General features: G+C 52.5%; 104 protein-coding genes, 1 tRNA gene, 3 rRNA genes, 1 other RNA gene, 3 pseudogenes and 1 other annotated feature (1 of these 113 cut by a window edge). Of the genes and pseudogenes, 74 read left to right on the top strand and 38 right to left on the bottom strand.

What is annotated here, in order from left to right; all coding sequences use genetic code 11:
- A protein-coding gene (locus SK34_RS06155) for an ATP-binding protein (RefSeq protein WP_048232642.1) crosses the window boundary here: on the top strand, positions 1 to 2,867 show its 3' portion. The gene continues 376 nt to the left of window position 1, outside the view; 2,867 of the gene's 3,243 nt are visible here — the last part of the coding sequence; the start codon falls outside the window, past its left edge; it ends in the stop codon at positions 2,865 to 2,867.
- 74 nt (positions 2,868 to 2,941) lie between these two features.
- Here the strand turns inward: SK34_RS06155 and SK34_RS06150 are convergent, their stop codons facing one another.
- Positions 2,942 to 3,574 (bottom strand): YfdX family protein, encoded by a 633-nt coding sequence (locus SK34_RS06150; protein ID WP_044713267.1) that lies wholly within the window; start codon positions 3,572 to 3,574, stop codon positions 2,942 to 2,944.
- 281 nt (positions 3,575 to 3,855) lie between these two features.
- Between SK34_RS06150 and SK34_RS06145 the strand changes: the two genes are divergently transcribed.
- Positions 3,856 to 4,452, top strand: a complete 597-nt coding sequence (locus SK34_RS06145; protein ID WP_032949861.1) for a DUF308 domain-containing protein — start codon at positions 3,856 to 3,858, stop codon at positions 4,450 to 4,452.
- On the top strand, positions 4,452 to 4,799 hold the full coding sequence (locus SK34_RS06140; RefSeq protein ID WP_008321512.1) for an HdeA/HdeB family chaperone: 348 nt from the start codon (positions 4,452 to 4,454) through the stop codon (positions 4,797 to 4,799). Before SK34_RS06145 ends, SK34_RS06140 begins: the two co-directional genes overlap by 1 nt.
- 207 nt (positions 4,800 to 5,006) lie before the next feature.
- On the opposite strand, the gene SK34_RS06135 is transcribed toward SK34_RS06140, so the two are convergent.
- From SK34_RS06135 to SK34_RS06120, 4 genes are all read right to left on the bottom strand, one after another.
- Positions 5,007 to 8,123: an efflux RND transporter permease subunit gene (locus SK34_RS06135; RefSeq protein WP_003839771.1), complete on the bottom strand. Its 3,117-nt coding sequence runs from the start codon at positions 8,121 to 8,123 to the stop codon at positions 5,007 to 5,009.
- 28 nt (positions 8,124 to 8,151) lie between these two features.
- Positions 8,152 to 9,306, bottom strand: a complete 1,155-nt coding sequence (locus SK34_RS06130; RefSeq protein WP_003839773.1) for an efflux RND transporter periplasmic adaptor subunit — start codon at positions 9,304 to 9,306, stop codon at positions 8,152 to 8,154.
- Between the two features lie 280 nt (positions 9,307 to 9,586).
- Positions 9,587 to 10,153: a Slp family lipoprotein gene (locus SK34_RS06125; protein WP_003839775.1), complete on the bottom strand. Its 567-nt coding sequence runs from the start codon at positions 10,151 to 10,153 to the stop codon at positions 9,587 to 9,589.
- Positions 10,154 to 10,397: 244 nt separating this feature from the next.
- Positions 10,398 to 11,252 (bottom strand): MurR/RpiR family transcriptional regulator, encoded by an 855-nt coding sequence (locus SK34_RS06120; RefSeq protein ID WP_003839777.1) that lies wholly within the window; start codon positions 11,250 to 11,252, stop codon positions 10,398 to 10,400.
- Between the two features lie 293 nt (positions 11,253 to 11,545).
- Here SK34_RS06120 and SK34_RS06115 point away from each other — a divergent pair, with 293 nt between their 5' ends.
- The 10 genes from SK34_RS06115 to iolB all read left to right on the top strand — a co-directional run bounded on the left by SK34_RS06115 (position 11,546) and on the right by iolB (position 24,718).
- Positions 11,546 to 13,051, top strand: coding sequence for a CoA-acylating methylmalonate-semialdehyde dehydrogenase (locus tag SK34_RS06115; RefSeq protein WP_044713261.1), 1,506 nt, complete (start codon positions 11,546 to 11,548; stop codon positions 13,049 to 13,051).
- Between the two features lie 11 nt (positions 13,052 to 13,062).
- On the top strand, positions 13,063 to 14,988 hold the full coding sequence (gene iolD / locus SK34_RS06110) for a 3D-(3,5/4)-trihydroxycyclohexane-1,2-dione acylhydrolase (decyclizing) (protein ID WP_048232640.1): 1,926 nt from the start codon (positions 13,063 to 13,065) through the stop codon (positions 14,986 to 14,988).
- A 344-nt stretch (positions 14,989 to 15,332) separates the two neighbouring features.
- Positions 15,333 to 16,319, top strand: a complete 987-nt coding sequence (gene iolG, locus SK34_RS06105) for an inositol 2-dehydrogenase (protein ID WP_003845960.1) — start codon at positions 15,333 to 15,335, stop codon at positions 16,317 to 16,319.
- Positions 16,320 to 16,357: 38 nt separating this feature from the next.
- Positions 16,358 to 17,287 carry a sugar ABC transporter substrate-binding protein gene (locus SK34_RS06100; protein ID WP_032949851.1) on the top strand — a complete coding sequence of 310 codons (930 nt, stop codon included), beginning with the start codon at positions 16,358 to 16,360 and terminating at the stop codon, positions 17,285 to 17,287.
- Positions 17,288 to 17,338: 51 nt separating this feature from the next.
- Positions 17,339 to 18,886 carry a sugar ABC transporter ATP-binding protein gene (locus SK34_RS06095; RefSeq protein ID WP_003839789.1) on the top strand — a complete coding sequence of 516 codons (1,548 nt, stop codon included), beginning with the start codon at positions 17,339 to 17,341 and terminating at the stop codon, positions 18,884 to 18,886.
- 11 nt (positions 18,887 to 18,897) lie between these two features.
- Entirely contained in the window at positions 18,898 to 19,926 is a 1,029-nt protein-coding gene (locus SK34_RS06090) for an ABC transporter permease (RefSeq protein ID WP_003839791.1), read from the top strand.
- 8 nt (positions 19,927 to 19,934) lie between these two features.
- A complete protein-coding gene (locus SK34_RS06085) occupies positions 19,935 to 21,068 on the top strand; it encodes a Gfo/Idh/MocA family protein (RefSeq protein ID WP_048232637.1) in 1,134 nt (377 codons plus the stop codon).
- A gap of 12 nt (positions 21,069 to 21,080) precedes the next feature.
- Positions 21,081 to 22,985 (top strand): bifunctional 5-dehydro-2-deoxygluconokinase/5-dehydro-2-deoxyphosphogluconate aldolase, encoded by a 1,905-nt coding sequence (locus SK34_RS06080; RefSeq protein ID WP_048232635.1) that lies wholly within the window; start codon positions 21,081 to 21,083, stop codon positions 22,983 to 22,985.
- 14 nt (positions 22,986 to 22,999) lie between these two features.
- Positions 23,000 to 23,890: a myo-inosose-2 dehydratase gene (iolE, locus tag SK34_RS06075; protein WP_048232633.1), complete on the top strand. Its 891-nt coding sequence runs from the start codon at positions 23,000 to 23,002 to the stop codon at positions 23,888 to 23,890.
- Positions 23,891 to 23,899: 9 nt separating this feature from the next.
- A complete protein-coding gene (iolB, locus tag SK34_RS06070) occupies positions 23,900 to 24,718 on the top strand; it encodes a 5-deoxy-glucuronate isomerase (RefSeq protein ID WP_048232631.1) in 819 nt (272 codons plus the stop codon).
- Between the two features lie 214 nt (positions 24,719 to 24,932).
- Here iolB and SK34_RS06065 read toward each other — a convergent pair.
- The 5 genes and pseudogenes from SK34_RS06065 to SK34_RS06045 all read right to left on the bottom strand — a co-directional run.
- Positions 24,933 to 25,298 (bottom strand): annotated as a pseudogene (locus tag SK34_RS06065) (autotransporter outer membrane beta-barrel domain-containing protein); the annotation flags it as partial.
- Positions 25,294 to 25,467, bottom strand: a pseudogene (locus SK34_RS06060) (integrase arm-type DNA-binding domain-containing protein); the annotation flags it as partial. The pseudogenes SK34_RS06060 and SK34_RS06065, both read right to left, overlap by 5 nt.
- A gap of 362 nt (positions 25,468 to 25,829) precedes the next feature.
- Positions 25,830 to 27,041 (bottom strand): hypothetical protein, encoded by a 1,212-nt coding sequence (locus SK34_RS06055; RefSeq protein WP_048232629.1) that lies wholly within the window; start codon positions 27,039 to 27,041, stop codon positions 25,830 to 25,832.
- Positions 27,042 to 27,045: 4 nt separating this feature from the next.
- Positions 27,046 to 28,065 (bottom strand): site-specific integrase, encoded by a 1,020-nt coding sequence (locus tag SK34_RS06050; protein WP_048232627.1) that lies wholly within the window; start codon positions 28,063 to 28,065, stop codon positions 27,046 to 27,048.
- Between the two features lies 1 nt (position 28,066).
- Positions 28,067 to 28,699, bottom strand: coding sequence for a phage repressor protein CI (locus tag SK34_RS06045; protein WP_048232626.1), 633 nt, complete (start codon positions 28,697 to 28,699; stop codon positions 28,067 to 28,069).
- A gap of 119 nt (positions 28,700 to 28,818) precedes the next feature.
- Here SK34_RS06045 and SK34_RS06040 point away from each other — a divergent pair, with 119 nt between their 5' ends.
- The 15 genes from SK34_RS06040 to SK34_RS05980 all read left to right on the top strand — a co-directional run bounded on the left by SK34_RS06040 (position 28,819) and on the right by SK34_RS05980 (position 37,947).
- A complete protein-coding gene (locus SK34_RS06040) occupies positions 28,819 to 29,061 on the top strand; it encodes a hypothetical protein (RefSeq protein ID WP_001397669.1) in 243 nt (80 codons plus the stop codon).
- A gap of 32 nt (positions 29,062 to 29,093) precedes the next feature.
- Complete coding sequence (locus tag SK34_RS06035; protein WP_048232623.1) at positions 29,094 to 29,603, top strand: phage regulatory CII family protein; 510 nt, start codon at positions 29,094 to 29,096, stop codon at positions 29,601 to 29,603.
- Positions 29,604 to 29,610: 7 nt separating this feature from the next.
- Positions 29,611 to 29,811, top strand: coding sequence for a phage filamentation protein Fil family protein (locus SK34_RS23505; RefSeq protein WP_075262635.1), 201 nt, complete (start codon positions 29,611 to 29,613; stop codon positions 29,809 to 29,811).
- Entirely contained in the window at positions 29,775 to 30,116 is a 342-nt protein-coding gene (locus tag SK34_RS06030; protein ID WP_000963480.1) for a DUF5347 family protein, read from the top strand. Before SK34_RS23505 ends, SK34_RS06030 begins: the two co-directional genes overlap by 37 nt.
- Before the next feature lie 67 nt (positions 30,117 to 30,183).
- Complete coding sequence (locus tag SK34_RS06025) at positions 30,184 to 30,417, top strand: DUF2732 family protein (RefSeq protein ID WP_048232621.1); 234 nt, start codon at positions 30,184 to 30,186, stop codon at positions 30,415 to 30,417.
- Complete coding sequence (locus SK34_RS06020; protein ID WP_010835218.1) at positions 30,417 to 30,644, top strand: TraR/DksA family transcriptional regulator; 228 nt, start codon at positions 30,417 to 30,419, stop codon at positions 30,642 to 30,644. Before SK34_RS06025 ends, SK34_RS06020 begins: the two co-directional genes overlap by 1 nt.
- Positions 30,641 to 31,498, top strand: a complete 858-nt coding sequence (locus SK34_RS06015) for a DNA adenine methylase (RefSeq protein WP_048232620.1) — start codon at positions 30,641 to 30,643, stop codon at positions 31,496 to 31,498. Before SK34_RS06020 ends, SK34_RS06015 begins: the two co-directional genes overlap by 4 nt.
- Positions 31,489 to 33,897: a replication endonuclease gene (locus tag SK34_RS06010; RefSeq protein ID WP_048232618.1), complete on the top strand. Its 2,409-nt coding sequence runs from the start codon at positions 31,489 to 31,491 to the stop codon at positions 33,895 to 33,897. The genes SK34_RS06015 and SK34_RS06010 overlap by 10 nt, the downstream gene beginning before the upstream one ends.
- Positions 33,898 to 34,055: 158 nt before the next feature.
- Positions 34,056 to 34,244 carry a hypothetical protein gene (locus tag SK34_RS06005; protein ID WP_001154444.1) on the top strand — a complete coding sequence of 63 codons (189 nt, stop codon included), beginning with the start codon at positions 34,056 to 34,058 and terminating at the stop codon, positions 34,242 to 34,244.
- 11 nt (positions 34,245 to 34,255) lie between these two features.
- Positions 34,256 to 34,489, top strand: coding sequence for a DinI-like family protein (locus SK34_RS06000; RefSeq protein WP_048232616.1), 234 nt, complete (start codon positions 34,256 to 34,258; stop codon positions 34,487 to 34,489).
- Positions 34,490 to 34,775: 286 nt separating this feature from the next.
- Positions 34,776 to 34,994 carry a hypothetical protein gene (locus SK34_RS05995; protein WP_048232614.1) on the top strand — a complete coding sequence of 73 codons (219 nt, stop codon included), beginning with the start codon at positions 34,776 to 34,778 and terminating at the stop codon, positions 34,992 to 34,994.
- A complete protein-coding gene (locus SK34_RS05990) occupies positions 34,994 to 35,836 on the top strand; it encodes a DUF2207 domain-containing protein (protein WP_048232612.1) in 843 nt (280 codons plus the stop codon). Before SK34_RS05995 ends, SK34_RS05990 begins: the two co-directional genes overlap by 1 nt.
- 9 nt (positions 35,837 to 35,845) lie before the next feature.
- On the top strand, positions 35,846 to 36,007 hold the full coding sequence (locus SK34_RS24815; RefSeq protein ID WP_197081264.1) for a hypothetical protein: 162 nt from the start codon (positions 35,846 to 35,848) through the stop codon (positions 36,005 to 36,007).
- Positions 36,008 to 36,047: 40 nt separating this feature from the next.
- On the top strand, positions 36,048 to 37,280 hold the full coding sequence (locus SK34_RS05985; protein WP_048232611.1) for an AAA family ATPase: 1,233 nt from the start codon (positions 36,048 to 36,050) through the stop codon (positions 37,278 to 37,280).
- On the top strand, positions 37,273 to 37,947 hold the full coding sequence (locus SK34_RS05980) for an HNH endonuclease family protein (protein ID WP_048232609.1): 675 nt from the start codon (positions 37,273 to 37,275) through the stop codon (positions 37,945 to 37,947). Before SK34_RS05985 ends, SK34_RS05980 begins: the two co-directional genes overlap by 8 nt.
- Positions 37,948 to 37,976: 29 nt before the next feature.
- Here SK34_RS05980 and SK34_RS05975 read toward each other — a convergent pair whose 3' ends face one another.
- Positions 37,977 to 39,008, bottom strand: a complete 1,032-nt coding sequence (locus tag SK34_RS05975) for a phage portal protein (RefSeq protein WP_048232607.1) — start codon at positions 39,006 to 39,008, stop codon at positions 37,977 to 37,979.
- Entirely contained in the window at positions 39,008 to 40,774 is a 1,767-nt protein-coding gene (locus SK34_RS05970) for a terminase ATPase subunit family protein (RefSeq protein ID WP_048232606.1), read from the bottom strand. Before SK34_RS05970 ends, SK34_RS05975 begins: the two co-directional genes overlap by 1 nt.
- A 142-nt stretch (positions 40,775 to 40,916) precedes the next feature.
- On the opposite strand from SK34_RS05970, the gene SK34_RS05965 reads away from it, so the two are divergent.
- From SK34_RS05965 to SK34_RS23495, 27 genes and pseudogenes are all read left to right on the top strand, one after another.
- Entirely contained in the window at positions 40,917 to 41,750 is an 834-nt protein-coding gene (locus SK34_RS05965; protein WP_048232604.1) for a GPO family capsid scaffolding protein, read from the top strand.
- A gap of 16 nt (positions 41,751 to 41,766) precedes the next feature.
- Entirely contained in the window at positions 41,767 to 42,831 is a 1,065-nt protein-coding gene (locus tag SK34_RS05960) for a phage major capsid protein, P2 family (protein ID WP_048232602.1), read from the top strand.
- Between the two features lie 3 nt (positions 42,832 to 42,834).
- The gene (gpM, locus tag SK34_RS05955; RefSeq protein ID WP_000059173.1) at positions 42,835 to 43,485 is read left to right on the top strand and encodes a phage terminase small subunit; all 651 of its coding nucleotides are present in this window, start codon (positions 42,835 to 42,837) and stop codon (positions 43,483 to 43,485) included.
- Between the two features lie 93 nt (positions 43,486 to 43,578).
- A complete protein-coding gene (locus SK34_RS05950) occupies positions 43,579 to 44,043 on the top strand; it encodes a head completion/stabilization protein (protein WP_048232601.1) in 465 nt (154 codons plus the stop codon).
- Complete coding sequence (locus tag SK34_RS05945; RefSeq protein WP_000868184.1) at positions 44,043 to 44,246, top strand: tail protein X; 204 nt, start codon at positions 44,043 to 44,045, stop codon at positions 44,244 to 44,246. The genes SK34_RS05950 and SK34_RS05945 overlap by 1 nt, the downstream gene beginning before the upstream one ends.
- A 3-nt stretch (positions 44,247 to 44,249) precedes the next feature.
- Complete coding sequence (locus tag SK34_RS05940; RefSeq protein ID WP_000171565.1) at positions 44,250 to 44,465, top strand: HP1 family phage holin; 216 nt, start codon at positions 44,250 to 44,252, stop codon at positions 44,463 to 44,465.
- Positions 44,446 to 44,955: a lysozyme gene (locus tag SK34_RS05935; RefSeq protein ID WP_048232599.1), complete on the top strand. Its 510-nt coding sequence runs from the start codon at positions 44,446 to 44,448 to the stop codon at positions 44,953 to 44,955. Before SK34_RS05940 ends, SK34_RS05935 begins: the two co-directional genes overlap by 20 nt.
- Positions 44,956 to 44,959: 4 nt before the next feature.
- Entirely contained in the window at positions 44,960 to 45,337 is a 378-nt protein-coding gene (locus SK34_RS05930) for a DNZ54_00345 family protein (protein WP_010835207.1), read from the top strand.
- A complete protein-coding gene (lysB, locus tag SK34_RS05925; protein WP_193145585.1) occupies positions 45,334 to 45,762 on the top strand; it encodes an Rz-like lysis system protein LysB in 429 nt (142 codons plus the stop codon). The genes SK34_RS05930 and lysB overlap by 4 nt, the downstream gene beginning before the upstream one ends.
- A complete protein-coding gene (gene lysC / locus SK34_RS24930; protein ID WP_223151184.1) occupies positions 45,647 to 45,895 on the top strand; it encodes an Rz1-like lysis system protein LysC in 249 nt (82 codons plus the stop codon). The genes lysB and lysC overlap by 116 nt, the downstream gene beginning before the upstream one ends.
- Positions 45,858 to 46,289: a phage tail protein gene (locus SK34_RS05920; protein WP_001039964.1), complete on the top strand. Its 432-nt coding sequence runs from the start codon at positions 45,858 to 45,860 to the stop codon at positions 46,287 to 46,289. Before lysC ends, SK34_RS05920 begins: the two co-directional genes overlap by 38 nt.
- On the top strand, positions 46,282 to 46,728 hold the full coding sequence (locus SK34_RS05915) for a phage virion morphogenesis protein (protein ID WP_016150805.1): 447 nt from the start codon (positions 46,282 to 46,284) through the stop codon (positions 46,726 to 46,728). Before SK34_RS05920 ends, SK34_RS05915 begins: the two co-directional genes overlap by 8 nt.
- A gap of 68 nt (positions 46,729 to 46,796) precedes the next feature.
- Positions 46,797 to 47,375 carry a phage baseplate assembly protein V gene (locus SK34_RS05910; protein ID WP_048232596.1) on the top strand — a complete coding sequence of 193 codons (579 nt, stop codon included), beginning with the start codon at positions 46,797 to 46,799 and terminating at the stop codon, positions 47,373 to 47,375.
- Positions 47,372 to 47,731: a GPW/gp25 family protein gene (locus tag SK34_RS05905; RefSeq protein WP_048232594.1), complete on the top strand. Its 360-nt coding sequence runs from the start codon at positions 47,372 to 47,374 to the stop codon at positions 47,729 to 47,731. Before SK34_RS05910 ends, SK34_RS05905 begins: the two co-directional genes overlap by 4 nt.
- Positions 47,718 to 48,626, top strand: a complete 909-nt coding sequence (locus SK34_RS05900) for a baseplate assembly protein (RefSeq protein ID WP_048232593.1) — start codon at positions 47,718 to 47,720, stop codon at positions 48,624 to 48,626. Before SK34_RS05905 ends, SK34_RS05900 begins: the two co-directional genes overlap by 14 nt.
- Positions 48,619 to 49,224, top strand: a complete 606-nt coding sequence (locus SK34_RS05895; RefSeq protein WP_001397640.1) for a phage tail protein I — start codon at positions 48,619 to 48,621, stop codon at positions 49,222 to 49,224. Before SK34_RS05900 ends, SK34_RS05895 begins: the two co-directional genes overlap by 8 nt.
- Complete coding sequence (locus SK34_RS24925; protein ID WP_231588745.1) at positions 49,221 to 50,918, top strand: phage tail protein; 1,698 nt, start codon at positions 49,221 to 49,223, stop codon at positions 50,916 to 50,918. The genes SK34_RS05895 and SK34_RS24925 overlap by 4 nt, the downstream gene beginning before the upstream one ends.
- A complete protein-coding gene (locus tag SK34_RS05885; protein ID WP_048232592.1) occupies positions 50,918 to 51,199 on the top strand; it encodes a hypothetical protein in 282 nt (93 codons plus the stop codon). The genes SK34_RS24925 and SK34_RS05885 overlap by 1 nt, the downstream gene beginning before the upstream one ends.
- 22 nt (positions 51,200 to 51,221) lie before the next feature.
- Positions 51,222 to 51,443 (top strand): annotated as a pseudogene (locus tag SK34_RS05880) (tail fiber assembly protein); the annotation flags it as partial.
- A 239-nt stretch (positions 51,444 to 51,682) separates the two neighbouring features.
- Complete coding sequence (locus SK34_RS05875) at positions 51,683 to 52,855, top strand: phage tail sheath protein (RefSeq protein WP_048232591.1); 1,173 nt, start codon at positions 51,683 to 51,685, stop codon at positions 52,853 to 52,855.
- 9 nt (positions 52,856 to 52,864) lie between these two features.
- Positions 52,865 to 53,380 carry a phage major tail tube protein gene (locus SK34_RS05870; RefSeq protein WP_048232590.1) on the top strand — a complete coding sequence of 172 codons (516 nt, stop codon included), beginning with the start codon at positions 52,865 to 52,867 and terminating at the stop codon, positions 53,378 to 53,380.
- A 54-nt stretch (positions 53,381 to 53,434) separates the two neighbouring features.
- Entirely contained in the window at positions 53,435 to 53,737 is a 303-nt protein-coding gene (locus SK34_RS05865; RefSeq protein WP_048232589.1) for a phage tail assembly protein, read from the top strand.
- Between the two features lie 14 nt (positions 53,738 to 53,751).
- Complete coding sequence (locus tag SK34_RS05860) at positions 53,752 to 53,871, top strand: GpE family phage tail protein (RefSeq protein WP_001397628.1); 120 nt, start codon at positions 53,752 to 53,754, stop codon at positions 53,869 to 53,871.
- Positions 53,864 to 56,929, top strand: a complete 3,066-nt coding sequence (locus tag SK34_RS05855; protein ID WP_048232587.1) for a phage tail tape measure protein — start codon at positions 53,864 to 53,866, stop codon at positions 56,927 to 56,929. The genes SK34_RS05860 and SK34_RS05855 overlap by 8 nt, the downstream gene beginning before the upstream one ends.
- Entirely contained in the window at positions 56,926 to 57,411 is a 486-nt protein-coding gene (locus SK34_RS05850) for a phage tail protein (protein ID WP_048232585.1), read from the top strand. Before SK34_RS05855 ends, SK34_RS05850 begins: the two co-directional genes overlap by 4 nt.
- Positions 57,408 to 58,508, top strand: a complete 1,101-nt coding sequence (locus tag SK34_RS05845; protein ID WP_048232583.1) for a phage late control D family protein — start codon at positions 57,408 to 57,410, stop codon at positions 58,506 to 58,508. The genes SK34_RS05850 and SK34_RS05845 overlap by 4 nt, the downstream gene beginning before the upstream one ends.
- A 67-nt stretch (positions 58,509 to 58,575) precedes the next feature.
- Positions 58,576 to 58,794 (top strand): ogr/Delta-like zinc finger family protein, encoded by a 219-nt coding sequence (locus SK34_RS23495; protein WP_023184674.1) that lies wholly within the window; start codon positions 58,576 to 58,578, stop codon positions 58,792 to 58,794.
- 26 nt (positions 58,795 to 58,820) lie between these two features.
- On the opposite strand, the gene SK34_RS05840 is transcribed toward SK34_RS23495, so the two are convergent.
- From SK34_RS05840 to smpB, 7 genes are all read right to left on the bottom strand, one after another.
- On the bottom strand, positions 58,821 to 59,303 hold the full coding sequence (locus SK34_RS05840) for a BRCT domain-containing protein (protein WP_048233771.1): 483 nt from the start codon (positions 59,301 to 59,303) through the stop codon (positions 58,821 to 58,823).
- Between the two features lie 124 nt (positions 59,304 to 59,427).
- Positions 59,428 to 59,791: a transfer-messenger RNA gene (gene ssrA, locus SK34_RS23490) on the bottom strand.
- A 72-nt stretch (positions 59,792 to 59,863) separates the two neighbouring features.
- A complete protein-coding gene (locus SK34_RS05835; RefSeq protein ID WP_085951585.1) occupies positions 59,864 to 61,027 on the bottom strand; it encodes a beta-barrel domain-containing protein in 1,164 nt (387 codons plus the stop codon).
- Between the two features lie 7 nt (positions 61,028 to 61,034).
- Positions 61,035 to 63,221, bottom strand: a complete 2,187-nt coding sequence (locus SK34_RS05830) for a type I secretion system permease/ATPase (protein ID WP_048232581.1) — start codon at positions 63,219 to 63,221, stop codon at positions 61,035 to 61,037.
- Positions 63,218 to 64,627: a TolC family outer membrane protein gene (locus SK34_RS05825; protein WP_003845860.1), complete on the bottom strand. Its 1,410-nt coding sequence runs from the start codon at positions 64,625 to 64,627 to the stop codon at positions 63,218 to 63,220. The genes SK34_RS05830 and SK34_RS05825 overlap by 4 nt, the downstream gene beginning before the upstream one ends.
- A 100-nt stretch (positions 64,628 to 64,727) precedes the next feature.
- Positions 64,728 to 75,953: a BapA/Bap/LapF family large adhesin gene (locus SK34_RS05820; RefSeq protein WP_048232579.1), complete on the bottom strand. Its 11,226-nt coding sequence runs from the start codon at positions 75,951 to 75,953 to the stop codon at positions 64,728 to 64,730.
- 582 nt (positions 75,954 to 76,535) lie between these two features.
- Entirely contained in the window at positions 76,536 to 77,018 is a 483-nt protein-coding gene (gene smpB / locus SK34_RS05815; RefSeq protein ID WP_003031211.1) for an SsrA-binding protein SmpB, read from the bottom strand.
- Positions 77,019 to 77,172: 154 nt separating this feature from the next.
- Between smpB and ratA the strand changes: the two genes are divergently transcribed.
- Together ratA and SK34_RS05805 are read left to right on the top strand one after the other, a co-directional pair.
- Positions 77,173 to 77,616 carry a type II toxin-antitoxin system toxin RatA gene (ratA, locus tag SK34_RS05810; protein WP_003031213.1) on the top strand — a complete coding sequence of 148 codons (444 nt, stop codon included), beginning with the start codon at positions 77,173 to 77,175 and terminating at the stop codon, positions 77,614 to 77,616.
- On the top strand, positions 77,600 to 77,896 hold the full coding sequence (locus SK34_RS05805; RefSeq protein WP_003031215.1) for an RnfH family protein: 297 nt from the start codon (positions 77,600 to 77,602) through the stop codon (positions 77,894 to 77,896). Before ratA ends, SK34_RS05805 begins: the two co-directional genes overlap by 17 nt.
- A 50-nt stretch (positions 77,897 to 77,946) precedes the next feature.
- On the opposite strand, the gene bamE is transcribed toward SK34_RS05805, so the two are convergent.
- From bamE to nadK, 3 genes are all read right to left on the bottom strand, one after another.
- Positions 77,947 to 78,291, bottom strand: a complete 345-nt coding sequence (bamE, locus tag SK34_RS05800) for an outer membrane protein assembly factor BamE (RefSeq protein ID WP_003031218.1) — start codon at positions 78,289 to 78,291, stop codon at positions 77,947 to 77,949.
- A gap of 149 nt (positions 78,292 to 78,440) precedes the next feature.
- Positions 78,441 to 80,102, bottom strand: a complete 1,662-nt coding sequence (recN, locus tag SK34_RS05795) for a DNA repair protein RecN (RefSeq protein WP_003845854.1) — start codon at positions 80,100 to 80,102, stop codon at positions 78,441 to 78,443.
- 85 nt (positions 80,103 to 80,187) lie between these two features.
- Positions 80,188 to 81,066 carry an NAD(+) kinase gene (gene nadK / locus SK34_RS05790; protein WP_003031220.1) on the bottom strand — a complete coding sequence of 293 codons (879 nt, stop codon included), beginning with the start codon at positions 81,064 to 81,066 and terminating at the stop codon, positions 80,188 to 80,190.
- 122 nt (positions 81,067 to 81,188) lie between these two features.
- On the opposite strand from nadK, the gene grpE reads away from it, so the two are divergent.
- Positions 81,189 to 81,782: a nucleotide exchange factor GrpE gene (grpE, locus tag SK34_RS05785; RefSeq protein ID WP_003031221.1), complete on the top strand. Its 594-nt coding sequence runs from the start codon at positions 81,189 to 81,191 to the stop codon at positions 81,780 to 81,782.
- 49 nt (positions 81,783 to 81,831) lie between these two features.
- Here the strand turns inward: grpE and SK34_RS05780 are convergent, their stop codons facing one another.
- Together SK34_RS05780 and SK34_RS05775 are read right to left on the bottom strand one after the other, a co-directional pair.
- Positions 81,832 to 83,121 (bottom strand): HlyC/CorC family transporter, encoded by a 1,290-nt coding sequence (locus tag SK34_RS05780; protein WP_008324538.1) that lies wholly within the window; start codon positions 83,119 to 83,121, stop codon positions 81,832 to 81,834.
- 18 nt (positions 83,122 to 83,139) lie between these two features.
- Positions 83,140 to 83,931 carry a cytochrome C assembly family protein gene (locus SK34_RS05775; protein WP_003031224.1) on the bottom strand — a complete coding sequence of 264 codons (792 nt, stop codon included), beginning with the start codon at positions 83,929 to 83,931 and terminating at the stop codon, positions 83,140 to 83,142.
- A gap of 165 nt (positions 83,932 to 84,096) precedes the next feature.
- Here SK34_RS05775 and ffh point away from each other — a divergent pair, with 165 nt between their 5' ends.
- The 5 genes from ffh (at position 84,097) to rplS (ending at position 87,726) form a co-directional block, all read left to right on the top strand.
- Positions 84,097 to 85,458, top strand: coding sequence for a signal recognition particle protein (ffh, locus tag SK34_RS05770; RefSeq protein ID WP_003031226.1), 1,362 nt, complete (start codon positions 84,097 to 84,099; stop codon positions 85,456 to 85,458).
- A 253-nt stretch (positions 85,459 to 85,711) separates the two neighbouring features.
- Entirely contained in the window at positions 85,712 to 85,960 is a 249-nt protein-coding gene (gene rpsP, locus SK34_RS05765; RefSeq protein ID WP_003031228.1) for a 30S ribosomal protein S16, read from the top strand.
- An 18-nt stretch (positions 85,961 to 85,978) separates the two neighbouring features.
- Positions 85,979 to 86,527 carry a ribosome maturation factor RimM gene (rimM, locus tag SK34_RS05760; RefSeq protein ID WP_003031230.1) on the top strand — a complete coding sequence of 183 codons (549 nt, stop codon included), beginning with the start codon at positions 85,979 to 85,981 and terminating at the stop codon, positions 86,525 to 86,527.
- 44 nt (positions 86,528 to 86,571) lie between these two features.
- Positions 86,572 to 87,339 (top strand): tRNA (guanosine(37)-N1)-methyltransferase TrmD, encoded by a 768-nt coding sequence (trmD, locus tag SK34_RS05755; protein ID WP_003031232.1) that lies wholly within the window; start codon positions 86,572 to 86,574, stop codon positions 87,337 to 87,339.
- A 39-nt stretch (positions 87,340 to 87,378) separates the two neighbouring features.
- On the top strand, positions 87,379 to 87,726 hold the full coding sequence (gene rplS, locus SK34_RS05750) for a 50S ribosomal protein L19 (protein ID WP_002914145.1): 348 nt from the start codon (positions 87,379 to 87,381) through the stop codon (positions 87,724 to 87,726).
- A gap of 131 nt (positions 87,727 to 87,857) precedes the next feature.
- Here the strand turns inward: rplS and SK34_RS05745 are convergent, their stop codons facing one another.
- The 4 genes from SK34_RS05745 to SK34_RS05730 all read right to left on the bottom strand — a co-directional run bounded on the left by SK34_RS05745 (position 87,858) and on the right by SK34_RS05730 (position 90,623).
- Positions 87,858 to 88,340 (bottom strand): OmpA family protein, encoded by a 483-nt coding sequence (locus tag SK34_RS05745; RefSeq protein ID WP_032937964.1) that lies wholly within the window; start codon positions 88,338 to 88,340, stop codon positions 87,858 to 87,860.
- A 12-nt stretch (positions 88,341 to 88,352) separates the two neighbouring features.
- Positions 88,353 to 89,579 (bottom strand): diguanylate cyclase DgcN/YfiN, encoded by a 1,227-nt coding sequence (dgcN, locus tag SK34_RS05740; RefSeq protein WP_048232577.1) that lies wholly within the window; start codon positions 89,577 to 89,579, stop codon positions 88,353 to 88,355.
- Positions 89,572 to 90,090: a regulatory sequestration protein YfiR gene (locus SK34_RS05735; protein ID WP_003839843.1), complete on the bottom strand. Its 519-nt coding sequence runs from the start codon at positions 90,088 to 90,090 to the stop codon at positions 89,572 to 89,574. The genes dgcN and SK34_RS05735 overlap by 8 nt, the downstream gene beginning before the upstream one ends.
- Positions 90,091 to 90,248: 158 nt before the next feature.
- Entirely contained in the window at positions 90,249 to 90,623 is a 375-nt protein-coding gene (locus SK34_RS05730) for a DUF2799 domain-containing protein (RefSeq protein ID WP_003845849.1), read from the bottom strand.
- A 214-nt stretch (positions 90,624 to 90,837) separates the two neighbouring features.
- Here SK34_RS05730 and aroF point away from each other — a divergent pair, with 214 nt between their 5' ends.
- Together aroF and tyrA are read left to right on the top strand one after the other, a co-directional pair.
- Positions 90,838 to 91,908, top strand: a complete 1,071-nt coding sequence (gene aroF, locus SK34_RS05725; RefSeq protein ID WP_003031241.1) for a 3-deoxy-7-phosphoheptulonate synthase AroF — start codon at positions 90,838 to 90,840, stop codon at positions 91,906 to 91,908.
- 10 nt (positions 91,909 to 91,918) lie between these two features.
- Positions 91,919 to 93,040, top strand: coding sequence for a bifunctional chorismate mutase/prephenate dehydrogenase (gene tyrA / locus SK34_RS05720; RefSeq protein WP_048217253.1), 1,122 nt, complete (start codon positions 91,919 to 91,921; stop codon positions 93,038 to 93,040).
- Positions 93,041 to 93,136: 96 nt separating this feature from the next.
- Here tyrA and pheA read toward each other — a convergent pair whose 3' ends face one another.
- The 4 genes from pheA to bamD form a co-directional block, all read right to left on the bottom strand.
- Positions 93,137 to 94,297 (bottom strand): bifunctional chorismate mutase/prephenate dehydratase, encoded by a 1,161-nt coding sequence (gene pheA, locus SK34_RS05715; RefSeq protein WP_003839850.1) that lies wholly within the window; start codon positions 94,295 to 94,297, stop codon positions 93,137 to 93,139.
- A gap of 22 nt (positions 94,298 to 94,319) precedes the next feature.
- Positions 94,320 to 94,445 (bottom strand) — a sequence feature (Phe leader region).
- Complete coding sequence (gene pheL / locus SK34_RS24640; RefSeq protein WP_100250063.1) at positions 94,397 to 94,444, bottom strand: pheA operon leader peptide PheL; 48 nt, start codon at positions 94,442 to 94,444, stop codon at positions 94,397 to 94,399. Its footprint overlaps the feature before it by 48 nt.
- A gap of 102 nt (positions 94,446 to 94,547) precedes the next feature.
- Positions 94,548 to 94,886, bottom strand: coding sequence for a ribosome-associated translation inhibitor RaiA (gene raiA, locus SK34_RS05710; RefSeq protein ID WP_003031244.1), 339 nt, complete (start codon positions 94,884 to 94,886; stop codon positions 94,548 to 94,550).
- A 269-nt stretch (positions 94,887 to 95,155) separates the two neighbouring features.
- On the bottom strand, positions 95,156 to 95,893 hold the full coding sequence (gene bamD, locus SK34_RS05705; protein WP_003031245.1) for an outer membrane protein assembly factor BamD: 738 nt from the start codon (positions 95,891 to 95,893) through the stop codon (positions 95,156 to 95,158).
- Between the two features lie 131 nt (positions 95,894 to 96,024).
- Here bamD and rluD point away from each other — a divergent pair, with 131 nt between their 5' ends.
- The 8 genes from rluD (at position 96,025) to SK34_RS05665 (ending at position 107,563) form a co-directional block, all read left to right on the top strand.
- Positions 96,025 to 97,005 (top strand): 23S rRNA pseudouridine(1911/1915/1917) synthase RluD, encoded by a 981-nt coding sequence (gene rluD / locus SK34_RS05700; protein WP_003031246.1) that lies wholly within the window; start codon positions 96,025 to 96,027, stop codon positions 97,003 to 97,005.
- Positions 97,002 to 97,733: a purine nucleoside phosphorylase YfiH gene (gene yfiH / locus SK34_RS05695; RefSeq protein ID WP_044699543.1), complete on the top strand. Its 732-nt coding sequence runs from the start codon at positions 97,002 to 97,004 to the stop codon at positions 97,731 to 97,733. The genes rluD and yfiH overlap by 4 nt, the downstream gene beginning before the upstream one ends.
- Before the next feature lie 129 nt (positions 97,734 to 97,862).
- On the top strand, positions 97,863 to 100,436 hold the full coding sequence (clpB, locus tag SK34_RS05690; protein ID WP_003845841.1) for an ATP-dependent chaperone ClpB: 2,574 nt from the start codon (positions 97,863 to 97,865) through the stop codon (positions 100,434 to 100,436).
- Positions 100,437 to 100,874: 438 nt separating this feature from the next.
- Positions 100,875 to 102,416, top strand: a 16S ribosomal RNA gene (locus SK34_RS05685).
- 85 nt (positions 102,417 to 102,501) lie between these two features.
- Positions 102,502 to 102,577: transfer RNA gene (locus SK34_RS05680), tRNA-Glu, on the top strand.
- A gap of 212 nt (positions 102,578 to 102,789) precedes the next feature.
- A 23S ribosomal RNA gene (locus SK34_RS05675) occupies positions 102,790 to 105,696 on the top strand.
- Positions 105,697 to 105,791: 95 nt separating this feature from the next.
- Positions 105,792 to 105,907, top strand: a 5S ribosomal RNA gene (gene rrf / locus SK34_RS05670).
- Together the 16S, 23S and 5S rRNA genes with 1 tRNA gene alongside form the textbook arrangement of a ribosomal RNA operon.
- Positions 105,908 to 106,264: 357 nt before the next feature.
- Positions 106,265 to 107,563, top strand: coding sequence for an MFS transporter (locus tag SK34_RS05665; RefSeq protein ID WP_016150786.1), 1,299 nt, complete (start codon positions 106,265 to 106,267; stop codon positions 107,561 to 107,563).
- Here the strand turns inward: SK34_RS05665 and SK34_RS05660 are convergent.
- The 5 genes from SK34_RS05660 to trxC all read right to left on the bottom strand — a co-directional run bounded on the left by SK34_RS05660 (position 107,560) and on the right by trxC (position 113,282).
- A complete protein-coding gene (locus SK34_RS05660; protein ID WP_153687927.1) occupies positions 107,560 to 107,895 on the bottom strand; it encodes a YfiM family lipoprotein in 336 nt (111 codons plus the stop codon). The two genes, SK34_RS05665 and SK34_RS05660, sit on opposite strands and share 4 nt — an antisense overlap.
- A gap of 32 nt (positions 107,896 to 107,927) precedes the next feature.
- The gene (pssA, locus tag SK34_RS05655) at positions 107,928 to 109,283 is read right to left on the bottom strand and encodes a CDP-diacylglycerol--serine O-phosphatidyltransferase (protein WP_008319601.1); all 1,356 of its coding nucleotides are present in this window, start codon (positions 109,281 to 109,283) and stop codon (positions 107,928 to 107,930) included.
- Between the two features lie 114 nt (positions 109,284 to 109,397).
- Positions 109,398 to 112,058, bottom strand: coding sequence for a bifunctional acetate--CoA ligase family protein/GNAT family N-acetyltransferase (locus SK34_RS05650; protein ID WP_048232575.1), 2,661 nt, complete (start codon positions 112,056 to 112,058; stop codon positions 109,398 to 109,400).
- Positions 112,059 to 112,094: 36 nt separating this feature from the next.
- Entirely contained in the window at positions 112,095 to 112,793 is a 699-nt protein-coding gene (gene tapT / locus SK34_RS05645; RefSeq protein ID WP_048232573.1) for a tRNA-uridine aminocarboxypropyltransferase, read from the bottom strand.
- Positions 112,794 to 112,862: 69 nt separating this feature from the next.
- On the bottom strand, positions 112,863 to 113,282 hold the full coding sequence (gene trxC / locus SK34_RS05640; protein ID WP_032937941.1) for a thioredoxin TrxC: 420 nt from the start codon (positions 113,280 to 113,282) through the stop codon (positions 112,863 to 112,865).
- A 207-nt stretch (positions 113,283 to 113,489) separates the two neighbouring features.
- Here trxC and SK34_RS05635 point away from each other — a divergent pair, with 207 nt between their 5' ends.
- Positions 113,490 to 114,569, top strand: a complete 1,080-nt coding sequence (locus tag SK34_RS05635) for a tRNA/rRNA methyltransferase (protein WP_003838362.1) — start codon at positions 113,490 to 113,492, stop codon at positions 114,567 to 114,569.
- Between the two features lie 33 nt (positions 114,570 to 114,602).
- Here the strand turns inward: SK34_RS05635 and ung are convergent, their stop codons facing one another.
- Positions 114,603 to 115,292: a uracil-DNA glycosylase gene (gene ung / locus SK34_RS05630; protein WP_048232571.1), complete on the bottom strand. Its 690-nt coding sequence runs from the start codon at positions 115,290 to 115,292 to the stop codon at positions 114,603 to 114,605.
- Between the last annotated feature and the right edge of the window lie 51 nt (positions 115,293 to 115,343).

Here is a 115,343-nt window from a genome sequence, read left to right as displayed (position 1 = left end):
GCCAGGATGTTGGCGGAAATTTGTTGCGTACTTCGGTATTGCTGACGACGTGGCCGACGCTTGTAACATCGCTAAAAAACACTATGCTGCCGCTGACCACGAACCATCAGGTTAGCGTCGCGTGCGTGCGGGATTGCCCTTTTCTCGATGTTATCCAGGGGGCCTTTCCTGAGGCTAAAGTCTCATTTTATGACGACGAGTATCAGGCCATGGCCTCGGTAGTGAATGGTGATAACCAATATTATATTGGTAACAATATCACCAGCAGCCATTGCATCTCTCGATACTTCTCACAATCACTGGTTATTACGCACTACTTTGATAAGCAAGAACAATATAATTATTTTGTCGTTAACGAAGATCAGCCTGTATTAAGAAATATTCTTGATGGTTTCATTACGTCAATCAGTAATGAAATTCATATGCAAGTCATGCAGAACTGGCTGAACCGCGGCAACCTTGCCTATCTGAATGCACCTATACCTTTCACCACTCAGGAAAAAGCGTGGTTGAAGAAAAAGCATGTCATCCGCATTTTAATCAACCCAGATTACCCGCCCTATACGCTGGTCGATCGCAGCGGTGAATTACGCGGTATTCTTGGCGATTTACTGAATATTATTCATCTGCAAACGGGGCTCGATTTTGAACCCATTTTAGCTAACTCTAAAAGTGAGCAGACAAAGCAAATAAGCGGCGAACAGTGGGATATGTATCCCACTATCACGCTCACTCATCAAAACCCGCACAATTCGACCTTTAGCGATCCTCTGATGAATGTGGCATTTGTGATGATCACTTCCCATGAGGAAACCGCCGACTCGCTACTGGAGAGGCCGATACGTATTGCGCTACCAGCCGGGCATGTACTGGAAAGCGAGCTGAAGCAACGCTATCCGCAGGCCACCTGGGTTAATGCTGATACTAGCAGTGTTGCGATGGTCATGGTCAAGGAGGGCAGCGCTGATGCGGCAATTGCTACCGAATTGTCAGCAAGGTTTATGGTCGATCATTACTATCAGAAAAATATGCACTTTTTTAGGCTTCCAGATATGCCTGGTGCCTCTGTAAGTTTTGCGATTTCTTCTCACGAGCCTATGTTGAAGTCTGTTATGGATAAAGCGCTACAGGCCATACCGCCACGTGAGATTTTGCAGATGACGGAGAAGTGGTCGAAAATTTCCAATACGCAAGTTGATTTATGGAGTCGATATAGCAAACAGTTCTATCAACTGGGGATATTCGCGCTGCTGCTGATAGCGATTAGCCTGATCTGGGGGATCTCACTCTTCCGTGAGGTAAAGAAAAGGAAACTATCTCAGCGGCTACTGGAAGAGCAGCTTCATCTCAAAGAGGCATTATCTCAAGAACTGGAAAACGAAAAGAATAAAGCGATTGAAGCAACCAAGGCCAAAAGTCGCTTTCTGGCGAGTATGAGCCATGAATTACGTACCCCAGTAAGTTCGATTGTTGGCTTTGTGGAATTACTGTCGAGTTCAGAACTCAGCCCGGCACAGCGAAAAGAGGCGATTGCCCTTACCGGGGCGACAGCCCAGTCATTGCTTGGGCTGATCGGTAAGATTCTGGATCTGGATAAGATTGAGTCTGGTAAATACCAGGTTGTTCCTCAATGGACGGATCTCTCGCAGCTCATTGAATTGCAGTGCCACTCTTTCGATGCTTTAGCCAGACAGAAAGGAATTACGCTGGCTTGCGTTAGCCAGTTGCCAGCAAACGAACGGGTATTTGTCGATCAGCAGGCTTTGCGGCAAATTCTCACCAACCTGGTAGGTAATGCGTTGAAGTTTACCGAGCAGGGCAGTATTCATGTGACGGCCCGTTTGACGCCTGACGGGGAGAATCACGGTACCCTGACCATTGCCATTAGCGACACCGGTTGCGGGATTAGTGAAGAGGAGCAGGCGGGGCTGTTTCATCGTTACGCTCAGGGGCGTTGCGGGCGTCAACAAACCGGTTCCGGTCTGGGATTATTTATCTGTAAAGAACTGGTGACGCTGATGGGTGGGACGCTGGAGTTGATGAGCGTCCCGTTGCAAGGAACCACGTTTACCATAACGCTGCCGGTTGAAACGGCTCGACAGTCGATTGTACCGGATGGCGATGCGCCTGGTACTCTGTTACCACTTCCGTGTCTGTCTATTTTGATTGCAGACGACAACCCAACCAATCGCCTGCTGCTTAAGCGACAGTTGAATGCCATTGGCTACAACGTGGATGAAGCGTGTGATGGGGAGGAAGCAGAAGCAAAACTGGCAAAAAAATCGTACGATCTGCTGATAACCGATGTAAATATGCCGAAAAAAGACGGGTTTGATCTCGCGGCTTCGCTACGTCGTCAACAGCCGAATTTACAAATATGGGGACTGACGGCCAGCGCACTTCCACAGTCACGCGATCGATGCCTGCAAAATGGTATGAATTTGTGCCTGTTCAAGCCTGTGTCGATTCAGACACTGACACATGAGTTGAGTAAAATCGAAACCGGTTATTCGTCTCCTTGTTCAATCCGGCATTTGAAATTCAATGTGTTGACGGAGAATACCGGCGGCGATCGCGCACTAATGAACGAGATTCTCGAGACATTTCGCGAGGCAACGCTGAATGATATACAAGCGGCTGAGAAAGCTGTTCTGCAAGATGAACCTCAGCTGTTTTTGCGCGCTCTTCACCGGTTGCATGGCTCGGCGCAAATTCTGGGCATCACTGCGCTACAAAACCTGTGCGAACCTTTCGAATCCAGACGACCTGACGATCTTCCTCTGGCAGTACGCCAGGAGGCATTGCAGAAGATTATTGCTGTTATGCGGGAAATTGAGATTGAGATAGACAGTCTGATTAGCCATTAATCCCCCTGATCGGGTGGCCGTAGCTGCCCGATCAGGAGAGAAAGTCCTGGTTCAACACTCCGTAGTGCTGAGTATTACTGGCCTGCGCCGATCATCTCACTATCGATCACAATACCTTCTTCAGCACCTTTTAACGCAAGGTTTGCTTCATAATACTTACCGGAAGACAGCAGTTTTTGCGCGCTGGCAACGGCTTTACGAGTCTGATTCAGGGGCATCAGGTATTGGGTCTGAAGCACGCTGATACCAGCCAGTTGCAGGGTATCCACTGCACCTTTCCAGTCGCCTTTGGCCATTTTGCCATTCGCTGTTTTGATAGCGGATTCTTTGGCTGGAGTGGCAATATAGTCTTCTGACAGCGCGATCGTAGCGTTAATAACCACGTACTGATCGTCAATCATCTTGGCTTTAGGCGCAGTTTTTACAAATTTCGCCCAATCTTTGCTGTCGCCTGCCAGCAGGGAAGCGGCGTCATCGGTTAATTTTTTAGCGCTGTCAGGCTGTCCATGAAACAGGGCCAAACGAGCAAGCTGAATATCACGCATCGCATTTGCGCCTTGCACTGCGACCTGCATAATATCGGCAGCTTCTTTTTGAACATTTGCGGTAGTAGCTTGCGCCGGAGTGGTTGTGGTAGCAGTAGCAGCCATCACTGGTGCTGAACCCATCATGGTTGCAAGCACACCCGCAAGAATAATCTTTTTCATTACTTTCTCCTGAATAAATTTGGTATATGTCACCAAACGCAATAAGCATATTAAATAATGTTAAAGAGCGAAATCAGAACCACGATAGAATAATGACCGTTTAATCTTACAAGTGTCAGATGTCTGACATGTGTAGGAATATACGCATAGCGACATTCTCTTGTTCTTATATACGCTTCCTTAGCGGAAGTCTTATCATTCCATTGTAAGTAACATATGTTGAGTGAGTAATAATTCTTGTGTCAACAGGTTACATTGCGTTTATGTATAACGGAGGATGTATGTTTGTTTTTAATCAGCGTAGCCTGAGAGCGTTTAATGAAAAAACACTCGTTCATTATAAAAAGCATGCGACGATTATGGCGGTGTTGATGTTGATTTGTGGCATCTGCTGCTTGATTTATCCGATTGCTGCAGGTGTTTATTTAAGCTATGCAACTGGCTTTATGTTTCTGGTATGTGGTTTCTATTCTATTTATAGCCTGTTTAGCTCAAGTAAAAAGCAATTGAAAGCCAAATTTACCTATGCCTTTTTTGCTATCGCGTGGTTACTGCTGGGTTACTGTTTCCTGGTGAATCCTGTGATAGGTATGAATTCATTGGCAATGGTATTTTGCTGCCTGTTTATTCTGGGGGGTATTTTTCGTATCGCATCTGGGGTCAAACTGTTCCACAGTCCGGGTTATGGATGGAACATTTTTATTGGTATTTTTGACCTGCTTATTGCCGGCGTCTGGCTGAATATGGATCCCGACAGATCGTATGTATTTACCTCAATTTTTATTGGTGTCGAGATGATCTTTAGTTCTTTAGCTTTTATCAGTCTGCGTAGGAATGCGACGCTGGTAAAAACTGATAAGCTCGCCGATAAAAAATAATGCTACCTCTGGAGCGCATAGTGAATATTAAAATGATGGTTTCTGCAGCTATTCTTGTGACCTCTGTTATGGCGCCAATGACCCGTGCTTTTGCTACTCAGGCAACGGAAGCTGCGCCACAAGATATGACCTGTAAAGAATTCGTTGATATGAGTCAGCAATACAAGACGGCAATTGCCTTTGTGATTGTTAATAAAAATTCGGACTTTAAAGGCGATGATTATGTTCCCCTGCATGAGGTGGAAACGGAAGCTGTACCGAAAATGGTTAAAATGTGTCATCAGCATCCGAATACAAAACTGGGTGAACTGGCTGTAAATCTGAAAGGTTCCGGTCTGCACTATTGATTAACCGTTTTGATAGCCTGGCTTTAGTTAGAATTGACAACCTCTGTACCTGCCCCAGTTGTTCCCCTACAAGAAAATCTGCGTAATGTTTACCCCGCTATCCACGAGAAACTCGCTGGATAGCCGTGCCCGCTAATAACTGTAGACCTGGCAAATGAAGTCCCATCCCTGGATTTGATAATCTAAACCCAGGGATAGGGCAGGGGATCAACGTCGAGCTTTAAATCGCGCTAACGTATTTTCAACGAGAACAAAGAACACTGGAACAAAATAGATCGCCAGTACCGTCGCGGCCAGCATCCCACCGATAACCCCCGTACCGACGGCATTTTGCGCGCCAGAGCCCGCGCCGTTGCTTATTGCTAGTGGAATTACCCCCAGGATGAAGGCCAGTGAGGTCATCAGAATAGGACGTAAGCGCATTTGCGCGGCTTCCACCGCGGCTTCAAGCGGCGTTTTCCCTTCTTTCTGCATAATCTCGACGGCAAACTCGACGATCAAAATAGCATTTTTAGCCGATAGCCCCATCGTGGTGAGTAGGCCGACCTGGAAATAAACATCATTGCTCAGGCCGCGCAGATCGGTGGCCAGCAACGCGCCGACCACCCCGATTGGCACAACCAGCATCACCGAGAACGGGATCGACCAGCTTTCATACAGCGCCGCCAGCGCCAGAAATACGACGATCAGCGAAATGCCGTACAGCATTGGTGCCTGGTTTGTGGATAGCGCCTCCTGATAAGAAAGACCGGTCCAGGCATAACCGACGCCTGCGGGCAGTTTATTAATCAGTGATGCCATAAATTTCATCGCATCACCGCTGCTTTTCCCTTCTACCGGCTGGCCCAGAATCTCCATTGCTGGCTGACCATTATAGCGTTCAAGGCGTGGAGAGCCGTAGGTCCACTCGGTTGATGAGTAGGCGGAAAGCGGGGTCATCGCACCAGAGGCATTACGTACATACCAGTGATTGATATTGTCCGGCAACATACGGAACGGCGTATCGGCCTGGACATACACTTTTTTTACGCGCCCCTGGTTCAAGAAATCATTGACATAGCGACTACCGAACGCGGTGGAGATGGTCTGATTAATATCCGATAACGCAACGCCCATAGCTTCAGCCTTTTTGGCGTCGACGTGAATGCGGAACATCGGCGTATCTTCCAGGCCGTTTGGGCGCACCCCGTCGACCTCACCTGAGGACTGGTTGGCCAGAGCCAAAAGCTCGTTTCGGGCCTGCATCATTTTTTCATGCCCAAGATTACCGTTATCCAGCAACTCCATATCAAACCCTGATGCGGTGCCCAATTCCGCGACCGCCGGTAAATTGAACGGATAAACGACAGCATTATTGATGGTACTTAAGGCCATCATTGCCCGTCGAATAATGGCGGTAACCGAGTTTTCTTCGCCAACGCGTTCTGACCACGGCTTCAGGCTGATAAATGCCAGGCCATTGTTTTGTCCCTGACCGCTGAAACCAAATCCGCCGACGGTGAAAACAGAAGCAACGTTTTTCTGTTCTTTCGTCAGGTAGTAGTCCGTTATTTCCCCGAGCACTTTGCTGGTGTTCACCATCGTTGAACCTGAGGGCAATTGCGCCGTGGTCATGAATACCCCCTGGTCTTCTTCAGGCAAAAAGGAGGTCGGCGTACGTAAAAACAGCACCATCATGCCCGCGCCAATGACTAAGTAAACGACCATGTAACGGCCCGTGCAACGTAACAGTTTTCGGGTGCTGTCCGTGTAGTGCTGAGTGCATTTCTCCATGAAATGATTGAATCGGGTAAACAGAAAATGCGTATTTGCCTGCTCGTCATCGTGTGCTTTTAACAGCATGGCGCAGAGTGCTGGCGTCAGGCTCATCGCCACAAACACCGACAGCAGCATAGAGGAGATCAGGGTGATGGAAAACTGACGGAAAATTTCTCCTGTTGCGCCGCTCATAAATGCCATCGGCATAAATACGGCGGATAACACGACGGCAATACCAACCAGCGCCCTCTGGAGCTGGCCCATTGCTTTATGCGTTGCCGCTTTTGGAGACAAGTGCTCTTCAGCAATAATACGTTCTACGTTCTCAACCACCACGATAGCATCATCGACTAACAACCCTATCGCCAGCACCATGCCAAACATCGTGAGCGTATTAATCGAAAAACCGGCGACGTCGAGAATGGCAAAGGTGCCGAGGATAACCACCGGAACGGCGATAGTGGGGATAAGCGTCGCACGAAAACTTTGCAAAAACAGGTACATGACGAGGAATACCAGAATGATTGCCTCGATCAAAGTATGAAAAACACCCTGAATCGAAATTTCGATAAACGGCGTGGTGTCATAGGGATAAACGGTTTTCATGCTGGCCGGAAACCAGGCTGATAATCTGTTCAGCTCTTGTTTAACAGCCTGGGACGTTTCAAGGGCATTGGCGCCTGCGGCAAGTTTAATCGCAATCCCGGCGGCGGGTTTGCCGTTGTAACGTGCAACCGTGGCATAATTTTCCGCACCCAGCTCAATGCGTGCGACATCACGCAGCAGAACCTGAGAACCATCTTGCTGAACTTTAAGGAAGATCTTGCCAAATTCATCGGTTGTTTGCAGACGCGTCTGGACGATTATCGACGCATTTAACTGCTGATCGGCTGACTGAGGCATGCCCCCCAGTTGCCCGCCAGATATCTGATTATTCTGTACTTTGAGCTGGGTAATGACGTCCTCGGGAGTGAGGTTATACTTGTCGAGCTTTTGCGGATCCAACCAGATGCGCATGGCGTATTGCGAACCGAATAACTGCACGCTCCCCACCCCGGCAGTGCGGCTTAGCGGATCTTTAATGTTCGAGGCTACATAGTCGGCAATATCATATTGGCTCAGGCTGTTATTATCAGAGATAAAACCGGCGACCATTAAGATATTGCTGCTGGATTTATCAACGCTGATCCCTTGCTGTTGTACTTCCTGTGGCAAGGAAGGCATCGCCAGCTGCAGTTTATTCTGTACCTGAACCTGCGCAATATCGGGTGACGTACCCGTTTTGAAGGTCAGGATAATCGAGGCATTACCTGCCGCATCGCTGGTGGATGACATATACATCAGGCCATCAAGACCGTTCATATTCTGTTCAATCACCTGGGTGACGGAGTCTTCAACGGTCTTTGCATCTGCCCCGGGGTAGGCAGCGCTGATGGTAATGGTTGGGGGCGCAATTTGTGGATATTGGGCGACTGGCAGGTTCATTATCGCGATACCGCCCGTAAACATCATGATAATAGCGAGCACCCAGGCGAAAACCGGGCGCTCAATAAAAAAGTTGGCCATGAAGAAAGTGTCCTTAATACCTGAAATATTACTGTTCAGCTACCGTGTCAGGTGTGTTCAGTTTTGAAGGGAGGACCCGGGCTTTGCTTCCCGGACGAATTCTTTGTAATCCGGACACAATGACCCGATCGCCGGGGCGTAATCCCGCGGTCACTAACCATTGATTACCAACGGCCTTCACTGCGTTTATTTCACGCAGTTGCACTACGTTTTCCTGGTCAAGGATCAGCGCGGTGGCTTTTCCTTGCTCGTTATGCGTAATTCCTTGCTGGGGGACCATCAACACGTTTTGCTGACTGCCTTCGTCCAGCAACGCCGTGACATACATGCCGGGTAAAATTTCACCTTCAGGATTGGGAAATACGGCGCGCAGGGTTACCGAACCGGTGGTCTCATCAACAGCGGGATCGGAAAACTCAAGCGTACCGGTATGGCGATAGGGTTTGCCGTTTTCCAGCATCAGCTCAACCGGAATTTTGCCTTGTTGCTGGGCAATTTTGCCGTTGGCTTTCTCTTCTTTAAGGCGTAAGAAGTCCTGTACTGACTGCGTTAAATCAACATAGATCGGATCTAATCTCTGAACGGTGACCAGCGAGTTTTCCTGATTGGCAGTAACCAGGGCACCCACGGTCACGGAAGATTTGCCGCTAATGCCATCAATGGGCGAGGTAACATTGGCGTATCGAAGATTGATGGTGGCTTGTTCAAGATCCGCTTTAGCGACGGCAACATTGGCTTGCGCTTCATTAAGCTGTGAAAGCGTGGTGTCATAGTCCTGGCGGCTGACGTAATTAGATTTTATTAATGCTGACTGCCGATTTAGTGTCAGACGAACATTATTGGCGGTAGCCTGTGCCTTTGCCAACGCGCCTTTGGCTGAGTCCAGTCGTGCCTGCAGTGGGGCTGGATCAATTTGATACAGTGATTCTCCTTTGCTGACTTTATCACCTTCAACAAAGTTGCGTTTTATGATGATCCCACCAACCTGAGGGCGGATTTCGGCGATCTCGAACGCAAGCGCGCGACCCGGAAGTTCACTTTTAATATTTACTGAGGAGGGGGCTAAGGTAACAACGCCGACCTCGGGCTCCATGGTGGTTTTTACTGCAGGTTTATTATCGCAGGCGGTGATGATGACGCTACTAAAGAATAATGGTATCAACAGTAAGCATTTTCTGTTCATAGTAATCCCTGAATAATGTGTAAACACAAATGTTCTTTTATTGCATGCAGGGTGGGGGAGTTGTCGGTAAATAACAAAAGATGGTCAGGCATGAGAAGGGTAAAGCCCATTTCTTCGCTAAAGAATTAGCGGTTAAAAATTATATGTAACAGGAAGAATGCATGTTAAGCGAAGGATCTCCTGAAGCAGGATGGCGCAATAAGATAAACGCGGGGTAATGAGAAGGGTTGTTTGCCAACACCTGACTCCGGAATATAGTCGCGCCATCTTACCTCTGGGATTATTTCACTAGCTCCGGAGTTACCTGAGTTACTGTATTAGCGTAGTAAGGCGCTCCCCACATCGGCTCTGGCCAGAACGCACCGTAACCATAATCCCACATATTATAAGTGGTGTTGACAGACTCAGTTAAATGCCAAACCTGGATACCTTGTAAATCAACTTTAACAAAGTTGTACGGGACTTTGTTGATGAATCCTGACTCATCGCCTTGAATTGTTCCCAAAATAGTCACGAAATGGTTTCTGTAGTTTACTGGATCGAGGAAACCTTTCTGCTGGGCAAGAATACGTCCCTGATAGCTCGCGTCAATTTGTGGCTTAGCAGAGTCGTTCAGTGGCAAAACGGCGATTTCCAGCAACGTATCTTTTTTGGTGTTAATCACATTGATGACTTTACCGCCAAAGCGGGCCTGCTGACCGGTATATAAACCAGGCTGGTTATGCACGGAGATAAAGTTTTTTTGGATATCGGGTTGATTATTACCTTTGATATTCTCAGGAATGGCGGCACATGATGCCAGGGTGAAAGCAAGGGCAATAATCATCAACCCTTTTGTATTTTTCATTTTACTTTCCTGCTTAAAAAAGACAGGGCTATAGTAAACCTTTGCGTATTATTGTCAGCAGACGCATTGTTGATTATCTAAAATTAATATAATTGTAGCTCATGGTAATAACGGATTGTATTTTATCCGGTCGCTGAATGATGGCGATATTTTCAACGACCATAAAAGTAACTGCAGACATCACGATTTCACGTCACGCTGGCGGGAATGTAATAAAGCGGATCATCAATTTTCGCGGCGCTCATCAACCGACAGAATGACCGCGTTCATTACTCCCGTCACCTAGCCGGTAAGCCAGCGCCACGACCAGTGACTGTACCAGGCACAGCGTCGCTGACTGGGAGCGAAACGCGTCGACCTGCGCCTCTTTCACCACAAAGCAGAGATCGCTGAATGTTGCCAGCGGGCTTATCTGGCTGTCGGTAATCACGATCTGGCGCGCGCCGGCATTGGCTGCAGTTTCGCTGACCATCACCGTTTCTTCCGCATAAGGCGAGAAGCTTATCGACACCACGATATCGCGCGCTTTAATGCGGTTAATTTGCTCGCGCAGCATTCCGCCCATTCCGTCGAGCAAAATAGGGCGACACTCAAGATGGCTCAGGGCGTAGGTGAGATAGGCGGCGACGCTAAACGAACGACGTAGACCGGCGATGTAAATGGTGTCGGCTTCTGCCAGCAATTGTACGGCGCGTTCCAGCATTTCAGGTTCGGCACGGGCTGCCAGCTGCTGGAGCGCTTGGGTATTCGAACGGGCGAACTCCTGCAGGATATCGAGCGGGGTTTCCGGCACGGCTTCGCTTTCCATCTCACGGAACATGCGCGCGCGGTCGCTGTAGCTGGCGGTTTCCTCCACCAGGTTCATACGAAACAGCTGTTTCATTTCGTTGAAGCCGGTGAAGTCAAAGGCATTGGCGAAGCGGATCAGCGTTGAGGGTGGCACTCCGGCACGTTCAGCAATGACGGCAACCGTATCAAAGGCCACGCTATTGGTATTATCCAGCACATAGCGGGACACCTGCTGCAGCCGCTTACTCAGGCTATCGTAGCGATCGCGGATTTGCTGCTGCAGCTCGTTCAGGCTGGTTGCTGTTGTCATTTTACCTCCTGGTACATAGTTTTATGATTCTAAACGCAAAACCGCGTCTTTGAAATGTCACTCATTCATCTGGCTGTAAAAACGAAACAAAAGCTTCAGGTTTGCCGTTCTCTGAAACGTTCTGCCAGTGCACGCTAATCATGCGATTCCGCTTGTTAACATAAAAACCCATCCTTGATCACATTAATCATTATTTATTTTATTTCAACTTAAAATGGAATGTTTGTTTCATATATAGTACACAGATAACAGTGTTCAGGTAACAGTCACGTATCAACAGCGAGAGGTTAAGGATGGAGACAGTAGCGAATTTTATCCACGGCGAATGTGTCACCGGTTCAGGCCAGCGCGTTCAGGCAATCTTCAACCCGGCCACCGGCGAGCAGATCCGCCAGGTGGTGATGAGTACGACACAGGAAACCGAGCAGGCCATTGCGGCAGCGCACGACGCATTCCCCGGGTGGGCGCGCCATTCTCCGTTAAAACGTGCGCGAGTGATGTTCCGCTTTAAGGCGCTGTTGGAAGAAAACATGGAGAGGCTGGCTCGCATCATCAGCGAAGAGCATGGCAAGGTGTTCTCTGACGCAGTTGGTGAGCTGACCCGCGGCCTGGAAGTGGTGGAGTTTGCCTGCGGCATCCCACATCTGCAAAAGGGCGAACACTCAGCCAATGTAGGCACCGGCGTCGATAGCCATTCGCTGATGCAACCTCTCGGGGTTTGCGTCGGGATCACGCCGTTTAACTTTCCGGCAATGGTACCGATGTGGATGTTCCCCATCGCGCTGGCAACCGGGAATACCTTTGTGCTGAAACCCTCGGAAAAAGATCCTTCTCTCGCCCTGGCTCTGGCGAAACTGCTGCAAGAGGCGGGCCTGCCGGACGGCGTGTTCAACGTCGTACAGGGAGATAAAGAGTCCGTCGACGTGCTGCTGACTGACCCGCGCGTGCAAGCCGTGAGCTTTGTCGGCTCTACGCCGATTGCGGAATACATTTATCAGACAGCGTCAGCCCACGGTAAGCGTTGCCAGGCGTTAGGTGGTGCTAAAAATCACTGCATTTTAATGCCGGATGCCGACATGGATATGGCTACCAACGCCATTATGGGGGCCGCTTACGGCGCGGCGGGTGAACGCTGCATGGCGCTTTCTGTCGTGCTGGCGGTGGGTGATAAAACGGCAGATGAGCTGTGCTCGAGACTGGAAAAACAGATTGCGGCGCTGCGTGTCGGGCCGGGGCTTGATCAGACACCGGAAAACGAAATGGGACCGCTTATCTCCTCGTTACATCGGAATAAAGTGCTCGGGTATATCGACAGTGGGGAATCTCAAGGAGCCAGTCTGCGCGTGGATGGTCGACGTTTTAGCGTTAAAGGCCATGAACAGGGTTATTTTGTTGGGCCGACCCTGTTTGATAACGTCACGCCGGAGATGACCATTTATAAAGAAGAGATTTTTGGACCGGTGCTTTCTGTGGTGCGCGTAGCAGATTACAGCAGCGCGGTGGAACTGATTAACCGTCATGAATATGGTAACGGCACGGCAATTTTCACACGTGATGGCGGCTGTGCGCGTCGTTTCTGCGAAGAGGTGCAGGCGGGCATGGTGGGCGTTAACGTGCCTATTCCGGTGCCGATGGCGTTCCACAGTTTTGGCGGCTGGAAGCGGTCCATTTTTGGGGCGCTCAATGTTCACGGCAATGATGGCGTGCGCTTCTACACCCGGATGAAAACCGTCACCGCACGCTGGCCGGAGATGCTGCAGGACACAGGGGCAGCGTTCTCCATGCCAACGCTGGGCTGACAGGAGGGTTTATGCAAACCGAACGTATGACCATGGCTCAGGCGCTGGTCAAATTCCTTAATCAACAATATATCTCTGTCGATGGCGTGGAAACGCCCTTTGTCGAGGGGGTCGCCACCATCTTTGGTCACGGTAATGTGCTTGGCATTGGCCAGGCGCTTGAGCAGGATCCCGGTCATTTGCAGGTGATGCAGGGATGTAATGAGCAGGGAATTGCGCACATGGCGACCGGATTCGCCAAACAGCATCGGCGCCAGCGTATTTTTGCCGTGACGTCATCGGTTGGGCCGGGAGCGGCGAATATGGTGACTGCCGCGGCGACCGCAACGGCGAACCGTATTCCGCTGTTGCTGTTGCCCGGGGATGTATACGCCAGCCGTCAGCCGGACCCGGTATTGCAGCAAATTGAGCAATACCATGACCTTGGCATCAGCACCAACGACTGCTTCCGCCCGGTCTCGCGTTACTGGGACCGGATTAACCGCCCGGAGCAGTTAATGAGTGCGATGCTAAACGCGATGCGAACGCTTACTGACCCCGCAGATACTGGTGCCGTGACCATCTGCCTGCCACAGGATGTACAGGGAGAAGCCTGGGACTATCCACAGAGTTTCTTTGCGCGCCGCGTTCATCTGATTGAACGTCGACCGCCCGACCCACAGCGTCTGGCGATGGCGCGGGCGCTGATTGCCCGCAAACGCCGTCCGCTGGTGGTATGCGGCGGCGGGGTACGATATTCCGGCGCGCATGAGGCGTTTCGTATGTTTGTTGAAACGCTGCAACTGCCGTTTGCCGAAACTCAGGCCGGAAAAGGCGCACTGGTTAGTGACCACCCACTTAATCTCGGAGGCATTGGAGTAACTGGAGGGATGGCAGCGAATCAGCTCGCACCAAAAGCCGATCTGGTGATCGGCATCGGTACGCGCCTCACCGACTTTACCACCGGTTCGAAAGCGCTGTTTTCTCATCTGGAGGTTGAGTTCCTGCTGCTGAACGTGGCGGAGTTTGACGCGCTGAAGCTTGATGCCACTGCGCTTATCGCCGACGCCCGTACCGGGCTTACGGCGTTAACTGAAACGCTGAAAGACTACCGCAGCGATTGGGGGAAGGAGGTCACGCAGGCGCAAGAGGCCTGGCGCGATGAGTGCCAACGTTTATGGGATCGCGACTGGCGTCCCGACGACGAACCCGAAGTGGCAGGGCATCTTGACGCTCAGCTGGCGGAATATGGCGACACGCTAAACACCCGGTTGACCCAGACGAAGGTGCTGGGACTTATCAATCAGCACATTGAAGATAACGCTATCGTCGTGGGGGCCGCTGGATCGCTGCCTGGCGATTTACAGCGTATCTGGCAGGTCAAAACCCCGGACAGCTATCACCTGGAATACGGCTACTCCTGTATGGGCTATGAAATTGCGGCTGCTATTGGAGCCAGGCTGGCGAAGCCACGGCAGCCGGTTTATGCCATGGTGGGGGATGGCTCATACATGATGCTGCATTCCGAGCTACAAACCGCCGTTCAGGAGGGGATAAAAGTCACTATCCTGTTGTTTGATAACGCCAGCTTCGGGTGCATTAACAACCTGCAGATGGGGCATGGGATGGGGAGTTTCGGTACGGAAAACCGCCACCGCAACCCGCAAACCGGACGGTTAGATGGACCGTTGGTGAAGGTCGATTTTGCCAAAAACGCGGAAAGCTACGGCTGTCGGGCATGGCGCGTACATGACGAGCAAAGTCTGCTGGCGGCGCTGGAAGCCTCCCGTGTGCATTCAGGGCCTGTGCTGCTGGATATCAAAGTTCTGCCGAAAACCATGACCCACGACTATGCCTCCTGGTGGCGTACTGGCGATGCGCAGGTGGCAGACTCTCCGTCGGTGCGAAAAGCGGCTGAGCAGACGTTTGAGCAGGTGAAAAACGCACGTCAGTACTAAAAGCGATTAATGCCGGATGGTGCAGCGCTTATCCGGCCTACAGCGGATTCTATCTCCTGGCCGGATAAGGCGTTAGCGTCGTCATCCGGCAACCTGCAACAACGAAATTTTCATTTCATTTTTCCTTTCTCTTCATCCATCACCTCCTTCCTGAACGGAAGGAGGGCCAATTCCTTCATCTTTCCTGTCTTTATGTTGTGATATTGATAACAAATTTTATCTCGATCATCTCAAAAGTGTTAACTTGCACCCAAAAACATAATTTTCACTATTTATAAAAATGAAATAAATGTTTTATTTAAAGGGTCGTTAGTTCATCGCATTCACCAACACCGGGAGCCGTTATGTTTAACATTGCTTTACTGGGCGCTGGCCGAATTGGCCAGGTACATGCAGCTAACATTGCCAGTCACAGTGCTACTACCCTCTGGTCGGTCGTCGACCCGAATCAGGAATTTGCCACTCGTCTTGCCACACAGTACCAGGCTCGTTTGCAAAGCCTGGATGAGGCGATGACGGACCCTAACGTTCACGCCGTGCTGATTGCCTCCGCGACCGATACCCACGCGGATCTGATTGAAATGGCCGCACGCCACGGCAAAGCCATCTTCTGTGAAAAACCGGTCCACCTGGATCTGGCCCGTGTACGCGACTGCCTGAAAGTGGTCAAAGAGTACGACGTACCATTGTTTATCGGTTTCAACCGCCGCTTCGATCCGCAGTTTCGCCGCGTGAAAACTGATGCACTGGCCGGGCGTATCGGTAAACCGGAATCGCTGCTGATCATCTCCCGCGATCCGTCGCCGCCGCCTGCGGAATATGTGCGTGTGTCCGGCGGTATGTTCCGCGATATGACCATCCACGATTTTGATATGGCGCGCTTTATCATGGGCGAAGAGCCGGTTTCGGTGTATGCCCAGGGCAGCAATCTGGTGGATCCGGCGATTGGCGAAGCGGGCGATATCGACACCGCGTTCATCGTACTGAAATACGCCTCCGGCGCGATGGCGACCATCGTCAACAGCCGCCGTTCTTCTTACGGATACGATCAGCGCCTTGAGCTGCACGGCTCTGAAGGGCTGCTGTGCGCGGGCAATATTCTCGAAAACCAGGTGCAGCACTACGGCAAACAGGGCTGCACCAGCGCGTTACCTGAACACTTCTTCCTGCAGCGTTATAAATCGGCCTATGCCGCGGAATGGGAACACTTTGTTGCGGTACTGCGCGGCGAAGCGGTCCCTGATTGCAGCGGGGACGATGGCGAGCGTGCGCTGTATCTGGCGGATAAAGCGCTGGAGTCACTGCATAGCCAGCGTGAAGTTCTCCTCTGATTGTCACCACAACCTACCCTACACAGAGAGACATAATAATGAAAAAACTGATCTTAGCTGTCCTCATCGCCATGACATCCGGGGCAGCCATTGCTGAAAACGAGCAAATTGTTTTCAGTACGCCAAACCTGGCGATGCCATTTGAAGTTCACATGCAGCGCACGGCGGTGAAAGCCGCAAAAGAGATGGGCGTGAATTTACAGGTCCTGGACGGGCAGGGTAGCTCGCCAAAACAGGTCGCTGACCTGGAAAACGCCATAACTCGTGGCGCACAGGGCTTTATTGTTTCGCCGAACGATGTCAACGCGGTATCCAGCGCGGTAGATGAAATTCAGGATGCGAAACTGCCCGTGGTCACGCTCGACCGCTCCGTTGACAGCCAGAAAAAAGTGCCACACTTCGGCGCGAACAACTACAAAGGCGGCCAGGCGATTGGCGACTTTGTCAAAACCAAATTCCCAGACGGGGCAGACATTATTCTGCTGACCGGCCAGCCAGGCTCCTCCTCCAACATTGAACGTACTAAAGGTATTCGCGACAGCCTGAAGGCGGGTGGTGAAAAGTACAAGATCGTTGCCGATCAGACCGGTAACTGGATGCGTTCTGAAGGGATGCGCATTGTTGAAAGCGTGCTGCCTTCGCTGCCGAAGCGTCCGCAGGTGATCCTCTCCGCTAACGACGATATGGCGCTGGGCGCGATTGAAGCGTTACAGGGGCAAGGACTGAAGCCGGGTGAAGTTCTGGTCACGGGATTCGATGCCGTGCCGGAAGCACTGGCGCGTGTGCGCGACGGTTGGCTGGCAGTGACGGCGGATCAACGTCCTGGCTTTGCGGTGAAAACGGCCATGAGCCAGTTGGTGAATAACGTCCGTGAGAAGACTGCGATCACCGGGGCTGACTACCCGCCAACGCTTATCACTAAAGAAAATTTGCAGCAGGCTGAGCGTATCGGTGAGGCCGGTAACTGATATGTCCGGAGCCGCCGTTACGGTGGCTCACTCTAAAGGAGGAGCAGACCGATGTCGCAACCCTTACTGAAAGTGACCGACCTGGCGAAAAGCTTTTCCGGCGTTTGGGCGCTGAGCAGCGCACAACTGACTGTCGGAGCAGGCGAAATTCATGCGCTGTTAGGTGAGAACGGTGCCGGAAAATCGACCCTGCTGAAAGCGCTGGCGGGCGCACAGCCGCAAACACGCGGGGATATTTGGTTCAACGGCGAAACATTGCCGGTAGAAGACTCTCCGGTTGAGCGGCAGAACAAGGGCATTATCACGATTTATCAGGAATTTAATCTGCTGCCCAATATGACCGTCGCCGAGAATATGTTCCTCGGACGCGAACCGCGTAAACGCAATCTGATTGTGGACGAAAAGGCGGTAAATCAGGAGGCGCAGGTGATTCTGGATTACCTGCAACTGAACGTTGCGCCAACCACGGCCGTGGCCCGACTGAGCGTGGCGCAGCAGCAAATGGTGGAAATTGCGCGGGCGCTGACGCTGAACGCAAAGCTGATCATCATGGATGAACCTTCCGCCGCGCTGAGCGACAGCGAAGTGGAAAGTCTGCACCGGGTGGTGCGGGAACTTAAAGGGCGTGGCGTGAGCATTATCTACGTCACCCATCGCCTGCATGAAGTTTTTCAACTCTGCGACCAGTTCACCGTTTTTCAGGATGGACGATTCACCGGGAATGGCGCGGTTGCACAGACCACCGTAGAACAGCTGATCCGCCTGATGGTGGGGCGCGATGTGGCCTTTAATCGCCGCCCGGCCAGCGAAACTCACCATGAAGATAAACCTGTGCGTCTGGCGGTGAAGGGGCTTAGCCGCGAAAAACCGCCGCTGGATCCGCATGGCATCGCGCTGCACGACATTAGCTTCCACGTACATGCTGGCGAAGTATTAGGTATTGCCGGACTGGTGGGTGCCGGGCGCACCGAAGTGGCCCGCTGCCTGTTTGGCGCCGACGGTTTTACCTCCGGCAGCTTTGAACTTGATGGCGTGCCGTATCAGCCGCGCGATCCGCTGTTTGCGCTGGATCAGGGGCTGGCGCTGGTACCGGAAGATCGTAAAAAAGAGGGCGCAGTGTTGGGACTGTCGATCCGCGACAACCTGTCGCTCTCCAGCCTGTCGTCACTGCTGCACTGGCGCTGGTTTGTGAATACCCGCAAAGAAGATGCCCTGATTGAGTCTTACCGCCAGGCGCTGCAGATCAAAATGGTCAACAGTGCGCAGGAGGTGCGCAAGCTCTCCGGCGGAAACCAGCAAAAAGTGATCCTCGCGCGCTGCATGGCGCTTAACCCTCGGGTGTTGATTGTGGATGAACCGACGCGCGGCATCGATGTTGGCACCAAATCAGAAGTCCATCAGGTGCTGTTTGATATGGCGAAAAAGGGCGTGGCGGTGATTGTGATCTCCTCCGATCTGCCGGAAGTCATGGCGGTTTCCGATCGGATCATCACGTTGAGTGAAGGCCGGGTGACTGGCGAGATCCACGGCGATGACGCCAACGAAGAGCGGCTAATGACGATGATGGCCATCAACCACAACGCCCTGAATGCGGCATAACGGAGTGACTCATGACGCAGATTATTTCTAAAACCCAGGTTCCAGCCAAACGCGGTGGACGTCTTGATCCCATTGCCTTTTTTGAGCGCTTTGGGGTGCTGATTTTTATGATCCTGCTGCTGATTTTCTTTCAGTTGCAGAACAGCAATTTTCTTTCTGAACGCAACATTTTCAACATTCTGACCGAAGTCTCCATCTACGGGATCATGGCGGTGGGTATGACGTTTGTCATTCTGACTGCCGGCATCGATCTGTCGGTGGGCTCTATCCTGGCGGTCTGCGCTATGACCGCCGCGTATGTGATCAAGGGCGACAACTTCACCACCGTCGATCCGAACGCCTGGGGCGGCATGAGCTGGCTGATTGGTCTTGGTATCTGTATGGCGATGGGCACCGCGATTGGTTTTCTGCATGGCCTCGGCGTGACCCGCCTGCGTCTGCCGCCGTTTATCGTCACCCTCGGCGGGATGACCATCTGGCGCGGCCTGACGCTGGTGATCAACGATGGCGCGCCGATTGCCGGTTTCGACGCGGGATACCGCTGGTGGGGACGCGGCGAGCTGCTCGGCATTTCGATTCCAATCTGGATCTTTGCTCTGGTCGCTATTGGCGGTTACCTGGCACTGCATAAAACCCGCTGGGGGCGCTTCGTGTACGCCATCGGCGGCAACCCGGAGGCGGCGCGTCTGGCAGGGGTCAATGTGAAGCGCGTGCTGGTGAGCGTCTACGTATTGATTGGCTGTCTGGCTGGGCTGGCGGGCTTCATCCTCAGTGCGCGTTTAGGCAGTGCGGAAGCGGTCGCCGGGATCTCCTTTGAGCTGCGCGTCATCGCTTCGGTGGTCATTGGCGGCACGTCGCTGATGGGGGGCTACGGACGCATCGGCGGCACCATTATCGGCTCGATCATCATGGGCATCCTGATTAACGGTCTGGTGCTGATGAACGTCTCGGCTTACTACCAACAAATTATTACCGGCTTAATTATCGTTCTGGCGGTGGCGTTCGATACCTACGCCAAGAGCCGTCGCGGCGCACTGTGAGGATCATGATGAAAGAAGTTCGTATTGGATTGATTGGCACCGGGTATATCGGCAAGGCGCATGCTATCGCCTATGCCCAGGCCCCGACGGTGTTTAACCTGCGCGGCAAACTGGTGCGCGAGATGGTGGCGGAAGTCACGCCGGAACTGGCGGCAGAGCGGGCGCAGGCGTTTGGCTTCAATCGCTCAACCGGAGACTGGCGTGCGCTGGTGGCCGACCCGGCCATTGATGTGGTGGATATCTGCTCTCCCAACCATCTGCACAAAGAGATGGCGCTGGAAGCGATTCGCCACGGCAAGCATGTGTACTCGGAAAAACCGTTGGCGCTGAACGCCCACGACGCGCGTGAAATGGTTGAGGCCGCACAGCGGGCAGGAGTGAAAACCCTGGTGGGGTTCAACTATATGAAGAACCCAACGGCGCAGCTGGCGAAAGAGATCATTGAGCGCGGAGAAATTGGCGAGGTGATCCATTTCTACGGCACCCACAACGAAGACTACATGGCCGATCCGCTTGCGCCGATCCACTGGCACTGTTTTAAAGAAACGGCGGGTCTGGGGGCACTTGGCGATCTGGCGGCGCATATCGTCAATATGGCGCAGTACCTGGTTGGCGATATTCATCAGGTCTGCGGCGACCTGAAGATCGTGGTGCCACAGCGTCCGGCGCAGGTCGGTTCCTCGCAAATGGTGACGGTAGAGAACGAAGATCAGGCCCACGCGATGGTGCGCTTTGCAGGCGGTGCGCAAGGGGTGATTGAAACCTCCCGCGTCGCCTGTGGCCGCAAGATGGGGTTGTCGTATGTGATTACCGGGACCAAAGGAACCATCAGTTTTACCCAGGAGCGCATGGCTGAGCTGAAGCTCTATTTGCATGACGATCCGGTCAACCGCCAGGGGTTTCGCACTTTACTGGTTGGTCCTTCGCATCCGGACTACGGCGCGTTTTGCATGGGAGCCGGGCATGGTATCGGTTTTAACGACCAGAAAACTGTGGAAGTGCGCGACCTGGTGGACGGCATTGCCGCCGATGCGCCGATGTGGCCGGACTTCGAAGAGGGCTGGAAGGTGTCGCGTGTGCTTGACGCTATCGCACTCTCGCACCTGGAAGGCCGCTGGCTGAATGTGAACGATATTGTCTGAAGAGGTATCAACGTGGAAAAGCAGTTTGATGTGATATGCATGGGCCGCGTGGCGGTTGACCTCTACAGTCAGCAGATTGGCGCACGCCTGGAAGATGTGTCGAGCTTTGCCAAATATCTTGGCGGATCGTCCGGCAACGTGGCCTACGGAACGGCGCGACAGGGACTGCGTTCATCAATGCTGGCGCGGGTTGGCGACGAACATATGGGGCGTTTCCTGCGTGAAGAATTAAATCAGGTAGGCTGCGATACCAGCCATCTGATTACCGATAAAGACCGCCTGACAGCGCTGGTGCTACTCGGCATTAAAGACCGGGACACCTTCCCACTGATTTTTTACCGTGATAACTGCGCGGATATGGCGATTACCGCCAGCGATGTTGATGAACAGTACATCGCTTCTGCTCGTTGTCTTGCCATCACCGGGACGCATCTTTCTCATCCGCAAACCCGCGAGGCGGTGTTGACGGCGCTCGCTTACGCCCGCCGTCACGGCGTGCGTACGGCGCTGGATATCGACTATCGCCCGGTGCTGTGGGGGCTTACATCCTTAGGCGACGGCGAAACACGTTTTATCGCCGCCGATCAGGTCACCCGTCAGTTGCAGGAGGTGTTGCATCTTTTTGATGTGATTGTCGGCACCGAGGAGGAGTTTCATATCGCGGGCGGCAGTACCGATACACTGCAGGCGCTGTCGCAGGTTCGCGGCGTGAGTAACGCGACGCTGGTCTGCAAGCGCGGTGCGCTCGGTAGCTCGGTGTATACCGACGCGATCCCGGCCCGGCTGGACGATGGCCTGACGGTGACCGGCATACGCGTGGAGGTGCTGAACGTGTTGGGGGCGGGGGATGCGTTTATGTCCGGCCTGCTGCGCGGCTACCTGAACGATGAGGGATGGGAGCAGGCGTGCCGCTATGCTAATGCCTGTGGTGCGCTGGTGGTATCTCGTCACGGCTGTGCGCCGGCGATGCCGAGCAAAGTTGAGCTTGATGATTATCTTTCTCGTGCTGCGGAGGTTCCGCGTCCGGATCTTGACCCGCGTCTAAACCATCTGCACCGCGTCACCACCCGTCGCCGCGAATGGCCGGAACTGTGCGTGATGGCTTTCGATCACCGCAGTCAGCTTGAAGAGATGGCGCTACAGTGCGGCGCATCTTTGAAGCGTATTCCGGCATTGAAACAGCTTATTTTGCAGGCCAGCCGTGAAGCGGCCAACAGCGCCGGGCTGGAGGGCAAGGCCGGGCTGCTTTGCGACGGTACGTTTGGTCAGGATGCGCTGAATTCGATAACCGGAGAGGGCTGGTGGATAGGTCGCCCTATCGAACTGCCGGGATCTCGCCCGCTGGAGATGGAACACGGCAATATTGGCTCGCAGCTCATCAGTTGGCCGCAGGAACATGTGGTGAAGTGTCTGGTTTTTTTCCATCCGGAAGATGCCCACGCGTTGCGTCTGGAGCAAGAACAGAAAATCGCCGAGGTGTACCGCGCCTGTTGTCAGTCAGGTCATGAGCTGCTGCTGGAGGTGATTTTGCCGGCCAGTATGCCGCGCAGTGATGAACTGTATTTGCGCGCTATTTCCCGCTTCTACAACTTAGGGATTTACCCCGACTGGTGGAAACTCCCACCGCTGACTTCTGCTGGCTGGACGGCGTTGAGTGACATTATTGAACGGCGCGATCCGCACTGCCGTGGCGTGGTGATCCTTGGTCTGGACGCACCGGCAGAGCAACTGCGCGCGGATTTCAAAGCGGCTGCGGGTCATGCGGTGGTGAAAGGATTTGCCGTGGGACGCACGCTGTTTGGCGACGCTTCCCGCGCGTGGTTGAAACACGATATTGACGATGCGCAACTGGTGGCGCGCATTAAAGATAACTACCTGCAGCTTATCGCCTGGTGGCGCGAGCGCGGACAAGCATAATTCAGGAGAAGATAATGACGGTACAATTAGGTATTAATCCACTGACATGGACGAATGATGATCTTCCTTCACTGGGCGCTGAGACGTCGCTTGATACTTGTCTGAGCGAGGGTAAAGAGGCCGGATTTGCTGGTTTCGAACTGGGTAATAAATTCCCGCGCGAGGCGCGACTGCTCGGCCCCATTTTGCAGCGTCACGACCTGCAACTGGTTTCCGGCTGGTACTCCGGACGTCTGCTGGAACGCAGCGTGGAGGAGGAGATTGCCGCCGTGCAGTCACATCTGATGTTACTGCGCGAGCTGGGGGCCAAGGTGCTGGTCTTTGCCGAAGTCAGTGGCTGCATTCACGGCGAGCAGCAGACGCCGGTACATCTGCGTCCGCGCTTCCCGCAAGAGCGCTGGCAAGAATACGGTGAAAAGCTCACCGAGTTTGCGCGCTACACCCAGCAGCAGGGGGTACAGATTGCCTATCACCACCACATGGGAACGGTGATTGAATCTGCTGAAGATGTGGGTAATCTGATGACGAATACCGGTGATGAAGTTGGATTGTTGCTCGACACGGGACACTTGACCTTCGCCGGGGCCGATCCGCTGGCGGTGGCGCAGCGCTGGGCATCGCGTATCAACCATGTTCACTGTAAAGACGTGCGTGCCGACGTGCTGGCGGATGTCAAAAATCGCAAAACCAGCTTTCTCGATGCGGTACTGAGTGGGGTCTTTACAGTGCCGGGCGATGGCTGCGTTGACTATCCGCCGATCATGGCCTTGCTGAAGGCGAACCAGTATCAGGGGTGGTTAGTCGTGGAGGCGGAGCAAGATCCGGCCATCGCGCATCCGCTGACATATGCGCGTCTGGGCTATAACAACCTTAGCCGTCTGGCGCGTGACGCTGGTCTTATCTGAGGAGGTGATATGTCACGTTTATTATCACGTTGGCAGCAGCCGGACGCGCAGGGGCGTACGCAGTCAGTGACGCCGGAAAGCGCCGGTTGGGAATATGTTGGCTTTAAAGCGTACGAACTGGAAGAGGGGCAGCAGCTTACGCTGCCCGCCGTCAGCGAAGAACGTTGTCTGGTATTGGTCGCCGGACGCGCGACCATCACCACGCCGGGTGCAACCTTTACAGATATCGGCGAACGGATGAGCCCGTTCGAACGGATAAAACCGTGGGCGGTCTATGTCACTGCTGGTGAAACCATACAGGTTCAGGCAGTGACCAGACTAGAGCTGGCGGTCTGCGCTGCGCCGGGGAAAGGCACACACCCAACACGGCTGATCGCCCCTAAGGATATCGACGGGGAAGCGCGCGGCAAAGGTCACAACCAGCGTTACGTGCATAACATTTTACCGGAAGATAAACCTGCTGATAGCCTGCTGGTGGTGGAAGTGTGGACCAACGAAGGCTGTACCAGTTCCTGGCCAAGTCATAAGCATGATACCGACAATCCGCCGCAGGAGACCTATCTGGAAGAGACTTACTACCATCGCCTCAACCCGCCGCAGGGATTCTGTCTGCAGCGGGTATACACCGACGACCGGTCGCTTGACGAGTGTATGGCTGTCTATAACCGTGATGTCGTGATGGTGCCAAAAGGGTATCACCCGGTGGCAACCCTGGCAGGATATGACAGCTACTACCTCAACGTGATGGCGGGCCCGGTACGCAAATGGATGTTCACCTGGGAAGAGGAACATGCGTGGATTAATCGCGAGTATCCAGTTCATAAGTAAGGTTTTGAATGGCTTTGTTAAAAGCGAGTCGTTTTTTCCCTCCTTTTGAGCAGTAAAATGGGAGGGATGGGATGACGGTTGGTACTATTTAAGTGCTCATTATTCTCATAGCTCGCCTGGCTATGAGAATAATGCAAGCGTCGATATATTTGGGATTATGACAGTAGCCAGGGTGCTGTCGAAAACACCCCGGCTATCTTTTGTTGCGGGCTGATTAGAAATGATATTTCAGTCCTAACGTTGCCGCGCTGTTGTTGTAACCGTTGTCTCCCATCTGGACGCCCACATTACCCCACAGATTTAAATCTGGCGTAATCTGGCCTTCGACACCCAGTTTAATCTCTCCCAGATTGCGTGCACCTTCCTGGCTGACGCTAACGTCGTCCATTTTAGTGCTAAAACTGCGTGTATTATGGAGCCAGTTAGCTTCAATAAATGGCTGGAATTCGCGGCCTTTGCCCTCATCCATTTTATTAAAGCTTTTCAGATAGGCTCTGGCTCCAAGACGGGTTTGAATATTACCGTTACCATTCATCTCGATACGTGTTCCGTTAGCTTCCCGATGGTCATCTGATTTGACCACTACACTGTTTGGTTAGAGGCCGATAGTAACGGAACTGCCAAAGCTTACTACCGCTGGACTTGATTAACAGAGTAAGCCCGTCACCATCATAAAGCTGGTAATCGGCATCTTTAGGTTTGGCGGCTTTGATTTCCGTATCGGTTAACGGCTTAGTTTTTCTTGCCATGGGGAGTCTCCATGCGTTTAGGCCCAACGAAAACAATAGAGCTTTTCGTTGGGCCTATCAATGGGCCTAAAAGATTCGGATTTAATTAGTTCTCTTCGGACTTCGCAGGACAAATTGCAGACACAAAAAAGCCCGCAGGGCTTGCGCCGTGCGGGCTCTTAGGACTTCATCGGATGACTCTGGTAATCACCGATGGAGAATTTTGGTGGAGCTGGCGGGAGTTGAACCCGCGTCCGAAATTCCTACATACCATTTTTAGTATAACGAAATCAATGAGTTGCTTTTAAAAACAATATGTTAGTGTTATTTTGTATTTGTCCGTTTTATACATTTTTAATGCTCTGCCGCCATAATGCCGCCACTTAAGGTTCAAGATAATCATGCTTCATCATTTTATGAATTAACAACTGAACTTTTTTGAATGAGGTATTGTTGTAATATTCCACTAGAGATTCATCAAAATCTTCAATTGTACCTGATGCTGGAGTTGGCCCTCCCGTTATGAGTCTATCTTCATCCATGCCATTGGTCTTGACGTTTAAAGTACTAAATACTTGCCATGAAACAGGTTTGGTAAATTTAAATATATTTAGTAAGTGTGGGCAGTAATCATATCCAGAATCTAAAATATTATCCATTCTTGGTGGCATAATTATATTAATACCAATATCACTATCTTTTTGATTGAGGATTTTAGTCGTGCGATAAGCGATACCTGCTATTCCCTTATTTTCATTGCTGCTGAGCCATTGCATAAGAAGGTTGGGGATTATGTACTCAGGGTTGAAACTAGAGTTTTTATGTTGTTTTGTATAATTACAGGCTAATACAAGTGGCCAGGAAATTAAGTTCGAAATGACTCTATTCATGGTTCCTGCAGTATCATTATCTAACAGCCATGCTAAGGTGTTTATGTTCAATGCTGATCTCAAATTATAACCAAGATTAAGTATTCTATGTGATGAACCATACTCTGTGATGAATGAAGATACATATAACTTATCAAAATCTGGTTTTTCCATTTCTTGCCAACATACAAAAATTGATGTTCCTAAGTATAGACAAGGAAGGCCTGAGACTGAGTATCTTTGTGCATTCACAAGATAACGTTTAGAAAAAGGAATATGAAAGATATCACGCCTTTCTTTTATTATTTGATCACTTTTTCTTACGCGAAATAGAGGTTTGCCAGAATGACAAAACTCACTTAAAGGAACAGACATGTTATAGATGTGATCATTTATATTTGTCTTGGTGATGGCATGATCAAATGTTAGATAAGATTCTTTGATTTTACCATTTAAATATAATTTAAGTGTTTCTGAGATTTTATCTGAGAGTGTTTTTGTGCTTTTTATTCTTGCTTTTATTTCACGAATTACAAAGTTATGAGGGTTCTCAGTGTAAATCTTGTTTATGACATCTAGGTAACATTTAACTCTATCATTAAAATCTGTAATGATGTTGTTCCCTGCAAGGTAGGGAGCTTTTAATAATGGTTTGGACTCCATTTCGAATAATATTTCATTAAGCATTGCTACATATTCTGTGGTACTGACTTTATTAATTTTCATTATGTTAGATCGCTAGTGATGATAAAGGGTTTTTTGTTATAGCATCTTCAAGGTGTTCAGGTGAAAAATGAGAATAGACCATAGTCATTTTTATATCTGAATGGCCTAAAATATCTCTCAGTACAAGAATATTTCCTCCATTCATCATAAAGTAACTGGCGAATGTATGGCGCAGTACGTGGGTGCATTGGCCTTCAGGCAGGTCGATACCAGCGCGTTTCACTGCTCGTTCAAAGGCTTTTCTGCACGGGGTGAATAGCTTCCCTCTGTTCTTGGGGAGTTCGTCATACAGATCCTGAGATATTGGCACGGTACGGTTTTTCTTGCCTTTCGTCTTGGTATAAGTGATGCGGTATTTTGATAACTGATGGCCCTGAAGATTTTCAGCTTCGCTCCAGCGCGCGCCAGTGGCGAGGCATATTTTTGCTATCATCAACAGGCTGGGGCTTTGAGAATCAGCGCAGGCATCCAGCAGGCGTTTAATTTCTTCCGGGGCCAGGAACGCCAGTTCACCCTCTGCGATTTTAAATGTTGGCAGACCGGCGAGCGGGTTGGGGGCTGACCAGTGGCCTAGTTTTTTCAGAGTCCCAAAAACTGATGACAGGTTTCGTTGTTCAAGGTTTACCGTTCGGGGCTTGACTGGCGACATAAGCGCGCCATCTTCATTTCGCACTTCACCTTTTAGCCGTGCTTCGCGGTATTTCGTAAAGTCACCGGCGGTCAGCTCTGAGGCGATGGGATCGCCCAGGCCATTACAGATAATTCTAAGTTTCGCCATCAGGCGTTTGGGGTCTGCAAGCGTCTGCCCGTAAAGCGAGTGCCATTGCTCTATCACTTCTGACAGATGCCGCCGATCCTCCTTTTCCCCCAACCATGGTTTTTTGTTCACTTCATCCATGGTGAAGTTTTCGAATGCTGTGGCCTCGCCTTTCGTCGCAAATTGCTTGCGCACGCGTTTGCCGTCGCGCCCGTTCGGGTAGCACTCACACAGCCATTTTCCGTTCGGCTGCTTTCTGATAGTCATATCAAAGGCTCTTAATTATTTTTAAAGCGCGGCCTACCACCTCGATATCATCAAGGCTGCACTCAAAGGATGATTCGTCTTGGTGGACCACCAATCTGTTTCCTGGTAGCCGTGTTAACTTCACGATGCTTTTTATTCCGTCGATATCTACTAACCACATGCCGTTTACTGGTGGTGTTTGGCTACGGTCTACTAAATAAGAATCACCAGCAGTATTTACAAGCAGTAGGTTACTTGAGTCTGAGGGGAGCAGGCTGCTATCAATTATTGCTTTTCCTGCATTGTTCAATAAACCGCCGTTGAGAGTAGCCTTGTCAATTTCGGGGGAAACAAGCTCAGAAAGGGGTTTAACTTTGCCAGAGTTCACGAAATTGATATCTTTTTTATGGTCGATGTTTGAACCTGGCTCGCCCTGTCCGGTAGTGAGCCAGAGTAAAGAAACCCCTGTCTCCAAAGCACACTGAATCACCCATTCTGCCGGAAAACTATCTCTTAAGTATCTGTTTGCCATGGTGCTTTTTGATGCGCCTAGGTGATCGCACAGTTGCTGTCTGGACTTGAAATCATAGGCAGCCATTAGCCTATGGATAGCCTCTCTTCCCCCGGTATTCTCGCCAGCTTTCACCTGTATCATTTTTTAACCCTATTGACGTATCAAATATTGGATCGTAGTATCTCGATGTATCAATTATTGAATCAAGTAAAACAAGATAAAACGACGTAAACCAAACCTTAACCGAGAGATATTGCACTATGAGCACTGATATTTCAATTCGTGTACCAAAAGAGATGGCTACGCCTGCAGAGTTCGCGGAGTGGGAAGGCATTTCCCGTGGCTCTGTGTATCAAAAAATTCACCATGGCCATCTTGCTAAGTACATGGTCAAGAAAGAAAAAAATAAAGGGCGCGTAAGTCTGCGTTACCTGATGTACAAAACCGACCAGGTTCGTGAATCTCTCGGTCATTCTAACTTCCGTGTCATTGTTGGTCAGTAAGTTCAATTATGAGAACTTTTTGAGGGGGGCACATGTTTGATTATAAGATTTCCAAACATCCACACTTTGACGAAGCCTGCCGGGCATTCGCGCTACGTCACAACATGGCGAAGCTGGCAGAACGTGCGGGAATGAACGTCCAGACGTTGCGTAACAAACTGAACCCAGACCAACCACATCAACTCACTCCGCCGGAGATCTGGCTGCTGACTGATATCACAGAGGACTCAACTCTGGTTGATGGCTTTCTGGCTCAGATTCACTGCCTACCGTGCGTGCCATTGAATGAAGTAGCAAAAGAGAACCTACCGCATTACGTCATGAGCGCAACTGCGGAGATTGGGCGAGTAGCTGCAGGCGCAGTATCCGGTGATGTGAAAACCAGTGCAGGCCGCCGCGATGTTATCAATAGCATCAACTCTGTTACGCGCTTAATGGCACTGACAGCTGTTTCATTACATGCGCGTTTGCAGGCCAACCCAGCGATGGCAAACGCGGTGGATACTGTGACGGGCCTCGGCGCTTCGTTCGGTCTGATCTGAGGTGGTTATGCTGACTAAAGAACCATCCTTTGCATCTCTGCTCGTTAAGCAAAGTCCTGCAATGTACTGCGGTCATGGCTGGATTATGGGGAAGGATGGCAAGCGCTGGCACCCGTGCCGTTCTCAGGATGCGCTGCTGGCTGAATTGTCCACTAAAAAGCAGGGGAAACCATGGCTATTGAAGGGGATGCTGCGACTGTTCCGCTAAGCGCTGGCCTCCGCCTTAATGGGTTAAACCACATCGCGGAATTAAGGGCGAAAGTGTTTGGCTTAAATATTGATTCAGAACTGGAGCGCTTTATTAGCGATATGCGGGACCAACGGGATATTAACCATGAACAGAATAAACGCGCACTAGCCGCAATATTCTTTATGGCAAAGATTCCGGCGGAACGTCATAGCGTCAATGTTAGTGAGCTGACGACTGACGAAAAGCGGGAGCTGATTAAAGCAATGAACCATTTCCGTACAGTGGTGAGTTTATTTCCAAATCGGCTAGCCATGCCGAATTAACCAACAACCGAAATTAAAGGCGTAAACCCGCCGGGCTTCTTATTGCCCAAATTCAGGAGAAACAACAATGCGAAATATTGAAACCCGAATCACCAAAACAGGACCAGATGATGCTGGCCTTAACCAGATGCTGACTGATGTACGCATGGAAGAACGCCGTGCACGTGCCGCGGCAATGGCAGCCCGTCTTGATAGCCTGGCTTGCCATATCACGTCACGTCAGCTTAACCACGTTGAAGCGGCGGAGCTGCTGCGTATTGCGGCTGAAAACATTCAGAACGAAGCGCAGGAGATCCACTGATGGCTGATTCAATGGACCTTGTACAACAACGCGTTGAAGAAGAGCGTCAGCGTCACATCCACACCGCCCGCAACAGAACGCCGGGCGTTTCCCGTGTGCTCTGCGTTGATTGCGATGCACCGATCCCGCCAGCTCGCCGTCGCGCTATTCCGGGTGTGCAGTGCTGTGTCACTTGTCAGGAGATTGCGGAGCTGAAAGGTAAACATTACGTAGGCGGTGCTGTATGAGCACTATCCTGAAATGGGCGGGAAATAAAACCGCAATAATGCCGGAACTGATTAAACACCTTCCTGCGGGCCCGCGACTGGTTGAACCTTTTGCCGGTTCCTGTGCTGTGATGATGGCGACAGACTATCCTCATTATCTTGTCGCGGATATTAATCCAGACCTGATTAATCTTTATCAGGTGATTAAGAATGATGTTGAATACTTCATCGAAGAGGGACGATATCTTTTTGAAGCCCGTAATGATTCAGAGGCATATTATAAGACGAGACAGGAGTTTAACTTGCGCCATGGTGGCGCAATTGAACGCGCATTGTATTTCTTATATTTAAATCGCCATGGTTATCGCGGACTGTGTCGCTATAATTTGGACGGTTATTTTAATGTTCCTTATGGTAATTATAAAAAGCCGTACTTCCCTGAAAACGAAATACGCGCATTTGCAGAAAAAGCAAAACGCGCAACGTTTATCTGCGCCAGCTATGACGAGACACTGGCACTGCTGCAAACGGGTGATGTTGTCTATTGCGATCCGCCATATGACGGCACGTTTAACGGATATCACACAGCTGGTTTTACAGAGGATGATCAGCACCATCTGGCGTCTATTCTTGAACGCCGGTCATCAGAAGGTCATCCGGTTATCGTGTCCAACAGCGATACGTCTCTGACCCGTTCGCTTTATCGTGATTTTACTCGCCATCGTATAACCGCTAAGCGCAGCATGGGCGTGGCTGCCGGTGATAGTAAAACTGCAGTAGAAATCATCGCCACAAAATCAGCATGCTGGTTTGGTGTTGATTTGGCGTCTGGTCCTGATATCTCGGTGGAAGCTGAGGTGCGGGCGTGGCAGTGAGTAAATTCACATTACATCATGCACAAACCACCGGCGGCTCGAATGAGGCCGCCGTGGCCTTTCCATGGAATGCCCCAAAAAAAGCGGTTAATCCGTATCTGGACCCGGCGGACGTTGCGCCGGAGACTGCGCTTTCAAACCTCATCACTCTGTACACTGCGGATAACGAGCAGGAGCATCTGCGGCGTGAGGTGCTGAGTGATAAGGTTTGGGAACGTTATTTCTTCAATGAATCCCGCGATCCTGTCCAGCGTGAAATAGAGCAGGATCGGCTGATTAGCCATGCAAAAATGGCCCGCGAACAGCAGCGCGTTAATCCCGATTTGGTGATTATTGCCGATGTAAGCGCCATGCCTGCCCATATCAGCAAGCCTCTGCTGGAGCGGATTAAATACTTCCATATCCTGGGCAGGGCTAAAGCTTATTCCCGCTATCTGCGCGAAACAATCAGACCGTGTCTTGAGCGGCTGGAGCGCGTGCGTGACAGCCAGGTGTCTGCGTCTTTCCGCTTCATGGCGAGCCAGGACGGGCTGGAGGGGCTACTGGTATTGTCTGAAATGAGTCAGGATCAGGTCAAACGTCTGTCCACGCTGGTTGCGGCACATATGAGCATGTGCCTTGATGCTGCCTGCGGTGATCTGTTTGTTGCTGAAGATGTTAAACCAGAAGAAATCCGCCAGGTATGGGAAAGGGTTGCTGCAGAAGCCATGCGCCTTGAGGTCATCCCTCCTGCCTTTGAGAAGTTACGCCGCAAAAAGCGCCGCCGCAAGCCGGTGCCTTATGAACTGATCCCACCGTCGCTGGCGCGCATGCTGTGCGCGGACTGGTGGTATCGCAAATTGTGGCAGATGCGCTGTGAGTGGCGGGAGGAGCAACTGCGTGCCGTCTGCCTGGTCAACAAGAAAGCGTCCCCGTATGTCAGCTATGAAGCCGTGATCCACAAACGCGAGCAGCGGCGTAAATCGCTGGAGTTCTTCCGCTCGCATGAGCTGGTCAACGAAGACGGTGACACACTGGACATGGAAGATGTGGTGAACGCCAGCAACAGCAACCCGGCGCACCGCCGTAATGAAATGATGGCCTGTGTTAAAGGGCTGGAGCTGATCGCGGAAATGCGCGGAGACTGCGCGGTATTTTATACCATCACCTGCCCTTCACGCTTCCACGCAACCCTCAATAATGGCAGACCTAATCCGAAATGGACCAGCGCCACTGTCCGGCAGAGCAGTGATTATCTGGTTGATACATTCGCCGCTTTTCGCAAGGCCATGCACAAGGCCGGGCTGCGCTGGTACGGCGTCCGCGTTGCAGAGCCTCACCATGACGGCACCGTGCACTGGCATCTTCTGTGCTTTATGCGCAAAAAAGACCGTCGCTCCATCACCGCGCTGCTGCGTAAGTTTGCAATCCGTGAAGACCGCGAGGAGCTGGGCACCAATACCGGGCCGCGCTTCAAGTCTGAGCTAATCAACCCGCGCAAGGGCACGCCGACCAGCTACATCGCTAAATACATCAGTAAGAACATTGACGGGCGCGGACTGGCTAAAGAAATCAGTAAAGAAACCGGCAGGTCACTGCGTGACAGCGCCGAGCTTGTCAGCGCCTGGGCGTCACTACACCGTGTCCAGCAATTTCGTTTCTTTGGTATTCCGGGACGTCAGGCATACCGTGAGCTGCGCTTGCTGGCTGGTCAGGCGGCGAGAGTGCAGGGCGAACGCAAAGCGGGTGCGCCGGTACTGGATAATCCGCGTCTGGATGCGGTACTGGCAGCTGCAGATGCGGGTTGCTTTGCCACCTACATCATGAAGCAGGGCGGTGTACTGGTCCCCCGCAAACATCATCTTGTCCGCACGGCTTATGAGCTTAACGACGAACCGAGCGCCTACGGCGATCACGGTATCCGTATCTATGGCATCTGGTCCCCGATTGTAGAGGGCAAGATTTGCACGCACGCGATGAAGTGGAAAAAGGTTCGTAAGGCCGTTGACGTTCAGGAGGCGGTAGCTGACCAGGGCGCTTGCGCCCCTTGGACTCGTGGCAATAACTGTCCCCCTGTTGAAAATCTGAACAAATCAGGGAGTGAATTACCCGATATTAAAACCATGGATGAGAAGGAGCTGCAGGAATATCTCTACAACATGGGCCAGAAGGAACGGCGGGAGCTGACAGCCAGGTTAAGACTGGTAAAACCTAAGCGGAAAAAAGCATACAAACAGAGTATTTCGGAGCAGCAGCGCCTGCAGCTTGAGGCAGAACTGACTGCCAGAGGGTTTGAACGTAGTGCATCGGAGATTGATTTGCTTTTGCGTGGCGGCAGTATTCCATCTGGAGCAGGGATGCGAATTTTTTACCGGAACCAGCGGCTGCAGGAAGATGATAAATGGCGGCAGTGGTACTAAGACTGCTGTTTAACATTTCGTGCTTTATTGACTGGCGTCAGTGCATCCAATTGACTGACAAAAAACAGTTTTACATTTTTCTGTTCCTACTATACTGTTTATATAAACAGTGGGTATATATACAGTTGTTGTGTATCCGTGTAATGATAGGAGGGAAGATGCAGGACTATCTTTTGGAGTCATTGAAGCTCCAGCGTATTGATTTTTTTATCAAGCTTGTAGCGGCTAGTGAGTGCAGCGACGAAGAAAAGCGGCTGGCTATCCAGTGGGTGTCCGAACTGACAGACGAGTTGATGGCGAAAATTCGCAGCCATGAATACAGCCGGTCAATGGACGTTACCAGTTAAAGGGAATCTGTATGCGCATTGAAATAATGATCGATAAAGAGCAGAAGATTAGCCAGGTCACACTGGAAGCCCTTGAATCCGAGCTTTACCGTAATTTGCGCCCTCTGTATCCCAAAACAGCAATTCGTATCCGTAAGGACAGCGCCAATGGTGTTGAGTTGAGCGGGTTAAAACTGGATGAAGACAAAAAGCGAGTGATGGAAATAATGCAGCAGGTCTGGGAGGACGACAGCTGGTTACATTAGTGAACGTTGCGGACGATAAAACTGGTTTTTACCGTCCGCAAGGTTGAACAACGAGCCACGCGAGGCGTTAGAAATTGTCTTTGTTAGTGCCTACTTCTCATAAGAGGCACTATATATGCTAAATGCAGCGCGTTAAGGCAGAAACATCTTGCACGATTAGGCGCAATGAACTTAAGTTAAGTAACACAACCAACAGTGAAAACGGTTGTCTTAGTTATAAGGAATTTGCTGTTGTGGTTGTTGGTGACGAAGTGTACACTTCCGCGCCATGTAAAAAGGAGGAGTTATGTCAAATATCGCCGCATTGAGGCTGGGTAATCCAGTTGAACGTTTGGCACGGGTTCTAAAAGAGAACCAGGACAAGCTCAATCTGAGTAAAGATGGTTTTGTGTCCGTAGATTTGTCCAACGAAGAAGCTATGAAAGCCATCAGAGAACAGATGGATAAGCTTGAAGGCATCAAAACGAACACTGTTAAAGCAAAACATTATTACAGAACCCGATAATGGCAACATTACTTTTAGCAGTGATTTTGGTTAGCGGTTTTTTATATGTAAACCTATCACTTTCAACACGATACAGATATAAGCGTTCCAATGGCTGGGACGCTTATTTTTTTGTGGCTGCATGGGGGATCGTGTTTTTCCTTGCTGGCGGCTTCCTTACCTTTGCTCTTAACATCAGTGGTGGGTTTCGCTGGCTTTCCAATGCGTTGAACCTGACCCCCGACAGCTTTAACGGGATGCTATCCACCACAACCGATAAATCCCAGCGTATCAATGAAATTAAGCAGATTGCATGGGTTGTGATTTCAATAGTACTGGCGGCCCTGTTCGGTTGGCTTAACAAACGGCGTACTTCAAAAGGTGATCGCCGTTGGGATGCACTGGCAAAGGCCGTGGGGAACAATGCTTTTGAATCACTGCTCATGGAAGCATCAGCGCGCCAGTTTCCTATCATCGCTACACTTTCATCACGCAAAATCTATGTAGGTCTGGTGACTTGCCCTGCACTGGAAAATGGGTTGTCGGAACATCTTGAAATTCTTCCCCTGCTTAGCGGCTACCGTGATAAAGATGATCTCACGATAAGTATCACGACTAATTACCATCAGCACTATCTTGAAAGTGGCGTGATTGGTGGAATGTCGCGCCTGAATATTCAGGATTTTCGTGTGCTGATCCCAAAAGATGAAGTTGAAACTATCTCGTTCTTTGATACTGAAGCGTACAATAAATTTAAAGAAGATGAAGCGCGAGACAGAAAAGACTGCCGTAAGCTGGGTGGCAAAAAGACATCAACCCGCAGGCGAAGGACTGTTGATGATGCGGAACAGAGTAGTGCATGACTATGCCGCATGAAACTGCATGATCGTTTGAGGATCGTTTTTACTGAGGCCCGCCAGAACTGGCGGGCTTTTGCTTATGTCATGCAGGCGCATGAAAACCACGACATAAAGCGGGCAGGCGTGGCGGGGATACGAGTGCGCGCATCAACCTTTTATATTGGAATTTTTTAAAATTTTGATATAAGGTAGAAAAAATACTGGAGAGATCGTCATGGGTAATTTCATCAATAAAATAATGCAAAACATCCCTGCCATACAAAGAGAAATTACTTTAAATGGTAAGAACTTGATAATTGTTGGTAATAATGGGGCTGGTAAAACAAAATTCCTTCATGCTTTAAATGATTATTTAAGTAAAGTTTTTAATAAAGATTATATGGTTACTCTGAAGCAATTGGAAGAATATAAGAAAGAACAGGAAAACCAGTTAAAGCATTATGAAAATGTTAATTCTCGTTACCACACAGTAAAACAAAATATTGGTTATTATGATGTGCGAATTAAAGAAAGGCTATGTTTTGATGTTATTTTCGAAAAGCCTGACTTATTGTTTGGCGATATAAAAGACAATAGGGTTATAACTAGGTTCTTCCCTGCTCATCGACGCTATTTAAGTAATGGTCAAAATTTGCTAACTAGTGTTGATACTCTATTCAATGACTTTAAAGCAGTTTCGCCTCAACAACTTGTAACATGTGATTATTTTGAGCGATATTTGGTTTCAATGTCAAATTATGCCCTAATTGAAAAAGGGGCCGAGTCTATAGATGAGTATGAACGTGTTATTAAAGTAATATCGAAAATCGAGAATGACCTGAAGGTTCTATTTGAAGATGAGACTTTGTCTATTCATTACAACCGGAAAAAACTTCGAATTGAAATACTTCAGGAAGGCAAGGAACCTTCAGGCTTTGATAATCTTCCTTCTGGGTTTGCTTCTGTGCTAGCTATATACGCTGAACTGATTATGCTTGCAGAGTTGAGTGAAGGAACAAAGGATGATATTAGAGGGATTGTTTTGGTCGATGAGATTGATGCTCATTTGCATGTTACAGTACAAAAAAAGGTATTTAATTTTTTCTCAGAAAGTTTTCCTAATGTACAGTTTATTATTACAACCCATTCTCCTTTTGTAGTTCAATCAGTTTCAGATGCAGTCATCTTTAACTTGAATACTGGGGAACAAATGGAAAATCTTTCAGTATATTCATACACATCTATAATTAAAGGTTTGCTGGGGGAATCTGGGAACTCCTCAGAATTAGAGGATTTGCTTTCCGAAATTGATAAGATGTCAAAAGATAATGATTTTGGTAGCCGTTTTATTGAATTAAGCGCCTTGTTGGAACAAAATTTTAGTGTATTAGACGCACGAGCTAAAGCTGTGTTTATGGGAGCCAAAGCAAAAATGGTTGACTGGGAGGAGGCGCAGGATAATGTTTAATGTTATTCGTACTATGCCAGCGCCTGCTAGCTTGGCTTTGCAGCGTGATTATAAAGGAAAAGATGTAATTGATGCTTTACGAGAAATTTTCCATGACAAATGTTACTTATGTGAGCAGGATTTAATTTCAGCGCCTGAAGTCGAACATTTTGTACCTCACAATAAAACTCCCGCTTTACTATATGGGTGGAATAATCTTTTTTACTCTTGTAGGCGATGCAATAGTATAAAAAGTAACAACCATACCAATTTGTTGGACGGGAGTGATCCTAATTTGGATGTCTTCAGTGAAATTGTTCATTATGCAGGTAATGCTGCAACTGGAAATGTGCTTATTAAAGCAAGTAGCCCGTATCCGTCACAAGAAACCATTAATACTGTAAATTTAATACATAAATGTTTTAATGATGATAATACCAGCTTGAAAGGAATATCAAAAGAAAGTCTCCTTGAACTCTTGCTAGAGGATTATGCGCTATTTATAGGTTATAGGATTAAATTGGTTCACAGAAGTAGTACCCCTCGAGAAATACAAGAGGCAAAAGAAAAACTTTCAGTTATGTGTCAAGTTCAACATCGGTTTTCAGTGTTCTGGAAGTGGCATGTCATAGATGATGCTATGCTTAATAGAAAGCATCCAAACATAAGGCGTGAACTTGCTTTTTAATTTTTAGGCGCACGTTGAGTGCGCCATGTTTACAGTTGATATGAACTAAATTTAATTATTTCTTCCCCAATGAAATAATTAAACTCTTTAATCCTTGTTTGTATAGGTAATAGCTCATTTACAACAAATACTTTTGCGGCTTTTTCCACATCCCCAAACCCCCCCACATTACTCGGCATGATCCCCATCATCTGCGGTGGTACACGATGCGCTGCCATCATGTCATCGCGGCTTACGTTCTTGATGTTCAGAAACTCATCCTTAGCAGCCACTTCTGACAACGGGATTATCTGGATACCATCTTTTTTCCCGTTAGGTGAGTACATAAACAGGTTGCGGAAGTTACCTGGTCCTTTGGCGCTTTTCATAGCCTGGCGGATGTTGTTCACGTCCTCCTGATTTTGCGCGGCGTCGGTCATATACATGATGAACCCTGCATGACTGCCGTTGATGTAGTACTTCCGGCGGAACAGCGTGGCGGACTCGTTCAGCAGGGCCGAAGGGATGGCGGACAGGTATTCCGGCAGGCCGTAAATCTCTTGGTTTAAATCCGGCTCCATAAGGTGAAAGATGCTGCCTTTGGTGAACTCGTAGGGCTGCGTGGTCATGCCATACTGCACAAACCAGTAGGTGTCGAGATCGATCCCACGGCGGGTGTATTTCGCCAGTGATGGCTCCAGCGACAGTATGCCGCCGAGCCGGTTGGTGCGCTTCTCCAGATAGGCGTTACCGAATACCAGATAGTCCTGCACAAACCGGCTGAATGCCTGTTGGCTCAGTAGCGGATGTGGGATAAAGGTGCTGGTCAGAATGTTACGTTTCACGGCAATTGGTGAACTGTGATGCACGGCGGCGCGATAGGTGCGCGCCAGTCCGTCAAAACTCACCGGTGGTTCATACCATCTGTCCATCTGTACGCATTCCACATAGTCCAGCAGCTCGCGGCGATCCAGTACCGGGATCGGATCGCCAAAGCTGAATGCTTCGGCGTGAGTTGTATTCTTCTGCTGTTCGGCCTCCTGCACTGGCGCGGTGCTGGTCAGGGCGTCGTGTTCACTCATCAAAAAATCTCCACAATATTGCTGGTATTGGCGGATTCGCCCTGCAGCGGTTCGTTAAACAGTGCGTGCATCGTGGCCCAGGCCAAATCTGCGTGACTGGCTTCTTCGCTGCGGCTGGCTTCGTAGGTAGGGCGGTTGCCGCTGGCGGTAGTGGCGCGGCGGATTGCCATAAAGGACTGCGCAATGTCGGTGTGTCCGGCGTCAAACTCCAGGCGGCGGTGGCTGATAATGTCGTAGGCCTTGAGCACCAGGGCGTTTTTGACGTTGGGGTTGTAGACAAACTCCCGGACAGCGGGAAAGAACGCTTTCACGTTCTCGTAAACGCCGTGCCCGACGCCGGTCGAGTCGATACCGATATAGGTCACGTTGTACTGCTGAGTTAGTTTTTTGATAGCGTCCGCCTGGGCGCGGAAGTCCATCCCGCGCCACTGATGGCGCTCCAGAATGCGGAACTTTCCGCCAGGTACAGTGGGTGGTGCCATAACCACGCAGCCTGCGCTGTCACCGTTCTGCGTACCTTTCGCCGGGTCGTAACCGATCCAGACTTCCCGCCAACCAAACGGGCGCAGTGCCAGCGCCTGGAAATCGGTCCAGACTTCCCAGCTGTCTACCATACACGCCTGCAGCTCGCTGAGCGGGAACACTGACGCCAGATCGTCAATAAATTCGCACATCAGCAGGTTCTGGTATTCGTCCGGGCTGTACTCCATGCGCAGCTGGTCGAGGTCGAACAGGTTACAGCCGCCGCGCACCGCATCCTCCACGGTGACGATCTGGCGGTACTGTCCGTCAGGGCAGAGCAGGCCGCGCGCAAGGTTGCTGTGGGTCAGGTCAATATCCACCTTGTCCGCTTTGGCTCGGCCCCGGTTAAACAGTGCGCCGGACCAGAACGGATAGGCACTGTGGGTCAGGCTGGACGGGGTGGAAAAGTAGGTTTGTCGCCATTTCTTGTGAATGGCCATGCCGGAGGCCACCTTGCGTAGTTCCTGGAATTTCGGTATCCAGAAATATTCATCAAGGTACAGATTGCCGTGGTAGCTCTGCGCCGTACGGGCGTTGGTACCGAGGAAGTACAGGCACGCGCCGTTGCTGAGCGTCATCGGGTCGCCTTTCAGCTCAACATCCACCTCTTTTGCAAAGTCGATGATGTACTGCTTAAAGACGTGCGCCTGCGCCTTACTGGCTGAGAGGAAGATCTGGTTGCGCCCGGTGGTGATGGCATCAATCAGCGCTTCGCGGGCAAAAAAGTATGTTGCCCCAATCTGACGTGATTTAAGCAGGTTGCGAATGCGGTGTTTTACGCCTGCCTGCCACCAGTGGCGCTGATATTCAAACATGCCGTTGCGGAAGATTTCTTCCAGCTTTTCGGTCTGTTCATCGGTGAAAACATTCTTTTCGGGCTGGCGGCGTGGCCCTTTGTTACGGTTGGCAACTTTCGGGTTTAAGTCTGCTTCGTTGCCGCCATCGTTAAATTTACCGATCCGGGCGTGGCGCTCTGACTGGCGCGCCAGCAGGTCAATTTCCTTGAAGTCTTTCCCTTCTTTCTGCTCCTTCATGATGAGCTGGCAGTAACGTGCGGCGGTGGTGAGCTGCATCTGATCCAGCGGCCCATAGTCGCCCCACTTGTCGCGTTTTTTCCAGCTGTGAACGGTTGCAACTTTTTCGCCCAGCATTTCAGCAATGCGGGCTACGCGGTATCCCTGAAAGTACAGCAGCATGGCCTGCCGACGGGGATCGAGGTCTGCGGGGGTCAGTGTCGTGTTCATGGCCCAAACATACGGCCTTGTATGGCGGCTTTCCCCGGCTACGTTTTGTGTGGTTTACCGTACAAATACAGCGCGTTGTCTCATTCCCCCCATCACCGCAAACATAAGGCTCCAGTAAGTTATTTCTAACGGAGCACGGCTCATGACAGTGAAAGCAAAGCGTTTCCGTATCGGGGTGGAAGGTGCCACCACTGACGGGCGCGAGATCCAGCGTGAATGGCTGGTACAGATGGCTGCCAGCTACAACCCGACGGTCTATACCGCGCTGATTAACCTTGAGCACATCAAGTCTTATCTGCCGGACAGCACCTTTAACCGCTACGGCAGGGTGACGGGGCTGGTTGCAGAAGAAATCCAGGACGGCCCGCTGGCGGGCAAGATGGCGCTTTATGCCGATATCGAACCCACGGACGCCCTGGTGGAACTGGTGAAGAAAGGCCAGAAGCTTTTCACCTCCATGGAGGTCAGCACGAAGTTTGCTGACACCGGCAAAGCCTATCTTGTGGGGCTGGGTGCGACGGACGATCCTGCGAGCCTGGGCACCGAAATGCTGGCTTTCAGCGCCAGTGCAGCACATAACCCGCTGGCAAACCGTAAGCTGAACCCTGAAAACCTGTTTTCGGAAGCGGTTGAAACGCTGATTGAACTGGAAGAAGCCCAGGACGAAAAGCCGTCCCTCTTTGCCCGCGTCACCGCGCTGTTCACCAAAAAAGAGCAGACCGACGAGGCGCGATTCTCTGATGTGCATAAAGCCGTGGAGCTGGTCGCTACTGAGCAGCAGATCCTGAGCGAGCGCACTGACAAATCCCTGTCCGATCAGGACCAGCGCCTTTCTGAGCTGGAGTCCTCCCTGCAGGAGCAGCAGACCGCCTTTGCCGAGTTACAGCAGCAGCTGAGCCGTGAAGACAGCCGCAAAGATTACCGCCAGCGCGCGCCGGGCGGTGACGCACCGGCAGGCACCCTGACCAATTGCTGATGGAGCATAAAACCCGATGAAAAAGAAAACCCGCTTTGCCTTTAACGCTTACCTGCAGCAACTGGCGCGCCTGAACGGTGTGGAAGTTGAAGAACTGTCCAGCAAGTTTACCGTGGAGCCGTCCGTGCAGCAGACGCTGGAAGACCAGATCCAGCAGTCCGCCGCTTTCCTGACGGTTATTAACATCACGCCGGTCACTGAGCAGTCCGGTCAGTTGCTGGGGCTGGGCGTTGGCAGCACCATTGCCGGAACCACCGATACCACCACCAAAGAGCGCGAGCCTACCGATCCGACGCTGATGGAAGACGTGGAATACAAATGCGAGCAGACCAACTTTGATACGGTGCTGACCTACGCAAAACTGGACATGTGGGCGAAATTCCAGGACTTCCAGGTGCGTATTCGCAACGCCATCGTCAAGCGTCAGGCGCTGGACCGCATCATGATCGGCTTTAACGGCGTGAAGCGCGCCAAAACCTCCAACCGTGCTGAAAATCCGCTGCTGCAGGACGTCAATAAAGGCTGGCTGCAGAAAATCCGCGAAGACGCGCCGGATCACGTCATGGGCAGCAAAACCGCAGAAGACGGCACCACTACTGCAGAACCAGTAAAAGTAGGTCCGGGTGGTAAGTATGTAAATCTTGACGCGGTGGTGATGGATACCGTCAACGAGCTGATCGATGTGGAGTATCAGGATGATGACGAGCTGGTTGTTGTCTGCGGACGTGAACTGCTGTCTGACAAGTATTTCCCGCTGGTCAACAAAGAGCAGGACAACAGCGAGAAAATCGCCGCCGATCTGATCATCAGCCAGAAACGCATGGGCGGCCTGCAGGCTGTGCGCGCGCCTTTCTTCCCGGCAAATGCCCTGCTGATCACCCGTCTGGATAACCTGTCCATCTACTGGCAGGAAGATACCCGCCGCCGTTCAGTTATCGACAACCCGAAACGCGACCGGATTGAAAACTTTGAATCCGTCAACGAGGCGTATGTGGTCGAGGACTACCGCTGCGCGGCGCTGGTAGAAAACATCGAAATCGGTGATTTCAGCGCGCCTGCCGCACCGGAAAGTGGGGAATAACGCATGAGCCTGAGTCCCGCACGGCAGCACCGCCTGCGCATTCAGGCTGAACAGGCCGCCCGTGAGGGCGGCAGTGTTCGCCATGCGTCGGGCTATGACCTGATGCTGCTGCAGCTGGCAGAAGACCGCCGCCGCCTCAAGGGCGTCCAGTCCACGGTGAAAAAGGCGGAAATCAAGGTGGAACTGCTGCCGAAATATTCCGCCTGGGCGGAGGGCGTGCTGGCTGCCGGAGGTGCGCAGCAGGATGACGTGCTGATGTACGTGATGCTGTGGCGTATTGACGCCGGTGATTATGCCGGTGCGCTCGAAATCGGACGTCATGCGCTGCGCCATGGCTGGGTGATGCCGCTGGGCAACCGTAACGTGCAGACCGTGCTGGCAGAAGAAATGGCAGACGCGGCGCAAAGCGCTCTGCTTGCCGCTGCCGGTTTTGATGCCGATCTGCTTCTGCAGACGCTGGACCTGACCACCGATCTGGATATGCCGGACCAGTCGCGGGCGCGCCTGCATAAAGCCATCGGTGCTGTACTGAGCGAAAGCAACCCGGCGTCTGCCCTGAATCACCTTAACCATGCGCTGCAGCTTGATCCCCGCTGCGGTGTGAAAAAAGAAAAGCAGCAGCTGGAGCGCAGACTGCGCAATGACAGCCGCTAAAGAACGTGCCCCGCGCACGGGCGGCACGGGATGGCGAAAGGCACTGCCACATCAAAATTCCGTCCACCGCCCACTTATTCAGGAGAAAGCCGCATGAAGTTTGTTGCGCCCGAACAGGCACCGGAACAGGCGGAGGTCATCAAAAACACGCCGTTCTGGCCTGATGTGGACCTGTCGGAATTTCGCAGTGTGATGCGTACTGACGGCACGGTGACGCAGCCGCGTTTAAAGCAGGTCGTGCTGACGGCTATTTCTGAGGTTAACGCTGAGCTGTTCGACTTCCGCAACCGTCAGCAGATGCTGGGCTACCGGGCACTGGCTGAGGTTCCCGCAGAAATGCTGGACGGCAAAAGCGAGCGTATCCGGCACTACCACAACGCCGTTTTTTGCTGGGCGCGCGCCGTGCTCAATGAGCGTTATCAGGACTATGACGCCACGGCGTCCGGCGTGAAGCGAGGGGAGGAGCTGTCGGAGGCCAGCGGCGATCTGTGGCGTGATGCCCGATGGGCTATCAGCCGGGTGCAGGATGCACCGCACTGTACGGTGGAGCTTATCTGATGAAAGTGCGTGCGCATCAGTATGACACGGTGGACGCGCTTTGCTGGCGTCATTACGGGCGCACGCAGGGTGTCACTGAGCAGGTTCTGCAGGCAAATCCGGGGCTGGCTGAGTACGGCCCATTTTTACCGCACGGGCTGCAGGTGGAGCTGCCGGACATTACGGCGTCAACCACGGCGCAGACCGTCCAGCTATGGGACTGAATTATGACGCTTGAACGAATCAGCGCCTTTATCACTTACTGCATCGCCGTGCTGCTGGCATGGCTGGGCGATCTGTCGCTCAAGGATGCGTCAACGGTTGGCGGCGTACTGATTGGTGTGCTGATGCTGGCTATCAACTGGTACTACAAACACCAGTCTTTCAAATTGTTACGTGGCGGCAAAATTTCGCGGGGGGAATATGAATCCTTCAATCGTTAAGCGCTGCCTTGTCGGGGCGGTGCTGGCTATCGCCGCCACGCTGCCCGGTTTCCAGTCGCTTCATACCTCCGTTGAGGGGCTGAAACTGATAGCCGACTACGAGGGATGTCGCCTGCAGCCTTATCAGTGCAGCGCGGGCGTGTGGACTGACGGGATCGGCAATACGTCCGGTGTGGTACCGGGAAAAACCATCACGGAACGGCAGGCGGCGCAGGGACTTATCACCAACGTGCTGCGCGTGGAGCGGGCGCTGGAAAAGTGTGTGGTGCAGCCGGTGCCGCAAAAGGTCTATGACGCGGTGGTGTCGTTTGCTTTCAACGTGGGCACCGGCAACGCCTGCAGCTCCACGCTGGTTAAGTTGCTGAACCAGCGGCGCTGGGCGGATGTCTGCCATCAACTGCCGCGCTGGGTATATGTCAAAGGTGTGTTTAATCAGGGGCTGGACAACCGCCGCGCGCGGGAAATGGCCTGGTGCTTAAAAGGGGCATAACGGAATGAAAAAGAAAGTCATGAGCGTTTTTTTCCAGTTGGCATGGGCTGCGCTGTTGGTTATCAGCCTGCTCTATCCGCGCAGCGGTGCGCCGGTTCTGGTTGGTGCGTCTGTCTGGGTGTCATGCTTCCTCGCCTGGCTGCTTGCTGCGCTGTGCGCTGTCGGGTGGTTCGCCGGAGATCGGGCGCGCGATGAGGTCAGGGCGGCATTGCTGAAATTCAGGGCGCACCCCGTAAAACCCGTGCGTACATGGGTAATCAGGCTGCTTATTGTTCTGTGTCTGGCGTTTTCTGGATGGGTGATCACCCTGGTGTTTTATCTGCTGACGCTGGTTTTGTATCAGATTGCCCGCGCGCAGCTTCATGAGCCGATGGCGGCCTGATGCGTGCGCTGGCGGTAGTGCTGGCGCTGGTACTTGCGGCGCTGGGCTGGCAGTCATGGCGGCTTAACAATGCCAGCCACACCATCGAAACGCAGGGCGCGGCGCTGAAAAGCAAAATGCAGGAGCTGACGAAGAAAAACAGCCAACTGATCGGCCTGTCCATTCTGACCGAAACCAACAGCCGGGAGCAGGCGCGGCTTTATGCGGCAGCGGAACAGACCACCGCACTTCTGCGCAGCCGCCAGCACCGGATCGAGGAACTGAAACGTGAAAATGAGGATTTGCGCCGCTGGGCTGATACTCCTTTGCCTGCTGACATTATCCGGCTGCGGGAGCGTCCGGCCCTCGCCGGAGGTGCAGCTTACCGTGAGTGGCTGTCCCAGAGTGACGCAGTGCCGTCTGGAAAGGTCAGCGCCGCGCAGTAACGGCGATCTGAACGCGGTGCTGGATGAAACCGAGGCCGCCTGGGCGGTCTGTGCTGACAAAGTGGACACGATTATTGCGTGTCAGGAGCGAGACAGTGAACAAACCGCAGTCCTTACGCAGCGCCCTGAATAAAGCGGTTGCTTATGTCCGCGACAACCCGGACAAGCTGCACCTTTTCGTTGATAACGGCTCAATGGTGGCAACCGGTGCCAGCTCCATGTCATGGGAATACCGCTACACCCTGAACGTGGTGATCGAGGATTTCAGCGGCGACCAGAATCTGCTGATGGCTCCTGTGCTGCTGTGGCTAAGTGACAACCAGCCGGATGCTATCAATAACCCGGAGCTGCGCGAAAAACTGTTCACCTTTGAAGTGGATATTCTGCGCAACGATGTGTGCGATATCAGCCTGAACCTGCAACTGACGGAGCGCGTGCTGGTCAGCACTAACGGCAGCGTGTCAAGCGTTGAAGCGGTGCCGGAGCCGGACGAACCCGAAGAAATGTGGACGGTGAAACGTGGATGAACTGCAGAGGGTGGATGACTGGCTGACGGCGCTACTGGCGAATCTGGAGCCTGCCGCGCGCAGTCGTATGATGCGGCAACTGGCGCAACAGCTGCGCCGGACGCAGCAGCAGAACATCAGGCTGCAGCGTAATCCTGACGGTAGCGGCTATGAGCCGCGCCGGGTGACTGCCCGCAGCAAGAAGGGACGCATCAAACGCCAGATGTTTGCAAAGCTTCGCACCACAAAATACCTGAAAACCACCGCCAGTGCGGACTCCGCCAGCGTGCAGTTTGATGGCAAGGTGCAGCGCATTGCCCGTGTTCACCATTACGGCCTGCGGGATCGCGTCAGCCGAAAAGGCCCGGAGGTCCGCTACGCAGAGCGCCGCCTGCTGGGCGTGAATGAAGAAGTGGAAACCGTCACCCGTGACACCCTGTTGCGCTGGCTGGCGGGGTGATCTTTGTGCCACCGCTGGTACAAGCGCCAGCGCTGCCTCACTTTTCCCTCTGATGGCAACCTTTCGTTATGAATGCACAACTGACCGAAATTATGCGCCTTATCACCAATCTGATCCGCACCGGCACTGTGACCGAAGTGGACCGGGAAAACTGGCTGTGTCGGGTGAAAGTGGGCGAGCTTGAAACCAACTGGATTAACTGGCTAACGCTGCGCGCCGGTGGTGCCCGTACATGGTGGTGTCCGTCGCCGGATGAGCAGGTGGTGGTGCTGAGTATGGGCGGCAATCTGGAAACCGCTTTTGTGCTGCCCGCCATCTACTCTAATCAGTTTCCGCCACCGTCGGATTCCGTGGACGGCTGCGTGACGGAGTACCCGGACGGGGGATGGTTTGAATATGAACCCACCACCGGACGATGGCATGTCAGGGGCATCAAATCCATGGTGATCGAGGCAGCAGACAGCGTCACTTACAAAACCGGTGAGTTTGTGGTGGAGGCTGGCACCACGCGCATTAACAGCGAGGTGGTGATCAATGGCGGCGTCACCCAGGGCGGCGGCGCAATGAGTTCTAACGGGATCGTAGTTGATGACCATGAGCATACTGGTGTTCTGAAAGGCGGCGACAACACGGGGGGGCCGGTATGACGTTGTATATCGGTATGAGCAGGAACGACGGGCAAGCCATTGCAGATACAGACCATCTGCGCCAGTCGGTGCGGGATATTCTGCTGACGCCGCAGGGCAGCCGTCTTGCTCGTCGGGAATATGGCTCTCTGCTGTCTGCCCTGATTGACCAGCCGCAGAACCCGGCGCTGCGCCTGCAGATTATGTCTGCGGTCTATGTGGCGCTGAACCGCTGGGAGCCGCGCCTTACACTGGACTCCATCACCATCAACGGCAATTTTGACGGCTCTATGGTGGTTGAGCTTACCGGACACAGTAATAACGGCGCGCCAGTTTCCCTTTCCGTATCAACAGGAGCAGACAATGCCAGTCATTGATCTTTCCCGACTACCGCCGCCGCAGATTGTGGATGTGCCGGACTTTGAGGCATTGCTGGCAGAACGCAAGGCCGCCTTTGTGGCCCTCCATCCGGCAGATGAACAGGAGGCCGTTATGCGCACGTTAGCGCTGGAGTCAGAACCTGTCACCAAACTGTTGCAGGAGAATGCTTACCGCGAAATCCTGCTGCGTCAGCGAATTAATGAGGCTGCGCAGGCGGTCATGGTGGCCTATTCCATGGGAAATGACCTTGAACAACTGGCAGGTAACTGCAACGTGAAGCGCCTGACGGTAGTCCCTGCCGATAATGACGCGGTGCCGCCGGTCGCCGCAGTGATGGAAAGTGATGAAGCATTACGCCAGCGCATTCCTGCAGCATTTGAGGGGCTGTCCGTTGCAGGCCCTACGGGAGCCTATGAGTTCCACGCCAGAAGTGCCGACGGGCGCGTGGCTGATGCCAGTGCAACCAGTCCTGCACCGGCTGAGGTGGTGCTTACCGTGCTGAGCCGCGAGGGTGATGGTTCGGCAGGGGCTGACCTGCTGGCAGTGGTTGAACAGGCGCTTAACAGTGAAAAGGTTCGCCCGGTGGCAGACCGCCTGACGGTGCGCAGCGCTGAAATTATTCCGTACAGCGTGGACGCGACGATCTTCCTTTATCCGGGGCCGGAGGCTGAGCCGGTGATGGCAGAAGCAAAAGCCAGCCTGCAGAAATACATCGCCAGTCAGACGCGGCTGGGACGTGACATCCGCTGCAGCGCCATTTATGCCGCGTTGCATGTGGAGGGCGTCCAGCGTGTGGAACTGGCGTCCCCGCTGGAGGATGTGGTGCTGGATAAGACGCAGGCGGCATCCTGTACCGAATGGAGCGTTACCAACGGGGGCACGGATGAATAGTCTGTTGCCGCCGGGTTCGTCGCCGCTTGAGCGCCGACTGGCGCAGACCTGCAGCGGGATTTCCGATCTGCAGGTATCGCTGCGTGATTTGTGGAATCCGGCAACCTGTCCGATCAGATTCCTGCCCTACCTGGCCTGGGCGTTTTCTGTTGACCGCTGGGATGAAAGCTGGACAGAAAGCGTCAAGCGCCGCGTTGTGCAGGACGCGTTTTATATCCATCAGCACAAGGGGACAACCAGCGCCGTGCGGCGTGTGGTGGAGCCGTTCGGCTTTCTGATCCGCATCATTGAGTGGTGGCAGACTGGCGAAACACCAGGGACGTTCCGTCTGGATATTGGCGTGCAGGACCAGGGCATAACAGAAGAAACCTATCTGGAGCTGGAGCGCCTGATCGGTGACGCCAAACCATGCAGCCGTCATCTGGTTGGTATGTCCATCAACCTGCAGACAGGAGGCCCGTATTTTGTGGGTGCAGCCACCTACACCGGCGAAGAAATCACGATCTACCCGTATATCAACGAAACCATTATTTCCGGCGGCACCGCTTATGAGGGCGGAGCGGTCCATGTTATTGACACGATGAGAGTGAACCCATGAGCGCAAAATTTTACACCCTGCTGACGGATATCGGCGCGGCGAAACTGGCAAGCGCCGCCGTGCTCGGTGTCCCGTTGAAAATTACCCAGATGGCGGTGGGCGACGGTGGCGGAGTGCTGCCGACTCCAAGCGCACAGCAGACAGCGCTGGTTGCTGAAAAACGCCGAGCTTCCCTCAATATGCTGTACATCGATCCGCAGAACAGCAGCCAGATTATTGCTGAACAGGTGATCCCCGAAACTGAAGGCGGGTGGTGGATTCGTGAAGTCGGCCTGTTTGATGAAACAGGGGCGCTGATTGCCGTGGGAAACTGCCCGGAGAGCTACAAGCCGCAGCTCGCGGAGGGGAGCGGGCGCACGCAGACCGTGCGCATGGTGTTGATTACCAGCAGTACCGATAATATCACCCTGAAAATTGACCCGGCAGTGGTGCTGGCAACCCGCAAGTATGTGGATGACAAGGTGCTGGAGCTTAAGGTGTATGTGGATGACCTGATGTCAAAACACCTTGCCGCAGCAGATCCTCATACCCAATACGCACCTAAAGAAAGTCCGACGCTGACGGGTATGCCGAAAGTGCCAACCGCACCGGCAGGAACCAATACCACGCAGATTGCCAGCACAGCGTTTGTGCAGGCGGTGGTCACTGCGCTAAATAACGCGCTGGCGCTGAAAGCTCCTCTTGCAAGTCCGGCGCTGACCGGAGCGCCGACAGCTCCCACTGCAGCACAGACGGTCAACAATACGCAGGTTGCCACCACGGCATTTGTTAAATCAGCCATCGCGGCGCTGGTTGCATCATCTCCGGCGGCGCTGGACACGCTGAATGAGCTGGCGGAAGCGTTGGGTAATGATCCTAACTTTGCCACCACCATGACAAATGCGCTGGCAGGCAAACAGCCGCTGGATACCACGCTGACAAGCCTCAGTGGCAAAAGTATTTCAGAACTTCTCCAATACCTTGGTTTGGGAGATGCGACAAAAGCCGTTATTCATACGGGGAAAATAATCGAGGATTTAAACGCCCCGCCGAAAAACAGCACGGGGTTCGCATATCAGGCTGCGCAGAACTCGCCAGGGTTCAATGCTACTGTTTTAACGGTAGACAGTATTGAAGGCTCGTATGACATTCAGATAGCGATTGGCTACAACCCGCTTAAATTTGCGTTTCGTGCCTATAGTGGTGATGCAAAAGTATGGCTTAACTGGGTGGTACTGGGTAATGCCGCCGCAAAAAACACGGGTACGACTGCCGGTACGGTTGCTGCAGGAGATGATTCACGGATAACCGGGGCAATTCAGAGAACTGCGATGGTTGGCGCAGTATCCCAGACAGGGGGCGCTCCAACCGGTGCAATTATTGAGCGGGGTTCTAACTCTAATGGTGAGTACACTAAATTTGCAGACGGAACATTAATCTGCTGGTTTACACGGTCCGTTGAATCCGCAGCAAACAATTCCAGCGGTGGCACAACTAACCTTTATTTTTCCAGTGAAGTGGGGCTCACTTTTCCTGCAACCTTCGTTGGCATAACACCAACAGTCACCCCCTCCGCTACGCTTTCGTCTGGCGGTACTTCCTCATGGCCTTCCGTTCGCGGACGTTCACTGACAGGCACTTCACTGGCGCTGATTAGTAATGTGCAAAATGCAGCGGCATATCTTGGATATACAGCTATAGGAAGGTGGTTCTGATGAAAGTAATCCTTACTCCGCAGCGCTCTGATAACGTCATGAACGTGTCGGCAAAGGGCGACGTATTAACGATTGAGGTTGACGGTGTCACTGATTCATTCGATTTCAGCACGCTGAATAATGGCGATATCGCAGTCGATTTTGTTTCAGTGTTAAACCCTAATCCTGTGCGAAAAGCAAGAAAGGAGTCTGGGGAAGTCATCGTGGGACTTATTGGCTTCTATGGTCCTGATGCTGAAGAGAGTGAAATGCTGACTCGCGAGGTAATATTAAATGGGTAGTTTCACGGTAATAACCGCAAAAGAGTCTGCTATCAGCGCGGCAGAGAATAAAAAACGTTTCCTGATTATTGAGGCCAGAGAATATATAGACAGTAAGCAGTGGATCGGGAAAGCTGCAATTGGTCGGCTGAAAGGTGATGAACTGGCACAGTACAATTTGTGGCTGGATTACCTGGAAGCGCTGGAAGCGGTAGACACCTCCATAGCACCAGATATTAACTGGCCTGCTCCCCCAGAAGTGTAGGCCATACGGGGTTTGCTGTATCACGCGCATCAGCAAGCCCCGTTTTTTCAAGACTGCATAGCGGCAATTTTGTCCTCATCTCCCTCTAAATGAACCTTTCAAAGATTTTAAATGCGCTGCTAACGATCATTTTTCGTCAATATCAATTGTGCTATTTCCCGCACATAGCCCGGCGCGTGCGCCGCGCGCATATCAACCAGAACATAGGCACACCCCCTGTAAACCGGAGAGACTGCCTTATGGCTCAGGATTACCACCACGGGGTGCGCGTTGTTGAAGTCAACGAGGGCACCCGATCCATTACCACGGTGAGCACCGCCATCGTGGGCATGGTCTGCACCGGCGATGATGCTGATGCTTCCATGTTTCCCCTCAATAAGCCGGTCCTGCTAACCGATGTGCTGACTGCCAGCGGTAAAGCGGGCGAGTCCGGCACGCTGGCCCGTTCGCTGGATGCGATTGCAGACCAGGCTAAACCCGTGACCGTCGTCGTGCGCGTGGCGCAGGGCGAAACCGAAGCGGAAACCACCTCCAACATTATCGGCGGCGTCACTGCTGACGGTAAAAAAACGGGCATGAAAGCGCTGTTGTCGGCGCAGTCGCAGCTGGGCGTCAAGCCGCGCATTCTCGGCGTGCCGGGGCATGACACGCAGGCCGTTGCGACGGAACTGCTGAGCGTGGCGCAGAGCCTGCGTGGGTTTGCCTACCTGTCCGCCTATGGCTGCAAAACGGTGGAGGAAGCCATTGCTTACCGCGACAATTTCAGCCAGCGCGAGGGGATGCTGATCTGGCCTGATTTCATCAATTTTGACACGGTACTTAAGGCGGACGCGACGGCTTACGCCTCCGCCCGTGCGCTGGGCCTACGTGCCAAAATCGACGAGCAGACCGGCTGGCACAAAACCCTGTCCAACGTAGGCGTGAACGGTGTCACCGGTATTTCTGCTGATGTGTTCTGGGACCTGCAGGATCCGGCAACGGATGCGGGGCTGCTGAACCAGAACGACATCACCACGCTGATTCGTAAAGACGGCTTCCGCTTCTGGGGTTCACGCTGCCTCAGCGACGATCCACTGTTTGCCTTTGAGAACTACACCCGTACGGCGCAGGTGCTGGCTGACACCATCGCAGAAGCGCACATGTGGTCGGTGGATGGCGTGCTTAACCCGTCGCTGGCCCGTGACATTATCGAAGGTATTCGCGCCAAACTGCGCAGCCTGAAAACGCAGGGCTACCTCATCGGGGCGGACTGCTGGCTGGATGAGTCAGTGAACGATAAAGACTCCCTGAAAGCCGGGAAACTCACCATCGACTACGACTACACGCCGGTGCCGCCGCTTGAAAATCTGATGCTGCGCCAGCGCATCACCGATCGCTACCTGGTCGATTTTGCCAGCCGTGTCAGTGCATAAGGGGGATACATGGCTTTACCACGCAAGTTAAAACACCTGAACCTGTTCAACGACGGCAACAACTGGCAGGGGATCGTTGAGTCCCTGACCCTGCCGAAATTCACCCGCAAGTTTGAGAAGTATCGCGGCGGCGGTATGCCGGGCTCGGTGGACGTGGACATGGGGCTGGATGACGGCGCACTGGACACGGAATTTTCAATCGGCGGCACCGAACTGCTGTTATTCAAGCAGATGGGCAAGGCCACCGTTGACGGTATCCAGCTGCGTTTCACCGGTTCCATTCAGCGTGACGATACCGGCGAAGTGCAGGCCGTTGAGCTGGTTGTGCGCGGGCGTCATAAAGAAGTGGATTCCGGCGAGTGGAAAACCGGCGAGAGCAGTACCACCAAGGTCAGCAGCACCAACAGCTACGCGAAGCTGACCATTAACGGTGAGGTGCTCTATGAGGTCGATCTGGTCAACATGGTTGAAATCGTTGACGGCGTGGACCTGATGGAAGAACACCGTAACGCCCTCGGCCTCTGATTAACCTTAACGGCGCGGGCAGCCGCGCCAGTAGTTCATTAACAGGAAACGAACATGAGCGACAAGCTGACTGAAAAGACCGTAAAACTGGATACCCCCATCATGCGCGGTAAAACCCAAATCACCGAAATTGTGCTGCGTAAGCCGCAGTCCGGTGCGCTGCGCGGCACCCGCCTGCAGGCCATTATGGATATGGACGTGGGGGCCATGATGACAGTGATCCCGCGTATTTCCACGCCGACGCTGACCGCACAGGAAATGGCTGAACTGGACCCCGCCGATCTCACCGCACTGTCGGTAGAGGTGGTGACTTTTTTGTTGAAGAAGTCGGTGCTTGCCGGTTTACCGACAGCCTGACGATTGATGACCTGGTGGCGGATATCGCCACCATCTTTCACTGGTCGCCGTCCATCACTGACGTTATGCCGCTGACTGAGGTGCTGGAATGGCGGCACAAAGCGATTCAGAGAAGCGGGGCCAGCGATGAGTGACATTAGCCTGCGTCTGCAGGTGATTCTGAATGCGGTTGACAAGCTCACCCGCCCATTTCGATCCGCGCAGGCCAGCTCAAAAGAGCTGGCTGCTGCTGTCAAAAAATCCCGCGATGCAATAAAGCAGCTTGATCAGGCCGGGAGCAGTCTGGACAGCTTCCGAAAGCTACAGGCAGAAAATCAGAAACTGGGCGACCGGCTGAACTATGCCCGCCAGCGTGCAAATTTACTCAGTCATGAGCTGGGTGCGATGGGGCCGCCTTCTCAACGGCAGGTTGTTGCTTTGGGCCGCCAACAGCTGGCTGTTCAGCGTCTGGAAGAACGGCAGAAAAAGCTGCAGCAGCAGACTGAACTTGTGCGTGCAGAGCTTTATCGTGCCGGTATTTCAGCCAGTGATGGTGCCAGCGCGACGGCCCGCATTACCCGTGAAACAATGCGTTATAACAGGCAGCTTTCTGAACAGGAAGCAAGGTTACGACGTGTCGGGGAGCAACAGCGAAAAATGCACGCCGCCCGTGCGACATACTCCAGGAGTCTTGAGGTAAGGGATCGCATTGCAGGAGCCGGGGCCACCACCACGGCAGCGGGGCTGGCAATGGGCGCGCCGGTTATGGCTGCAGTTAAGAGCTATGCCAGTATGGAAGATGCCATGAAAGGCGTGGCAAAGCAGGTAAACGGGCTTCGTGACGATAACGGCAACCGTACAAAACAGTTTTATGACATGCAGGATGCCATTAAGGCTGCCAGTGAGCAGCTGCCGATGGAGAATGGTGCTATAGACTATGCCGCGCTGGTTGAAGGCGGCGCGCGCATGGGCGTGACCAGCCAGGACGATCCTTACGAAGACCAGAAACGTGACCTGCTGGCCTTTGCATCCACGGCGGCAAAAGCAGCAACGGCCTTTGAGTTGCCCGCCGATGAGCTGGCGGAAGGGCTGGGGAAAATCGCGCAGCTCTATAAAGTGCCGACGCGTAATATTGAACAACTGGGCGATGCGCTGAACTACCTGGACGATAACGCCATGTCAAAGGGTGGGGACATTATTAACGTCCTGCAGCGTATGGGGGGCGTGGCTGACCGCCTTGACTTCCGAAAGGCTGCTGCGCTGGGTTCAACATTCCTTTCTCTTGGGGCTGCCCCGGAAATTGCCGCCAGTGCCTCTAATGCCATGGTGCGTGAACTGTCCATTGCCACCATGCAAAGTAAACGCTTCTTTGAAGGTATGAACCTGCTGAAACTCAATCCTGCGGAGATTGAAAAGCAGATGACCACCGATGCCATGGGCACCATTCAGCGGGTTCTGGAGAAGGTCAACAATCTGCCGCAGGATAAACGCCTGTCAGCCATGACAATGATTTTTGGTAAAGAGTTTGGCGATGATGCGGCAAAGCTGGCTAACAACCTGCCGGAGCTGCAGCGTCAGCTGAAACTCACATCAGGCAGTGGTGCTAATGGCTCCATGCAGAAAGAATCCGACATTAACAAGGATTCATTGTCTGCGCAGTGGTTGCTGGTTAAGACTGGCGCGCAGAACGCTTTCAGCAGTCTGGGGGAAACATTGCGTCAGCCGCTGATGGATATTATGGGCATGGTTAAGGGCGTGACCGGGGCGCTGCGTCGCTGGGTGGAGCAGAACCCCGTGCTGGCTGGCACGCTGATGAAAGTGGCGGCGGCTACGGCGGCTGTCACTGTCGGGCTGGGTACACTTGCCGTGGCAGTGGCTGCTGTGCTGGGGCCGATTGCGGTGATTCGGTTTGGCCTGTCTGTGCTGGGTGTAAAAACATTACCTTCCGTTGCTGCAGCGGTAACACGTACTGGCGGTGCCCTGTCATGGCTGGCAGGTGCGCCACTTTCCCTGTTGCGTCGGGGTATGGCGTCATCCGGTGGCAGTGTCGGGTTGCTGAGTGCCCCGCTTAATTCCCTGCGTCGCTCAGCTGGAATAGCGGGTAATGCACTGAAAACGGTGGCAGGTGCGCCGCTTGCCGTGTTCCGTGTCGGTATGTCAGGTATCCGTAATGTTATCGGTATGGTGATGAACCCGCTGGGGGCGTTGCGGGGTGGGCTGACAGCTGTCGGTGGCGTATTGCGTTTTCTTGTTTCTGGTCCGCTGGCATTACTTCGCGGCGCGCTGTCTGGTCTTTCCGGTATGCTGGGTGCGCTGCTCAGTCCGATAGGGCTGGTTGTGGCTGCGCTGGCTGGTGTGGCGCTGGTTGTGTGGAAATACTGGGAGCCCATCAGTGCATTTCTGGGGGGCGTGGTGGAAGGGTTCAAAGCCGCTGCTGCGCCCATCAGCGCCGCCTTTGAGCCGCTCAGGCCCATGTTCCAGTGGATTGGTGACAGGGTGCAGGCCTTGTGGGGCTGGTTCAGTGATTTACTTACGCCGGTTAAATCCACTTCCGAAGAACTGAACAGCGCAGCAGCAATGGGGCGCCGGTTTGGTGAGGCGCTGGCGGAAGGTCTGAATAGGGTGATGCACCCGCTGGAGTCTCTTAAATCCGGTGTGTCATGGCTGCTGGAAAAGCTCGGTATTGTCAGTAAGGAGGCGGCAAAGGCGAAACTGCCTGCGCAGGTCACGCAGCAGCAATCCGCCACAGTGAACAGTGACGGCAAAGTGGTGCTGCCGCCAGGCGGGTTCCCGGCTTACGCAGGGATGTACGACACGGGCGGGATCATTCCACGCGGGCAGTTTGGCATTGTTGGAGAAAATGGCCCTGAAATTGTGAACGGACCGGCAAATGTCACCAGCAGGCGGCGTACTGCTGCGCTTGCCTCTGTCGTTGCTGGCGTGATGGGGGTAGCTGCGACACCTGCAGAAGTGGCTCCGCTTCATCCGTTCAGTCTGCCTGTGAGGGCATACCAGACGCAGCCAGTGAAGGCTGACAGCCCGCCGTCAGTTATTCGTTATGAGATAAATGCGCCCATTCATATCGTCGCGCAGCCGGGACAGAGTGCGCAGGATATTGCCCGTGAAGTGGCACGCCAGCTTGACGAGCGGGAACGCAGGGCCAGGGCAAAAGCACGCAGCAATTTCAGCGATCAGGGGGGGTATGAATCATGATGATGGTGCTGGGTTTATATGTATTTATGTTGCGCACTGTCCCTTATCAGGAGTTGCAGTATCAGCGCAGCTGGCGACATGCAGCCAACAGCCGGGTGAACCGCCGCCCGTCAACGCAGTTTCTTGGCCCGGATAATGATTCACTGACACTGTCCGGGGTTCTGCTGCCGGAAGTGACCGGAGGCAGGCTGTCATTGCTGGCGCTGGAGTTGATGGCAGAGCAGGGCAAAGCGTGGCCTTTGATTGAAGGCAGCGGAACCATTTACGGCATGTTTGTTATTGAAAGTCTGAGCCAGACAAAGACGGAGTTTTTTGCAGGCGGAATGCCCCGGCGCATTGAGTTTACGATCACCCTCAAACGGGTTGATGAATCGCTGTCTGACATGTTCGGGAGCCTGAGTGACCAGCTCAGCAACCTGCAGGACTCTGCTGCCTCTGCGATTGGGGGGATTAAGAACACGGTAGGAGGATTGCTGCAGTGAACGTTAATTCTGATCTTCTGAATCTGAACAGCAAAAGCCCGGCTTTCAGTATCGTCATTGAAGGTAAGGACGTGACGACCGTGCTGGATACCCGCCTGATGAGTCTGACGCTGACGGATAACCGGGGCTTTGAAGCGGACCAGCTTGATCTGGAGCTGGACGACGCCGACGGGCTGATCGCCCTGCCGCGACGTGGGGCAGTGATTCAGCTGGCGCTGGGCTGGAAAGGCCAGCCGCTTTTCCCTAAAGGGGCTTTTACTGTGGATGAAATTGAACACAGCGGTGCCCCTGACCGGCTGACCATCCGGGCGCGTAGCGCAGATTTCCGTGAAACCCTCAATACACGGCGCGAAAAATCATGGCATCAGACAACGGTGGGGGAGGTGGTAAAGGAAATAGCCGCCCGGCATAACCTCAAAATGGCGCTGGGTAAAGACCTGACGGATAAGGCGCTGGATCATCTGGACCAGACCAATGAAAGCGATGCAAGTTTTCTGATGAAACTGGCGAGACAGTATGGGGCGATTGCTTCCGTTAAGGACGGGAATCTGCTGTTTATCCGGCAGGGACAGGGAAGAACGGCGAGCGGCAAGCCGCTGCCGGTTATCACCATCACGCGCAAAGCCGGTGACGGTCATCGGTTCACCCTTGCTGATCGTGGTGCCTATACCGGCGTTATTGCCAGCTGGTTGCATACGCGTGAACCCAGGAAAAAAGAGACAACCAGTGTTAAGCGTCGTCGAAAGAAAACCACCACACCCAAAGAGCCGGAAGCAAAACAGGGCGATTATCTGGTGGGAACGGATGAAAACGTGCTGGTTCTTAATCGTACCTACGCCAACCGGAGCAATGCAGAGCGTGCAGCAAAAATGCAGTGGGAACGTCTGCAGCGTGGGGTTGCTTCATTTTCCCTGCAGCTCGCTGAGGGGCGGGCTGATCTCTATACGGAAATGCCGGTGAAGGTTACGGGGTTTAAGCTTCCGATCGATGATGCAGAATGGACCATTACCACCCTTACGCATTCTGTCAGCCCGGATAATGGATTTACGACCAGCATGGAGCTTGAAGTAAAGATTGATGATTTAGAAATGGAATAAATAAGTTCTCAATATTGATTCTTTGTGTATCATTATTGAGATTTTAATGGTGGCGGAGAATAAAAAAATGATGAATTGCCCAAAGTGTGGACATGCGGCGCACACCCGGAGCAGCTTTCAGGTTACTGATAGCACGAAGGAGCGTTACTGCCAGTGCCAGAACATTAATTGCGGCAGCACATTTGTCACCCATGAAACGGTTGTACGATTTATCGTTACCCCGACAATAATCAATAATGCCCCGCCGCACCCTACGCCGGGTGGTCAAGGGCACATGAATTTTTAAAACAAGAACCTGCTGCGGCAGGTTTTTTATGCGTCAGGAATTTCACCCGTTTCTATAAAATGAACAAAACTTTCTTCATCAATGATGATCGTACCCTTCATGCGTGCAGCATTTACTTTGGAAGGACCGGCATTGTATCCGCAACAGAGCATCTGCAGATTTTGAGTAACGGAACTTCTCACTGTCATGCTGTGCGCCTCGGCAACTTCAATCAAACGCTCTTTATCTGCCTTTTTGAAACCTGTAAAACAGACGTCAAAAGTTAGGGTTTTGGGCTTGGTCGCCTTGGTTAGATGGATGTAATTTTCTGGTAGGAAGGACTGACAGGCTTGCTGTGCTTCATCAGCAGATGTGCATTCTTGAAGTATTCTATCTTTACGAAAAGTTCTTATTGAATGGGCTGATTGGCATATACCCTGAATGTGGTTATCGCTGTGGCTAACACTGCTTATTGAATGGGCACCAATGCGCGCATTCGCATTGATGTAAACAAAGTGAATTTCTTCCATGTGAATCACCTTTATTACACAAACGGCTAAGACGTTATGAACGGTGGGCAAATTGGCTGCCGCCATTTTGCCGCCACAGCCAAACAAAAAGGGGTTACGTTTTCACGTAACCCCTTGTTTTATTTGGTGGAGCTGGCGGGAGTTGAACCCGCGTCCGAAATTCCTACATCCTCGGCACTACATGCTTAGTCAGTCTTTACATTCGCCTGGCACCTGCGGACAGACACGCCACTACCAGACTAGCCTGATTAGATTTAACGCTTCAACCCCAGGCAGGGCATCCACGCGATCTCTTTTGGGTTTGACCTCTCTTTGATCCCCGTCTTAAGAGCGGAAGCTAGGGAGAGAGGGCTCAGAGCAGGTTATTAAGCTGCTAAAGCGTAGTTTTCGTCGTTTGCGACTATTTTTTTGCGGCTTTTTACGAGGCCAACCGCCCCTCGGCATGCACCTTGGGTTTCGCGAATCCCGTCGAATCCAGAATCAGCCCCAATGTGTTAGAGCAAGTATAACAGACTTGTGACACGCGTGACCAGCCCCCGCAACCCCTAATCCTCAAGGATTTACCGCTCGCGCAGCGCTTCTTTTGCACGATTAAACGGTTTGATTAAATAGTCGACGATGGTTTTTTCACCTGTTTTTATATCCACCGTGGCAATCATGCCCGGTACGATGGAGAAATGGCGTCCCAGTTTGTTCTGTAAGAAGTCCTGATGGGTGCGGATAAACACGCGGTAATAGAAGATTTCCGGTTTCACTTTATCCTGAATGGTGTCCGGTGAGATGGTTTCGACTACGCCTTCCAGGCCGCCGTAAATGGCGTAGTCATAGGCGGTTATCTTCACCAGCGCCCGCTGGCCGGGATGGATGAACGCGATATCACGCGGCGACAGGCGGGTTTCTATCAGCAGATGATCGTCCAGCGGTACAATCTCCATCATCTCGCCGTTGGGCGGGATAACGCCGCCAATGGTGGTGACCTGGATATTTTTCACAATACCGCGCATCGGCGCGCGTACGGTCAGGCGGGTCACGGAATCCTCGCGTCCTTTTAAAATAGCCGCCAGCATATCCACTTCGGCGTTAGCTTTTGACAGCGCTTCCCGCGCCTGCACGAAATATTGTGAGCGCAGGTCGGTGATTTTTAATCCCAGATCGCTTTTTTGGCGTTGCAGGCGCAGCACTTCTACGTGGCTGGCGGCACCGCTTTTCTCCAGTCGCTGAGTAATGGCCAATTCTTTATTTACCGAGACCAGCGCATCCTGCAGTTCCGCCATTGAATCCGCAAGCTGCGCGCGGCGGCTTTTATACAGGCGAGTTTCGGAGGCGATGAGATCCGGCCAGGCGCGCAGCGAATCGGGAAAGACCAGCGGCAGATCGTTAACTTCGGCATTGAGCCTTGCGCTGGAGGCCAGTGAGGCGCGATAACGGGCGGCGCTCTCCCCAACGTTGGACTCTGAACGGGTGGGGTCGAGACGAGCAACAATTTGATTAGCCTGGACTTTATCTCCCTCGCGGACCGTCAGTTCCGCGAGAATACCACCATCCAGTGATTGCAAGACTTGTTCACGCGAGCTGGGGATCACTTTCCCGCTGCCGGTTGAGACTTCATCCAGCTTACCGAAATATGCCCAGATACCCAGGACGGCAAACAACAGCGTGCTGAGCAGAATAATGCGGCTGGCCCCGGAAAAACGGTGCTCGCGGCGGATATCGAGGTCGTCCATGGCGGCATCATGCGGATTGGTTTTCATTTTTCCACTCCCGACCGTGGGTAGGGGCAGGTGCCCGGCTCGCATTCAACGCCTGCGCTTTCGGGGCATCCATGACCAGTTGACCTTCTTTCAACACCACCACGCGTTCGACCAGTTCCAGAACCGGTACGCGATGGGTGGCGACAATCAATGTGCGGTTACCCAACCACTGGTTGAGGCGCTGAATAAATTCCCGCTCGGTATGTTCATCCAGCGAGGCGCTGGGTTCATCGAGCAGCACGATATTGGGCGATCGCAGCAGCATTCTAGCCAGCAGGATCGACTGCCGTTGTCCACCGGACAAACCGTTGCCGCCTTCCATAATGGGATGCGCCAGCCCTTTGGCGAGCTGTTTAACGAAAGCAGCCGCGCCGCTGACCTCCAGCGCTTCGAAGATCTGCGCGTCGCTGGCGTGCGGCGCACCGAGGGTCAGGTTCTCGCGTAGGGTGCCGAAAAACAGTCGCGCATTCTGGCTGAGAAAACCGATGTTGCGGCGTAAATCGGCCATATCGATTTGCGCCAGACTCAGGTTATCGAGCCGTACATCGCCCTGGATAATCTCAACGCCGCCGGCCATGGCCTGTAGCAGCGTTGATTTTCCGGCACCGTTACGTCCGAGGATCGCCACCCGTTCGCCGGGCATGACCTCCAGGCGCGAGATCCGTAGTGGAACGCGCTGATCGTCACTGTGGTAGCGAAAGTGTGCGTTCTCAAACAGATAATGGCCGTGAAAAATCTCCTGATGCACCCGGTCTTCGTCATACTGCGTTTCGGTGGGAAGCTGCATGATGTTGTCTAATCCCATCTTCGCCGCCTTGACCTGTTGCCAGCGGGCCAGCACGCCGCACAGATTAGCCATCGGGGCAATCATTCTGGAACCGAGCATTGAAGCCGCCACCACGGCGCCGGTGGTCATCGTGCCTTCAATGACCATTGGCGCGCCAAACATAATGATGGCGGCGTAGACCAGGCTTTGTACCGACATGCCCCAGCCAATCAGCCCTTGAGTCAGCTTACGCGTGCGTAGCCCTGACTCTCCGGTAATACGGATATAGCTGTTCCACTGCTGTAAAAAGCGGTTTTCCGCCTGCATCAGCTTGATGTCTTCCAGCCCCTGGACGCTTTCGACCAGCACCGCGTTGCGCAGGGTGGATTCATGGGCAGCCTGGTTGGCGAGCACCGCCAGCTTCTTCTGTAACAGCAAGCCAGGCAGGATCATCAACAGGGCCGCGACGGGGGCTATCCACGCCAATGGTGGGGCAATACAGGCCAGCACCACGATAAACAGAAAGAAAAACGGCAGATCGACAATGGTCGACATGGTTGAGGAGGTGATCATCTCGCGAACTTGTTCCAGCTCGCGCAGTTGAGAAATAAAGCTCCCCGTCGAGCGGGGGACGGCGCTGTTGCGCAGCCGCAATGCGTGGCTAAACACGCGATCGGAAATGCGCATATCGGCGCGTTTGCCGAGCAGATCCATTATGTGGGTACGCGCTTCGCGCAGCAAAAAGCCAAACAGCACCGCCACCAGAACACCGGTAGAGAGAACATACAGCGTTGGATAAGACTGGGCGGGGATCACCCGGTCATAGACCTGCATGGAAAAGATAATCCCGGCGAGCGACAGGACGTTAATCAGAAAGGCGGCAATCATGACCGGCAGGTAAGGGCGGATGTCCTTTAACACCAGTTCGCGCATCCAGTCGGGCTTGAAGCGCGAAATATAGCGGTCTACCCGACTGTCCTTCAGCGCCGACAGCGGGCGCAGCGCGGTAATGCTCACGATCTCCGGCAGAAGTTCTGCAATCGTTAACCTGTTACGCTGGCCCTCTTCGGCGATGATGAAAACATCTAACGTATCTTCGCCGTTGAAATGTTCTATTACCATCAGTTGGCCGTCGCGCAATTCCGCCACCACCGGCAGGCGCCATTGACCGAACGCCTGCGCGGCGGTATTCAGTGCATGAAATGAGAGTCCCGCCTGACGCGCCAGTTGCGACAGGGCTGTGGCCCGGCTTTTTCCCGCAAACCATGGGGCGTTGGCCTGGATTGCGCCGGGAGAACAGGCCACGCGATAGTGATTGGCAATATGCGTCATCGCCTGCGCCCACTGGCTCAGGGCGTGTTCGCCAATTACATCATCCGCATGTGAATCGAGGTCGCTCATAGCTTGATCTCCACCGATTGAATGCTGCGATTATTTAAGGCGAACGCCTGACGAAGCGAGCCGGTGTTATAGAGACAGTTCAACTGGAGCTGGCGCAGCTGGTTTTGAGTCTGGAGTTCAGCAAAACGGGCCTGATACACCTCTTGCTCGGCGTTAAGCACGTCGAGCAGCGGGCGCGAGCCAAGGTCCAGATATTGCTGTTGATAAAGCTCGCGCGTTTGTTCGCTCAGCCGCTGTTGGCGACGCAGAATCTGCAGGGCGGTGGCGAGGCTCATCGCCTGGCTGCGGGACTCCAGTAATTTCTGCCGTACTTCGAGTCGGGTGCGCTGGATGGAGTATTGTGCAGATTCTACCGCATGGCTGGCGGCGTTGCGTCTGGCGGTGAGTCCGCCCCCCTGATACAGCGGCATTTCAACTTTTACCCATGCAGAATACTGGGTTTTGTCGAGTACCTCATGGCTGGGGTATTTGTCGTTGAGATAGTGCTGAACCGACGGTTCCAGAGAGATGGTGGGCGTCATCTGCGCGTTGGCGTAGTCGAGATTTGCCTGCGCCACATTCGCCTGCGCCCAGGCCGCCAGGACCGCGGGAACCAGTTTATCGTCCGGTTTGACCACATCACAACTGCTGTCCAGTTTGACCGGGAATTCATTACTGATGCCGTTAAGCGAGTTCCAGCCGAGGAAGCTCATCAGCGTTGCCTTGCTGCTGTCGAGATTGGCCTGATACTGCGCCAACTGAGAACGTGCAGACTCGATACGCGCATCGGTTTGCACCACGTCTGACAGCGAGGTTGCCCCTTCATCATTGCGTTGACGGGTCAGTCGACCAATGCCGTTTAAGGCGGTGAGCTGCTCTTCGGCGGCGTCCACCATTTGCTGCCACGTCTGCACCTGGACTATCGCGTTGGCGGTGGCGTGGGCGATGGTATCAATACTGAGTAACACATTCGCCTGCTGTTGTGCGGCTCCGGCGGTCTCGGCGCGGACCTGGCTTGCCACTTTGCCGAAGTCGTACAGCATTTGCGATACCGAAATCACCAGCGCCGGGCTGAAGCCGTGGTCGGTGTAGGTATTGCTGTAACCGTTGTTCATTCCGGCAGAAACCTGCGGGTAATATTTTGACTTCGCCACGTCGATTTGCTCGTTTTGCGAGAGCAGTTTGCCGATGGATTCACGAATAGAAGGATGCCAGCTCACGGCACGACTCACCGCGTCGTTGAGCGTCAGGCTACCGGGAGCGGCGGCACTTAGCGGCAGATCGGCAACCGCGCCGTCCAGCGAGGGAAGCATCTGGCTAGTGGCCAGTCCTTCCGGCGTAATAATTTGCGGTTCATCTTCGGCATTCACCCGCAGGGTACAGAGCGTTAATGCCAGCAGTAAGGCAACAGGCGCGACATTTCTCATAGATTATCCCTTACAAAATACGGCAGCGACGACTGTTATTGCCCCGGATGTCATCGCATCCGGGGCTGTAGTTATGGCGCTTTAACGCTATATGTTCACTTCAGGGCACAATGTGATTTTGTTGCACCAGCTCGTCGAGCGTGGTGTGTACGTTCTCCAGCGTGATGAGATTGGTTGAGTGATAAGTGTTGCCCGTACCGTCACGGTCGATGGCAATAACCGTGTTGTTACCGCTGGTGGTAACGGTGAGGTAGTTACCGAGCGTCGCGTTCTGCCCGTTCCAGCCCACCAGCAGGTCACCGATATCGATTTTGTCACCCTGGGCCAGCGAGAAGTTGGTCCAGGTGTCCGCTGTTCCGTTACCGCCGGTAGCGTCGTTGGCATTGAGCAGGTGATAAATCAGCGTATCGCCGTAGGCGCTGCCAGTCAGGCGATCGGCATCGACGGTACTCACCACTTGCGGATTCATATTGATGGTCAGCGTAGCGGTATCGGTATGGCCATTCAGGTCGTTAAGGGTGTAGGTAAATGTCTCTTTGGTGACGATGGTGGAGAGCGAGACATCGCTGTTGAGGGCATAGGTGTAATGACCATCAATGCCAATGGTCAGTTTGCCGTACAACCCGTTAATGATGGCGCTGGTCGTGCTGCTCAGCGGATCCAGCGTGGCGGCGCTGCCGCCCGTGCCATTCACCGTTAGCAAGGTATGCACGCTGGCAATATGGTCTCCGTCATAAATATTGCCGGTGACGCTATTCGCTGTGGAAGTCTCGAAGTTTTGCAGGTCGATTATCGTGCCTTTCACGCTGGGGGTGATGGTGATATTCCCCAACCCCAGAGCCCCGACGCTGCCGGTATAGTCGAGGCGATAGTTGCCGGGGTGCAGTACTACCCCGCTGAGGGCAATATCAATATTGCCGCCAATCAGCAATCCGCCATTGAATGAGTTACCGGCAATCTTGACGTTGTTGCTGTCATACAGCGCCCAGGTGACGGTCAGTCCGCCCAGCGTCAGACCTGAAGCGACGTTAAAATGCAGTATGGCGTTTTGCACCGCCGTTCCCGTCGCGACTTCAATGACGCCAGTACCATTTTGTGAGGTGGGTGAAAGGAGTTGGGCGCTCCAGCTGGCGTTCCCAACGCTGTTGTCGATAAACGACCTGGATGTATCGGCCTGGGTGGTGACCGCCATCTGGCTGCTGATGTCGTTTACGGCATCCAGCGCCTGTGGGGTTGCCGTAATGTTCAGCGACGCGCTACCGATATCGCCGTTTGGTGCTTTGACCTTATACACGAAGCTGTCAGGCGTATTGATACCGTCTGCGCCCAGTCCGCTTCTCAGCGTGTAGGTGTAGTTCCCTTTCGCATCAATAGTCAGCGTGCCGTACTGTCCGTTAATGGTGGTAGTGCCCGTTGTGTTAACGGTGACACCGTTAACTTCGGTGATAACGGTATTAGCCGGAGCCGAGTCGTTGGCCAGCAGATTCCCATTGGTTGCTGCACTCAGACTGTCGACGGCGTAGGTGTGATCGGCCTGAATATTCAGGGTATAGCTGGTCAACAGCGTCAGGCCGCCGGAAGCGTTAAGCAGGAACAGATAGTCACCGCCCGGCAGCGTAATGGTATACGCCGATGAACTGCCGCCCAGCAGGGCGGTTACCCAGTTCGGCTGTACCCGGTACTGCTCATACTGCTGAATAGACTCGTTGAAGCGGTAGACATAGAGATCAAAGCCGCCCAGCGTTACGCCAAGTACGTTGGCCTGAACAGTGATCGTTCGCGTCGCGCCGTCATCAACGTTGAATTTAATCGGGTTGGTCAAACCGTTGACCAGGCTAACATCCAACAATTGTCCCAAACCAACGCTGGCGAGCGTGAAGCCGGTTTGTTGTGATGGATGGTTGTCGACTGCGATGACCTGCGTCCCGTAAGTCAGCGCAGCCACATCGTCTGCCGCCGTTACCGTGCTGGTGGTTGGGGCCTGACCCAGCGTGACCACCAGTTTTGCCGAGGAGTGATCGCTGCCATGCGTTAGCGTGTAGGTAAAGCTTTCGGAACGTCCATACACTGAGATTGACGTATTGGTCAGAGTATAGGTGTAGCTACCATTCTGATTGATATGCAGGGTGCCGTATTTACCCTGCACATCAATGCCGCCCACCGGGATGTTCACCACGTTGCCGTTACCGTCAGTGATGGTGGTGACCAGCGTGCCGGAAGGGGCGTTATCCTGCCCATTGGCGGGATCGGTATCGGTGATGATATTGCCAGACTCGGTAGTACCACCGGTGATGGTCCCTGCGCTGGCTTTTACCACCGAGACATCCAGGCTGGTGTATGCCCCTGTCGCCAGTAGGTTGGTGTTGTAGCTGACCACGCGGTAATCCCCGCCAGTCAGTCCGCTGTAATTGAGCGTTACGCCCGAGGCACCCAGGGTGAGCAGGCTGGCAAAGTCTGGTTTCCCGGTATCCACCACCGTTACCCAGGCATTCAGCGCGGTGTCAAAGCGCTGGATGACGACTTCAAGCGTGTTTAACAGCGACAGCACCACGCCGGTCGCTGCGGCATTGATTGTAATGGATCCGCTGCCGCCAGAAGCGATGCTGAAATTGACGCTTGCTGTATCGTTCCCCAGCACGTTGGCGACATTTCCCAGCGCATTGACCAACAGGAAACCATAATCGCTTTGATGCTCGGTGCTGACGGTGACATCGGTTTGTAGAGGCAGACTGGTGACATTGTCTTCAGCCAGCAGCGGCAATACCGGCGCGATAGCGCTTGTTGGCAATGAGGTATTTCCCGCCGCATCGGTCGCCGTGGCGGACAGCGACTGACCCTCAATCTGGCGAACCGGCAGGTTGACGCTGTAGACACCGCTGCTGTTGGCGATTGCCGTCACGCTGGTGCCGCCGGGCAGAGTGATGGTAACCGTGCTTCCCGCTTCGGCGACGCCGCTGATGGTACCGCCATCGGCGCTGATCAGTATCGTTGGTGCGGTCGGCGGCGTGGTATCCACAATCACGCTGAACGAACCGGACACCCCGCTTACGCCGTTGGCGTTTGTTGCCGTGGCGGTAAACGCGTGGTTACCTTCGCTGAGCGCGCCGGATGGGGTAAAGTTCCAGAGGCCGTTACTATCTGCGGTCGTACTACCCATGAGTACGCCGTTGTTGTACAGATTGATGATGGCGTTAGCCTGCGCCGTTCCGCTAAGGGCTGGACGGGTATCATTGGTGGTTTTACCTGCCGCGACCAGACCTGTAATTGTGCCCACGTCGTCAAATACGCTGGCAATAACCGGCGCAGGCGGTACACCAGTAAACGGTGCCAGCACGTTACCCGCTGTGCCGATGTTGCCTGCGGCATCCTGTGCGCTGACCAGCAGCGTTTGCCCACTGATTTGCGGTGGGCTCAGCGTGAAGGTGAAATTACCGGAGGCGTTGGCTGTTGCGGTACCAAGTACGGTTCCGCTGCTGGAGGTGATGATTATCGTACTGTTCGCTTCGGCAACGCCGGTCAGCGTGGTGCCGTTGGCGTTGACCGCCAGACCGGTTGGAGTACCCGGTGCGACGGTATCGACCACAATTGCGGAGGCAGATGATAGCCCGCTGGTATTACCTGCGGTGTCTGTTGCTGTGATGGTGAAGGAATGCGTCCCCTGACCCAACGCCGTAGGTGGCGTGTAATTCCAGCTGCCGCTGCCGTCCGCCGTTACGCTGGTTACAAAGGTGCCGTTATCATAAATATCGACCCGAGCGTTGGCTTCCGTGGTGCCGTTTAACGTTGGGCGTGCGTCGTTGGTTGGCTGATTATTGCCAATCACCCCGGTGTTTGGTCCGACATCATCAACAATACTGCTAATTGAAGGCTGCGTTGGTGCCGTGGTGTCGACCACTACGCTAAAGCCTGCCGTTGCGCCGCTGGTGTTGCCCGCCGCATCGGTGGCGGTGACGGTAAAGGTGTGCGATCCATTTGCCAGCGGCGTGGTTGGGGTAAACGACCAACTGTTATTGCTTTGCACCAGCGTGGTACCCAACAGGGTGCTGCCGTCATAAATGCTGACGGTGCTGCCTGCTTCGGCGGTACCGTTGAGCGTTGGTCGGGCATCGTTAGTCAGTTGCCCGTTGCTAAGTCCCGCGTTGAACACACCGCCTGCGACGTCATCCACCACCGAGGTCAGGAGCGGCGCTGACGGCGCGATCGTGTCAACGTTGATAATAAATTCGCTTGAGGTGGGGCTGACGTTCCCGGCGGCATCCGTGGCAATGGCGGTAAAGACATGCGGGCCGTTGCCCAGTGTGGCAGGCAGATATTCCCAGGTGCCATCTATTGCCGCTGTCACCGTCGCCAGCAGCGTGCCATTATCGTAGATGGCTACCCGGGCACCGGCTTCCGCCGAGCCGTTCAGTACGGGGCGAGTATCATTGGTGTAAGCGCCGTTCGACAGCGTTCCGGTTCCCGGCACCACGTCATCAAAAGCCTGGATAATCGTTGGCGCAAGCGGGGCAACAGTATCAACAACGATGTTAAATCCAGCGGACGTTGAGCTAACGTTTCCGGCTGCGTCGGTTGCTGTCACCGTCAGCGCGTGGTTACCGTTGCCAAGCGCTGTTCCCGGCGTGAAGCTCCAGGCGCCTGTACCATCCGCTGTGATTGAACCGATAAACGATCCGTTATCGTAAATTCTCACCGTGGAATTGGCTTCAGCCGTACCGCTGAGGGTAGGGCGTGCATCGTTTGTCGCCTGGCCGTTGTTCAGATTTCCGGTCAGCGGGCCGACATCATCTGCAACCTGAGTAATCACTGGTGCTGCCGGTGCTTGTGTGTCGACGGTGTAGGTAAAGCCGCCTGAAGGCAGACTGGTATTGCCTGCGCTATCTGTCGCCGTGACGGTCAGAGTATGCAGGCCGTTACCCAATGCCGTTGAGGGCGTAAAATTCCAGGTTCCGCCTGCGCCGACGATGGTGGTGCCAATGGGCTGACCATCGCTCAGGACGGTAATGGTCGCGCCAACTTCACCGGTACCGCTGAGCGCCGGGCGACTTTCGTTACTGATTTGCCCGTTGGAGATTGGCCCGGTTGTCGGCGCGGTATTGTCCTGAACGGTCAGAATTACTGGTGCAGACGGGGCAACTGAATCGACCAAAACGGTGAACGAGGCAGAAGCTCCGCTGGTGTTGCCCGCCGCATCCGTTGCGGTCACCGTAAAGATATTTTCCCCCTGCGCCAGCGCGTTTGTTGGGGTGAAGCTCCAGCTACCGGAGCCATCGGCATTTGCGGTGCCAATGATCGTTCCGTTACTACGAATGGTGACAATAGCATTAGCTTCGGTCGTGCCACTTAGTGTTGGTTGGGCATCATTGGTCAGTTGGCCGTTGGTCAACAGCGTGCTTCCCGGCTGATCGTCGATGACCGAGGTAATACTTGGCGCGGCGGGCGCCAGCGTATCGACAACTACGACGAACGGTGGCGCTGCCGGGCTGATGTTGCCCGCACCATCCGTGACGGTGGCTGTCAGCGAATGGCTTCCTTCACTGAGCGCAGGCGCTGGCGTAAAGCTCCAGTTACCGCTGGCGTCGCTGGTGGTTGTGCCAATCACTGTGCTGCCATCCCGGATGGTGACAATTGAATCTGCCTCGGTAACGCCCGTGAGCGTTGGGGTATTATCGTTAGTTGACTGTCCGGACGTCAGGTTTTGAATGGTGCCAACGTTGTCTGTGACTGTGACAATGGTGGGGGCATTCGGAATTAAAGTATCAACAATGATCAGAAAATCAGCGGAGGCATCGCCTTGGTTGCCAGCAGCATCGGTTGCGCGAGCGGTAAAGAGGTGATTGCCTTCTCCCAGCGCGTCTGTCGGGGTAAAGCTCCAGAATCCGTTGCTGTTTACCGTGGTTGTGGCATAAGCGATACCGTTATCGTAGAGGGTGATGGTTGCTCCCGCTTCGCCGGTTCCGTTTAAGGTCGGGCGTGAGTCATTGGTAATTTGTCCTTTATCCAGCGGCCCACTGCCGGGTGAAACGTCATCGATAATGCTGGTGATGAGCGGTGCCAGCGGCGCGGTGGTGTCGATGGTAATGGCATAATTGGGTGACTGCCCGCTGGGTATTAAGTTGACGGTTTGTGAGACTGCGAAGTTATAGGTTGTGCCGTTAGTTAGCGGGGTGAGCAACTGATAACTCCAGGCGCCGGAAACCGCATCGGCGGTGACCGTGGCGATAGACGCGCCATTTTGATAGATAGTCACTGTAGCCCCAGCCGTGGCGGTTCCTTGCAACCGCGGTAAAGTGTCGTTGGTGGTTTTTCCGCTGCCGATTTCGCCCATGCCGGGGGCTACGTCATCCACGATCTCAAGAGTTGGCGGGTGTGGAATGCTGGAGGTGGCAGCGGTAAACGGGGTGGGATTGCTCTGGTTACCCGCGGGATCCTGGGCGATGGCATTCAGTGCCTGACCAGCCGTTTGCGCTGGTGAAATGGTGACAGAGAAGATACCTGAACCGTCTGCCACCCCCTGGCCGAGAATGGTGCTACCGCTGCGAATAATCACGGTACTACCAGCATCGGCTGTACCGCTAACCAGCGTACCGTTCGGATCAACGCTGGTAACGATAGGCATTGCAGGAGGTAGCGTATCAACAATCAACGTGACAGGATTTCCTGCCGGCAGCACATTACCGGCAGCATCTTGTGCGCCGAAAGTCAGCGTATGAATCATGTTGGGCGTGAGGGGAACATCTATGCTCCAGGAGCCATTCGCGCCCACGGTGGTTATCGCGATGGGAATGCCACCGTCATAAATTAACACCGTACTGCCCGGCGTACCCGTCCCGCTAATGGTTGGGGTGGTATCGTCCGTGACGCTACCGCTGGTGAGCGAACCGGTAATCACGCCGACGTTATCTTCGATATTCGTCACGAGTGGCGCTGTGAGCGGGGTGGTGTTCACCGTAAACGAAATGCTGTTTGAGCTACTGCTGATGTTACCTGCCGCATCGGTTGCGGTAGCGGTCAGCGTGTAGTTGCCGTTTGCCAGCGCAGTCCCGGGCGTAATACTCCAGGTGCCGCCAGCCACCGTTGCCGTACCGATCACTACACCGCTGTTATACAGGGTGATGATGTCCCCGTCAGTGCCAGTACCGCGAATGGTTGGCGTGGCGTCATCGGTCACGGCATTGGGCAAGAGATCGCCTACCGATCCACCGACGTTATCATTGGCGGCGATAATCACCGGAGGTGCAGACGGCGTCGTGTCGATGTTCAGTGTTATGGCATTCGACGGCTGGCTGACGTTGCCAGCCGGATCGGTTGCGGTAAGGGTTATCTGGTAAGTACCAGGGGAAACCGGTGCTGATGGAGTAAAGCTCCAGGTTCCGTCTGCACCTACTGTTGCTGTTCCCTGCAAAGGGGGAGTGCCGTTCAGATAAACGGTAATCAAATCCCCAACGTTCCCTGTACCGCTAAAGGTTGGCGTGGTGTCATTGGTGTTGCCATTCGTGACCACGCCCGTTACCGGAGCCACATCGTCAGTAATGATAGGGGCGCCAGGCTGCGCGGGAGGCGTATTGTCTACCGTCAGAGTGAAGCTAGCCGATGGGATCCCCGTATTACCTGCAGCGTCAGTCGCCGTGGCGGTGAATTTGTGTGGCCCCTCGATGAGCACGGGATCTGGGGTAAATGTCCAGGTTCCATTTGGTTGAACGGTGGCGGTGCCAATACTGACGTTATTGTCAAAAATGGTAATGGTTGCGCCCGGCTCGCCCGTACCGGAGAGGGCCGGAGCGGTACTTTTCGTACTACCGCCGTTCGCCAGAGCAACGGTGGCGCTGCCCACGAGTCCTTCACCGGCGATAATCACCGGAGCCGCTGGTGGGGTGGTATCAATGGTCAGAGTGAAATTTCCGGCATTGCTGGCGTTACCCGCTGCATCTGTTGCGATAGCCGACAGCGCATGTGGACCTTCACTCAGCGGTTGAGTGACCTGGAAACTCCAGGTGCCCCCGGACACGACCGTTGCGGTTCCAATAAGTGTGGCGCCATCATAGATAGTGATGGTGGAGTCGACGGTCCCGGTCCCCTTCAGCAGCGGCAGGGTATCGTTTGAACGGCTACCGGTGGGCAGATCGGTTGGTGCATTCCCGACGTCGTCGGTTGCGGTCAAAATCACGGGGGTCCCAGGTGCTTGGGTATCCACGGTAACACTGACTACGATGGGCGAGGTAATGACGTTACCGGCTGCATCTGTTGCTGATACCGTAAACTGGTGGATGCGATCGTTGAGCGCCAGATTGGTTGGAACGGTATAGCTCCAGGTCCCCGAGCTGTCGATAAGCATCACCGTCATCAGCAGACTGCCATCGTACAGGCTCACGAGCGAGCCCGGCTCACCGGTACCTGAGAGGGTTGGCGTGTTGTCGTTGGTAATCCAGGCATTGCTCGTTACGTTACCGGCGCTGCTGCCAACATCAGCGTTAACCAGCGTTATGACTGGCACTGTCGGCGCGATGCTATCGACAATGATTTTCCAACTGGCGGCGGCGCTGGTGTTATTAGCGGCATCGGTTGCCGTCACTGTAAATACATGTGCCCCCTGGCCCAATGCTGAGGTGGGCGTATAGTTCCAGTTACCGTTGATATCAGCGGTAATGGTCGTAAGCAGAGTTCCGTTATCGTAAATTTTGACCTGAGAGCCGGCCTCAGCTTTGCCCTCAATTTTCGGTTTATCGTCGTTGGTTAACCCATTGTTATTGATGGGGCCTGTGATATCGGCGACGTCATCAGTGACGGCAATGATAACGGGTTGGTTTGGCGCGGTGAGATCCGGGGCAACAGCCGAAGTTGGCAGGCTTTCGTTACCAGTGCTGTCCGTTGCGGTGACGTTTACTGTTTCATTGTTGATTTTCGACGGGGTGATCTGGACGGTGAAATTGCCGCCGCTGTCAGCCTGACCCACGCCAATAGGAGCCCCGTTGCTGTCTTTGACGGTGACGGTACTTCCGGCTTCGGCGTGACCGCTAACCGCTCCACCATTTCCTGCAACTGTGACGCCTGTCGGCGCATCAGGTGCGGTGGTGTCCGGTGCGTTGACAGAGGCGTCGTCGCCCTTGTTGCCTGCGGTGTCGGTCGCATTTGCCGTAAGTGTCTCGCCGTTGGTTTGTGGCGGAACCAGCGTTGCGGTGAAATCCCCATTTGTATCGGCAGTTGCTGTTCCAATGGTATTGCCATCCGGATCCAGAATATTGACCGTACTGTTGGGTTCGGCCTTGCCGGTGACCTGGTCGCCAGTGCCATTAACTAGCAGGTTTGTTGGGGGCTGTGGCGCGGTAATGTCTGGTGCAAGCGCAGTTTCTGGTGGGCTTAGGTTCCCGGCTGGATCGGTGGCGATAGCGGTAATGGTTTCGCCATTGGTCTGTGGTGGGTTAATGGTGATGGTAAATGAGCCATCCGGCCCGGCGACGCCGCTGCCGATCTGAGTTCCGCCACTGCCGGTGATAACTACGGTATTGCCTGGCTCGGTCGTTCCGGTGACGACAGTCCCATCCGCAGATACGTTGAGATCATCAGGTGGCAACGGTGGCTGGGTGTCGATGTTGATATTGAACGCTGGTGACATGCCTCCTGTACCTGACTGGTTTGTCGCGGTGGCGGTGAAGACGTGTAGCTCATCTGATAACGGGGAGCTGGAAGTCCATGTCCAGTTACCGTTACCGTCAGCCAGTACGCTGTCGATAATTGTGCCGTTGTCGTAAATAGTCACCGTGCTGTTGGCATCGGCAGTGCCAGAGAGCGTGGGGGTATTATCGTTGGTGGCCTGATTGTTGCTCAATGGCCCGGTTGATGGGGAGAAGTCATCCATCACGCTGACGATAACCGGTACGCCAGGATAGCCCGAGTTCGTCGCATTGAATGGGGTATCTGGCCCGATGTTACCAGCCTGGTCCTGAATCTTCGCGATTAGCGCTTCACCGTGCGTCTGTGAAGGTGAAATCGCGATGACGAAATTGCCGGTTTGGCCGACCGTGGTTGAACCCAAAATCTGATTATTACTACCGATGATAATGACCTGGCTTCCTACCTCTGCACTACCGGTTACCTCGGTGCCTTCCGGATTAACGGAGGAAATGACCGCGCCTTCAGGCGGGGTAGTATCGATGGTGAATGTAGGTACGCTCGTTTCCGCGCTCACGTTACCCGCATCGTCAGTTTGCGTCAGCGTCAGATTGTGAACACCGTCGCTAAGCGGTGTGTCCGGTGTAAATGTCCAGTTGCCATTGTCATCCACCTGGACCATACCAATCAGAATGCCGTTATCAGAAATGCTGATGTAAGAACCGGCTTCGCCAGTGCCTGTGAGCGTTGGCGTGGCATCGTCGGTTACGCCGTTATTACCGATCAAGCCTTTAATGGAACCGGAATCGTCAGTTACTTCTGTGACTACAGGGGCGTCGGGGGCAAGCGTATCGACAATAATCTCCCAACTGTCCGACATGCCGCTGCTGCCCGTACCGTCTGATGCACTGACGGTAAACTGGTGGGTACCGTCTGCGAGCGGAGAGGATGGCGTAAACGACCAGTTGCCGTTGGCATCGATAGCGACCTGGCCGATTTCTACACCGTTATCAAAAATATGCAATGTAGCATTTGCGGGGCCGGTACCCTGGAGAGTGGGCGTATTATCGTTGGTGGATTCCTGCTGATTAACAGGACCAGTAATCAGCTCCTGGTCATCGATTACGCTGGTAATAACCGGCACATCTGGTGCGTTAGGTGTTGTCGTTGGCGGATCGCCGCCATCGCCAACACCATTACCGTTTCCACCACCATCGCCGTTGCCATTACCGTTGCCATTACCGCTTCCGGCGTTGTTATCGCTCCCACCGCCACCGCCACCGCCACCGCCGCCGCCACCTCCACCGCCGCCACCTGCGGCAAGGCCAATTCCGCCAGCAACCGCGATCCCGCCAAGAACCCACGGCCAGACGGCGCCGCCTTCATGGCTTCCCTCGGCAGTCATTAGCGGAGTGAGATCGTCTAAATGCTGGAAGTGGAACGCTCCATCAGTATCCTGAACCCACCACAGCGCGCCATTGCTGTCTTCCAGAACAAGCTGGTTTTGCGCATCACCTTTTCCGACGTAGAAGTTTTTAATGGTGATGGTTTCACCCGAGCGGAGTGTGACAACCAGATCCTGATTAACGCGTGTCAGTTGACTTACCTCCTCACGCGACACTGACAGTTTCACGATAGAAGGCGAACTGAGCGTAACTTCAGAGGATTCAACATTTGTGGAAACGCCAGTTAATTTTGATACAACGGCGAGTAGACGCATATGTTCACTCCTGATGGCATGTCGGGAGTATTAATCCGCAACAGCGAGCTGGGAAAATGAGCAGACAGGGGCCCCGTTCATCATAAAGATGAATTTACACATGTAATTACATTGATTAGGTCATGCAGATGCTCGTTTACTTAGTAAATACGTTCGGGACCTGCCGACAGAATAGTTCTTTCGTATTAGATGATATAGTCAGAAAGAAAGTATTCTGCAACTTATCCATATTAAAAATATATTTGGCTAATTGAAAAGGATACTTTCCGGTGCGTATTTAATGATTTGTTTTTGGTTAACTTATTGTATTTTAATGTTTTTTATTTAAATTGAAATGAGGGGGATATAATAAACAACAGTAATAATAGTGTTATAAAATAAGCCTAAATATAGGCGATATGGTCTTGAAGTTTTATTTTATTAGACTATGGGTCGCTACGGTAATGCCATGGCAGTTTATTTCATACCTGAACGATTCAGCACAAATAAACCATAAATTTGATGAATGTATTGGGTGGGTTTCAATAACTAAAAAATAAGAACCAGTCTCAGGGGGAGAGACTGGTCACAGAGGAGTAGCGTTTAGCGACCAGCATTTTTCATAATACGCGCTTTATCTAACTGCCATTCGCGTTCTTTCACATCGGAGCGCTTGTCGTGCTGTTTCTTACCTTTTGCGACGCCAATTTTCACTTTGCACCAGGCATTTTTCCAGTACAGTGAAAGCGCAACGACGGTATAACCGTCACGATTCATACGACCATACAGGGAGTCGAGTTCACGCTGGTTTAACAACAGCTTACGGGTACGGGTGGGATCACATACCACATGCGTTGAGGCAACAGCCATTGGCGTGAAGTTGGCGCCAAACAGGAACGCTTCGCCGTCTTTAAGGATGACATAGCTATCGCCGATGTTAGCTTTACCTGCGCGCAGAGATTTGACTTCCCAACCTTGCAGAGCGAGTCCTGCTTCGAACTCTTCTTCAATAAAGTATTCGTGTCGTGCGCGCTTGTTAAGCGCGATTGTGGCTGAGCCAGGTTTGTGTGCTTTTTTCTTCGTCATAATGCCGCTCAGTATAGGTAATCTGGAATCGAAAAACACCCCATTTCATCCAGCGGGGCGCAAGGCGCTATCTTAGCACGAGTTAGGCTATAGCGTTTTTTTTAGCGGGGGATAAATGGTATTATTTGTGTGATTGATATTGATGGAAATTGTTATGCCTCAGATTAGCCGGACCGCTTTAGTACCTTACAGTGCGGAACAGATGTATCAGCTAGTGAATGATGTTAAATCCTATCCCCAGTTTTTACCGGGTTGCACCGGTAGCCGTGTGCTGGAGTCAACTCCGGGACAGATGACCGCGGCTGTGGATGTCTCGAAAGCAGGGATTAGCAAAACGTTCACCACGCGCAATCAATTGACCAGTAACCAGAGCATCCTGATGCATCTGGTCGACGGCCCGTTCAAGAAACTCATTGGCGGATGGAAGTTTACGCCACTGAGTCATGAAGCATGTCGTATTGAATTTCATCTCGATTTTGAGTTTACCAATAAGTTAATCGAGCTGGCGTTTGGTCGTATCTTTAAAGAACTGGCTTCAAACATGGTGCAGGCCTTCACGGTTCGCGCGAAAGAGGTTTACAGTGTCAGCGTCGGCTAAAATTGTCGTTGAAGTGGCGTATGCGCTGCCCGAGAAACAGTATCTACAGCGTGTAACGCTGCAACAGGGTGCTACGGTGGAAGAGGCTATCCGCGCTTCCGGGCTGCTGGAATTACGTACCGATATCGATCTCAACAAAAATAAAGTCGGGATATACAGCCGTCCGGTAAAGCTTGCTGATGTTCTGCAAGACGGCGATCGGGTGGAAATATACCGGCCACTGATTGCTGATCCGAAAGAGCTGCGCCGACAGCGAGCAGAGAAATCCGCTAAAAAATAGCAGACAATAAAAAAGGTGCTCATTGAGCACCTTTTTTTGATCTGTTAATCCTACTTGTTGTCGGTCAACGTAGGTTTATTATCAATGTTGGTCAAAACGCCGCTGCTGTTAAAAGTCAGCGTCAGTGTTTGCTGGGTTACGCCTTCATGACCAGGTTGCTGACGGAACACATAAAACCAGGTGTTAGTGCCAAAAGGATCGGACATCATTGGTGTACCCAGAGCATAAGCAACCTGCTGTTGCGTCATACCCGTGCGCACTTTGGCGACATCGGTAGGTGTCAGATAATTTCCCTGGTTGATGTCAGGGCGGTAAACCACTCGCTCCAGAGTGGAACAGCCTGCAGTCAACATCAGTAGTACTGCTGCAGCAGCAGTCAGCGTTTTACAGCGCATAGTGATTTGATTCCTTTTCGGGCCCGAGCAGTACGCGGCTCATATGTAATATGCCGATGATAATAGACCTTTCACCACTTTAAAACCTTTTGCTGTCGGGTCGGTCGGCGATTTTATGTTGAACTCAGACCTTAACAAGGTAAAAAAGTTTATGCCGCCAGCAGTTCTTTTGCATTTGCGAGGGTATTGCGCGTTACTTCGCTACCTCCGAGTAAGCGGGCTAATTCCTGCAGACGAGCGCGTTTATCAAGTGGTTGCATGTGTGTTTCGGTCATCGCGCCGTCAGTTTCTTTGCTGACATAGAAATGTTGATGACCGCAGCCAGCAACCTGCGGCAGGTGAGTAACACACATTACCTGGGTTGACTCGCCCAACTGACGCAGCATTTTTCCCACCACCGCAGCAGTCGGGCCGCTGATGCCGACATCCACTTCATCGAAAATCAGCGCCGGTGTTTCCATTTTACGTGCGGTAATAACCTGAATAGCCAGCGCAATGCGCGACAATTCCCCACCGGAAGCGACTTTCGCAATCGGCTGCAACGGCTGGCCTGGGTTAGTGGTCACTTTAAACTCTACGCGATCGGCACCGTCTGAGCTTAAATGATGTTCCTCAAATTTCACATCAATGCAAAAGACACCGTGCGGCATTGAGAGAGTATGCATGCTCTCTGTAATAAGCTGTCCCAGTTCCTGAGCATAATGCTGGCGCTGTTGGTGCAGCATTTTTGCCGTTTCCAGTGCCTGCTGGTGGTGATTGTTCACCGCCAGGGTTAAGGTTTCGAGAGAGTCGGCCTGGTCGTCTAACTGCTGTTGTTCATCCAGCAATGACTGATAGAACTGTGGCAGCGCTTCAGGGGCAACATGATGCTTTCGCGCCAATGAGATTTGTTTGGAAATACGCTGCTCAAGTTCGAACAAACGGTTAGGGTCTAAATCCAGACGATCGCAATAGTGGCGCAGCTCGTCGCTGGCTTCGCTGAGCTGGATAGTAGCCTCTTCCAGCATGTCCAGAATACCGGAGAGCTTACCGTCCATTCCTGCCAGTTCACTAACCAACTGTTTTGCCGTGTACAGCTGGCTTTGCAGATTAACGTCTTCGCCGTCTGCCATGATAGCCAGTGCCTGTTGGCTGGTGGTGAGCAATTGCCCGCTGTTAGCCAGACGCTTGTACTCTTCATCAATTTGCTCAAATTCACCTGGCTGCGGGTTGAATTCGTTCAGTTCTTTTAACTGGTATTGCAATAGCTCTGCCCGGGCTGCGCGTTCCTGACTCTGTTGTTGATGATGTGCCAGGTCACGGCAGCTTTGGTGCCACAGTTGGTAGCGCACAGCCATTTCCTGAGTCAGGGATGCTTCATTGGCGTAGCCATCAAGCAGGGATTTTTGGTGTTCTGATTTTGTCAGGAGCTGATGCGCATGCTGACCGTGGATTTGAATAAGCAACTGGCCCAACTCGCGCAGCTGTGACAGTGGTACGGCAGTGCCGTTAATGAAGCCACGTGAACGTCCGTCGCTGCTGATAACGCGACGTAGCAAACACTCACGGCCTTCCTCAAGCTGGTTTTCTTCCAGCCAGCGCAGGGCCGCGGGGGTGTCTTTTAAGGCGAAGCGGGCGCAGAGGTCGGCTCGCGTGGCGCCTGCACGTACCATGTCGGCGTCTGCGCGTCCGCCCAGGCACAAACCGAGAGCATCAATGGCAATGGACTTACCCGCACCGGTTTCACCGGTAATAACGGTCATTCCGTTCTGGAAATCGATCTCAAGTTCACGAACGATAGCAAAATTGCTGATGGTCAGTTGTGCCAACATAGCTGTTTTCCTGTATGAAAAACCATAACTGTAATTACATACAGTATAAACTGGTTTTTTATACAGTAAAGAGGTTGGCGTTAAATTAGAATAATTTTTTTGACCAGCCTAGCTTAGTGCTTAATGTGTTGAAATAGCTGTAATCTTTTGGGTGTATCAGGTTCAGATGATAATCACAGCGGCGAATTAATACGTCTTCACCTTCCTGTATAGGCAGGGCGATCTGGCTGTCACAGCTGATTTCCAGATCGTTACGGCGATGAGAGAAGCGCAGGCGAATGGTGCTGCTACTGTTGATCACCAGCGGTCGTGCGGAGAGCGTATGCGGGAACATCGGGACTAGCGTAATGGCATCCAGCGAAGGCGTCAGTATCGGGCCTCCGGCAGAGAGTGAGTAGGCGGTAGAGCCGGTCGGAGTGGAAATAATCAAGCCGTCCGAACGCTGGGAGAAGGCAAAAATTTCATCGATATAGACTTCAAATTCAATCATGTGCGCCACTTTTCCGGGGTGCAACACGACTTCATTGATCGCAGTGCTAATACGCTTCTGGCAGTCCAGTTGGCATACCTGGGCTTCGAGTAAAAAGCGCTTTTCGCTGATGTAGTGGCCTTCCAGCACGTCAGCTAACTGTTGTTGCGCATTGTCTGGGTCAAGGTCGGTCAGGAAACCGAGGTTGCCGCGGTTAATGCCAATAACCTTGATGTCATAACGTGCCAGGGTGCGTGCGGCGCCCAGCATATTGCCGTCGCCACCGACAACCACGGCGAGGTCTGCCTGCTGGCCAATCTCTGCGAGCGTACCGGTTTTCACATTTTTCAGCTGCAGCTCGTGGGCGATTTGTTGCTCAACGATAACCTCATAACCTTTGGCGCACAGCCAACGGTAGAGCATTTCATGTGTGGTCAGTGCAGTGGGGTGACGTGGATGCCCCACAATGCCAATACACTTGAAATGTTTGTTCATTTTCTCGAGGTCCTTGTAACGAAGATTAGTGACAATGTGAGTACTTCCCTTGAAACCCTGAATCTTATCCCCATAATAATCCAGGTTAGCGAGATGAATGCGAAAAAAACGCGGAGAAATTCATGAGTAGTAAAGAACAGAAAACGCCTGAGGGGCAAGCCCCGGAAGAAATTATCATGGATCAGCACGAAGAAGTTGAGGCGGTTGAATCAGACGCTTCTGCTGAGCAGGTGGATCCGCGCGATGAAAAAATTGCGAATCTGGAAGCTCAGCTTGCTGAAGCCGAAACTCGCGAGCGCGACAGCGTGTTGCGTATCAAAGCGGAAATGGAAAACCTGCGTCGTCGTACCGAACTGGACGTAGAAAAAGCGCATAAGTTTGCACTGGAAAAATTCGTCAACGAGCTGCTGCCGGTGCTGGATAGCCTGGACCGTGCGCTGGAAGTGGCGGACAAAGACAATGACGCGATGGCGGCTATGGTTGAAGGTATTGAGCTGACCCGTAAGTCAATGCTGGATGTTGTGGCGAAGTTTGGCGTACAAGTGGTTGCGGATATCGACGTGCCGATGGACCCGAACGTGCATCAGGCGATTGCCATGGTAGAGTCTGACGACGTTGCTGCCGGTAATGTGCTGATGGTTATGCAGAAAGGCTATACCCTGAACGGACGTACCATCCGTGCGGCGATGGTCTCTGTGGCGAAAGCCAAAGGCTAATCAGCCTCAGACCGGGTAATGCTGATGCGCTACCCGGTCTGGATTACTCTCACTGGTCCGATACGCTTTCCCGCAGCGGTTTGACGGGCAACACCTGCACCTGTTTAATCATATTGTCCTGCACGTCGAGAATATCGATATCGTACTGCCCAATACGCACACGTGTTCCGGCAACCGGGATCTCTTCCAGCGCTTCAAGAATAATACCGTTCACGGTACGTGCATCATCCTCCGGCAGGTGCCAGTTAAACGCCTTATTGATTTCACGAACGTTGGCGCTACCGTCAATGATAACCGAACCGTCATTCTGCGGCGTGACTTCTTCGGCAAGCGTCGGTGACATTGAGGTCGTGAAGTCACCAACAATCTCTTCCAGGATATCCTCGACCGTAACCAGTCCCTGAATATCACCATATTCATTGACGACCAGGCCCACTTTCTTCTTATTACGCTGAAATTTAATGAGCTGGGTGCTGAGTGGCGTGCCTTCCGGAACGTAATAAATTTCGTCGGCGGCGCGTAACATGGTCTCTTTGGTGAACTCTTTTTTCTCGGCCATCAATCGCCAGGCTTCACGTACGCGTAGCATACTGATAGCGTCGTCCAGCGAGTCACGATACAGCACAATACGACCGTGCGGAGAGTGCGAAAGCTGACGCACGATTGATTTCCAGTCATCGTTAATATCAATGCCGATAATTTCATTACGCGGGATCATGATGTCATCGACGCTGACTTTTTCCAGATCCAGCACTGACAGCAGCATATCCTGGTTACGGCGTGAGATTTGCGAGCGCGATTCATTCACCAGCGTTCGCAGTTCATCTTTACTCAGCGAACCGCTCACTACGATATCCGTTTTGATGCCCATCATGCGCATCAGCAGCCGCGTGATGGTGTTGAGTAACCATACCAACGGCATCATCAGAATCTGCAGGGGAGCCAGCAGGACACTGCTCGGATAGGCGACTTTTTCCGGATATAGTGCGGCAATCGTCTTTGGCAGTACTTCGGCAAAAACCAATACCACAAACGTCAGTACCCCAGTGGCAATGGCGACGCCCGCATCGCCATACAGGCGCATACCGACAATAGTACCGAGCGCGGAGGCCAGAATATTCACCAGATTATTGCCGATGAGCACCAGGCTTATCAGGCGATCCGGCTTGCGAAGTAATTTTTCAACGCGTTTTGCCTGTCGATTTCCCTGCTTGGCCCGATGACGTAGACGATAGCGATTCAGGGTCATCATTCCGGTTTCAGAACCGGAAAAATAGGCGGAAATGACCACCATGATGAGGAGCGTGACAATGAGCGTGGTGGTGGAGATGTGTTCCACGTAGGATTCCTTAAAGATTTAACTCACGAACTGCTGCAGGATACGACTGCCGAAATAGGCCAGTGTCAGAATGCCTGCGCCTGCGACGTTAAACCATACGACGCGACGTCCGCGCCAACCTTCATGGTAATGCCCCCACAACAGAACGATATAGACAAACCATGCCACGATAGAGAGAACGGCTTTATCAATGTTCTCGGTACTGAACAGGTTATGCATGTAAAACAGGCCTGTGCACAGGGTGAGTGTCAGCAGAACCACGCCAATTTGGGTGATATGAAACATTTTCCGCTCAATACTCATCAACGGCGGCATCTCATTGCTGAAAGCCAGTTTTTTGTTTTTCAGTTGGTAGTCAATCCATGCAAGCTGTAGCGCATAGAGTGCGGCGATAATCAGCGTGGCGTAAGCGAAAAGCGAAAGCCCGATATGGATCATCATGCCCGGCGTAGCTTCGAGATGGGTGATGAACTCGTTAGGCATAAACGTGGCGAAGGCCAGGTTTATCAGCGCAAAGGCGTAGACAATGGGCAGCAATAGCCAGCCTCGATTGCGGGAAGCGACAATGGTCATTACCGTACAGATCATCAGGCTCACCAGCGAGCCGACGTTCAACAGACTCAGGTTTTGTCCGCTTTCACCGCCGGGCAGAATACGCGCTTCCAGGGCGATAGCATGGCTTACCAGCGCGACAACTGCAGAGAGAATAGCCATACGCCGCCAGCCGCTGTTTTTTTGCAGCAGAGCGGGAATAATCAGCGCGAGGCTGACTGAGTAGGCGACAAGGGCGAGCAGAGCAAAAACGGGCATATAGGTGTCGACAGTTGGCCAGTGATAAAGAAAAGCAGTATAGCGTTACGTGACCGCTGCTCCAACCGTTGCATAACAACAAAGGCGGCTTCATGTTATACTGCGACAAATTTCTGTTGATGTGTCGCTGTCGCGACCGACCGTTTCCACCCCAGGCGAGAGACAATGTTTGATAATTTAACCGATCGTTTGTCGCGCACGCTGCGCAATATCAGTGGCCGTGGACGCCTTACTGAAGACAACGTTAAAGAGACGCTGCGCGAAGTGCGCATGGCGCTGCTGGAGGCTGACGTAGCGCTGCCGGTAGTGCGTGAGTTTATCAATCGCGTAAAAGAGAAAGCGGTTGGTCATGAAGTTAACAAAAGCCTGACGCCGGGTCAGGAATTCGTCAAGATTGTCCGTAACGAACTGGTTGCGGCAATGGGCGAAGAAAACCAGACCCTGAATCTGGCTGCACAGCCGCCAGCCGTGGTGCTTATGGCGGGCCTGCAGGGTGCGGGTAAAACGACCAGCGTCGGTAAGCTGGGTAAATTCCTGCGCGAGAAGCACAAGAAAAAAGTGCTGGTGGTCTCCGCGGACGTTTATCGCCCGGCGGCGATCAAACAGTTGGAAACTCTGGCCGAGCAGGTCGGCGTGGACTTCTTCCCGTCGGATGTTGGCCAGAAGCCGGTCGATATCGTTAACGCCGCGCTGAAAGAAGCCAAACTCAAATTCTATGACGTGCTGCTGGTGGATACCGCCGGTCGTCTGCACGTTGACGAAGCGATGATGGACGAAATCAAACAGGTCCACGCTTCTATCAAACCGGTAGAAACGCTGTTTGTGGTCGACGCCATGACCGGTCAGGATGCCGCGAATACCGCAAAAGCCTTTAACGAAGCGCTACCGTTAACCGGCGTAGTACTGACAAAAGTTGATGGTGATGCCCGTGGCGGTGCGGCGCTTTCTATTCGTCATATTACCGGTAAGCCAATTAAATTCCTCGGCGTCGGCGAGAAAACCGAAGCGCTGGAGCCGTTCCACCCGGACAGGATTGCTTCGCGTATTCTCGGCATGGGCGACGTGCTGTCGCTGATCGAAGATATCGAAAGCAAGGTTGACCGCGCGCAGGCAGAAAAATTAGCCAGCAAGCTGAAAAAAGGCGATGGCTTCGATCTCAATGATTTCCTTGAACAGCTCAACCAGATGAAAAACATGGGCGGTATGGCAAGCCTGATGGGCAAGCTGCCGGGCATGGGTCAGATCCCTGACAATGTGAAATCGCAGATGGACGATAAAGTTCTGGTGCGTATGGAAGCCATCATCAATTCGATGACGATGAAAGAACGCGCTAAGCCGGAAATTATCAAAGGTTCCCGTAAACGCCGTATCGCTGCCGGTTGCGGTATGCAGGTACAGGACGTAAACCGCCTTCTGAAACAGTTCGACGACATGCAGCGCATGATGAAGAAAATGAAGAAGGGCGGTATGGCGAAGATGATGCGTGGTATGAAGGGGATGATGCCGCCCGGCTTCCCCGGTAGATAAATATATCGGGCTACCTTATTTGCCATTTTGACGCCGGAGTGTGCTCGAAATGCTCACGTACTGCGTGTACGCTCCGCTTTCTGCGCGCACGCCGACGCCAAACTGGCTGCAACGGTAACGCCCTGGTATAAAGCTTCATCACATGTTGATTGCTTTTTTCCCAGAAATCAGTAAAATTTTCGGGCTTTTAATATGACACCCGGGCTCCGTTCCTCGATGGGGCCTGGGTGTTTTATTCACACAAGAGGATGTTATGGTTACTATTCGTTTAGCTCGTCACGGCGCTAAAAAGCGTCCGTTCTACCAGGTTGTTGTTACCGACAGCCGTAATGCACGCAACGGTCGCTTCATCGAGCGCGTTGGCTTCTTTAACCCAATCGCTAGCGAAAAAGAAGAAGGCACTCGCCTGGATCTGGATCGCATCGCTCACTGGGTTGGCCAGGGCGCGACTATTTCTGATCGCGTAGCTACGCTGATCAAAGCAGCAAACAAAGCAGCTTAATCTGTCACGGTGGTCATGATGAGCAAGCAACTCGCCGCACAGGCTCCTGTAGAACCCATCGTTTTGGGGAAAATGGGGTCTTCTTACGGTATCCGTGGTTGGCTCAGAGTGTTTTCTTCCACTGAAGACGCCGAAAGCATTTTTGACTATCAGCCCTGGTTTATCCAGAAGGCGGGTCAGTGGCAGCAAGTACAGCTGGAAAGCTGGAAGCACCACAATCAGGATCTGATCATCAAGCTGAAAGGCGTTGACGATCGTGATTCGGCGAATCTACTGACTAATTGCGAAATTGTCGTGGATTCCTCGCAGTTGCCAGCGCTGGAAGATGGTTCCTACTACTGGAAAGACCTTATGGGCTGCCAGGTAGTGACCACTGAAGGCTACGATCTCGGTAAAGTCGTCGATATGATGGAAACCGGTTCGAATGACGTCATCGTCATCAAGGCAAACCTGAAAGATGCGTTTGGTATCAAGGAACGTCTTGTGCCGTTCCTCGATGGGCAGGTTATCAAGAAAGTCGATCTCGCTACTCGTACTATCGAAGTAGATTGGGATCCTGGTTTTTAAACCACCGGATAAACGGTAAAAGTCGGCGTTATGGGGATTGGCTTGTGTTTATAGGTATCGTTAGCCTGTTTCCAGAAATGTTCCGCGCAATTACCGATTACGGGGTAACTGGCCGGGCAGTAAAAAATGGCCTGCTGAACATCCAGAGTTGGAGTCCTCGTGACTTTACTCATGACCGGCACCGTACCGTGGACGATCGTCCGTACGGCGGCGGACCGGGGATGTTAATGATGGTGCAACCTTTACGGGACGCCATTCATGCAGCAAAAGCTGCGGCTGGTGAAGGCGCAAAGGTGATTTATCTGTCACCTCAGGGACGCAAGCTTGATCAAGCGGGCGTTAGCGAACTGGCCACGAATCAAAAGCTGATTCTGGTATGTGGTCGCTATGAAGGAATAGATGAGCGCGTGATTCAAACCGAAATTGACGAAGAATGGTCAATCGGCGATTACGTACTCAGCGGTGGTGAGTTACCGGCAATGACGCTGATCGACTCCGTTTCCCGGTTTATTCCGGGAGTTCTGGGTCATGAAGCTTCAGCAATCGAAGATTCGTTTGCTGATGGATTGCTGGATTGCCCGCACTATACCCGACCTGAAGTGTTAGAGCAGATGGAAGTACCGGCAGTGTTACTGTCAGGAAACCACGCTGAGATACGTCGCTGGCGTTTGAAACAGTCGCTGGGCCGGACCTGGCTTAGAAGACCTGAACTTCTGGAAAACCTGGCTCTGACTGAAGAGCAAGCAAGGTTGCTGGCGGAGTTCAAAAAGGAACACGCACAACAGCAACATAAACATGATGGGCAGGCGTAAGCCCCCAATATCAGTTTACCCAGGATAAGAGATTAAATTATGAGCAACATTATTAAGCAACTTGAACAAGAACAGATGAAGCAGGACGTACCTTCCTTCCGTCCGGGTGATACCGTGGAAGTGAAAGTATGGGTTGTTGAAGGTTCCAAAAAACGTCTGCAGGCATTCGAGGGCGTGGTTATCGCTATTCGTAACCGCGGTCTGCACTCTGCATTCACTGTTCGTAAAATTTCCAACGGCGAAGGCGTTGAGCGTGTCTTCCAGACTCACTCTCCGGTAGTTGACAGCATTGCTGTTAAACGTCGTGGTGCTGTTCGTAAAGCTAAACTGTACTACCTGCGTGAGCGCACTGGTAAGTCTGCTCGTATCAAAGAGCGTCTTAACTAAGATTCGCGCAAGCGACATCCTGTTAGAAAAGGGCTGGCCGAAAGGCTGGCCCTTTTTTTATCCCGACGTTTGCTCTGTTGTTCTTTATGGCAATGGAATGACTGCGCGGCGCGCAGCCAGTAGGAGAGTGATTATGGTGTAGCGATCACGACGGCAACGCGGCGGTTTTCAGCACGACCTTTTGATGTCTGGTTGCTGGCAATGGGATATTTCTTCCCGAGTCCCTGAGTCGTCAGGTTGGTGCGGGGAATGTTGGCGCCCTGCGCCCAGGCATCGGCAACCACATTCGCGCGTTTGAGCGACAGAGCTTCGTTATAGCTGTCTTCACCGTAGTTATCAGTATGACCATCCAGGCGAGCATGATTTAGCCCGGTAGCTGCCAGTTTGGATGCCATTTCCTTGATCTGTTTTTCACTTTCAGGACGGAGTTTATAGTCATTTTTGTCAAACAGGATGTTATCAGACAGGCCCAGAGACCAGTCTCCGGAAGCTTCGGTAAATCCGTACGATTTCATGGCTGCAATTTGCTCTGGGGTAAATTTTCCCTGAGGTGCCTGACAGCCTGCCAGAATCAGTAAAAGCAGAAGAAACGGGGATAATAAACGTTTTAGCATGTGTGTAATTCCTTATTTAATAATAGTGCGTTCAGAACGCAAATTTTTGGCCTGATACATATTTTGATCGGCAAGTTCTTGTAATTTCTCGGCAGAGGCATGTTCCCACGTCAGCGCAAACCCAATGCTGAGTGTCATGCTTGCCAGATGACCATTATGCAGGTCAAAAGGTCGGTTAAACTCTTGTGACAGTGCCGCGCAGATTCGCTGAACCTCATATTCAGAATGAACGCTATATAGCACCATCGCGAACTCGTCGCCGCCAAGTCTGTATGGCGAATGTCGATTACCGCCAAATTCGGACAGCCTTTTAGCGACTTCAATCAGAACCCGATCCCCCGCAGCGTGGCCCCAGGTATCATTGATAAATTTAAAATTATCACCATCAAGGAATAACAAAGCGGAGCTGCTGTGGGCGGCATCGTCATTCATCAGCGCGTTAATACTGCTACGAAAAGCGGCGCGATTTGCCAGGCCCGTCAGAGGATCATGTAGTGCGGTACGCAAAAGTTGAGCGTTCTTTGCCTGCAGCCGAAGTTGCCACTCCTCCATCTCGTCCAGCAGACTATTAAAGTCCTGGGCAAAAAGATGAAACTCTTCAATGCGTTCCTCGGAAACGCGTCGCGAAAAGTTACGGTTGGTACGTACATCATGTACCACCTCGGTTATATTTTGCAGGGCTTCCACGACGCCATTGTGTAAATAGCGGGTGAGCATTAATGCTATGCCTGATGCCAACAAAATGCACCCGGTAAGAACGGCCAGCGACAAATAGATGAAACGGCTGATAACGCTATCGCGTGCAGTCAATCGTACTTCGCCGATGACGTTGCCATTATGCAAAATAGGCTGAGTGACCGGTTGTGGGAACAGCCAGTGGCTGATCAGTCCGCTGATCTTCTCCGTGGTGTCTTGCGCGTTATAGCGCCAGGTGGCGATCACCTTCTGGTGTTTATTACGAACTTCCGCAACGGAAAATTGCCCTTGCTGGCCCAGTGCCGCCAGTGTTTCAGTTGCTGCAACACTATCAGAAAAGACTAATGCAGCTTCAAGCGTGCGGGTCATGGTCGCGGCAGTCAGATCCAGATTCTTTTGTGCATACTGTCTTAAGGCCAGCACGGAAGAAATGCTGAGCAGCAGCCAGATCAACGTCATCGTCACCAGGACACTGATTATGCTGATACGCCGTAATGTCCGTTTAAACGTTGGGCGTGTTACAGGAAAATGGCCCTTATCCATGCTTATTATTCCGTGCAAGCATCAATACGTCAGGACTGACCCTTACGCCGCTGCGTGAAAGGGAATCCATATTTACGGAAAATCTCACATCTTCATCTTTAATTATGAGGCAAAAGGCGCTGCCAATAACGCATTCGGGATTTTGTTCTGCAATTAATAGCAATGCCTTAGTCGGATATTTATTCTTTAATTCCACCTGATAAGTAGGTGATTCTTTTCCAAAATAAAAACCGTCACATTGCGAAACTAATATTTCTTGTTCCGTACGAATGATGACGGGAAGATAGGGTAATGCCCCAGTACTGGTATCTTCCAGAACACTGGAAAAACGCGATGAAGAGAAAATACACAGTTTGGGTGGCCCGGAAAGTGCAGGCCAGCGTGTATAACTGACGATGCCGGAAACCATAGCACGTACAGATTTTGCTTCTTCTGTAACGCTTTGGGCGTACAGCGGTAACCCGGTCAGGAGCAGTGCCAGTAGAAGTATGAGTCGGTAAGAATAGCTCATGAATAGTTACCTACCAGCGTTTGCCGTAAAGCGTCGAAATACATTCAAGATTGTTTAAGACAAAATAACATTATTTTCCTAAGTCGTCATTATTCCAGGGGTAAAGCTGATGGCGATTTAAGTTAAATCCTAGTTAGCTGTAAAATTTAAGCCATTGTTTAGTTTAATCTTATTGAGGCAGTACCTTCGTTTGCTCCTTTTTTCCAGGCATCGTGTAACTGGTCAATATTTTCGACCGTATCACAACTTGCAGGAAAGGTTTTCCCGGCCAGGCCTCTGGCGTAAACAAAATCTTGCTGGCAGATTTTGCGTTGCCCTTCGGCGTAACCCTTAAGATATTTCGTACGATCGACTTCGGGATCATTGAAGTTGTCGGCAAGAGTTTCATTATCTTTAACGGCATAGCCCGAAATGGCATCTTGTATCCCGGCGTCATACCAGTCGGTACCAGTCCAGGTAGGGGCATGGGTGTAGGGATCTATCTGACATCCGCTAAGAAGGAATAGAAATAAGATGCTGATGAGTTGCTTCATTGCCTGTGCTCCCTTGTTTTTTTAAGCATAGCGGATCTGAAAATTCGGGGTGTAAATTTAAGTGTACATTTATGAGGGCTGTTTTTGCCTTAAAATAACACCGTGTAAATTAAAATTTACGGATTGTGGATTGAAATCTTTACCTGTTGTGGTATCGTTATTTCCTCCTCGCTGAGGATCAACTATCGCAAACGAGCTAAACAGGATCACCATCATGCAAAAAGACGCGCTGAACAACGTACATATTACCGACGAACAGGTTCTGATGACCCCGGAGCAGCTGAAAGCTGAATTTCCGCTGAGCCAGGAGCAAGAAGCGCAAATCGCCCAGTCGCGTAAAACCATCTCAGATATTATCTCCGGTCGCGATCCGCGCCTGCTGGTCGTATGTGGCCCATGCTCCATTCACGATCCTGAAATGGCTATTGAGTATGCTCGTCGATTTAAAGCCCTTGCCGCAGAGGTCAGCGATAGCCTCTACCTGGTGATGCGCGTCTATTTTGAAAAACCCCGTACCACCGTTGGCTGGAAAGGGTTAATTAACGATCCTCATATGGATGGCTCTTTTGATGTTGAAGCAGGTCTGAAAATTGCGCGTCAGCTGCTGCTTGAACTGGTAAATATGGGACTGCCGCTGGCAACTGAAGCGCTGGATCCAAATAGCCCGCAATACCTGGGCGATCTGTTTAGCTGGTCCGCAATCGGAGCCCGAACCACGGAATCGCAGACACACCGCGAAATGGCTTCCGGTCTTTCCATGCCGGTCGGCTTTAAGAATGGTACTGACGGTAGTCTGGCGACCGCCATTAATGCCATGCGTGCGGCTGCGCAGTCGCACCGCTTTGTTGGTATTAATCAGGCCGGGCAGGTTGCGCTGTTGCAAACTCAGGGGAATCCGGATGGCCACGTGATCCTGCGCGGGGGTAAAGCGCCAAACTACAGCCCGGCAGATGTCGCCCAGTGCGAAAAAGAGATGGAGCAGGCGGGACTACGACCTTCTCTGATGGTAGATTGCAGTCATGGTAATTCCAATAAAGATTACCGCCGTCAGCCTGCCGTGGCTGAATCCGTAATTGCACAAATCAAAGATGGCAATCGCTCGATCATTGGTTTGATGATTGAAAGTAATATTCACGAAGGCAACCAGTCTTCTGAACAGCCGCGCAGCGAAATGAAATACGGCGTGTCCGTAACCGATGCCTGCATTAGCTGGGAAATGACGGATGCGCTGCTGCGTGAAATTAGTCAAGATTTAAACGGTCAGCTGTCGGCGCGTGTAGCATAAGAGGTTGGTTATGGTTGCTGAATTGACCGCATTACGCGATCAAATTGATGAAGTCGACAAGGCGCTGCTGGATTTACTGGCACGCCGCCTGGAGCTGGTTGCCGAAGTTGGTGAAGTAAAAAGCCGTTTTGGGTTGCCGATTTACGTGCCGGAACGGGAAGCCTCTATGCTTGCCTCTCGCCGGGCGGAAGCGGAAGCCCTTGGCGTGCCGCCGGACCTGATTGAAGATGTGCTACGCCGCGTTATGCGTGAGTCCTATTCCAGTGAGAACGACAAAGGGTTTAAAACGCTTTGTCCTTCTCTGCGGCCGGTGGTGATCGTCGGCGGCGGCGGTCAGATGGGGCGTATGTTTGAAAAAATGCTCACCCTGTCAGGTTACCAGGTGCGGATCCTGGAACAGCAGGATTGGGATCGCGCGCCGGAGATCGTCTCTGATGCTGGGATGGTGATCGTCAGTGTGCCGATCCACGTCACCGAGCAGGTGATCGCCAAACTACCGCGTCTGCCGTCTGACTGCATCCTGGTGGATCTGGCTTCAGTGAAAAATGGTCCTTTGCAGGCGATGCTGGCTGCACATGATGGTCCGGTGGTGGGGTTACACCCAATGTTTGGTCCGGATAGCGGCAGCCTGGCAAAGCAGGTCGTCGTCTGGTGTGATGGACGTCAGCCGGAAGCCTATCAGTGGTTTCTGGAACAGATTCAGGTATGGGGTGCACGACTACATCGGATCAGCGCCGTTGAACACGATCAGAACATGGCGTTTATTCAGGCATTGCGTCACTTTGCGACCTTTGCTTACGGTCTGCATTTAGCGGAAGAGAATGTTCAACTGGAGCAGCTGCTGGCGCTCTCTTCGCCGATTTACCGTCTTGAACTGGCGATGGTTGGCCGTCTGTTTGCCCAGGATCCGCAGCTCTATGCCGATATTATTATGTCGTCTGAGAGCAACCTTGCGCTGATCAAACGCTACTACCAACGTTTTGGTGAGGCGATCGGTTTACTGGAGCAGGGCGATAAGCAAGCGTTTATCGACAGTTTCCGTAAGGTGGAGCATTGGTTTGGTGATTATGCGAAACGCTTCCAGAGTGAAAGCCGTACTTTGTTACGCCAGGCGAATGACAGCCGTCCTTAATTAAGACGCAGGATGGCGGCTTCGCCTTATCCGGCCTACAAAAATCGCATGAATTGTAGGCCGGATAAGCGTAGTGCCATCCGGCATTGTCAAACGTTAGCTCGGATCGACCGGCACCACGTTCTCACTCGGATAGCATCCCAGTACTTTCATCGAACGTGTAATCTCACCCAGCTCTTTCAATGCTTTTTGCATTTGGGGCGATTCCAGGTTGGCCTGGATATCAAGATAAAACATCTCTTCCCACGGATTGCCGTGAATCGGGCGTGACTCCAGTTTAGTCATAATCAGATTATGGTTACGCAGCACCAGCAATGCTTCTACCAGAGCACCGGCCTGTTGTCCTGTTGCCATCAGCAACGTGGTTTTTGCCGGAACCTGGTCGGATACATTGATTGCTTTACGTGCCAGCACCACGAAGCGGGTGATGTTTTGCGACTGGTTAGCCTCAATATGCTCGAGAACCTGCAAACCATACAGTACGCCTCCGGCTTCGCTCCCCAGGGCCGCCACATGCGGTGAGTTAGCCTGCGCAACTTTTTCCATTGCCGCAGAGGTGCTTTCAGTGTACTCAATCTTCCAGTGCGGGTAGCGATTCAGGAACTTGCTGCACTGCTGGAACGGCTGCGGATGGCTGTATACCGTTTCAATGGTCTCAAGATCCGTAGTGCCGGACACCAGTACACAGTGGTCTATCGTAATGGTCATCTCGCCAACAATAGACAGGCTGGTGTGCTGCAGCAGGTCGTAAACGTCGTTAATCCCACCGGAGCTGGTGTTTTCAATCGGAACCACAGCATAGTCAGCCTGTCCGGTTTCGACCTGATTAAAGATATCGGCAAATTTTGCGCAGCCGCTTTCAATAAATTGTTCAAAATGGCGGGCGGCGTACTGACGTGCTGCCAGATGGGAATATGATCCTTTTGGCCCCAGGAAGGCCACGCGCGCGGAGTGTGGGTTAATTTTGTTCAGGTGTTGCTGGAGCAGAGCCTGTTGAGTCAGGACGGAGTCTTCGATTATGAGCTGGAACAGGCGGGTAATGTAGTGAGCATCGAGATGATGTGCTTTGCCCAACTGAATCAGACGGTCCAACAGGTCACGTTCACGGTCGATATCTCGTACCGGACGATGTGAAAGCAGTTTGGCTTTACCAACTTCTACGGCCAGTCCACGTCGCTCAGCCAGCAGGGCCAGTAATTTTTCATCCAGCGTGCTGATCTTATCGCGCAGCGCCAGCAATGGGTTTTCCGATGTCATAGTGTTGCCTTTCTTGTTATCAATAAAAAAGGCCCCCCGTTGTGGGAGGCCTTATTGTTCGTCTTCGCATTCTTTATCACACGACGAAACGCCTCCCATTCAGGGGAAGGTAAAAAAGAATGCGAAGAAGAACGGAACAAGTTTCATGTAATTTTCCTTTGGCTACGTCAGTAAAGTACCCGTACTGTTTTCACCCTGTCAACAAAAAACGCGCCCGAAGGCGCGTTGGCGATACACTCAATGTAAGGGACTACTCTTCTTCTGCTTCGACGAAGTTGGCGTCTTTGACTGAAGTTGTTGCACGACGGGCTTCGCCTTTGTGCTGCACTTTATTGAGCTGCCGTTCCAGCTTGTTGATCAAATCGTTAATTGCGGTGTACATATCCTCGTGTTTTGCGCTGGCGACCAGATGTCCGTTCGGTGTATTGATGGTGGCATCAGCAATGAAACCCTGTGGCTCCTTAGACAGAATGATATGTGGATTAATCAGATGAGTTTGCCATTTTTCAAGTTTGGCGAGACGGTCTGCGACATGCTGGCGAATTGCCGGAGTAATTTCCATTTGTTTACTGGTAATGTTCATTGTCATAAATTTTACCTCTTGTCTTTCCCGTCTTGGTGATTCCAGCATACCGTTCCCAATGTCAAAATGCGTGATGTAAATCACATTTTTTTGTCGCTTTTTGTCAAGAAAACCTTTTTGTGAGGCACCGCAGGAACAGGCGATTTTTTACTTGAGGAATACCTGAAAGCAGGCCATATTTGATGGGATGCGTCGGAGCTAAACCGCTTCAGTTGTAGCGTTAACGGATAAAAAAACGGCAGCCCTTGGGCTGCCGTTTTGCATTCTGAGGCAAATCAGGTATTGCTGCTGTTAGCGGCAATGATTTTCGCTACTTTTTCTGCCTGCGCATTCATCTGCATCTGGCGATAAGCTTTTTCCATTAACGGCAGAGCATCACGTGTTGCCTGAGTATCAGGGTAGTCGCGCAGCATGCCTTCCACACGGTTTACCACGGCAACCCATGCACCGCGGGCAGTGTAGTATTCCGCAACAGAATATTCATACTTCGCCAGACGATCTTTCAGGAACACCAGACGTTTGGTGGCATCAGTGGTGTACTGGCTGTTCGGATAGCCACGTACCAGTTTGGAAAAGTCATTAAACGCAGCTCGGGCGTGTTGGGGATCGCGATCGCTGCGATCAACACCAAAGAATCCTTGCAGTGCGCTATCATCCAACGCCATATTGGTCAGGCCACGCATATACATGACATAATCAATGTTAGGGTGTGTCGGGTTAAGACGGATAAAACGATCGATAGCAGCCTGAGCAAGTGGCAGATCGGCGTTTTTGTAGTAGGCGTAGATGAGATCTAATTGCACCTGCTGAGAATACGGTCCAAATGGATAACGGTTATCCAACGCTTCCAATTGCGTTATTGCCTGTTTCCAGTTACCGTCCTGCAGCTTTTGCTGAGCAGTCGCGTAGATTTCATTTGGCGGATTATCGGGCACCTCTTCCTTTGAACCAGAGCAACCCGCCAAAAACAGGCTCAACGTGGCTGCTGCCACCAGATATTTCATGCGCGTCATGACGTTTTGACTTTCCTCAAAATGTAATACGGGAGATTCTCTGTTCCTGCTCCCGGTTAAGACCAGCTACAATAGCACACTATATTAAACGGCAAAGCCGTAAAACCCAACGTTAAACGAAGAAGCAGTTTATGGCACAACGAGTAGAACTCACCGCAACAGTCTCCGAAAATCAGCTCGGTCAACGCTTAGATCAGGCTTTGGCCGAATTGTTCCCTGATTATTCGCGATCGCGCATAAAAGAATGGATCCTCGACCAGCGCGTGCTGGTAAATGGCAATCTTTGCGATAAACCGAAAGAAAAAGTGTTGGGTGGAGAGCGTGTCTCCATCAATGCAGAAATTGATGAAGAGGTTCGTTTTGAACCTCAGGATATCCCACTGGATATCGTTTATGAAGATGATGATATTCTTGTCATCAACAAACCCCGTGACCTTGTAGTGCATCCGGGCGCCGGGAATCCTGATGGTACGGTATTGAATGCATTACTGCATTACTACCCGCCAATCGCGGATGTTCCTCGTGCCGGTATCGTACACCGTCTGGATAAAGACACGACCGGATTAATGGTGGTGGCAAAAACGGTTCCGGCACAAACACGTCTGGTTGAGTCATTGCAGCTGCGCGAAATTACCCGTGAGTACGAAGCCGTAGCAATTGGTCACATGACTGCTGGCGGAACCGTTGAGGAACCGATTAGCCGTCACCCGACCAAGCGTACGCACATGGCGGTACACCCAATGGGGAAACCGGCGGTAACGCACTATCGCATTATGGAACACTTCCGTGTGCACACGCGTCTGCGGTTGCGTCTGGAAACCGGACGTACGCACCAGATCCGCGTGCACATGGCACATATCACTCATCCGCTGGTGGGCGATCAGGTCTACGGCGGTCGTCCACGTCCACCGAAAGGCGCTTCTGACGAATTTATCTCCGTACTGCGTAAGTTCGACCGCCAGGCGCTACATGCGACCATGCTGCGTTTGTATCACCCGATTTCCGGTATCGAAATGGAATGGCATGCGCCGATCCCACAAGATATGGTGCAATTGATTGAAGTGATGCGCGCTGATTTCGAAGAACATAAGGATGATATTGCCTGGCTATGAGTAAGCTAATTGTTCCGCAGTGGCCGATACCGCAAGGTGTCGCGGCGTGTAGTTCTACCCGTATTGGCGGAGTCAGTATGCCGCCTTACGATTCGCTGAATCTGGGCGCCCATTGCGGCGATAACCCGGAGCATGTTGAAGAGAACCGCAAACGACTGTTTGCTGCGGGCAATCTGCCGTCAAAGCCGGTCTGGCTGGAGCAGGTCCACGGTAAGGATGTCCTGAAACTGACAGGCGGGCCTTACGCCTCCAAACGCGCAGATGCGTCGTATAGCAACACGCCGGGCACAGTGTGTGCGGTAATGACCGCTGATTGTCTGCCGGTGCTGTTTTGCAATCGCGCCGGGACGGAAGTGGCTGCGGCCCATGCGGGTTGGCGAGGATTATGCGCTGGCGTGCTGGAAGAGACGGTGGCGTGTTTTGCCGACGAACCTGAAAACATTATTGCCTGGCTAGGTCCGGCGATAGGCCCAAACGCCTTTGAAGTGGGAGCAGAAGTTCGCGAGGCATTCATGACGAAAGATCCGCAAGCGGACCTCGCATTTGTACCGCGCGGCGACAAGTATCTGGCGGATATCTACCAGCTTGCCCGTCAGCGGCTGGCAAATGTCGGCGTGGAGAACCTCCACGGCGGCGACCGTTGCACCTTTAGTGAAAGTGAGACGTTCTTCTCTTATCGTCGCGACAATACCACGGGTCGTATGGCAAGTTTTATTTGGCTGATATAACCTAAAGAATCAAGACGATCCGGTACGTGTAATTTTCTTTTCACATAATTCAGGTCATTCACCTTGAATAATTGAGGGATGACCTCATTTAATCTCCAGTAGCAATTTTGACCTGTTATGGGAGGAGTTATGCGTCTGGATCGTCTTACCAATAAATTCCAGCTTGCTCTTGCCGATGCCCAGTCACTCGCATTGGGGCACGACAATCAATTCATCGAACCACTTCATCTAATGAGCGCCTTGCTGAATCAGGAAGGGGGATCGGTACGTCCTTTATTAACGTCTGCTGGCATTAATGCTGGCCAGTTACGTACAACCATTGACCAGGCGTTGAGCCGTTTGCCGCAGGTAGAAGGTACCGGCGGTGATGTGCAGCCTTCTCAGGAACTGGTGCGTGTACTGAATCTTTGCGACAAGCTGGCGCAAAAACGTGGGGACAACTTTATTTCGTCAGAACTGTTCGTTCTGGCGGTGCTTGAGTCACGCGGTACGCTGACCGATTTATTAAAATCAGCAGGGGCGACGACCGCCAATATCACTCAGGCAATTGAACAAATGCGTGGAGGTGAAAGCGTGAATGACCAGGGGGCTGAAGACCAACGTCAGGCCTTGAAAAAATATACCGTCGATCTGACTGAACGTGCTGAACAGGGCAAACTCGATCCAGTTATCGGCCGTGATGAAGAAATTCGCCGTACCATTCAGGTGCTGCAACGTCGTACTAAAAATAACCCAGTGTTAATCGGTGAACCCGGTGTCGGTAAAACAGCCATTGTTGAAGGGCTGGCCCAACGCATCATCAATGGTGAAGTGCCGGAGGGCTTAAAAGGCCGTCGTGTACTGGCGCTGGATATGGGCGCGCTGGTGGCTGGGGCCAAATATCGCGGTGAGTTTGAAGAGCGCTTAAAAGGTGTGCTGAACGATCTCTCGAAACAGGAAGGCAACGTCATTCTGTTTATCGACGAATTGCATACCATGGTTGGGGCGGGTAAAGCCGATGGCGCGATGGACGCCGGGAACATGCTGAAACCAGCGCTGGCTCGCGGGGAACTGCACTGCGTAGGTGCCACAACGCTTGATGAATATCGCCAGTACATCGAAAAAGATGCGGCGCTGGAACGTCGTTTCCAGAAAGTGTTTGTGGCTGAACCTTCAGTGGAAGACACCATCGCAATCTTGCGTGGCCTGAAAGAACGTTATGAGCTGCACCATCATGTGCAGATTACTGACCCGGCGATTGTTGCGGCAGCTACGTTGTCTCATCGTTATATTGCCGATCGTCAGTTACCGGATAAAGCTATCGACCTTATTGACGAAGCGGCATCCAGCATTCGTATGCAGATTGACTCCAAGCCGGAGGAACTCGACAGACTCGACCGCCGTATTATCCAGCTCAAACTGGAACAGCAGGCATTAATGAAAGAGTCTGATGAGGCAAGTAAAAAACGTCTCGATATGCTCAATGAAGAGCTGGACGACAAAGAGCGCCAGTATTCTGAGTTAGAGGAAGAGTGGAAAGCTGAAAAAGCCTCCCTCTCGGGAACGCAAACTATCAAGGCTGAGCTGGAGCAGGCAAAAATCGCCATCGAACAGGCGCGCCGCGTTGGCGACCTGGCGCGGATGTCTGAACTGCAGTACGGCAAAATTCCTGAACTGGAAAAACAGCTGGAAGCAGCCACCCAGTCTGAAGGCAAAACCATGCGTCTGCTGCGTAATAAAGTCACGGATGCAGAAATTGCTGAGGTGCTGGCGCGCTGGACCGGGATCCCGGTTGCTCGCATGCTGGAAGGCGAACGGGAAAAACTGTTGCGTATGGAACAGGAGCTGCACAGCCGTGTGATTGGTCAGAACGAAGCGGTGGAAGCCGTTTCTAACGCCATCCGTCGTAGCCGCGCGGGCTTGTCCGATCCGAATCGTCCGATTGGTTCATTCTTGTTCCTTGGTCCAACCGGGGTCGGTAAAACCGAACTGTGCAAAGCGCTGGCAAACTTTATGTTCGACAGTGACGACGCAATGGTGCGTATCGATATGTCCGAGTTTATGGAGAAACACTCGGTGTCTCGCTTGGTTGGGGCACCTCCGGGATATGTCGGTTATGAAGAAGGTGGGTATCTGACGGAAGCAGTACGTCGTCGTCCTTACTCTGTCATCCTGCTGGATGAAGTGGAAAAAGCACACCCGGATGTGTTCAACATTCTGCTGCAGGTGCTTGACGATGGTCGTCTGACTGACGGACAGGGAAGAACGGTCGACTTCCGTAATACGGTTGTCATCATGACCTCAAACCTGGGGTCTGATCTAATCCAGGAACGCTTTGGTGAGCTGGATTACGGCCACATGAAAGATATGGTGCTGGGCGTCGTGAGCCATAACTTCCGACCGGAATTCATCAACCGTATAGATGAGGTTGTTGTATTCCATCCGTTGGGTGAGCAGCACATTGCTTCTATTGCTCAGATCCAGCTGCAGCGTCTGTACAAACGTCTGGAAGAACGTGGCTATGAAATCCATATTTCTGACGAGGCGCTTAAACTGCTGAGTGCGAATGGTTACGATCCGGTATATGGCGCACGTCCATTGAAACGTGCTATCCAGCAGCAGATCGAAAACCCGCTGGCGCAGCAAATTCTGTCTGGTGAACTGATTCCGGGCAAAACGATTCGTCTGGAAGTGAATGACGATCGCATCGTGGCAGTGCAGTAAGTCACAAAACAACAATAAACGGGCCCTGCGGGGCTCGTTTTTGTTTAAAATTCAGGCGAAAATAGACGTATTGATTGAAAAGTAATCGCTTGATAAGTTTTTTATATTTTTAACTTGTCAGCCTGAAATAACTCCCTATAATGCGCCTCCACTGACACGGAACAACGGATTACAAGCCGCCGGGTCAGCGGGGTTCCACTGAGAACTCCGGCGAAGAAAGCGAAATTAAATGCTTGACTTCGCAGCGGGATGGCGTAATATGCACACCCCGCGCCGCTGAGAAAAAGCGAAGCGGCACTGCTCTTTAACAATTTATCAGACAATCTGTGTGGGCACTCGAAGATACGGATTCTTAACGTCGCAAGACGAAAAATGAATACCAAGTCTCTGAGTGAACACGTAATTCATTACGAAGTTTAATTCACGAGCATCAAACTTAAATTGAAGAGTTTGATCATGGCTCAGATTGAACGCTGGCGGCAGGCCTAACACATGCAAGTCGAACGGTAGCACAGAGGAGCTTGCTCCTTGGGTGACGAGTGGCGGACGGGTGAGTAATGTCTGGGAAACTGCCCGATGGAGGGGGATAACTACTGGAAACGGTAGCTAATACCGCATAACGTCGCAAGACCAAAGAGGGGGACCTTCGGGCCTCTTGCCATCGGATGTGCCCAGATGGGATTAGCTAGTAGGTGGGGTAACGGCTCACCTAGGCGACGATCCCTAGCTGGTCTGAGAGGATGACCAGCCACACTGGAACTGAGACACGGTCCAGACTCCTACGGGAGGCAGCAGTGGGGAATATTGCACAATGGGCGCAAGCCTGATGCAGCCATGCCGCGTGTATGAAGAAGGCCTTCGGGTTGTAAAGTACTTTCAGCGAGGAGGAAGGCATTAAGGTTAATAACCTTAGTGATTGACGTTACTCGCAGAAGAAGCACCGGCTAACTCCGTGCCAGCAGCCGCGGTAATACGGAGGGTGCAAGCGTTAATCGGAATTACTGGGCGTAAAGCGCACGCAGGCGGTCTGTCAAGTCGGATGTGAAATCCCCGGGCTCAACCTGGGAACTGCATCCGAAACTGGCAGGCTAGAGTCTTGTAGAGGGGGGTAGAATTCCAGGTGTAGCGGTGAAATGCGTAGAGATCTGGAGGAATACCGGTGGCGAAGGCGGCCCCCTGGACAAAGACTGACGCTCAGGTGCGAAAGCGTGGGGAGCAAACAGGATTAGATACCCTGGTAGTCCACGCCGTAAACGATGTCGACTTGGAGGTTGTGCCCTTGAGGCGTGGCTTCCGGAGCTAACGCGTTAAGTCGACCGCCTGGGGAGTACGGCCGCAAGGTTAAAACTCAAATGAATTGACGGGGGCCCGCACAAGCGGTGGAGCATGTGGTTTAATTCGATGCAACGCGAAGAACCTTACCTACTCTTGACATCCAGAGAACTTAGCAGAGATGCTTTGGTGCCTTCGGGAACTCTGAGACAGGTGCTGCATGGCTGTCGTCAGCTCGTGTTGTGAAATGTTGGGTTAAGTCCCGCAACGAGCGCAACCCTTATCCTTTGTTGCCAGCGGTCCGGCCGGGAACTCAAAGGAGACTGCCAGTGATAAACTGGAGGAAGGTGGGGATGACGTCAAGTCATCATGGCCCTTACGAGTAGGGCTACACACGTGCTACAATGGCATATACAAAGAGAAGCGACCTCGCGAGAGCAAGCGGACCTCATAAAGTATGTCGTAGTCCGGATTGGAGTCTGCAACTCGACTCCATGAAGTCGGAATCGCTAGTAATCGTGGATCAGAATGCCACGGTGAATACGTTCCCGGGCCTTGTACACACCGCCCGTCACACCATGGGAGTGGGTTGCAAAAGAAGTAGGTAGCTTAACCTTCGGGAGGGCGCTTACCACTTTGTGATTCATGACTGGGGTGAAGTCGTAACAAGGTAACCGTAGGGGAACCTGCGGTTGGATCACCTCCTTACCTTAAAGAAACGTTCTTTGTAGTGCTCACACAGATTGTCTGATGAAAAGTAAATAGCAAGGCGTCTTGCGATTGAGACTTCAGTGTCCCCTTCGTCTAGAGGCCCAGGACACCGCCCTTTCACGGCGGTAACAGGGGTTCGAATCCCCTAGGGGACGCCACTTGCTGGTATGTGTGAGTGAAAGTCGCCGACCTCAATATCTCAAAACTTACCTTCGGGTGACGTTTGAGATATTTGCTCTTTAAAAATCTGGATCAAGCTGAAAATTGAAACGACACACTGTGTCTGTTCTCCGTAAATAAGAACAGATAAGCGGTGTGTTCGAGTCTCTCAAATTTTCGCAATCAGAAGTGAAACATCTTCGGGTTGTGAGGTTAAGCGACTAAGCGTACACGGTGGATGCCCTGGCAGTCAGAGGCGATGAAGGACGTGCTAATCTGCGATAAGCGTCGGTAAGGTGATATGAACCGTTATAACCGGCGATTTCCGAATGGGGAAACCCAGTGTGATTCGTCACACTATCATTACGTGAATACATAGCGTAATGAAGCGAACCGGGGGAACTGAAACATCTAAGTACCCCGAGGAAAAGAAATCAACCGAGATTCCCCCAGTAGCGGCGAGCGAACGGGGAGCAGCCCAGAGTCTGAATCAGCTTGTGTGTTAGTGGAACGGTCTGGAAAGTCCGACGGTACAGGGTGATAGTCCCGTACACCAAAATGCACAGGTTGTGAACTCGAAGAGTAGGGCGGGACACGTGGTATCCTGTCTGAATATGGGGGGACCATCCTCCAAGGCTAAATACTCCTGACTGACCGATAGTGAACCAGTACCGTGAGGGAAAGGCGAAAAGAACCCCGGCGAGGGGAGTGAAAAAGAACCTGAAACCGTGTACGTACAAGCAGTGGGAGCCTCTTTATGGGGTGACTGCGTACCTTTTGTATAATGGGTCAGCGACTTATATTCTGTAGCAAGGTTAACCGTATAGGGGAGCCGAAGGGAAACCGAGTCTTAACTGGGCGTTAAGTTGCAGGGTATAGACCCGAAACCCGGTGATCTAGCCATGGGCAGGTTGAAGGTTGGGTAACACTAACTGGAGGACCGAACCGACTAATGTTGAAAAATTAGCGGATGACTTGTGGCTGGGGGTGAAAGGCCAATCAAACCGGGAGATAGCTGGTTCTCCCCGAAAGCTATTTAGGTAGCGCCTCGTGAATTCATCTTCGGGGGTAGAGCACTGTTTCGGCTAGGGGGTCATCCCGACTTACCAACCCGATGCAAACTGCGAATACCGAAGAATGTTATCACGGGAGACACACGGCGGGTGCTAACGTCCGTCGTGAAGAGGGAAACAACCCAGACCGCCAGCTAAGGTCCCAAAGTCATGGTTAAGTGGGAAACGATGTGGGAAGGCACAGACAGCCAGGATGTTGGCTTAGAAGCAGCCATCATTTAAAGAAAGCGTAATAGCTCACTGGTCGAGTCGGCCTGCGCGGAAGATGTAACGGGGCTAAACCATGCACCGAAGCTGCGGCAGCGACACTATGTGTTGTTGGGTAGGGGAGCGTTCTGTAAGCCGTTGAAGGTGGCCTGTGAGGGTTGCTGGAGGTATCAGAAGTGCGAATGCTGACATAAGTAACGATAATGCGGGTGAAAAACCCGCACGCCGGAAGACCAAGGGTTCCTGTCCAACGTTAATCGGGGCAGGGTGAGTCGACCCCTAAGGCGAGGCCGAAAGGCGTAGTCGATGGGAAACAGGTTAATATTCCTGTACTTGGTGTTACTGCGAAGGGGGGACGGAGAAGGCTATGTTAGCCGGGCGACGGTTGTCCCGGTTTAAGCATGTAGGCGGAGGTTCCAGGTAAATCCGGTACCTTTTTAACGCTGAGGTGTGATGACGAGGCACTACGGTGCTGAAGTAACAAATGCCCTGCTTCCAGGAAAAGCCTCTAAGCATCAGGTAACACGAAATCGTACCCCAAACCGACACAGGTGGTCAGGTAGAGAATACCAAGGCGCTTGAGAGAACTCGGGTGAAGGAACTAGGCAAAATGGTGCCGTAACTTCGGGAGAAGGCACGCTGATATGTAGGTGAAGTGGTTTACCCATGGAGCTGAAATCAGTCGAAGATACCAGCTGGCTGCAACTGTTTATTAAAAACACAGCACTGTGCAAACACGAAAGTGGACGTATACGGTGTGACGCCTGCCCGGTGCCGGAAGGTTAATTGATGGGGTTATCCGTAAGGAGAAGCTCTTGATCGAAGCCCCGGTAAACGGCGGCCGTAACTATAACGGTCCTAAGGTAGCGAAATTCCTTGTCGGGTAAGTTCCGACCTGCACGAATGGCGTAATGATGGCCAGGCTGTCTCCACCCGAGACTCAGTGAAATTGAACTCGCTGTGAAGATGCAGTGTACCCGCGGCAAGACGGAAAGACCCCGTGAACCTTTACTATAGCTTGACACTGAACACTGGTCCTTGATGTGTAGGATAGGTGGGAGGCTTTGAAGTGTGGACGCCAGTCTGCATGGAGCCATCCTTGAAATACCACCCTTTAATGGCTGGTGTTCTAACGTGGACCCGTTACCCGGGTTGCGGACAGTGTCTGGTGGGTAGTTTGACTGGGGCGGTCTCCTCCTAAAGAGTAACGGAGGAGCACGAAGGTTAGCTAATCCTGGTCGGACATCAGGAGGTTAGTGCAAAGGCATAAGCTAGCTTGACTGCGAGAGTGACGGCTCGAGCAGGTGCGAAAGCAGGTCTTAGTGATCCGGTGGTTCTGAATGGAAGGGCCATCGCTCAACGGATAAAAGGTACTCCGGGGATAACAGGCTGATACCGCCCAAGAGTTCATATCGACGGCGGTGTTTGGCACCTCGATGTCGGCTCATCACATCCTGGGGCTGAAGTAGGTCCCAAGGGTATGGCTGTTCGCCATTTAAAGTGGTACGCGAGCTGGGTTTAGAACGTCGTGAGACAGTTCGGTCCCTATCTGCCGTGGGCGCTGGAGAATTGAGGGGGGCTGCTCCTAGTACGAGAGGACCGGAGTGGACGCATCACTGGTGTTCGGGTTGTCATGCCAATGGCATTGCCCGGTAGCTAAATGCGGAAGAGATAAGTGCTGAAAGCATCTAAGCACGAAACTTGCCCCGAGATGAGTTCTCCCTGAGACTTTAAGTCTCCTGAAGGAACGTTGAAGACGACGACGTTGATAGGTCGGGTGTGTAAGTGTAGCGATACATTGAGCTAACCGATACTAATGAACCGTGAGGCTTAACCTTACAACGCCGAAGATGTTTTGGCGAAAGACAGACATCATATTCAGCTTGATACAGATTACATCAGAACGCATAAAGTGGTCTGATAACAGAATTTGCCTGGCGGCTGTAGCGCGGTGGTCCCACCTGACCCCATGCCGAACTCAGAAGTGAAACGCCGTAGCGCCGATGGTAGTGTGGGGTCTCCCCATGCGAGAGTAGGGAACTGCCAGGCATCAAATAAAGTGAAGAAGCCCATCCTGACGGATGGGCTTTTTTGCGTGTGCGCGGGGAAAAAACCGCCGGGCTGAACGTATTGATTGTGCAGGCCTGATAAGCGTAGCGCATCACGCAATTCCGGCGGCAGATTGCTGGATTCGACGTAACCGCCTTAATCGACTAACAAAAGCACACTGTCTCGATCTACTACACGGATCTCTCCCTCGAACATATCTGAATCCTTTCTCTGCTAATTAAAATCGTGATCTTTCCTGCATAATAATATATAACAATTATATAACATTTAATTCACTAAAAAACACACAACCATCATTGATAAATTCATGCGATCGTTGGCAGGGGTACAATTCTAATGGCTGATAGTAGTGTAACTGAGAACGGGGCGCTGGCAGACGGCGATACCCGCCGTCGTATATGGGCGATTGTCGGAGCATCATCAGGGAATCTGGTCGAATGGTTTGATTTCTATATCTACTCTTTCTGTTCTCTTTATTTTGCTCATATCTTTTTCCCATCAGGAAATACCACCACACAACTCTTACAAACCGCCGGCGTGTTTGCCGCAGGCTTCTTGATGCGACCAATTGGAGGCTGGTTGTTTGGCCGTATTGCGGATAAGCACGGGCGTAAAAAGTCCATGTTGCTGTCCGTTTGTATGATGTGTATGGGATCGTTGGTGATCGCTTGTCTACCGGGATATGAAACTATCGGTACCTGGGCCCCTGCGTTATTACTGCTGGCCAGACTATTCCAGGGGTTATCTGTAGGTGGTGAATACGGAACCAGCGCGACCTATATGAGTGAAGTTGCCGTTGAAGGTAAGAAAGGTTTTTATGCTTCATTCCAGTACGTGACGTTAATCGGCGGGCAGTTACTGGCATTGTTGGTTGTGGTCATATTACAGCACACGTTAGAAGACTCTGCGCTCAGAGCGTGGGGGTGGCGTATTCCATTTGCGTTGGGCGCCGTGCTGGCTATTGTTGCGCTATGGCTGCGTCGCCAACTGGATGAAACCTCGAAACAGGACGTTCGCGCGCTGAAAGAAGCAGGTTCCCTGAAAGGTCTGTGGCGTAATCGCAAAGCCTTTGTTATGGTGCTTGGCTTTACCGCCGCGGGTTCGTTGTGTTTTTACACGTTCACAACCTACATGCAGAAATACCTGGTCAATACAGCTGGTATGCATGCCAACGTAGCCAGCGGGATTATGACGGCGGCACTGTGTGTGTTCATGCTGGTTCAACCGCTGTTCGGCGCTTTGTCAGATAAGATTGGCCGGCGTACTTCAATGCTGTGTTTTGGCGCGTTGGCTGCGATTTTCACTGTTCCCATTCTGACAGCATTGCAAAGCGTAACATCCCCGTATATGGCGTTTGCTTTGGTGATGAGTGCCCTGTTAATCGTGAGTTTCTATACGTCAATCAGCGGTATTTTGAAGGCTGAGATGTTCCCGGCGCAGGTGCGCGCTCTGGGAGTTGGCTTATCTTATGCGGTGGCTAATGCCCTGTTTGGTGGCTCAGCTGAATATGTGGCGTTATCCCTGAAGTCTGTCGGTATGGAAACGACATTCTTCTGGTACGTCACCGCGCTGGCAGTTGTCGCGTTTTTAGTATCGCTGATGTTGCATGGGAAGGGGAAAGGTCTGCGCCTCTAGTAATGTGCCAGTTGCCAGACCGCATAGCCGGTAGACGCGCCTGCAACATCCCAGGCGAAGTCCTTCCAGCTCCAGCCGCTCCCTGCGGGACGGCTGTCCCACAGTTCTTTTGACGCGCCCAGGCTGACTGAGAACATCAGGCCGATAGCCGCACTGCGATCGCGGCTGTTGCCCTGATGTTGGGCATATTCATTGCCGGCTGCGGCAAGCATGGCGGAGGCGATGAAGTGTTGAGCTTTGTCTTGCCCACTCCACTGGTCGTTAGCCATGTGGCTGCAGCCAGAAATGGCCAGGATGCTGGTAAGAATGAACAGGCGCACCGTTGCCTCCATATGAAAAACCCCGTCACTGGACGGGGTCTTGATTACAGAATACGGCTAATTAATCTGTCGATACGAATACGGCGTAGTCGACGAATGAGCTTACGCACTTTGACTGGATAGTCAGCAATACTTTGCAGGTCGCGATAGTGCTTAACGACGGTAGTATGCGTACGGATAAGCTCCAGCTCTTTATCGCGCTGGGGAGTCAGCTCTTGCTTAGGATCGTGGATAAGGATGGCGTTTTCCAGATCCAGACGCCAGGCGCGAGGGTTAAGGTTGTTGCCGGTGAGCAGCATCCATTTATCATCAACCCACATACCTTTCAGATGATAGGTGTTGTCATCATCTTTCCATAGGCGTACGACCAGCTGGTCGGTATTCACGTAATACTGCAATCTGCTCAGGAAACGGCGCAGATTTATTTCATACAGATAAGGCAGCGCGCCGATGATCTTGAATGGCTCATCTTCTGGAATGAAAAAGTCGTTGGCGGTTTTATCACCGACAATGATTTCAACCTTTTTCCCTTCACGCAGCAGTTGAATGATATTGCGCACCAGTATGGCGGGCAGGTTGAAATAAGGGGTACAGATTGTGAGTTTGTGCTCCGCGCAGGGCATAAGATGGAAAATGGTCTTATTTAACAGACTGGATTTCCCAAGGCCCACCAGAGGCGTAACCGAAAGCTGTTCGTTATCAGCATCACCCTGAAAATGGAATGACGCATCACGCAGTTCTTGGCGGTACAGGCGGATATCGTTTTTAATTTCCGGGCTTTTAGGTCGGTTGATATCATCAAGGCGGTTAACGCCGCGACCCTTTATCAGGTTCTGCGTAACCCAATCGAACATGATATCGGCCATTTGCGCATTGCGAATCAACTGATAACGGTCATAGCGATATTTATCATGCTGATGCAGGTAAACATCGTTCAGACTGGCCCCGCTGTACAGGACGCTGTCATCGATAATAAAGCCTTTGAAATGCAGGACGCCAAGCGCTTCACGGGTGTTAATCGGAACGCCATAAACAGGAATATCGATACCAGGGTTTTCTTGCGCCATTCGGCAATACCAGTCAGCATTAGTATTGGATGCCGCAGCCCCAATACGACCGCGCTGAGCTCTGTGCCAGTCGACAAGTACCCGGACATCCAGTTCAGGACGCTGCCGTTTTGCCGCATAGAGAGCGTCAAGTATGCCTTTACCACCGTCATCCTGTTCCAGGTACAGCGCAATAATGCAGATCCGTCGCGTCGCGCTGGCTATTTTTTCCAGCAGAGTCTCCCTGAAATTAGCGGGAGCATAAAAGAAATCTACATCATCAACTGACTGAGAAATCTTGGGTAGTTGGGCAAGGTGTTGTTGATGTTTATTACGCTTAAATTTTGACAACATCACAGTGCATTTCTTCTCTGTTCATTGAAGGGTCCTCTGTGCTATGCAGACGACATAAGCGGGCAATGATACCACCAGTACCCATTAATGTGGTCAACATTTCCAGTACCTTACTCACGATTCCTCACATTGGGCCAGATTAAGCGTTAGCCCAACAATTCCCTCTTCGAGCTGGACGTCAACAACAAACCCGAGTTTTCGGGCCAGGGCGACCATCCCACGATTGTTTGGCATCGTAATACCATTCAAACGTATAAGTCCGTGATCTCGGGTATATGCAATTAATTTTTCCATCAATCGGCGACCCAGTCCAAGCCCTTTGAGATCGGAACGAACCAGTACGGCAAACTCAGCATCTACGTTATCAGGATCCGAGATTGCTCGCGTTACGCCGAGGATCTCTTCGTGATTATCTTTACAACGCACCGCAACAAAAGCCATTTCCCGATCGTAGTCGATCTGCGTCATATTGGCTAAATCTTCGTGGGTAAATTCATTGATCTCACTGAAATAGCGATAATAAAGATCTTCTTTTGTCACTTGAGAAATGAACTGCTGTAGATGAGGTTCATCCTCCGGTAAAATGGGGCGGAACAGACAGCGCTCGCCGTTCTTCAACTCCACCCACTCTTCAAGCTGATGGGGGTAGGGACGTACAGCCAGCCTGCTTTCGTTATCTCCCGCGAAAGGGGCAATATCCAGCGTAACGTCCAGCGCGGTAAATTCTTCGGCGGAGGCCAGCAGAGGATGAATATCCAGACGCTGAATTTCCGGGCAGTCGACGATCAAGTTGGAGACCTGCACCAGAAGTTGGCTCAACCCGGCGATATCCAGCGGACGTAGTGCGCTGCGAGCGCGGATCTTTTTATTTTTGATCCCCTGGATCACCAGATAACGCGCCAGATTCATGTTCAATGGCGGCAAGGCCACCACTGCTTGCTCTTCCGGTCGCCACTCAACACCACCTTCACCCAGCATAATCAACGGACCAAATACCGGGTCGTGTTCAACGACGACGCGAAGTTCTTGAGCACCAGCGCGATTCGCCATACTTTGTACTAATAAACCGTGAATGCGTGCCTGCGGCCAGGCCATTTTTACCCGATCGAAAATTGCATTGGCAGCCTGCTGCACTTCTGTTGCTGTACGCAGGTAGAGCATTACCCCCTGAACTTCCGACTTATGCGGGATATCAGGAGAACGCAGCTTGAGCGCCACCGGGTAGCCGATTTGCTCCGCGATGTGTACGGCCTCTGCGCTGTCGCTGGCGATCCATGTCGGCAGTGTATGTAAGCCATAGGCCTGTAAAATAGGCTGAACTTCATGAGTATCCAGCGACGTTGCGCCTTCTGCAATCGCCTGTTGTAACAGATTATGCGCTTCGGCGGTGTTGGTGGTCAGATTGTCAGGTAGCGCAGGCGTTTCACGCAGTTGCTTCTGGTTACGCCGGTACTCCACCATATGCATAAATGCAGTGATAGTGCCTTCAGGCGTGCGGTAGGTTGGTAATCCGGCTTCGCTAAACAGTCTGCGTGCTTCCTGTGAGGAAAACTCTCCGCACCAGTTGGTCAGCAACGAGACGAATTTTCCTCGGGGATGATGCTTTACCGCTTCAATCAATGCCTGTGCGCTTTCGGTTCCGGGAGCGGCTGCGCTGGGTGAATGAATCACCATCAACGCGTCGAAATCCTGGCTGGCGAGCAAAATATCCAGCGTCTTAACGTAGTTTTCGCTGCTGGCGTCATCACGCAGATCCAGTGGGTTGGCGATATCAACATGTTCAGGCAATGCATCGCGTAATTTCTGGCAGGTGTCTTCACTCAACGTCGCCAACTTGCCATTTTTTGACCACAGTTCATCTAATGCCAGTGCGGCAGGCGCGGCCCCATTGCTGATGATCATTAGCCTGTCGCCACGTAGTGGACGCATGTGGCTCAAGGTTTCGACTGCTGAGAACAGCTCGTGAGTGTCTTGTACGCGCAGTAAACCGGCGCGCTGAATAGCTGCATCCCACGCAGGGTCCATCCCGGCGCTGGTATGCAGTAAACGCTGCGCTGCAGGGCTGCGACCGCTCTTAATCACCAGAATAGGTTTATTGCGCGAGGCGCTACGGGCGGCGGAAACAAAGCGCCGGGCATCACTTAAATGTTCGAGATACAGCAATATCGCGCTGGTTTTACTGTCGCGTGCCAGGTAATCCAGTAGCTCATCAACGTCGATATCCAGGCTATCACCCAGCGCGATAAAGTAAGAAAAGCCCATTTCTCTCTGCTGTGCCCAGTCGAGTATGGTATTGGACACGGCGGCGGATTGAGAGATGAAAGCCAGCTTGCCGCGCTTAATCGGGACGGGGGAAAAGCTGGCGTTAAGTCCTTGCCAGGGTGCGAGAAGTCCCAGGCTGTTGGGACCCAGAAGACGTATGTTGTAGCGTGATGCGCAGGCCAGCAGCTCCGCGTGCTGCGCCGAGGGTGCTGAGAGAATAATGCAGGTTTTACAACCTTTCTCGCCAAGTGCTTCGAGTAATGCCAGGTTACGGCTGGCATTGGTGCACAACACGGCGAGATCGGGGCTAAAAGGCAGGCTGTTGATATTGGGCCAAGCCAGTACGCCCAACACCGCTTTCCATGCGGGCGTCACCGGTAAAACAGGTCCATTGAAACCGCCAGCAAGCAGGTTACGCATCATCAGGTAACCTGCGCGATTAGGCTTCATTGACGCCCCAATCACCGCAATGGATTTCGGTCGCAATAGTGCTTCCAGACCACGCTGACTCATATCGGCTTCCTTAATGACACCAGTGACCGAATGATTTTAAACGTTTTCTGATGAATCTGCTGTGACGTTTCCCTGATGTTGAGTTTTTCCTGCCAGGTAGCGGGTTTTAAAGCGAGTAAAATGATCGCTTAACCCTTCTGCGGCTTGCGTATCTCCCGCCAGATCCAACAAGGCGATGGCCACCTCGGCTGTGCAATATTGCCCTTCGGCGTGAACGCCACGCAGGTGGTAAGCAGAAAGGCGTGATAAATCAACAGAGATCACCGGCAGGTTATCGAGGTACGGGCTTTTGCGGAACATTTTACGCGCCTCAGGCCAGGTGCCGTCGAGCATGATAAACAATGGGGGCTTACCGGCTGGTGGCGTGAAAATCACTTCACGCTCTTCACCCGCATAGGAGGCCGGGAATACAACCATCGGCTGGTAATCCGGATTTTTCACCAGTTCCAGCAGCGCCTGCGGCGGCTCGGTACGCGACCACAGAAAAGCCGTGGTATCGGGCAGAATATCGGCAATTAAACGCCCCGTGTTGCTGGGCTTCATCGGCTCGGTATCAAACATCACCAGACAAAAGCGACTTTTTGCCTCAGAGGGCGCCAGAGTTGCGCACAAGCAGAGCTTCTGCGGCAGCAGGCAGCGTTGACAGCGGCGAACGCGATTACCTCGGGCAAGGAAAGGACGCGTGGCGCGCGCGAGGCGCTCAGCGCGTAACTGAAGAACAGCGTTATCGGTCATGGGGAAACACGTTGAAAAACGCTATTGTCGCAGAGGTGAAAACGGGGCACAAGATGCGCCCCGTAGAGATTATAATGATTCGTTAAGCCAGTTATCAAACGGGGCTTTTGGTACAGCGCCGTTAAGCATGTCGACGATTTCACCTTTTCTGAAGATCATGATGGTCGGAATGCTGCGGATACCGAAACGGGCGCTGAGTTCACGCTCGGCTTCCGTATTCACTTTAACAAAACGCACTTTGCCGCTACGCTCTTCCGCGACATCTTCAAAAATCGGGGCGAAGTTACGACATGGACCACACCAGGGGGCCCAAAAGTCAACGACCACCGGGAGATCGTCTTTTAACAGTTTATCCAGTGTCTCACCGGTCGCATTGATCACCTCCCCATCAAACAGGTCGTGACCACAGCGTCCGCATTTAGCCGCTTCCTGGACACGATCGTCAGGGATGCGGTTGATAGCCTGGCAGCTGGTACAAACGGTATTCATAACTAACCTCTGGATGAGTGGAGTGGACTTCACGGCATAAACGCCAGTATGTTTCTATTATGTTACATATTATCGGAGAGTCTGTTCTAAACAACAATGCGTTTTATTCAATGAGTACAATAGTCCTTAGCTTTTAAATGAAATAATGGCTAACGACGTGCACATCGGGTAATCTGCGCGCTTCGCGCAGAGCAGGTGGAGAAAAACATGAGCGACGAACTGAAGAACAAAAACGGCAAGGTCAAAGTGATGTACGTCCGCAGTGACGATGACTCGGATAAACGCACCCAAAATCCACGTACTGGCAAAGGCGGCGGTCGCCCCGGTACTTCCCGAGCCGAAGGCGGTCGTCGCCCTGCCCGTGATGAACGAAAGGGTCCGAACAGCGAACGTGGTCGTGAACGCGGGCGTGACCGCGATGTAGAACGCGACCGCAGACGTGAAGATTCACCGTGGCGTACCGTTTCCCGCGCACCGAATGATGACGCAGCGGATAAAGCCGATCACGGCGGTATTAGCGGTAAGAGCTTTATCGATCCTGAAGTATTACGCCGTCAGCGCGCGGAAGAAACCCGCGTTTACGGTGAGAATGCCTGTCAGGCTCTGTTCCAGAGTCGTCCGGACGCTATCGTCCGCGCCTGGTTTGTTCAGAGCGTAACCCCGCGTTTTAAAGAAGCATTACGCTGGATGGCGGCAAACCGCAAAGCCTATCACGTGGTTGACGAAGCCGAGCTGGCGAAAGCCTCTGGCACTGAACACCACGGTGGCGTCTGTTTCCTGATCAAAAAACGTAACGGCACCACCGTTAAGCAGTGGGTCAGTCAGGCAGGGGCGCAGGATTGCGTGCTGGCACTGGAAGATATCGCTAACCCGCATAACCTGGGCGGTATGATGCGTAGCTGCGCGCACTTCGGTGTGAAAGGCGTGGTGGTTCAGGATGCGGCGCTGCTGGAATCGGGGGCGGCTATCCGTACTGCTGAAGGTGGAGCAGAGCATGTTCAGCCGATTACCGGTGACAGCATTGTCGATGTGTTGGACGATTTCCGTAACGCGGGTTACACGGTAGTGATGACCTCAAGCGTGAAAGGTAAACCGCTGTTTACTACCGCGCTGCCGGAAAAAATGGTGCTGGTATTAGGGCGTGAGCGTGAAGCTCTGCCAGAAGCAGCATGTTCAGCCGACGACCTGTGCGTGGCGATTGACGGTACCGGCAAGGTAGAAACGCTCAATGTTTCTGTCGCGACCGGCGTTTTGCTCGCGGAGTGGTGGCGTCAGAACAAAGCCTGATAATAAAAATGCCAGCGAATCGCTGGCATTTTTTTACTCGCTTTCTGCGGGTAATACCGGCATCCAGTCAATCGGTTTTTCACCTCGTTGTTCCAGCCATTCATTCGCCAGTACAAAGTGATTGCAACCAAAGAAACCGCGATGCGCAGAGAGTGGTGATGGGTGGGGCGCTTTCAACACATGGTGACGCTGCGCATCAATAATCGCGCCTTTCTTCTGTGCGTGAGAACCCCAGAGCAGGAAAACCACGCCTTCCCGATGTTGGTTAATCAGGCTGATGACTTTATCGGTAAATGTTTCCCATCCAAGGCTGGCGTGAGAATGTGCCTGACCGGCGCGAACGGTGAGTACGGTGTTGAGTAACAGTACCCCCTGGCGTGACCAGCTTTCCAGATATCCGTGCGTGGGGCGGGTGAAGCCGGGAATTGTTGCTTCCAGCTCTTTGTACATGTTCAGCAACGAAGGCGGAGTGGCAATCCCCGGACGAACAGAGAACGCGAGACCGTGTGCCTGGCCTGGGCCGTGGTAAGGATCCTGACCCAGGATGACAACTTTCACGTCACCAAGCTCGGTAAAACGAAACGCGTTAAACACATCTTTTTGCGGCGGATAAATTGTCATTCCTGACTGACGCTCGCCGGCAACAGTATGCAGTGTGTTAACAAAATAAGGCTGCTGTTTTTCTTCAGCCAGCACATCGTGCCAGGTTAATTCGGTGGCCATCTCGCTCTCCTGCGAATTTTCAATCCCCCTAGCTTAACTGCTTCTTTCGAC

Origin of the sequence: Citrobacter sp. MGH104 (assembly GCF_001034485.1) — a bacterium.
Taxonomy (GTDB): Bacteria; Pseudomonadota; Gammaproteobacteria; order Enterobacterales; family Enterobacteriaceae; genus Citrobacter; species Citrobacter freundii.
Note: the sequence above shows the minus strand (reverse complement) of the source record. Positions and strands in the feature narration are given on the sequence as shown.

Bases quoted from the DNA above. Each gene is read 5' to 3' on its own strand.
- SK34_RS06150 (WP_044713267.1), bottom strand. From the start codon at position 3,574: ATGAAAAAGATTATTCTTGCGGGTGTGCTTGCAACCATGATGGGTTCA.
- SK34_RS06145 (WP_032949861.1), top strand. From the start codon at position 3,856: ATGTTTGTTTTTAATCAGCGTAGCCTGAGAGCGTTTAATGAAAAAACA.
- SK34_RS06140 (WP_008321512.1), top strand. From the start codon at position 4,452: ATGCTACCTCTGGAGCGCATAGTGAATATTAAAATGATGGTTTCTGCA.
- SK34_RS06135 (WP_003839771.1), bottom strand. From the start codon at position 8,123: ATGGCCAACTTTTTTATTGAGCGCCCGGTTTTCGCCTGGGTGCTCGCT.
- SK34_RS06130 (WP_003839773.1), bottom strand. From the start codon at position 9,306: ATGAACAGAAAATGCTTACTGTTGATACCATTATTCTTTAGTAGCGTC.
- SK34_RS06125 (WP_003839775.1), bottom strand. From the start codon at position 10,153: ATGAAAAATACAAAAGGGTTGATGATTATTGCCCTTGCTTTCACCCTG.
- SK34_RS06120 (WP_003839777.1), bottom strand. From the start codon at position 11,252: ATGACAACAGCAACCAGCCTGAACGAGCTGCAGCAGCAAATCCGCGAT.
- SK34_RS06115 (WP_044713261.1), top strand. From the start codon at position 11,546: ATGGAGACAGTAGCGAATTTTATCCACGGCGAATGTGTCACCGGTTCA.
- iolD (WP_048232640.1), top strand. From the start codon at position 13,063: ATGCAAACCGAACGTATGACCATGGCTCAGGCGCTGGTCAAATTCCTT.
- iolG (WP_003845960.1), top strand. From the start codon at position 15,333: ATGTTTAACATTGCTTTACTGGGCGCTGGCCGAATTGGCCAGGTACAT.
- SK34_RS06100 (WP_032949851.1), top strand. From the start codon at position 16,358: ATGAAAAAACTGATCTTAGCTGTCCTCATCGCCATGACATCCGGGGCA.
- SK34_RS06095 (WP_003839789.1), top strand. From the start codon at position 17,339: ATGTCGCAACCCTTACTGAAAGTGACCGACCTGGCGAAAAGCTTTTCC.
- SK34_RS06090 (WP_003839791.1), top strand. From the start codon at position 18,898: ATGACGCAGATTATTTCTAAAACCCAGGTTCCAGCCAAACGCGGTGGA.
- SK34_RS06085 (WP_048232637.1), top strand. From the start codon at position 19,935: ATGAAAGAAGTTCGTATTGGATTGATTGGCACCGGGTATATCGGCAAG.
- iolE (WP_048232633.1), top strand. From the start codon at position 23,000: ATGACGGTACAATTAGGTATTAATCCACTGACATGGACGAATGATGAT.
- iolB (WP_048232631.1), top strand. From the start codon at position 23,900: ATGTCACGTTTATTATCACGTTGGCAGCAGCCGGACGCGCAGGGGCGT.
- SK34_RS06055 (WP_048232629.1), bottom strand. From the start codon at position 27,041: ATGAAAATTAATAAAGTCAGTACCACAGAATATGTAGCAATGCTTAAT.
- SK34_RS06050 (WP_048232627.1), bottom strand. From the start codon at position 28,065: ATGACTATCAGAAAGCAGCCGAACGGAAAATGGCTGTGTGAGTGCTAC.
- SK34_RS06045 (WP_048232626.1), bottom strand. From the start codon at position 28,699: ATGATACAGGTGAAAGCTGGCGAGAATACCGGGGGAAGAGAGGCTATC.
- SK34_RS06040 (WP_001397669.1), top strand. From the start codon at position 28,819: ATGAGCACTGATATTTCAATTCGTGTACCAAAAGAGATGGCTACGCCT.
- SK34_RS06035 (WP_048232623.1), top strand. From the start codon at position 29,094: ATGTTTGATTATAAGATTTCCAAACATCCACACTTTGACGAAGCCTGC.
- SK34_RS23505 (WP_075262635.1), top strand. From the start codon at position 29,611: ATGCTGACTAAAGAACCATCCTTTGCATCTCTGCTCGTTAAGCAAAGT.
- SK34_RS06030 (WP_000963480.1), top strand. From the start codon at position 29,775: ATGGCTATTGAAGGGGATGCTGCGACTGTTCCGCTAAGCGCTGGCCTC.
- SK34_RS06025 (WP_048232621.1), top strand. From the start codon at position 30,184: ATGCGAAATATTGAAACCCGAATCACCAAAACAGGACCAGATGATGCT.
- SK34_RS06020 (WP_010835218.1), top strand. From the start codon at position 30,417: ATGGCTGATTCAATGGACCTTGTACAACAACGCGTTGAAGAAGAGCGT.
- SK34_RS06015 (WP_048232620.1), top strand. From the start codon at position 30,641: ATGAGCACTATCCTGAAATGGGCGGGAAATAAAACCGCAATAATGCCG.
- SK34_RS06005 (WP_001154444.1), top strand. From the start codon at position 34,056: ATGCAGGACTATCTTTTGGAGTCATTGAAGCTCCAGCGTATTGATTTT.
- SK34_RS06000 (WP_048232616.1), top strand. From the start codon at position 34,256: ATGCGCATTGAAATAATGATCGATAAAGAGCAGAAGATTAGCCAGGTC.
- SK34_RS05995 (WP_048232614.1), top strand. From the start codon at position 34,776: ATGTCAAATATCGCCGCATTGAGGCTGGGTAATCCAGTTGAACGTTTG.
- SK34_RS05990 (WP_048232612.1), top strand. From the start codon at position 34,994: ATGGCAACATTACTTTTAGCAGTGATTTTGGTTAGCGGTTTTTTATAT.
- SK34_RS24815 (WP_197081264.1), top strand. From the start codon at position 35,846: ATGAAACTGCATGATCGTTTGAGGATCGTTTTTACTGAGGCCCGCCAG.
- SK34_RS05985 (WP_048232611.1), top strand. From the start codon at position 36,048: ATGGGTAATTTCATCAATAAAATAATGCAAAACATCCCTGCCATACAA.
- SK34_RS05980 (WP_048232609.1), top strand. From the start codon at position 37,273: ATGTTTAATGTTATTCGTACTATGCCAGCGCCTGCTAGCTTGGCTTTG.
- SK34_RS05975 (WP_048232607.1), bottom strand. From the start codon at position 39,008: ATGAGTGAACACGACGCCCTGACCAGCACCGCGCCAGTGCAGGAGGCC.
- SK34_RS05970 (WP_048232606.1), bottom strand. From the start codon at position 40,774: ATGAACACGACACTGACCCCCGCAGACCTCGATCCCCGTCGGCAGGCC.
- SK34_RS05965 (WP_048232604.1), top strand. From the start codon at position 40,917: ATGACAGTGAAAGCAAAGCGTTTCCGTATCGGGGTGGAAGGTGCCACC.
- SK34_RS05960 (WP_048232602.1), top strand. From the start codon at position 41,767: ATGAAAAAGAAAACCCGCTTTGCCTTTAACGCTTACCTGCAGCAACTG.
- gpM (WP_000059173.1), top strand. From the start codon at position 42,835: ATGAGCCTGAGTCCCGCACGGCAGCACCGCCTGCGCATTCAGGCTGAA.
- SK34_RS05950 (WP_048232601.1), top strand. From the start codon at position 43,579: ATGAAGTTTGTTGCGCCCGAACAGGCACCGGAACAGGCGGAGGTCATC.
- SK34_RS05945 (WP_000868184.1), top strand. From the start codon at position 44,043: ATGAAAGTGCGTGCGCATCAGTATGACACGGTGGACGCGCTTTGCTGG.
- SK34_RS05940 (WP_000171565.1), top strand. From the start codon at position 44,250: ATGACGCTTGAACGAATCAGCGCCTTTATCACTTACTGCATCGCCGTG.
- SK34_RS05935 (WP_048232599.1), top strand. From the start codon at position 44,446: ATGAATCCTTCAATCGTTAAGCGCTGCCTTGTCGGGGCGGTGCTGGCT.
- SK34_RS05930 (WP_010835207.1), top strand. From the start codon at position 44,960: ATGAAAAAGAAAGTCATGAGCGTTTTTTTCCAGTTGGCATGGGCTGCG.
- SK34_RS05910 (WP_048232596.1), top strand. From the start codon at position 46,797: ATGAATGCACAACTGACCGAAATTATGCGCCTTATCACCAATCTGATC.
- SK34_RS05905 (WP_048232594.1), top strand. From the start codon at position 47,372: ATGACGTTGTATATCGGTATGAGCAGGAACGACGGGCAAGCCATTGCA.
- SK34_RS05900 (WP_048232593.1), top strand. From the start codon at position 47,718: ATGCCAGTCATTGATCTTTCCCGACTACCGCCGCCGCAGATTGTGGAT.
- SK34_RS05895 (WP_001397640.1), top strand. From the start codon at position 48,619: ATGAATAGTCTGTTGCCGCCGGGTTCGTCGCCGCTTGAGCGCCGACTG.
- SK34_RS24925 (WP_231588745.1), top strand. From the start codon at position 49,221: ATGAGCGCAAAATTTTACACCCTGCTGACGGATATCGGCGCGGCGAAA.
- SK34_RS05885 (WP_048232592.1), top strand. From the start codon at position 50,918: ATGAAAGTAATCCTTACTCCGCAGCGCTCTGATAACGTCATGAACGTG.
- SK34_RS05875 (WP_048232591.1), top strand. From the start codon at position 51,683: ATGGCTCAGGATTACCACCACGGGGTGCGCGTTGTTGAAGTCAACGAG.
- SK34_RS05870 (WP_048232590.1), top strand. From the start codon at position 52,865: ATGGCTTTACCACGCAAGTTAAAACACCTGAACCTGTTCAACGACGGC.
- SK34_RS05865 (WP_048232589.1), top strand. From the start codon at position 53,435: ATGAGCGACAAGCTGACTGAAAAGACCGTAAAACTGGATACCCCCATC.
- SK34_RS05855 (WP_048232587.1), top strand. From the start codon at position 53,864: ATGAGTGACATTAGCCTGCGTCTGCAGGTGATTCTGAATGCGGTTGAC.
- SK34_RS05850 (WP_048232585.1), top strand. From the start codon at position 56,926: ATGATGATGGTGCTGGGTTTATATGTATTTATGTTGCGCACTGTCCCT.
- SK34_RS23495 (WP_023184674.1), top strand. From the start codon at position 58,576: ATGATGAATTGCCCAAAGTGTGGACATGCGGCGCACACCCGGAGCAGC.
- SK34_RS05840 (WP_048233771.1), bottom strand. From the start codon at position 59,303: ATGGAAGAAATTCACTTTGTTTACATCAATGCGAATGCGCGCATTGGT.
- SK34_RS05835 (WP_085951585.1), bottom strand. From the start codon at position 61,027: ATGGACGACCTCGATATCCGCCGCGAGCACCGTTTTTCCGGGGCCAGC.
- SK34_RS05830 (WP_048232581.1), bottom strand. From the start codon at position 63,221: ATGAGCGACCTCGATTCACATGCGGATGATGTAATTGGCGAACACGCC.
- SK34_RS05825 (WP_003845860.1), bottom strand. From the start codon at position 64,627: ATGAGAAATGTCGCGCCTGTTGCCTTACTGCTGGCATTAACGCTCTGT.
- SK34_RS05820 (WP_048232579.1), bottom strand. From the start codon at position 75,953: ATGCGTCTACTCGCCGTTGTATCAAAATTAACTGGCGTTTCCACAAAT.
- smpB (WP_003031211.1), bottom strand. From the start codon at position 77,018: ATGACGAAGAAAAAAGCACACAAACCTGGCTCAGCCACAATCGCGCTT.
- ratA (WP_003031213.1), top strand. From the start codon at position 77,173: ATGCCTCAGATTAGCCGGACCGCTTTAGTACCTTACAGTGCGGAACAG.
- bamE (WP_003031218.1), bottom strand. From the start codon at position 78,291: ATGCGCTGTAAAACGCTGACTGCTGCTGCAGCAGTACTACTGATGTTG.
- recN (WP_003845854.1), bottom strand. From the start codon at position 80,102: ATGTTGGCACAACTGACCATCAGCAATTTTGCTATCGTTCGTGAACTT.
- nadK (WP_003031220.1), bottom strand. From the start codon at position 81,066: ATGAACAAACATTTCAAGTGTATTGGCATTGTGGGGCATCCACGTCAC.
- grpE (WP_003031221.1), top strand. From the start codon at position 81,189: ATGAGTAGTAAAGAACAGAAAACGCCTGAGGGGCAAGCCCCGGAAGAA.
- SK34_RS05775 (WP_003031224.1), bottom strand. From the start codon at position 83,931: ATGCCCGTTTTTGCTCTGCTCGCCCTTGTCGCCTACTCAGTCAGCCTC.
- ffh (WP_003031226.1), top strand. From the start codon at position 84,097: ATGTTTGATAATTTAACCGATCGTTTGTCGCGCACGCTGCGCAATATC.
- rpsP (WP_003031228.1), top strand. From the start codon at position 85,712: ATGGTTACTATTCGTTTAGCTCGTCACGGCGCTAAAAAGCGTCCGTTC.
- rimM (WP_003031230.1), top strand. From the start codon at position 85,979: ATGAGCAAGCAACTCGCCGCACAGGCTCCTGTAGAACCCATCGTTTTG.
- rplS (WP_002914145.1), top strand. From the start codon at position 87,379: ATGAGCAACATTATTAAGCAACTTGAACAAGAACAGATGAAGCAGGAC.
- SK34_RS05745 (WP_032937964.1), bottom strand. From the start codon at position 88,340: ATGCTAAAACGTTTATTATCCCCGTTTCTTCTGCTTTTACTGATTCTG.
- dgcN (WP_048232577.1), bottom strand. From the start codon at position 89,579: ATGGATAAGGGCCATTTTCCTGTAACACGCCCAACGTTTAAACGGACA.
- SK34_RS05735 (WP_003839843.1), bottom strand. From the start codon at position 90,090: ATGAGCTATTCTTACCGACTCATACTTCTACTGGCACTGCTCCTGACC.
- SK34_RS05730 (WP_003845849.1), bottom strand. From the start codon at position 90,623: ATGAAGCAACTCATCAGCATCTTATTTCTATTCCTTCTTAGCGGATGT.
- aroF (WP_003031241.1), top strand. From the start codon at position 90,838: ATGCAAAAAGACGCGCTGAACAACGTACATATTACCGACGAACAGGTT.
- tyrA (WP_048217253.1), top strand. From the start codon at position 91,919: ATGGTTGCTGAATTGACCGCATTACGCGATCAAATTGATGAAGTCGAC.
- pheA (WP_003839850.1), bottom strand. From the start codon at position 94,297: ATGACATCGGAAAACCCATTGCTGGCGCTGCGCGATAAGATCAGCACG.
- raiA (WP_003031244.1), bottom strand. From the start codon at position 94,886: ATGACAATGAACATTACCAGTAAACAAATGGAAATTACTCCGGCAATT.
- bamD (WP_003031245.1), bottom strand. From the start codon at position 95,893: ATGACGCGCATGAAATATCTGGTGGCAGCAGCCACGTTGAGCCTGTTT.
- rluD (WP_003031246.1), top strand. From the start codon at position 96,025: ATGGCACAACGAGTAGAACTCACCGCAACAGTCTCCGAAAATCAGCTC.
- yfiH (WP_044699543.1), top strand. From the start codon at position 97,002: ATGAGTAAGCTAATTGTTCCGCAGTGGCCGATACCGCAAGGTGTCGCG.
- clpB (WP_003845841.1), top strand. From the start codon at position 97,863: ATGCGTCTGGATCGTCTTACCAATAAATTCCAGCTTGCTCTTGCCGAT.
- SK34_RS05665 (WP_016150786.1), top strand. From the start codon at position 106,265: ATGGCTGATAGTAGTGTAACTGAGAACGGGGCGCTGGCAGACGGCGAT.
- SK34_RS05660 (WP_153687927.1), bottom strand. From the start codon at position 107,895: ATGGAGGCAACGGTGCGCCTGTTCATTCTTACCAGCATCCTGGCCATT.
- pssA (WP_008319601.1), bottom strand. From the start codon at position 109,283: ATGTTGTCAAAATTTAAGCGTAATAAACATCAACAACACCTTGCCCAA.
- SK34_RS05650 (WP_048232575.1), bottom strand. From the start codon at position 112,058: ATGAGTCAGCGTGGTCTGGAAGCACTATTGCGACCGAAATCCATTGCG.
- tapT (WP_048232573.1), bottom strand. From the start codon at position 112,793: ATGACCGATAACGCTGTTCTTCAGTTACGCGCTGAGCGCCTCGCGCGC.
- trxC (WP_032937941.1), bottom strand. From the start codon at position 113,282: ATGAATACCGTTTGTACCAGCTGCCAGGCTATCAACCGCATCCCTGAC.
- SK34_RS05635 (WP_003838362.1), top strand. From the start codon at position 113,490: ATGAGCGACGAACTGAAGAACAAAAACGGCAAGGTCAAAGTGATGTAC.
- ung (WP_048232571.1), bottom strand. From the start codon at position 115,292: ATGGCCACCGAATTAACCTGGCACGATGTGCTGGCTGAAGAAAAACAG.